Below are 115,343 nucleotides of genomic sequence, written 5' to 3'. Positions count from 1 at the left end.
GTGGCTATGGCCACTTCACCACTCGCCAGAACATCCAGTACAACTGGATAAAGCTGGAGGAGGCGGCCGATATTCTTGCCGACCTCTCCAAGGTCGAAATGCACGCCATCCAGACCAGCGGCAACTGCATCCGCAATATCAGCTCCGATCATTTCGCGGGCGCTGCGGCGGACGAACTGGTCGATCCGCGCCCCTACGCCGAATTGCTGCGCCAATGGTCGAGTTTTCACCCGGAATTCAGCTATCTGCCGCGCAAGTTCAAGATCGCGGTAATCGCGGCGGAAACCGACCGGGCGGCGATGCGGCTGCACGATATCGGGATCCAGATCGTGCGCAATGAAGAAGGCGAGATCGGCGCGGCATTCTATGTCGGCGGCGGTATGGGGCGCACCCCGATGATCGCCCCGCTTATCCGTGAGTTCGTCCCGCTCGACCGGTTGGTGACTTATGCCGAGGCCTGCCTGCGCGTTTACAATCGCCACGGCCGGCGCGACAACAAGTACAAGGCGCGCATCAAGATCCTCGTTCATGAAATGGGTGCGGATGAATATCGCAAGCAGGTCGAAGCGAAATACGAACACCTGCTGGACGAGGGAGTGGAGCCGCCTTTGGCAGAACTCGAACGCATCCGCACCTTTTTCGAAGACCCTGCCTTCGACAATAGCGTTGCTACCGAACTTGACCGGTCCGATCCGGACTTCGCCCTGTGGGTCGATCGCAACACTGTCGCGCATAAGCATGGTGGGTATGTCAGCGCGGTCATCAGCCTGAAACCGGTCGGCGGTATTCCGGGTGACGCCACCGCGCAGCAGATGCACTTGATGGCGGACCTCGCAAGCGAATACAGTTTCGACGAATGCCGCGTGATGCACACACAGAACATCGTCCTGCCGCATGTGCGCAAGGCTGATCTGCACGCGCTGTGGACCAAACTGGCGGAGGCTGGCCTTGGCGAACCCAATCTCGATCAGGTCGACGATATCATCGCCTGCCCGGGTCTTGATTATTGCAGCCTCGCCAACGCACGCTCGATCCCGATTTCGCAGGCGATCTCCGAACGCTTCGTCGCCAGCGGCAAGCGTGACAGGTTGGGCGAATTGAAGGTGAAAATCTCGGGCTGCATCAACGCCTGCGGGCACCACCATGCGGGCCATATTGGCATCCTCGGCGTCGATAAGAAAGGCGTCGAGAACTACCAGCTCTCATTAGGGGGTAGCGAGGCGGAGGACACGGCGCTCGGCAAGATCACCGGGCGCGGTTTCGATGCGGATGGAATTGTCGACGCGGTCGACACGGTGACCGATGTCTATCTGGACAAGCGTGAAGATGGCGAACGCTTCCTCGACACATACCGGCGGATCGGCATGACGCCTTTCAAGGAAGCGCTTTATGACTGAGCACACCCCGTCCACAAACTCACCTGCCGAAGGACGCGGTCCGGAAGCGGGCGCAATGTTGCGCTTCCGCGATGATGAACCGGTGGCCGATCCCGCTGTGTCGGTGCTCGACTGCTGCGAGCAGAGCAACGCCGTCGCCGTGCGAGTGGAGCCGGGCGACGAGACGCGCGATCTGGTGCCGTATCTGGACCGGTTGGCGCTGATCGAGGTGAACTTTCCAAGCTTTGGCGATGGCCGCGGTTACACCGCCGCACGGGTGCTGCGCGAGGCGGGATATGCTGGCGAATTGCGCGCGGTTGGCGACGTGCTGGTGGACCAGATCGCCTATCTTCGCCGCTGCGGGTTCGATGCATTCGCGCCTGATGCCCCGATCGACGCTGACGATTTGAAAACAGCGCTGAGCCGCTTTCCGCAAGTGTACCAATCCGCCGCCGATACCGAAAACCCGATCTGGAACTTGCGTCACGGGGTGCCCGCCAATGGCTGAGGCCGATCCGGCGAGCCTGAGTAGCGCGCGTCAGCCGGACCGGATCGACACCGGGCCGCGCTTTACCGACGCTGACGCGATACGCCTGAACCGCATGTTCCGTGGGTCGGACACAGGCGATGTTCTGCGCGCAGTTCTACTCGACAGGATAGCAGGCGAGGTGACCCTGGTGTCGAGTTTCGGCGCGGACAGCGCCGTCCTGCTGCATCTTGTGGCCCAAATTGCGCCTGACACTCCGATCCACTTTCTCGATACCAAAAAGCACTTTCCCGAAACGCTCGCCTTCCGTGATGCGCTGGTGAGCCGGCTCGGTCTAACCGATCTGCGCATCCTCGAGCCCGACCCGGCAATGCTGGAAACGCGCGACGAAAGCGGTCTGCGCTGGTCTTACGACCCCGATGGTTGCTGCGAAATTCGTAAGGTCCTGCCGCTTGCCAAAGCCATGGCGAAGTTCGACGCATCTCTCACCGGGCGCAAGGCGTTCCAGTCCGAGACCCGCGCCAACCTGCCTCGGTTCGAGGTCGACACTTCGGATGAACAGGGCAGGATGAAGATCAACCCGCTGATCGACTGGTCGGCCGAGGATATCGCGGCCTATTACGAAACGCACGACCTGCCGCGCCACCCGCTGGTCGCCAAAGGTTACCCGTCCATCGGTTGTTCGCCATGCACCAGCAAGGTGGCACCGGGCGAAGATCCGCGATCAGGCCGCTGGAAGGGCTGGGACAAGACCGAATGCGGTATCCATACCGATGACGAGGAAGTCGTCGGAGGCGATACCGCCGATCTGCCGCCCGGGTACGATCCGTATTTCTGAAGGTTTACGCGCGGATTGGACGTTTCGATTGCGCGAGCCATCGCACCAGTAAATACAGGGATTAGAGCCAGCCTGCCTTGCGGTACCAATCGGCCGTGGACTTTACGCCTGCTTCAAGGGAAACCGTGGGCCGCCAGATATGATCGGGTACGGCATGACGACTGCTTGCCACCCAGTCCGGATGCGTCATGTAGCCAACCCGGTCGGGCGTCAGCTTTGCATCACCGCGCCTCAGCCACCCGTCGAGTTTCGCAGCAACTTCCAGGACAGGCTTCGATAAATGCGGAACCCATGGTTTGCGACCGACTGCTTGCCCGATTGCCATGGCGATCTGCCGGTGGGTCCAGCCGCCTTCGTTGCCGTCATCGGGTTCGAACAGTCCGCCTGTCAGGCACTCGTTTGGCTCCAGCATTTTAACCAGTAACTCGGTTAGATCGCTCACATGCATCCAGGAGGCGCGCCCTTCAGGCGGCATCGGAATAACGCCCAGTTTCGCCGCTTTGAACAAATCGAGGTTCTCGCCATCGCGCGGACCATAAATCGCCGGCGGGCGGATGATACTGTAATCGAGCCCACTGGCCGCAACGAGCTTCTCCGCCCGCAATTTCGAAGCGCCATAGGCGGATAGCTGCGGCTCTCGCGCCGACAGGGACGATACGAAGATAAAGCGCGGCACGCCTGCGGCTTTCGCCGCCTCGATCACATTCAGTGTGCCTTGCACATTGCTGGTGTTGAACTCCGCAGGATCGGCTGCGCGGACCTGGCCGGCAATGTGCAGGACTGCTTCCGCACCATCCACCAACCGCTGCAAGGATGCCTTGTCCGTAAGATCGCCGCTAATCCAACCAACTGCTTTCCGGTCGCCCGGTACCGTTCTCGCCAGCGAGCGAACCGGCAGATCGCGCTTGGCGGCCAAGTCAAGAAAAGCCTGGCCGACGAAACCGGTCCCGCCGGTAATTGCGATTGTCATAACAGCACCAGATGGTCGCGGTGAATAACAGCTGCGCGCGGGGCATATCCAAGCAAATCGGCTTGCTCGCCCGTCTTGCGGCCCATGATCCGTTTGCATTCGTCGGACGAATATTCGGTCAGCCCCTTGGCGATATTTGCCGCGCTATCACTCACCGCGACCACATCGCCGCGCTGGAAGCTTCCCTTCACAGCGACAATTCCACTGGCGAGCAGGCTCGCCCCGCCACGCAACGCTGCGAGGCATCCTTCGTCGACCGTAATCGTACCGGTCAGCTGCATCCTCCCCCCCAACCAGCTACGCTTGGCGGCTTCCTTGCGAAGGGGGGTGAACATGCTGCCGATGTCGTTGCCCAATGCACGCCCGATCGGGCCGTTATGGGTTCCGTTGACAATAGCGAGCGCGATGCCTGCCCGCTGGGCAATGTCGGCTGCTTCCAGCTTCGAGGCCATGCCGCCGGTGCCGATTCCCGAATTCGAGGTATCTGCCGCCGCGGTGCGAAGCTCGGGGGAGACCTTCGCAACCGTGCGAACCAGCTTTGCGTCCGGTGTGGCGGGGTCGCGGTCGAACAGACCATCGACATCCGACAAAAGCAGCACGGCGCTGGCATTACCGGCCTGCGCCACGCGCGCTGCCAAACGATCGTTATCGCCAAACCGGATTTCCTCGGTCGCCACGCTGTCATTTTCGTTGACCACCGGCACTGCGCCCGCCGCCAGCAGGCGATCTAGCGTCGCAGCAGCGTTGAGATAGCGGCGGCGATCTTCCAGATCGTCCAGAGTTACCAACAATTGCGCGGCTTCCATACCTACCGCCTGCAAGGCTTCCGACCAAAGGCCGGCAAGCGCAATTTGCCCGACGGCAGCGGCAGCTTGCGCATCGGCGAGGCTACCGCGTCCGCCCTTCGCCATTTTGAGCCGCGAAGCGCCAAGTGCGATTGCGCCGGAACTTACCACTATCACTTTTTGGCCGTGGGTCCGCGCCGCTGCAATCTCGGTAGCCAGCGAAGCCAGCCATTCAGGGCGCGGTTGTCCGTCGGTGCCGACCAGCAACGACGAGCCAACCTTGAGCACCAGTACGGGGCATACAGAAGCATCCGACAGATCGGAAAGGCGGGCGATAGGCATAATTATCGAGTAGCGGCGCTACGCGCCCTTTGGAACCAAGTTAATAGTGTAAAGAAAATACAGAACTGTCAGATGGGTGACCACTCTGCCGCTTCCTCTTCTATTTCCACCTCCCCCTGCGGATGCTCGGTCACTGTGCGATCGGGCAGATAGGACAGTACGGCATCGAGCAATGCGGGAATGCCCTTCCCCGTTGCGCCGGACACGGTGAAAACCTTTTCCGCACCGGCTTCCAGCAGTTCCTCGGCAAAAGCGGCCGCAAGTTCCTCATCTGCCAGATCGATCTTGTTGAGCACGATCAGCTGCGGTTTGTCCTCGAGGCCTGCGCCGTAGGCGGCGAGTTCGTCCTCCACGATCCGCATCGCTTCAGCCGGATCGGTCCCGGCAATATCGATCAAATGGATGAGCACGCGGCAACGTTCGATATGCCCCAAGAACCGGTCGCCTATTCCCGCGCCATCCGCTGCACCTTCGATCAGGCCGGGGATATCCGCCACTACGAATTCGCGACCCTTGTGGCTGACCACGCCAAGCTTTGGCACCAGCGTTGTAAACGCATATGCGCCCACTTTCGCCCGGGCGTTGGACACCGCATTGATGAAGGTGGATTTGCCCGCATTGGGCAGGCCAAGCAGGCCGACATCGGCCAGCAGTTTCAAACGCAGCCAGACCCACATTTCCTCGAACGGAGTCCCGGGCTGATGCTGGCGCGGGGCGCGGTTTGTGCTGGACTTGTAACTCGCGTTGCCGCGCCCGCCCATACCCCCTTCGAGCAAGGTAATGCGCTGGCCAACCTCGGTGAAGTCGGCAATCACGGTTTCCTTGTCCTCAGACAAAACCTGCGTGCCAACGGGCACTTTTACGATCAGGTCCTTCGCGCCCGCACCCGTCTGGTTCTTCCCCTGTCCGTGCATCCCGCGCGCACCCTTGAAGTGCTGCGAATAGCGGAAGTCGATGAGGGTGTTGAGGCCGGCGACAGCCTCCATGATAACGTCTGCACCCTTGCCGCCGTTACCGCCGTCCGGACCGCCGAACTCGACGTATTTTTCCCGGCGGAAGCTGACCGCCCCGGGCCCGCCTGCGCCGGATTTAAGATAGATTTTTGCCTGGTCGAGAAAATGCATGGCTACCCATATGGTGTCGGGGGACCGTAGGGAAAGTTATTTCATCAGTCGGAGCACAGGCATACCGGTTGCAGTATCGCCGCAAGTGACTGGTTACCGGCGGGACGGGCCAAAAGACCCGCCCCGATGAGCAAACTCAATTTATTTGCTGTCGATTACCGGACCGACGGAAGCTGTCATATCCGGTATCTCGTCGCCCTTATCATCGGTTTCCGTAGCCGTAGCAGAGGCGTCGTTATCATTCACACCCGGAATAGGTTGCACGACCGGACCCATTGGGACCGGGGTTTCTTCCACAGGGTTTGTGACGACGGAAGGGGCAGGTTGAAAAACCGTCAGCCCGTTGCCATTCGTCGTGCTGGTGCCGAACGCCGGATCGATCATCGGGTTCTGATCACTGGTGCCGACATTGCCATCGCTGGCTACCATTACGCCGTTCGACATAACACCCGTCGATATTGCTCCATTCGACATGACACCGCTGCTTTCCGGCGGAGCCATATCGGGGAACGTCGTGACGAGAGCCGGACGCGGATTATATTCCGCATCCCATGCGGCGACATTGACGCGGTACTGTTCGTACTGGGTATAGAAATCCTCGAACACTTCTTCAAATTGAGGCAGCGCGCCCATGGCGAAGGCTGGCAGAGTTGCTCCTTCCAGCATTGCCACCGCTGGGCTGATGCTCAGCGCCGTGTCGCAGAAGTTCTTTGTAACCGGCGGCAGCGCGTAATAATTATACACGCGCGTCATATAGTTATCGAGCTCGCTGCGAAATTCCGCCTTGCCGTACCGTTCGCGAAACTCGCTCTCGACCGTCTTGTTGGCGGAACTCAAAACTTTCTTATTGTTGTCGAGCAGGCCCGTATAGGCATCGAGGATCGGGGCATATTTCGGCGCGAGGCAGTTCAACGCGGCTACATTCATGGCGGAGCGGAAGTTCCACAAAGTCTGGGCCTGCGAGATACCGTAATTGACCGTCTGGCGCTGTCCATCGGGCCCGCGAAACGGAATGCTCATGATAGTAGAAGCCGCGAGTGGGGGGATCGGCCGTGGAGGAATGACGACTGCAACCGGTGGAGGTGGCGGCGGTGGAGGTGGTGGCGGAGGTGGAGGCGGCGTCGCGCAAGCGGCCAACGCGGCCACGCTGCCAAGGACGGTAATGGTCCTTATCCGAATGGTGCTGTTCTCGAACATACCGCGTCCTTCTCCCGCAAGCGCGTTTCCTTCGCTACCGAGCGTAGGCCGCGCAAGCTTGCTACCTGCTGAAGCGAGGATCCTTAACGCCTTCCCAGCGCAAAGAAAATGCCCGGGTTGTAGGAAACAACCCGGGCATTCCAATTCACGTCCGTTTCCGCGCTGATTATTCGCGATTGCCGAGAAAGCGCAGCAGGAACAGGAACATATTGATAAAGTCCAGATACAGGCTGAGCGCCCCCAGAACCACGGCCTTGCCCGCAAAGTCCGTACCGCGCAAATATTCGTATTCGGTCTTCAAACGCTGGGTATCATAGGCCGTAAGACCCGCGAAAATCAGCACACCAAGGAAGCTGATCGCGTAGGAAAACGGTGCCGAACCGATAAACGCGTTGGCGATACTGGCGATAATCAGCCCGATCACGCCCATGATGAGGAAACTGCCCATTCCGGACAGGTCCTTCTTCGTGGTGTAACCAAACAGGCTAAGACCCGCGAATGCGCCGGCGGTGGCGAAGAACGTCACTGCAATGCTGGCGCCGGTGTAAACCAGGAAGATAGTCGAGAGCGACAGACCCATCAGTACGGCAAAGCCCCAATACATCGCCTGCAGCGTGGTTTTGCTGAACTTGTTGCGGCCGAAGCTCATCGCAAACACGATTGCCAAAGGCGACAGAGCGACAATCCACATCAGCGGCCCGCTCGCGAAGCTTGCGGCAAGCCCGCTATTCGCGGTCAGCATCGCGACGAGACCCGTCAGCAGGACCCCCGACGCCATATAGTTGTAAATTGCGAGCATATGCTGGCGCAAACCCGCGTCGAAGGTTTCTCCGCGAGCCATCTCGCCGCCTGCGCGAGGTACCGTGCCGAAACCGGGGCGCTGCGTATTGCGCTCGTTCCAATTGGCCATTCGATCCAAACTCCAAAAATGCGCGGGCGACCTGCCGCACCGCTTATGTGAGCCAATATCGGCGTTCCGGCATGAAATTACAAGGCAAACAGGCCCAAACCAAGCCCTTCGGCGTTAACCCTTCATAAGACGCCTAACATCTTGATCATAGACACTTAAGGACGCGTGCGCCCCATTTCTTCCCCGCGATCACGCGTTTCGCGCAACGTCCGGGTAAGCAAACTCAGCAACGCATCGTCATCATCCAGCACGTCGAGGCCGCGCTGTGTCATCCCGCCGGGGCTGGCGACGCGCGCGGCAAGGTCCGCTGGCGATACGTCCGATGCGGCAGCCAGCGCCACTGCCCCTTCCACCATGGCCAGCGATAGCCGCCGCGCCTGATCGTCCGGCAAACCCAGCTGCGCTGCAGCGCGGGCCAGCGCGTCGATAAACCGATAGGTGAAACCAGGTCCCGATCCCGCCAGCGCAGTCACTAGGTCGAATTGCCCTTCATCGGCAATCCATTCCGCACTGCCGAGCACTGCCGCAAGCTGTGTCAGTTTCTGCCGCACATCGTCCGCCAGCGGCTCGCCCATCCCACGCCCGATCAGCGCGATCGGCGATTTGCGAACCCCGCAGGCAAGGTTCGGCATCAATCGGACCACACCGCTGGCGTTAGGGAAATGCACCGCCAAACCATCCAGCGTGATGCCGGCCAGTACGGAAAGTACCGTGACGCTACCTGTCGCAAGCGGCGCAACCTGCGGCGCCAGTTCGGGCAGCATTTGCGGCTTTATGCCCAACAAAACGGTATCGTAAGTGCCGACCTCGAGCCGGTTGGTCATCGCGATCCCGTGTGCGGCCTGTTTTCGCGTAGGATGATAAGCCGTGAAGCGGTCAGGCGAGATGCCGCCAGCAAGCCAGCCTTCGACCATCGCCTGCGTCATGGTGCCATATCCCACAATCAGGATCGAGCCGAGCGACGATTGCGGGGCGGATTGGACCTGCTGTTCAGGGATAATCAGGCCTCCCCCAACGCGTCTACCATGGCTGCGTCGAGCGCCTCCTTTGCGTCCTTCCCGCCCCATAATACGAACTGGAATGCCGGATAGAACCGGTCGCATTCGTCGATGGCGGTTTCCACCATCGATTGAGCCTGAGCAAGGCTGAGCAAACCGTCGTCTCCCAGCAAAAGCCCATGCCGATAGACCAGCACGTCGCCCTGCGACCAGATATCGAAATGTCCCAGCCACATCTGCTCATTGACCATGGCGAGCAGTTCGATCGCGGCATCGCGCCGATCCTCCGGAACACGCACGTCGGGCAGGCAAAGGAACTGGAGAACCCGGTCCTCCTCGCGCAGTATCGCGCGCAGCTGGTAACGGGTCCAGCTGCCCTGCACTTCGCCCGACATTTCGCCGGGTGATTGCGCTTCGCAGGTCCAGCCGCGCGCTTCGAACAAGGCGGTCAACATCTCCACCGGGGCCGCATCGCTGGCGGGAATTTCCACGCGCGCTGCTCTCACCGGACGCCCGATCTGATCTGAAAATGCATTATTTCATGTCCCGTCATGTCCATGACCCGGCGATGGACCAGTGGACGGGGACGGTGCAATCGGCTTGTCCAAGGACGCTGGGGGTAACTCAACTGGCTTGTTCAAAGCCTGTGCAAAAGGCCATTTCCGGCTCTTCTGATGGATACCGCGCCGTTAACGACCAAGCGGATCGACCGCCTGCCCATCAACGCTTTCGAACATGAAGCTGTCGATCCCGGCCGCCGCCAAGGCGTTGATCGCGGCGCGGGCCGCAGTTCCGGTTTCGTAAGGCCCCGTAAGCAACCGGTTGGTCTGGCCCCATTGCGCCACGAAAGCCGACTTGCCATCGAGCACACCATCCGAACCGCGCTGGATACGCCGCCAATCGAAGCGCAACGCGTCGCGTGCCCTGCCGGTGGCAACCTGAACCCATATGCGGGCTGCATTATCCGGTTCCGCTGCCACAGCCTTAGGGATGGCCGCACTGGTTTCGCGAGGTGCCTCAATTTTTGTAATATCGACAGCATCCGAAGCGCCTGGCGTAGAGCCGGCAGTTTTCAGGTCGAAATTTGCAAAAGCATCGGCGACGCTGGCAGTGGTGCTTGCGGGAGGGTTTGCGGCGGTCGGCGGGGCGGCATTCGGGCGCTGCAATACTGAAGGCTCCGAAATCTGAGAGCCAGACGCAATCACCACCGGCTCGGCAGCTCGCGTTCCAGACGAATTATCCGTTGCCAATGCCGATGCCGACGTCGACGCAGGGACGGAGGCAGGCAGTTCAAAACTGGCGATTGGCTCCGACCCCTGCGCCAGGTCGATAGAAGGTGTTGCGGCGTCGCTTCTTTCAGGACTGGCCGTAACGGGCCGGAAGGTCACTGTTTGCTGGGAAGTAGAAGTGCTGGCAGCGGGCAATTCGCGTGTCGCGACGTCGGGAAGCGCCGTAGCGGATACTGCCTGTGATGTCGTCGTGGCAGAAGTCGCTGCGGGTACGCGCGACGGCTCGGTCGCTACTTGTGCCGCACGGTTACGCGCCTCCTGCCGAGATACCCGCTCAGCTGCCAGCCTGCGTTCGTCCGCACGGCGCTGGGCCGCAAGCGCACGGTTTCCGGATGTGTCGCGGCGCGTATTACCACTCGCCTGACGCGCGGGTCTGGCTGCCGGGGTAGGAGCGGTTCTGGCTGTAGAGCTGGACGTCCTTGGCGCCGCATCGGCAGGACCGGACGCAGTCCCTAAAGCGGGACCGGTTGGCGCGAGACGGCGGTCGGCTTGCGAAGGGAGAGGAGTTTTCGTTCCGGCAAACGCTGCGATACGCGGATCGTCTCGGCCAATCTCGCTCGCTTCGGGAAATATACCGAAATTCGCAGCAGCAGCCTGCTGCGCGGGAGTAAGGCGCGGCATCGTGCGCAGATATGGGGCGATTTCCTTTGCCAAATTGCGCGGCATCACTGCGTCGGCGATTGCGATTGCGTCATCAACTTCGCCCAAAATCGCGAGCCCGAACGCGCGGCTTCGGTACGCGCCGAAGTCGCGCTGATCCAGCAGCGGACGCAATGTCGCTTCGAAGCCGATACGGTTGCCTGCGATAGCCTGGCTCAGCGCCAGCTTGCGAAGCAACTGCTTGTCCTGCGGCCTGGCTTGCAGCGCCCGCCGATAATTTTCCTGCGCCCGGCCATTGTCGCCGACCAGATCATAAGCCAGCGCGCGGTCGGCCGCCATCAGGCTGGTAGAAGCGCCAGCGGCCTCCGCTTCCGAGAACAAGCGCAGCGCATCCATCGGTCGTTCCGACCGCATGTAGGCTGCAGCCAGTCCGACCTTGATCCGGGAATCGTCCGGCGCGAGTTCCTTTGCGCGCCCGAAAAAACCAATCGCAGCGTCGATGTCACCCACATCGAGCGAGGCGTTGCCTGCTGCGATCAGTGCACCCAAGTCCAGTTCGTTACGGGACAAACGCCGTAAAGCCTCGTTCAAATCGGCCACCCCGGCAGGCGGCAATGCCTGCACGACCTCCTGTGCAGAAATCGCTACGGGAGAAGCGAAGGAAGCCAGCCCGACGCCCATTCCCAGAGTGAGACGGGACACGATACGGATCGGTGATGCGGATGAATGGCGGGACATGTAAGGCTATAATCTCAAGCTAATGGGCATTATGCAAGCCAGCGGTGCAAGAGCCATTACGAGCCTGGCAGCGCTGCATCTGCTAGGCCGACCGGTATCGCGCAGGTGCTGAACGGCCACAGAACAGGCCCGTCGATCCGGGCCGGGACGGGCAACAGGTCCGTCAAAACGAATGCCGGCGGGGTAGCCCTGAGACTATCCCCGCCAGCAAACCCTTACACAAGGGCCAAATACCCCCGATCGGGTAGTCCGTTCTTACTGATTGTTCTGACGGCCCAAGAAGCGCGGAATATTGATCGCGCCGGAGCCGTTGTCGTCGCCGCCTTCGTCATCATCACCATCGTCTTCGTCGGAGTTGCTGCCGCGCGACAGGTTGGCCATGCGTTCGAACAGCGTTCCGCCACCGGCGGCCTTGCTCTCGCTGCCCGACACCAGTCCGCGTCGTCTGCCGCCCTGTTGAACCGGTGCGTTCTCTTCTGCGAGACGATCTGCATCCAGCAACAGCTCGTCCCCATCGTCGGAGCCACCTTCCGGGCCCGCAGTGCCGGTCTCGCTGGCTGACAGGTTCAGGGGTTTACGTGCGCCATCGCTGTCGCCGCCCCAATCGTCATCGTCGGAGTATACCTTGGGTTTGGGTGGTTTCGCTTTCTCGCTGCCACCAAAGCCGCCGTCACCAACGACACCCACTCCGCCATCTTCTGCCGGAGGCTCGATCCCGCCATTGCTGTCAGATCCATTGTCGCCGCCGGTTTCGTCTGCGTTTTCACCACCGCGTAGCTCGAACGGTTCGGGATCTCGATTGCGCATTCCGGCGAGCGGATCGACGATGCCTTCGACGTCGTCTTCGCCATCATTCGTATCGCCAGTGTTACCTTCGCCGTCTTCGTGACCGAAGTCCTCGGCCGCGCCCATGGTAGACAAGTCAAGCGGCGCGCGCTTCGGTGCGCTGAAATCGCCCGTAGCCTTGGAAGCGAGCAAGCCTTCTGCTGCCGCATCGTCGCCTTTCCCATCTCTGGCGCTGTCGCTGGCACCATCATCTGCATCGCCAGCGAAGGCACCGTTCTCATCATCATCGCCGGTCAGGTCGAGCACTGGCCGCCTCGGCGGACGGCTGTCACCCAGCTGGAACGAGCTCGTGTCGCGCGAACCGGCTCTCGGCCCAGCCGACTGACCGTCCTGCTCGATACCGGTCGCGACGACGGAGATGCGGATCTTGCCAGAGATATCGGGATTGAAGGCGGAGCCGAGGATTATGTTCGCATCCTCGTCCACCAGTTCGCGGATGTGGTTGGCCGCTTCGTCCACTTCCAGCAGCTTCATGTCGTCGCCGCCAATGATCGAGATGATGACCGCTTTCGCACCCGCCATGCTGACCCCGTCGAGCAACGGGTTGGCGATTGCGCGTTCGGCGGCTTCCAAGGCGCGGTTTTCACCCTCGCCCTCGCCCGTACCCATCATCGCCTTGCCCATTTCCTCCATCACGGATTTCACGTCGGCAAAGTCGAGGTTAATGAGACCCGGCATCACCATCAGATCGGTGATCGAGCGCACACCCTGCTGCAACACTTCGTCGGCCAGTTCGAACGCTTCCTTGAAAGTGGTTTCGGCCTTCGCGATCAGGAACAGGTTCTGATTGGGAATCACGATCAGCGTGTCGACGTGACGCTGCAACTCCTCGATGCCTGCCTCGGCAGCGCGCATCCGGCGGGTGCCCTCGAACAGGAACGGCTTGGTCACCACACCGACGGTCAACACGCCCATATTGCGGGCGGTTTCCGCGATTACGGGCGCCGCACCGGTGCCGGTGCCGCCACCCATGCCGGCGGCGATGAAGCACATGTTCGCGCCCTTCAGCGACTCTTCGATTTCGCTGACGGTTTCTTCTGCAGCAGCCTTGCCCACTTCGGGACGTGCGCCCGCGCCAAGACCACCAGTAATTTCAGGGCCGAGCTGGATGCGCTGCTCCGCTGCGGACGAGCCGAGCGCCTGCGCATCGGTGTTGGCAACGATGAAGTCCACCCCTTCGATCTCTGCGTCGATCATGTTGGCGATGGCGTTACCGCCGGCCCCGCCCACACCGATCACGGTAATGCGTGGTTTCAGATCGTCGGTTTCTGGTGGGCCGATATTGATACTCATGAAATGTCCCTTCGGGAGCGTGCGCTTGAATTAACCAAAGATAGTCCAGTGTGCCACAACCGGGTTCGGGGCGGAATCGTTCCCACAGCCTTATCCACAGGGCCGGGAACGCATGGTGGTACAGAGTAACCTTGCGAAACTGCTGGGAATTGCCGGAACCTGTCATGGTTCGCAGTGGGTGCGCGGGCAGTCATCAGAAATACTCCCGCATCGCGCCAAACACCCGCTGGAGCATACCAACGCCGGTCGGGCGAATGGTTTTCTGGTATCCTGAACCGGCCGCACGAATATCCATCGGATCATCGGCGGCATAGAGGCATAGCCCCGCCAACATGGCGAAACCGGGTGTTGCGTGTGCTTCCGGCAGGCCGCGCAATTGCGGCGGCTTCCCAACTCGTACCGGACAGCCGATGGCGCCTTGCATGAATTCAGCCAGACCCGCCATTTCCGCCCCGCCGCCTGTAAGGGTCAACTGGCTGCTGCGAGCACCGGAAAACCCCATGGTCTTCAGTGCCTTGCTGATTTCAGTACTGAGGCGCCCCAACTGTTCCGTCACGACCGAGACGATCTCGGCGCGCGGCACCCGGTTGCGGTCGTCCGCCCCGCGCGCATGAGGCAAGCTCTCACCATCGTCTCCCGGGCCGTAGACGGGGATCATTTCGCGGTGATCGGATGGGGCAGCAATTGCCGAACCGGCGACGCATTTAAGCCGTTCCGCCTGGAACCGGCGGATTCCGAACGCGCCCGCCAGCGCATCCGTGATGTCGTCCGAACCGAAGGGAATAGGCTTCAGGCCGAGCAACATTCCCGAACCGTACAGTGCCACATTCGTGACCTGCCCGCCAATTTCCACCAGCGCGACGCCCAGCTCGCGTTCCTCCGGCGTCAGGCAAGCGTAGCCTGCTGCGACCGGTGCGGCGACCACCGCCTCAACATCGAGATGCGCGTTCTGCACCGCTTCCAACAAGTTGCGAAGCGGCGCGCCATCGGCCAGCATCACGTGGATATCTACACCCAGACGCTCTGCGTGAAGACCGCGCGGATTGGCTACGCCATGGGCGCCATCGAGGGTGTAATGCGCCGGTTGTGCGTGTAATACCATCCGACCATCGGGCTGGATGTTGTCGCGCGCGGCAAACAGCAGATGTTCGACATCGTCGTCTTCTATCCGCCGCCCGCCAATATCGATTTCGACATGGGCTACCTGGCTGGTGAGCCCTGCACCGGCGCAGGCGATCCACACGCTCGACACGCTGGTACCTGCAGCTTTCTCGGCCCGCTCCACCGCATCGCGAATAGCGTAAGTGGCGGCGGTCATGTCGGTGACGTAGCCGCGCCTGATCCCCTGGCTTTGCCGGTGAGCGCTACCAAGGATGACGTTCTCGCCCGTTTCGCTGACACCCATGATCATGGCCGAGATGCGGAAACTGCCGATATTCACGGCAGCGTAGACTTTGGCGATGCGCGGTTTGCCCATGATCTTAACTGCCGCCCTTGGGATCGAGCTCGCGCGCCTCGCGCCCGGGAATACGCATATAGATACGCTCCGGCGCGCGCATGTCGAATGTCGCAACCTTCCCGCCAAGCAAACGGTTCACACCATCAAGCCGCGCGAAATTCACCAGCGCACCGGACGCCTGCTTGTCCCCTTCCGGCAAGGCCAGAACCTGCCCGGTTTTGAATGTCAGGTTCCAGCGACGGTTGCCGATCCACTCCGCTTCGCTCACTTGCGGTTTCAAGGCGGGAGCCGCCTGCAGCAAACCCGTCAGCGCGGCGATCTGCTTGCTCGAACCGGGGCCAGCGACGGTGAGCATACCCTTGGCATTGGCGGCGGAAATTGGCTCCAGCTCCTCGCCGCTCTCGTCGATCAGCATCAGCCGGTCGGGCCGCTTCAGAACCGCGTGCGGGGTGCGTTCCACAATGTCGATCACCAGCGTATCGGGCAATTGCCGGGATACCCGCGCGTCTTTCACCCATGGCAGTTCGACGAGCTCCTCACGTAACGCTGCCAAATCGACGAGCGGCATAGGTCTATCACGTTGACCTAGCGCGCGTTCATAAACCTTCAGTTCGTTCATCCGGTCGACGCCGGTCACTTGCACTCGGCGCACTTCGAAACCCGCATCGCTGGCGATGATTGCGAGCTGGTGCTGCGCCATGGCAGGGACACCTGCAAGACTTGCTACGAACCACGCAAGCGCGACCGCGCCGCCCAGAATGATGGCCATGAATATCCGGTGCAGCTGCTCCTCGGTAAAGGGAAGCAGCGCCATGGCACCGTCGATCATCGAGCCGCCGCGTGCCTTTGCCCGGCGCGTGGTGGCGGCGCGCTTGCTGGCGGCGGCGCTGCGACGGACATTGCGCCCGCCGCGCTTGATAGTGCTAGCCATCTGCATCCTCCAAAGCCGCTGCCACGATCATTTCGAGCAAGTCGCCGAACTCGATCCCGGCCGCTTTGGCCTGTTCCGGCGCCAGGCTGAGCGCCGTCATGCCGGGCTGCGTATTGGTTTCCAGCACGAACAATCCATCCTCGCCCTGGCTGTCGTCCCAGCGATAATCCGTTCGGCTGATGCCACGGCACCCCAGCACCTTGTGTGCAGTCAGCGCGTATTGATGGCATAACCGGGCGATATCATCCGGGATTTCGGCGGGACAGATGTGGTCGGTCTGGCCTTCGGTGTATTTGTGTTCGTAATCGTACCAGCCATTCGCGATGACGAGTTCCGTCACACCCAGAGCGCGCGGCCCGTCCGGCGTGTCGACCACGGCAGTAGTCATTTCGCGGCCCCGGACGAAAGGCTCGGCCAGAAGTTGTGCGAAATCCTGCCACGGGCCCGTCGCATCGCGCGCGATAGGCTGGCCGTAATCGCTTTCGTCCGTCACGATCGCAACGCCGACGGACGACCCTTCGTTAACCGGCTTCAGGACGTATGGGCGCGGCAAAGGGTCGGCTGCGAACAAGTCTTCGCTGCGGACAATCCGCCCGCCCGGCATAGGGATACCGGCGGGTACCAGTGCCTGTTTGGTTAGCTGCTTATCGATCGCGATGACCGAGGTGGCGAGCCCGGAATGGGTGTAGGGCACGCCCATCAGATCGAGCATTCCCTGCACGCTGCCGTCTTCTCCCGGCACGCCGTGAAGCGCGTTGAACACGACATCGGGCGCAGCGGCTGCGATGTGCGTGGCCACGTCACGGTCCATGTCGATCCGGGTCACGCGGTGGCCCTTGGCTTCCAGCGCATCGGCAATGGCACTGCCGGACATCAGCGACACCTCGCGCTCCGCCGCCCAGCCGCCCATCAATACGGCGATGTGAAGTTTCGCAAGATCGTTCATGGCCTGCCTACCCGCTGAATTTCCCATTCGAGCGCGTAGCCTGACTGGACCTTCACCTTGTCGCGCACCAGCTCACCCAGCCCTTCGATATTCGCACTGGTCGCATCGCCGGTGTTGATGAGGAAGTTGGTGTGTTTCTCGCTCACTTGTGCGCCGCCCAGCATCAAGCCGCGGCAACCCGCCTCGTCGACGAGCTTCCAGGCCTTCCCGCCTTCGGGGTTCTTGAAAGTCGATCCGCCGGTCTTGGTACGCAGCGGCTGCGATTCCTCGCGCGCTTCGGCAATCCGGTCCATTTCCGCACCAATGTGCGCAGGGTCGCCGGGTTTCCCCTGGAAGCGGGCGGAGACCACCACCGCGCCTTCGGGCAAGGCCGAATGGCGGTAGGAGTATTGCAGGTCGGCGGCAGGCAACGTCATATATGCGCCGCCCGGCATCACGACGTCGCAATCGATCAGTATGTCGGATACTTCCGCGCCGTACGCCCCGCCATTCATCCGCACGAAGCCGCCCACGGTGCCTGGTATGCCGCGCAGGAATTCCAGCCCGGCAATGCCCGCATCGCGCGCGGCGGATGCGACCAGTATCCCATGGGCGCCAGCGCCGCATGAAACGATATGGTCGGCGTTCGTTTCAACATTCGCGAACGGTTTGCCCAGCTTCACCACCACGCCGGGCACACCCCCGTCACGGATGATGAGGTTGGATCCGAGACCCAACGCCATGACCGGCATAGCCCCGCCGACGCGCGCCAGAAATTCGCGCAGATCGGCGGCGTCGGCAGGCTCGAACAGCCAGTCCGCTGCGCCGCCCGCCTTGAACCAGACCAGCTTCGCCAACGGAGCGTTCGCCGTCAGCTTGCCGGATATGCCGTGCATCGAAACCGGGCCGGGCAAACTTCCGCGGCCAACCAGATTGCCGTCACCGTCGGGAGCGGCGCCCTGTTCACCTGGTTCGAAATCACCCGGCTGTGTCATGCCGCAGCTCGTTTGGTATCGACAGCATCGGCAAGACTGGCGGCCCATTTGGTTATGTCGCCCGCACCAAGGCAGACAACCATATCGCCTTCCTGGACCACTCCTGCCAGTTCGACTGCCAACTCCTCGGCATTGGCCACGACGGAAGCGGACCGGTGGCCGCGATCACGTAGGCCAGACACAAGAGCGTCAGCGCTAACGCCTTCGATAGGGTCTTCGCCGGCCGTGTAGACGGGTGTCACATAGATGATATCCGCATCGTTGAAGGCGGTCTGGAAGTCCTCCATCAGATCGCCCAGCCTGGAATAGCGATGCGGCTGCGCTACCGCGATGACCCGGCCCGGGACTTTCGCGCTGCTGACCGCTTCGCGCGCTGCCGACAGCACGGCACGAATTTCCACCGGGTGATGGGCATAATCGTCTATTATCGCGGCTCCGCCAGTCTCGCCGACATGCGAGAAGCGCCGCTTCACCCCGTCGAACTGTGCAAAACCATTGCAGATGATGTCCGTGTCGCAGCCCATTTCCAGCGCTACGGCCACTGCTGCCAGCGCGTTCTGGACATTGTGCCGTCCGGGCATGGGAAGGCGAATGTCATCGATCCGCGTCACACTACCATCGCGGGCTCGCAGCACCGCATCGAACACGTTGGAGCCGCCTTCGCTGCGAATATTCTCTCCGCGCAGATCGGCCTGCGCGGAAAAGCCATATGTCAGCACGCGCCGGTCGCGCACCTTGCTGATGACGCCTTGCACTTCGGGATGGTCGATGCACAGCACCGCCACGCCGTAGAACGGCACGTTCTCGATAAATTCCACGAACGCGTCTTTTACGGCGTCGAAGCTGCCATAATGGTCGAGGTGTTCGGGATCGATATTGGTCACGACCGCGATCTGACCGTCCAGACGCAGGAAGCTGCCGTCGCTTTCGTCGGCTTCCACAACCATCCATTCGCTGTCACCCAGCCGGGCGTTGGAACCGTACTGATTGATGATGCCGCCGTTGATGACAGTCGGGTCAACCCCTCCTGCATCGAGCAATGCAGCGATCATGCTGGTGGTAGTGGTCTTGCCATGCGTTCCGGCGACCGCAACGGTGCGCTTCAGCCGCATCAGTTCGGCCAGCATTTCGGCGCGACGTACCACGGGAATGCGGTTTTCCAGCGCGGCGGCCACTTCGGGGTTCGTGCGGCGCACTGCAGTCGAAGTGACAACCACCGCCACGCCGTCGACATTTTCTTCCGCATGGCCGATGGATACTTCGATACCGCGCGCACGCAGGCGTTCCACGCTGGGCCCTTCGGCAATGTCGCTACCCTGCACGGTGTAGCCCAGATTGTGCATCACTTCCGCGATGCCGGACATGCCGATGCCGCCGATGCCGACGAAGTGGATGGTCCCGATATCGGTGGAAACGCCGCTCATTTCGCGCCCTTTTCGGTTACGCTGTCGCGCGTGGCGGTCTGGCCCACCGCATGGCCCTGCGTAGCGCCGCGCGCATTGTTGCCGCCGACCCGGATCACATCCATCAATTCTGCCCCGCCGAAGCTTTCGACCAGATCGGCCAAGTCCTTCGCCGCCTTGGGTCGCCCGCAATTCCATGCGGCATGGGCGGCGTTGGCAAGCGCGTCCGGCTGATCGGCAAGAACCCTGATCTGGCGACAAATTTCTTTCGCCAACTTCTGCAATTCGTCCGATTGTTTCAGACGCTGCTTGTTCGCTTCCTCACCCTTGCGGCTTAGATCATCAATAGTGCTTTTCGGCTGCCGGATCATGCGCGCGCCGCCTGCCTTCGTCATTTCGCGGGTGTTGGCAGCCTGATGGTCGTCGGTCGCGATGGGGAGCGGGATCAGGATGGCAGGCCGGCCCACGGCGGTAAGTTCGGCAATTGTCGATGCACCCGCGCGGCCGATGAACAGATGCGCATCGGCGAGGCGCGCTTCCATATCCTCGAAATAAGTACCGAGTTCGGCGGGGATGCCATGGTCCGCATACCGCCCCCGCACCGCGTCCACATCCTCTGCGCGGCATTGCTGCGTGACCTGCAGACGGCTGCGCAAGGCAGGCGGCAGCATGGCGAGACCGTCCGGCACCACTTCTGACAAGACCCGCGCACCCTGGCTTCCCCCTGTCACCAGCACGCGCAACAACCCGTCCTCGGACAGTTCGGGAAATGGTTCATCGCGCAGGGAAAGCACAGCCGGACGCACCGGGTTGCCAACCAAATGCGCCTTGTTCGCGTGTTTGCCAGCCAGACGCTCCACCTTGGGGTAGGAGGTCGCAATGGCATCGACCCGTCCGGCCATCAGCCGGTTCACACGCCCCAATACGGCATTTTGTTCGTGGACGATCGCGGGAATTTCGGCGGATGTTGCCGCCAGCATCGTGGGTAAGGCAGGGTATCCGCCGAAGCCGATGACGGCGCTCGGCTGGAAGCTTTCGAACAGGCGAAGCGCCATCCTGCGCCCTTCCCACACGGCCTTGATGCCCTTGATCCAGGTCAGCGGGTTCTTGCCGAAGCGGCCTGCGGGAAGGACGTGAGCGGGCAGGAAATCGGGTTTGCCCGGAATGTCCGCGCCGCGTTCGTCGGTTATCAAGGCGACATGGTGGCCGCGCCGTTCCAGTTCCGCCGCCAGCGCAAATGCGGGCACCAGATGGCCACCGGTTCCGCCCGCTGCCAGGACGAAATGCCTGTTTGCGCCGCCAGGAATGGGCTGCGCGCCGGCCGCGCCTTTATCCGTGGTGGCATTCATCGCGGCGTATCCTTGTCCAGCATGGCCTTCAGCCCCGGCACCTCACGCTTGAGGAACGGGTTGCGCCGCGTGATCGCGAGCAGGAGACCGACTGTAAAGCATATCGCGATGGTGGACGACCCGCCATAAGACACTAGCGGCAAAGTCATGCCTTTCGACGGGAAAAGCTGCAAATTGACGAGGATGTTGATAAACGCCTGCCCCCCCAGCAAGGCGGTCAGTCCGGCGCCTGCCAGCAGGGTGAACAGATCTTCCTCATTCGCCAGCCGCACCAGCACGCGCACAACGATGGCGAGATATAGCAGAACAACGACCGCGCAGACGATCAGTCCGAATTCCTCGCCGATCACGGAGAAGATGTAGTCCGTGTGCGCTTCGGGCAGGTTGAACTTACGGATGCCGAGACCATACCCGCTGCCCGTCCAACCGCCTGCCAGCAGAGTTCGGGAAGCAAGATCGACTTGGTCGAACGCCGTGCCGCCACCAAAGAAACTGTCGATCCGGTGGCGGGCGTTGTCGTAAAGAAAATAGGTGATGGTCAGCACCGCCGTACCCAAGGCTGCAATTCCCCCGATGCGGCTGATCGACACACCGGACAGCAGCAACATGGCGAACCACACGCCGCCGAACAGCAGGGTCGCGCCCAGATTGGGTTGCAACATCAGCAGCGCGCCGACCAGCGCCATCGCTCCCGTCGCCACCCACAGCACCGGCAGATCGGGATCGCGCAGCCGCCAGCTCAATATCCATGCCAAAGTAACAGCGAAAGCGGGCTTGAGAAACTCGCTCGGCTGCACGCCCACGCCGAAGCGTATCCAGCGTTTCGCGCCGTTCACCTCATATCCGATGACCGGCACCAGCAGCAACAGGAACAGCATCAGCCCCGCCAGCAGGATCGAGCCGCGCCGTGCGCGTTCCTTCGGCACCAGCGATGTTACGAACATCACCAGCAAGCCCAGTATCTGCCAGCGAATATGCGCCCAGTAGAAATACAAATCCGGCAGGGTCGTTTCCGCCGTAGAAAGCCTACGCGCGCTGGCAGGCGAGGCAGCGGCTACCGCGACAGTTCCGATCGCCATCAGCATCAAAACCAACACAATCAGCCAGCGGTCGATTTCGCGCCACCAGATCTTTATCTCCGATTGCGCTGCATGGGCAATCTGTGCGGCATAAGGATTGGCCGCATTTCCGGCGGGTGAAGGGCGTACGGCTTCAGGTGCGCTGCTCATGCGCTGGACGTCTTTTTACCGGCGTCCGCAGGGAACAAGCATGGGTCGCCTGCAAGATTGTCCTGCGCAAGAACGCTGACGGCATGGCGAAACGCGTCGCCGCGTTTCGCGAAATCGCGGAACTGGTCGAAACTGGCGCAGGCCGGGCTGAGCAATACCACATCGCCTGGCTTTGCGGCGGCAATCGCGCCTCGCACCGCCTCGCACAGCATTTCAGATTGCGTGACCGGCACGCGTCCTTCCAGCATTTCGGCAAAACGCGGTCCAGCCTCGCCAATTGTATAGGCGGCGGCGACACAGCCTAGCTGTGCCTCGCATTCACCCAGCCCGTCTTCCTTGGCCAGACCGCCGACGATCCAATGAATACGCGGCCTTGCGTCATCGGCGGGCGGAAATGCGGCAAGTGCAGGGGCGGTGGAGGCCTGATTGGTAGCCTTGCTGTCATTTACGAACAGCACACCGTCATGCGTGCCCAACCGCTCCATCCGGTGCGGCAGTCCACTGAAACTGGCGAGCGCCGGTTCCCATTGCGAACGGGTCACGCCCATCGCTTCGACCAACGCGACGGCAGCGCCAGTGTTTTCAAGATTGTGCGGCCCCTGCAAGGATGGCCAAGCCGGTTGCAGTGCGGCCAGACCTTCGCGTCCTATCACCGCACCGATCGAGACGATGCGTCCTTCGGGCCGGCGCTCGGCCGCTGCGTTCATAAACCCGCGCGTGACGGCATCGCTCGACCCGAACACCGCGAATTGCGTGCTGCCCTGCATGGCGAACAGGCGCGATTTGGAAAACGCATAAGCTTCGAACCCGTCATACCGATCGAGATGGTCGGGCGTGACATTCAGCAATACCGCGGCTTCGCACGCAAGCGAACGGGTCAGGTCGATCTGGTAGCTCGACAGTTCCAGCACATAGACGCCGGCGCCCGCATCGTTCGGCTGCAGGGGGTCTTCAGCCAGCACCGGCAACCCGATATTGCCGCCCATCCGAACCGGCAAGCCCGCGGCATCCAAGAGATGGGCGACCAGCGCAGTTGCTGTGGATTTGCCGTTGGTTCCAGTAATGCCGATGACACGGTGCGGCGGCAGTGCGGCGCGGGCGAGTGCAAACAGTTCGATATCGCCGATGACCGGCACACCGAATTGCGCGGCGCGGGCGCTGATCGGGTGTGTATTCAGGGGAACGCCGGGCGATACCACGACCCCGTCGAACCCGGCGAGACTAATTTCCAGCGGATCGGCCAGCGTCACCCGGTCGCCGAACCTGTCCGCCAATGCGCTACGAGCTTCGTCCTGCCGGTCCCAGACGGTCACCTGCGCCCCGCTTTCCAGCAGGCTTTCCACCGCCGCCAGCCCGCTGCGCGCAAGACCAAGTACGGCGTAGCGTTTGCCGGCAAAGAAGGGGGAGGTAATCACGCCGCCGTCACCTCACCGCAGCTTCAGCGTAGCGAGACCGATCAGCGCGAGGATGATCGACACGATCCAGAACCGGATCACGACCTTGCTTTCGCTCCAGCCGAGCTGTTCGAAATGGTGATGGATGGGCGCCATGCGGAACACGCGCTTGCCCGTTCGCTTGAACCAGAACACCTGGATGATCACGGACAGTGCTTCGAACACGAACAACCCGCCGACAATGGCAAGCACGACTTCGTGGTGACTGGCCACCGCGATGGCCCCCAGCGCTCCGCCAAGGGCGAGACTTCCGGTGTCGCCCATGAAGACGGCGGCGGGTGGCGCGTTGAACCACAGGAACGCGAGTCCCGCCCCCATGATCGCGGTGCACACGATAGCCAGCTCGCCCGCGCCCGGGACGTGCGGAATGCCGAGATATTCCGAGTAATCGGCGCGTCCCACAAGATAGCTGATTATGGCAAACGCACCCGCCGCTACAATCACCGGCATGGTTGCCAGCCCGTCCAGCCCGTCGGTCAGGTTCACGGCATTGCCCGCGCCCACCATCACGATGGCGGCGAACACGTAGTAAAATGGCCCCAGCGGGATCGCCCGGTCGGACACGAACGGCACGTAAAGCGAGGTGTTGATCTGGCTGACGATGACATAGGCGGCGATGCCCGCCACGACGAATTCCATCAGCAACCGGACCTTGCCTGGTACGCCGCGATGGCTGTTCTTCGTGACCTTGTCGTAGTCGTCGAGGAACCCGATGAAGCCAAACCCGGCAGTCACCGCCAGGCAAGCCCAGACGAACGGATTGCGCAGATCCATCCACAGCATCAGCGCCAGGAACAGCGCGATCAGGATCATCAGCCCGCCCATCGTGGGGGTGCCGACCTTCGCCTGGTGGCTGGCGGGTCCATCGGCGCGAATGGGCTGGCCCTTCCCCTGCCGTACGCGCAGCATAGCGATGAAGCGCGGCCCGATAAACAGGCCGATCATTAGCGCAGTCATTAGCGTCGCGCCCGCGCGAAACGTTTGGTAACGGATGAGGTTGAAGATGCCTTCGAACCCCATATATTCGGCCAGCAGATACAGCATTCAGGCGTCCCGGGCAGTTGTGGCCCGTCCGTTCATGGAAAGGCCGGTGTTGGCAAGCCGAGTGAAATGATCGACCACCCGGCCAAGGCCAATCGAATTGGACCCCTTCACCAGCACGGCATCGCCTGCCGTGATACCGAATTCTTCCAACGCACCGATGGCTTCGGCCGGTCCATCGCAATGGGCGAAGGCCGGTCCGCTGCCAACCGTGCCTGCAGCCGATTTCCCCAACTGGTTCCGGTGCAGCTGGCTGGCCAGACTGCGCATTTCCTCGCCAACCAATATGGCAAGATCGACATTCGCCTCAGCCAGCGGTTCAGCCAGGTCGGCATGGAACCGGGGTGCAAAATCGCCCAGCTCCTTCATACTGCCGAGCACTGCCACGCGTCGCGTCGCGGGGGTCTGGCCAAGCTGGCGCAGGGTCGCCCGCATGGAAGCGGGATTGGCGTTGTAACTCTCGTCGATCACCAGCGCATGACCGCCGGGCGCAGCAATCCTGTGCCGTGCCCCGCGCCCCTTCAGCCCGCCCATTTCGGCGAGCGCCAGCCCGGCGGCAGCCAGATCGCCGCCTGCCGCCTGTACCGCCGCCATCACGCACAACGCGTTGGAAATCCAATGTTCGCCCGGCTCCGCCACGGTGAAGCAGACTCGGCCCGTTACCGGCCCCCGCCCCATCTGTGCCGTGACGAGCGAGCCGCCATTGGCACTGGGTATGGCGTCGAGCAACCGCACGTCGGCATGGTCCGCACGCCCGAAGGAAAGGGTGCGCGCGCCGGAACGGCTGGCATGATCAAGCAATCGCTCGAAATGCGGGCTGTCGGCCGGGATGACGGCGGTGCCGCCTTTTTCCAGGCCTTCAAAAATCTCTGCCTTGGCGTCCGCGATAGCCTCTTCCGAGCCAAGATTCTCGATATGGGCGGGTGCGATGGTGGTGATAACCGCCACATGCGGGCGAACATGCTGCGTCAGGCCGGACAGTTCGCCCGCATGGTTCATACCCATTTCGAATATGCCGAAGCGGCTGCGCGCCTGCATCCTTGCGAGGCTGAGCGGAACGCCGACATGGTTGTTGTAACTGCGCACGCTGCGATGGGCCGCGCCCCGGCTGCTGCGGTCGAGCGCGGCGAAGATAGCTTCCTTCACGCCGGTTTTGCCCACCGAGCCGGTTACCCCAATCCGCACCGCATCGGCTCGGCGGATAGCAGCAGCAGCCAGTGCGTGCAGCGCTGCGGTGGTGTCTTTCACGAGCACATGCGGCCAGTCCACCGGACGGTCGACGATGGCGGCGGCGGCTCCAGCGGCAAAAGCCTTGTCGATGAACTTGTGGCCATCCATCGCCTCGCCCTTAAGGGCCACGAACAGATCGCCGGGACGCACATCGCGCGAATCCATTTCAACGCCGGACACCTGAAAACCGGCGTTTGCAGTACCACCGGTGGCATCAGCGACTGCATCCGCATCCCACAAGGCCAGCGGCAGGCTGTCGCGCCGGCGTACGGGCCACTGGCGCAATGCGTCGATTGCCAGCGTGGCTTGCGCGCTCATGCCGAAGCTCCATTGGCAGCGGCGCATTCGCGGGCCACGGCGACATCGTCGAAGGGAAGGACTTTCATGGTGTCTCCTGCGCCGACAATCTGGCCCTGTTCATGGCCCTTGCCGGCAATAAGTACGATATCTTCGCGCGCCGCGCCGCGAATGGCCTGCGCAATCGCTTCGCGCCTGTCACCGATCTCGCGTGCGCCCGCCGCTTTGGAAAGGACCGCGCGACGGATGGCCGCAGGGTCCTCGCCGCGCGGATTGTCGTCGGTCACGATGACGATGTCAGCGGCAGCAGCGGCCACGCGGCCCATATCCGCACGCTTGCCCTGATCGCGGTCGCCTCCTGCGCCGAACACGACGGTCAGCCGGCCTTTAACATGCGGACGAAGCGCGGCGATCGCTGCTTCCAGGGCGTCCGCCGTATGCGCGTAATCGATATAGACCGGCGCTCCGCTGGGAGAGATAACGGCGCGTTCCAGCCGTCCACGCACGGGGCTGAGGCGGGAGATACCGTCGAACACCCGGTCGGGATCGCCGCCGGTGACCAGCGCCAGACCCGCGGCAAGCAGTGCGTTTGCGGCCTGATATTCGCCAATCAGCGGCAGTTTAACAGTCCGCTGCGCACCGCCATGCTCTATGACGAGATCTTGGCCAAGCCGCGTGGCAGTCCGTCCGACAAGCCTGATATCATGGCCTTCAGCGCCGACCGTATAAAGCGACAGTCCACGCGCTTTGGCCCGGTCCGCCACTGCGCTGGAGTGCTCGTCATCGGCCCACAGCACAGCTATTCCGCCATCGCGGACGACCTCATCGAACAGCCGCATTTTGGCGTCGAAATATTCTTCCATCGAGGCATGGTAATCGAGGTGGTCACGGCTGAAATTCGTGAATGCTCCCGCTGCCACGGACAACCCCTCGTTGCGGAATTGCGAAAGGCCATGGCTGGATGCTTCGTAAGCGACATGGGTCACGCCTTCGCGGGCGAGGCCCGACATATTGGCAAGGAATGTCACGATGTCGGGCGTTGTCAGGCCGGTAGACACGCTTTCGTCGGGCGTTGTCACTCCCAGCGTGCCGATGCTGGCCGCCGCCATCCCGGCCATGCGCCACAATTGCCGTGTCATCTCCACGGTAGAAGTCTTGCCATTGGTGCCTGTCACCGCGACGATGGTTTCAGGCACCGGCGTGAAGAAGCCAGCTGCGAGATTGGCGAAGGCCTGCCGTGGTTCGGCCACGGCGATGTGTGTCGCACCCGTCACCACCGCATCAGGCGCAGCGACCACGGCGACCGCTCCGGCGGCGATGGCAGCAGGGATGAAGTCCTCACCATTGACGGTGCCGCCGCGAAACGCGCCGAACACATCGCCGGGCGCGACCTTGCGGTTGTCGATCGCGAAGCCGGTCACGTTGACATCGGTGTTATCAGTAACAGCTGAGCTTAGTCCAGCGCGATCGAGGAGTTTGGAAAGCTTCATGTCTTGTCGCTCGAAATGAGCGGGCGCAAATCGCTGATATCGACATCGCGCGTGGTATCGGGCCGTATGCCCAGCATCGGTCCGATCTGCGGCACCAGCCGCCCGACGATGGGGGCGGCGTTCCACGCGGCGGTGCGTTGGAAACTGCTGGCAGTAGTGCCCTTGGGCTCATCCAGCATGGCGATCACGACATAGCGCGGACGGTCCATCGGGAAGGCAGCGGCAAAGGTCGAAACGAGCGATTTTCGACGATATCCGCCCACGCCGGGCTTTTCCGCGCTGCCGGTCTTGCCGCCCACGCGGAAGCCCGGCGCATCGGCACTTTTGCCGGTGCCATAGACCGAGATCATCCGCAGCAACTGCCGCATCCGGCTGCTGGTGGAGGCCTTGAACACACGCCGGCCCCGCGGGGCCTCGCCAGCTTTCAGCTTGTACAGGGTCGCCGGGCGCCACACGCCGCCATTCACCATCGCGGCATACGCGTTGGCGAGGTGCAGCGGAGTGACCGCGATGCCGTGACCGTAACTGACCGTCATGTTGGTCAGGCGGCCCCATTTGTCGCCCGGCCAGATCGGCTTGCCCTTGGCCGGCAATTCGATTTGCGGTCGGGCATTCATACCAAGCTCTTCCAGCGTTTCGCGCATCCGGTTCTCGCCGAGATCGTCCGCAATCTTGGCAGTTACGATATTGGAGGATTTGATCAGCGTCTCTGCCACATTCAAAGTTGCGCCAAGATAGTGGCTGTCGCGTATCTTGTGCCCGCCCAGCTCCAGCGGGCGATCCGCCTGATACCGCTTGCCAAAATCACGCACGACGCCCGCGTCGATCGCAGCGGCCACGGTGATGGGCTTGAACGTGGAGCCAAGCTCGTAAACCTGGTTGGTTACGCGGTTGAAGATGCGGTCATTGTCCGACGCATCGACCTTGTTTGGGTCGAATTCGGGAAGAGACGCCAGCGCCATGACTTCGCCCGTATCGACATCCAGCACGATGCCTGCCGCGCCCATGGCATTGGTGGCCAGCATTCCGCGGCGCAGCTCGCTTTCCAGCGCGCCCTGCACACGCATATCGATCGACAGCAGCTGGGCCTCGCCGCGCTGGGCGGGGTCTGTCAGCTTCGGTTCCAGCACCTGCTCCATGCCAACCTGCCCATTCCCGTCGGGATCGATATAGCCGAGGATGTGGGCGGCCATCGTACCTTGCGGATAATGGCGGTCGGTTTCGCGCGGCAGTTCCAGAGCCAGTTCGCCGATAGCCTGCACGCGACTGGCCTGTTCGGGCAGTACGCGGCGACGCAGATAGGCGGAGCGGCCCTTGGCCAGTTTCTCAATCACGCGGTGCGTTTCAAGGTCGGGAAAGATGGCCTTCAGCTCTGCCGCAATGCGTTGGGGCGATTTCACCAGCGGATTGTCTTCTCCCATCGCCTTGGGATTGAACCACAGCGCATAGGCGGGGAAAGCACGCGCCAGCGGTACCCCGTTGCGGTCGGCGATTTCGCCGCGCGGCGGCAGCAGCGCCTCTTCCAGGCTGGCCGAACGTAGTGCGTTGTCGGACAGGCCCAGAAATACGATCCGTGACAAGGCAACCAGCGCGACGAGGCCGAAAATGACCACGATCCACAGCACTCGCATGCGCGCGAAAGTGACGGCGCGCTGGCGCTCGTTCACCAGCTGAACCCGGTGCGTGGCAATCGCCGTGCTGTAGGTCATCTGGTTCACTGCGCTGCTTCCAGCGCGCTGCTTGCGACGGGGGCGGCAAACCGTTCGGCGAAACTTTGGCGGCTGTCCTTCGGCTGCGCGGTCACCGGCTTGCCGGTCAACGGGCTGACCATTTGCGGTGCGGGGCGATCATCGCCCACATCTCCGTTTGCCGGATTTACAGGCGCGCGCGCCACGCGGATCGGCGCTGGAGCACCGACGGCGCGCGGCGCCCCAAGCCCCGCCAGTTGGCGTTCGCTTTCAAGATATTGCTGCGCATCGGGCGCGCGGTAGCCGAACTCCACCTCGTTCCAGTTGGCGAGTTGCTGCTGGTTCGCACGGACCTGAAATTCCGTTTCCAGCAGCGTCTTCTCCCGCTCCAGCGCGATGATCTGACGCTCGACCAACCGCACCTCGCTTTTCACGGAGTTCACACCCACCGTCAGCCCGGCAAGGCCGGCGACGCACGCGACCAGAGCCACAGCCCAACCCGCCTGCCTGATGCGGCTGCCATTGTGCAGCTTGGCCGCGCGCAGGGGTGCCGAACCGCTCATGCCGCCACCTGCCGCGCGGGAGCAGCGGTACGGACACCAAAGCGCAGGATTGCCGAACGCGACCGCGGATTGCGGGCCAGTTCGCCTTTGCCAGCGCGCACTGCCTTGGAGATATTGTCGAACACTGCCGGAGCCTGTTCGACTTCGGGCAAATAGCGCGAACCCGAAACTTTCGACGACGCGTCACGCAGGAAATGCTTCACGATCCGGTCTTCGAGACTGTGGAAGCTTACGACTGCCAGCTTGCCGCCAGGGCGCAGCAGTATCTCGGACGCAGCCAGCGCCTCTTTCAGTTCATCCAGTTCGCCGTTCACGTGGATGCGGACGGCCTGGAACGTGCGTGTGGCAGGATCTTTTGGCGCGCCTGCATGGTAGCCCATAGCCTTGCGCACCACACGTGCCAGATCGCCGGTCGTTGCCAATGGGCGGGCGGCCACGATCGCGCGGGCCACGCGGCGAGACTGGCGCTCCTCGCCATATTGGTAGAGCACATCGGCGATCGCGTCGGCGTCGGCAGTATTCAGAAAGTCGGCGGCATTGGGGCCGGACTGGCTCATCGTCATGTCGAGCGGGCCGTCGCTGGAAAAAGCGAACCCACGCTCCGGCTGGTCGAGCTGCATCGAGGATACGCCGATATCCAGCACTATGCCATCGACCTGATCGACACCTACCTCAGCAAGTGCCGCGACCATTTCGGAGAAACGACGCTGGTGCAGCACCAGCCGAGGCGGATCGGCACGGGTTTCACTCCATGCGCGGCCCGCAGCAATGGCGTCGGGGTCGCGGTCGAAGGCATGTACGGTGGCACCAGCATCCAGCAGCGCGCGGGTATAACCGCCAGCGCCAAACGTGGCATCGACCAGCACGTCGCCGGCGACCGGAGCGAGCGCATCCACCACTTCGTCCAGCAGGACGGGCGTGTGCGGCGCGTCGGCGGCGCTATGGTCCCTTGCGCCGGTCACTTCTTCTTCGCCTTGGCCTGCGCTTGCGCTTCCATCTCGGCGCAGCCGGCCTTCGCCTGCGCCCAGCCGGGGCCCATCTTGTGTAGTTCTTCCGGTGCCCAAAGGGTAAAGAACGGACCACCACCACGAAAGTACAAGCCGCCCGAAATATTCGCGAGGCTGGCGAGGTAGGACGGCATGACGAAGCGGCCGCTATCGTCAAAGCTGATTTCCTCGTACCCGAACAGCTGCTGCGATCGGGTGACGTAATCGAAGGGTTTGCCCAGCGTTTCGGCAGCGCGTTTTTCGTTTTCGAGCTGCTGGCTCAGCTGGTTTTCGCGCGAAAGGCCGAAACCGACAAGGCAGTTCAGCGTGTCATCGGCGACCAGACACAAGGTACGGCCTTCGCTCGCCTCGATAATCTTCTTGCGGAATTTGGGAGGCAGTACGAAACGGCTCTTGTCGCCCGCTGGCGAAAAGCCCTGTCCGTTAAAATTGACTTCCGCTCCCGCCAACTGACCCGTTCCCTTTATCGGGTGCCTCTCGTGCGGACAAAGCTTCCCCGTGACCGCCAGCAGCCGAGTGCGGGCAGTCCGCAAAGCCAGCCCGAATGGGAAAAGCGATGCGGGTTACGAGACAGTGTGTCCGATGAACGAAGGTATTAACGCGGGAGAGTGCGGGAGAAAAGACCAAAACACGGGAATTTTATCCAGTCGAGATAAACCGTTGATTATAAAGTGTAATTTGCTGGTACTTTTTCTGGCTTGGGTAGCCGGCGTGGTTAATTCCAGTACTCTGCATGTTGTTTTACAGCGTCTTTTTGTTGGACTCGCGCGCTCCACCCGCACTTTCCCGCGATTGTGGAATCAGTCCTGAAATGCGCGCACAGTTAGCGCATCGAAAGCGGTTTGTTCGCGAGCGCCCGCCTCGCCCTCATGCGGCGTTTCGAGCAGCGCCGCGTCGGCAATCAACAGCGCGCGCCCTTTACCGATAGCGCAGTCCGCCAGCAGACCCTCGGCCATAATTGAACACTCAGCGTTGCCTTGCTGGCTAACCTGCTCACCACCCGGCGGATCATTGTTCAACCAGGTGCCGAACAGTTCCACCGGCAGTTTCGCGCCGTCCGGTAGGGATACCAAGCTACGGCCTTCGGCTTGGGCAGCATCGAACGTGAGTTCCAGACCCCAGCGCGTTAGGATGGGGGAGATCAACACAGCGTCCTGCGGGCGGCGGGGGTCACCGATGGGGTAGCCCGAATGACCGGTCAGCATGGGATCGGCAAATACCAGCACCCGGCCGCCGCCACGCACCCAATTGTCGAGCGCGACATATTCCGCCGGTGTCAGCCCGGCCGGCTGCGCCAGTATCAGTCCCGACAATCCGGCCAGCGGCCCCCCGCCCTCGCGCCCGTTGCCCTTACGCCCTGTACCCTCGCTTCCGGCAATCGGCTGAAACGCCAGCGTATCGAGCGGTTCCAGCCTGTAACGCTCCTCCAGACGCGCCCGTACCCAATGCGGCGGGGTGTCATCATCGAGATAATCGGAGAACCGGCGCGTTTCGGGCCAGTAGAGGGGCAGGCTGGTCATCAGGCCTATGCGTTCCCGCTCCAACCCGCGCGATCCATCGCGCGACGTGGCAAAGCCCCAGCCAGCCACAGCCATGGCCGCCAGCGCAAGCACACCCAGTGCTATGGCGATCCTGCTATTCGTACGGGTCATCTATTGCCCCGCCGGCGCGCCCGTATCCTCGGGCGGACGCGGTGCGCCGGTGGCGGGAACTGTCGTGGTTTCCGGTGTCGGTTCTGCTGGCAGATCCGGTACTACGCCTGCATCGACCAAGGGGTCGGCAATATCGTCAAGGGCTGGATCGGCTGCCACCGTGGCCGCTGCTTCCGGCACAGCCGTTGCTTCTGTTTCCTGCACGCGCTCACCTATGACGGTCGCCAGTCCCAACACCAGCATGATGCCGCCGATGCCGGAAGCTGCAATCAACAGCCGCTGCTGGTTCTGGGAGCGGGTTCCGCCAAGCGGCCCCGGTGCCACAGGCTCGGCCCCGCCCGACTGCCCCCCGTTCGACTGCCCCCCGCTCGACCGCCCGTCGCGCATCGCATTCGGCTTTAGAGAGGAGAGGATGTCTGGCAGGCTCATATCGTACAGGCTATACCCATCGCAGCGTCAGTCAATCGGGAAGCAAGGCTTCAGGCCAAGCGGTGGAACAAGCTGCGGCTTTGGCTACAGCGTGCCGAAAATCGCCCTACGCCTTCAACCAGTCAAACACAGGAAGGCCTTTTCCTTTCAGCCATTCAGCATTGTAAAGCGAGGAGAGATAGCGAAACCCCGTATCGCAAAGGATCGTCGCGACGCGTGCATCCCTGCGTCCTTCTGCCACCAGTTCGCGCCCGAGAGCCACTGCGCCCGCCACATTGATGCCGGACGACAGCCCCAGGCACAGGCCTTCTTCGCGCAGCAACCGCGCGACCCATTCCAGTCCCACCTCGTCCGAGATACGGAATTGAGTGTCGATCGGCGCGCCTTCCAGATTGGCGGTGATGCGGCCCTGCCCAATTCCTTCCGCAACGGAGCTGCCTTCGGATTTCAGTTCGCCGGTAGCATAATAACTATACAGCGCTGCACCATGCGGATCGGTCAGCGCGATGCGAATATTCTCGTCGCGTTCCTTCAGGGCCATGCCGACGCCGGCAATCGTGCCGCCGGTGCCCGCCGCGCAGGTGAACCCGTCCACACGGCCCTCCAGCTGCTCCCAGATTTCGGGAGCGGTGGTTTCGATATGTGCCTTGCGATTGGCAGTGTTGTCGAACTGGTTGGCCCACACCGCCCCTTGCGTTTCCTCTGCCAGCCGCCGCGATGTGTGGACGAAGTGGCACGGGTCGGCGAACTTGGTCGGCGGTACCAGTACCAGCTCGGCCCCCAGCGCCCGCAATGTGTCCATCTTTTCGGTGGACTGATTGTCGGGCATGACGATCACGGTTTTGTAGCCCAGCGCGTTGGCGACCAGCGCCATGCCGATCCCCGTGTTACCCGCCGTACCTTCCACGATGGTGCCGCCCGGTTTCAGCGCGCCGCGCTGTTCCGCATCGCGCACGATATACAGCGCAGCGCGATCCTTTACCGACGCGCCCGGATTGGCAAATTCGCATTTGCCATAGATTTCGCAACCCGCAGCCTCGCTAGGCCCGGCCAGCAGCACCAGCGGCGTGTTGCCAATGAGGTCGAGCGTTTTGGATCGGGTGGCAGGAAGCTGGGTCAACGGTACTATTTCGGTCATACTGCCAAACCTAGTGCGCGCGCCTAACTTGCGCAACGCGGCTTGCGCTACCTGCCCGGCAACTCAGTCTTCTTCGGCGATCGTGACTTTCAGCCCGTCAAGCTCCGGCGCGAACGGAATCTGGCAGGCGAGGCGGCTGTTCTCGTCCCGCGTGTCGGTGCTTTCGAGAAGGTCGTCCTCATCCTCACCTATGGGGGGCAGTTTGTCCTTGAACGCGGGGTCCACATGCACGTGACAGGTTGCGCACGATGCGCAGCCGCCGCATAGTGCCAGCAATTCGTCGAAGCCATTGTCGCGGATTGCTTCCATCACGGTCAGGCCGTCTTCAACGTCGATAGCGGATTCTTCGCCGGAACGGTTGGTAACAATCAGCTTGGGCATAAAGAAATTTCCTGTATCGGCGGCGTTGCAAGCCATTACGAAGCGGCGTTCGGGTGCGGCTGCTAAGGCAGGGTGGCTGGCTTGGCAAGAATACCGCCTCGGCCCGGTGGCTTTCAGGTCATTCGGGGCGAGGCAGTCGGGGAGGGTAAAGCAATATGGGTTTGACCGCCGCACAGATCACCGAATCGCTGGACATCCTGTGTGCTGCCGAACCAGCTTTTGCGCGGGCGGCGAAGCTCGTCGGCTATCCCGAACCGCGCATCCGCCCGACCGGATATCGCACGCTGCTGCGCACCATTGTCGGCCAGCAGGTCAGCGTGGCAGCCGCGGCCAGCGTGTGGGCGAAGATGGAAGCGGAACTGGGCGAGGACATGCCCCCCGCAGAGCTGCTCGCCCGCGATCATGACACGTTGCGCGCTTGCGGCTTGTCACGCCAGAAACAGGGCTATGCGCGGTCGCTATGCGAACTGGTCGCGGCGCAGGAACTCGATCTGGAGAGCCTGCCTGCCGATGACGAGGCAGCGATTGCGGAGCTGACCCGGATCAAGGGCATCGGTCGCTGGTCGGCCGAAATCTACCTGCTGTTTGCCGAAGGCCGTAGTGACATCTGGCCGGCCGGCGACCTCGCCGTGCAGGCGGGTATCGGCAAGTTGCTGGGTCTGGCGAGCCGTCCTTCGGAAAAGGAACTGCGAGTCATGGCGCAGGCCTGGCAGCCGCATCGCGGGGCGCTGGCGATTTTCACATGGCATTGCTACGACAACCCGGCGCTCTGACAGCGTCATCTACGGTACGGGAATTCCAGCATGAGCGAACGCAAGGCAATCTTCATCACCGGCGGCGGATCGGGCATCGGGCGCGCGATTGCGCTTCATTTCGGCGCGAAGGGCTGGTTCGTGGGTCTGGGCGATATCGACGAGGCGGGCATGGCGGAAACGGCGCGCCTGCTGGATAATGGTTTCAACTATTCGCACCGGCTGGATGTTCGCGACCGGCAGGCGTGGGATACCGCGCTCGGGGCGTTCGCGCTTGCCGCGGGCGGCAAGATCCATGTGCTGGCCAACAATGCAGGCATTCCGGTGGGGGGCCAGCTCGCGGACAACAGCGTGGACGAGATCGAGCGCTGCCTCGACATCAATCTCAAAGGCGTGCTGTTCGGCGCACAGGCGGTGTATCCCTACTTGAAGGAAACCGCGCCTGATAGCTGCTTGCTGAACACTGCCAGCGCGGCGGGAATTTACGGCACCGCGGGCGCATCGATCTATTGCGCCACCAAGTTCGGCGTGCGCGGTATAACGGAATCGCTGGATGCGGAATGGGCGGAGGACCGGATCAAGGTCGCCGACCTGATGCCCAGCTTCATCGAAACACCGTTGCTGGACAAGAACCCCAACGCCAAAACCAACGAAAACGTGCGCCAGCGCGTGCTCGACGCCGGTCTGGAAATTACGCCGGTCGAGGATGTGGCACAAGCCGCCTGGAACGCCGTACATGGTGACGATCTGCATGTGGTGGTCGGCAAGACGGCCAGACGCGTGCGCTTTGCTGCACGGTGGGTGCCCGCCCGGATGCGCAAGATGGCGCGCGGGTCGCTCCGCCCGCTTGGCCAGTAGGCCGGCCGCTTAAAGCAACGCGTCGATCGCCTTGGCCAACGTCACATCCCGCTGCGACAGACCGCCATTCGCGCCGGCGTCATGCGTGGTCAGCGTGATATCGACGGTGTTGTAGACGTTGGACCATTCTGGATGGTGGTCCTGCGCATCGGCGAGCAGCGCCACGCGCGACATAAAGCCCCATGCCTCGCTGAAATCCTTGAACTTGAATTTCTGCTGGATAGCATCGCCATCGCGGGCGAGCGCCCAGCCGGACAGATCGGCTAAGGCCGCATCGCGTTCGGTTTTGGTCAATTGGGCAACGCTCATAATCCGGCTCCGCTGGTAATCTTGTAAGTGGCGTTCTTGTTAGCAGCGGTGCTTTCGCCTAACGCCGCGGGCCATGCAAGTGCGTCTCGCAGCCACCGATCTCGCCTGCCTTCGCGGCGACCGGCTGCTGTTTCGCGGCCTAACGCTCGCGCTGGAGCCGAGCGACGCCCTGCATATCACCGGTGCGAACGGCATCGGCAAATCTAGCCTCCTGCGAATTCTGGCCGGGCTGCTGCGGCCGTTTTCGGGAGAGGTGCACCGCCAAGGCAGTGCAGCACTGCTGGACGAGCGGCCCGCGCTCGACCCGGACCAGCCGCTAAGCAAGGCGCTTGGCTTCTGGGCAGCGATGGACGGTCATGATGCCTGCGCGCAGGTAATGCGACGGCTGGCTCTGGACGATCTGGCGGATGTGCCGGTGCAGTATCTTTCAACCGGCCAGCGCAAGCGCGCGGCCCTCGCCCGCGTTACATTGCAGGCGGCACCGATCTGGCTGCTGGATGAACCGATGAGCGGGCTGGACGCCCGGTCCCGCAGGTTGGTCGAGACGGCGATCAGTGAACACTGCGCGGGCGGCGGTGTGTGCGCCTTCGCCTCCCACCAAACGATCGACACGGTGGCGGCGCGGCAATGCGAGCTGGGAGGGTACGCGCCATGATACGCGCTCTCACACTTCTGCTGCGACGCGATGTCGTACGCCTGCTTCCGGGATTGGGTGCAAATGGCGGAAGCGGGCTGTTGCCGCTATTGTTCTTCCTCGCGGTGGCGATGCTGTTCCCCTTCGCCGTCGGGCCAGAGCCGGACCTGTTGGCGCAAACCGGGGGCGGGGTCATCTGGGTGGCTGCGCTATTAGCTGCGATCCTGCCTTTGGAACGTCTGGTGGCAGGTGATCTAGAAGCGGGAGTGTTCGACCAATTGGCCCTGCGCGGCGTGTCGGACGAGGCTGCGATGCTGGTGCGGATTATCGCCCACTGGCTCGCTTTCGCACCGCTGTTGCTGCTGGCCTGCATCCCGGCGGCAGCACTGCTTTCGCTGGACGGTCCGACATTGCAAATCGTTCTGTCGGGGCTGCTGGTCGGTACGCCGGGTCTGGCCGCAATCGGTGTGACAATCGCTGCACTGACTGCGACCTTGCGCGGAAGCGCTGCGCTCGCGGGACTGCTGCTGATCCCACTTGCCGCACCCATCCTGCTGTTCGGTGCCGGAACGCTGGCGCGCCCCGATGGCAGCGGCATCGCGCTGGCGGCAGTGGTCAGTCTGGTACTGGTTGCGCTTGCCCCGTTCGCGGCAGGCGCAGCATTGAGGGCAGCGCGCGAGAGTTAGGAATTAGCCTGACTTCAATAATCGCCGGGCTTGTGCAGGCCCTTCTCGCTAGCCGTGAAAATCTCGTTGCCCGTCTCGGTAATGCCGATCGAATGTTCGAATTGGGCCGATAGCGATTTGTCGCGCGTCACCGCGGTCCAGCCGTCGCGCAGCAGCTTTACGTGCGGCTTGCCAAGGTTGATCATCGGTTCGATGGTGAAGAACATTCCCGGGCGCAATTCGGGGCCGGTGCCGGGTGTGCCTGCATGGACCACTTCCGGCGCATCGTGGAACAGGCGGCCGAGGCCATGGCCGCAAAATTCGCGCACCACGCCGTAACGGAACTGCCGTGCGTGGTCCTCGATCGCCGCACCGACATCGCCTAGCCGTGCACCCGGCTGCGCCTTGTCGATCCCGATCATCAGGCACTCATGCGTGATATCCACCAGCCGTCGCGCGCGCAGCGAAACATCGCCTACCAGGAACATCCGGCTGGTATCGCCATGCCACCCGTCGAGCAGCGGGGTGACGTCGATATTGACGATATCCCCGTCCTTCAGCGTACGGTCCGACGGGATGCCGTGGCACACGACATGGTTGATCGAGATACAGCAGCTATGGGTGTAGCCGCGATAGCCGAGCGTCGCCGGAACCGCGCCGCCATCCAGCGTCATTTCCCGCACCACCCGGTCGAGCTCTTCCGTACTCACCCCGGGCTTCACCCGGTTCGCCATCTCGTCGAGAATGGACGCGGCGAGCTTGCCCGCCTTGCGCATTCCCTCGTACCCTTCGGGCCCGTGCAGCTTGATGGTGCCGTCGCGCAGTACGGTGTCGTCGGCAGTGATCGTCTGATATTCGTTCATACCCCTCACATAGCGAGCGCACCGGGATTTTGCGAGAGATTCCGCTCGCATCGAAGGGCGCGATACGGCATTGCGCGCGTTTATGACCAAGACAGACCTGATTGCGCCCGATCGCGGGCAGACCGCCACCGCCATCCACCTCGTCAACAAGGACGGTTATGAAGGCTGGGCAAAATCGCTCAAACCTTCGCAACGTGTGGCGCTCGATGCGCAGAAATTCGACGGCAGCGGGTATCAGGTCGGCATCGTGCCCGACGGCGATAGCTGGTTCGCAGTGGGCGGTGTGGCCGATCCTGACGAGCTGTCCAGCTGGTGCATGGCCAAGCTGGCCGAAGTGCTGCCTGAAGGCACGTATCGCCGTGCCGCATCGAATGGCGGAGATCGCGAACCCGGCCCTGCCCTGTTCGGTTGGCAAACCGCGCAATACACGTTCGAGCGTTACAAGAAGGACGACAACCCGACCGGACCGCGCATCCTGCTGACGAAGAATGCCAAAGATATCGACCTGGCCATGGCGGAAGCGCGCGCGGACATGCGCGTGCGGGATCTCGTCAACACTCCGGCCGAGGATATGGGGCCCGCCGCGCTGGAGGAAGAAGCCGAAGCTATCGCCAAGAAACACTCCGCGAAAGTCACAGTGACGCGCGGCGATGCGTTGGAGCAGGATTACCCGATGGTTCACGCCGTGGGCCGGGCCGCCGCGCGCCATCACGCACCGCGCCTGATACACCTTGTCTGGGGCAAGGAAGATGCGCCCGTGCTCGCCATCATAGGCAAGGGTGTGTGTTTCGATTCCGGCGGGCTGGACGTGAAATCCGCCGCAGGGATGAAGCTGATGAAGAAGGATATGGGGGGCGCGGCGCATGCGCTGGCTCTGGCCGACCTCATCATGGAGGCCGCGCTGCCGGTACGCCTGCATATGTGGGTGCCTGCCGTCGAAAACGCGATTGCCTCCAACGCCTTCCGCCCAGGCGACGTTCTATCTAGTCGCAAGGGGCTGACGGTGGAGATCGGCAATACCGATGCGGAAGGCCGCCTTATCCTGGGCGACGCGCTGACCCGGGCGAGCGAGGAGAAGCCGGAACTTATCATCGATTTCGCCACACTGACCGGCGCGGCGCGTGTCGCGCTCGGCCCCGATCACCCTGCCCTGATGACGCGGCAGGATGCCACTGCCGATGCGCTGATCGCGGCGGGCAAAGCGCATGACGACGAACCGTGGCGGCTGCCGCTGCCCGACGGTTACCGCGAATGGCTAAATTCCGATATTGCCGACCTCAACAATGCGCATGGCAACGCCTATGCGGGTGCGAGTGTGGCTGGCCTGTTCCTCGACCGGTTCGTGGGTGACGGCATCGACTGGGCGCATTTCGATACCTTCGCCTGGCGTCCCTTCCCCAAGCCCGGCCGTTCCAAGGGCGGCGCGGCTTACGGGCTGCGCGCCGCGTTCCACATGTTGCGCGAACGGTTCGGCAAATAGGCGATCGGGCGCACAACTTGATGCGGTGCGGCGTCTCCTATAGAGGCCCGGCGCTAAGCGTGCTGCACCCGCAACGTGCAGGCATTCGGCGTAGGCATTCGGTGTCGGGGGGGAGTTAGATGACAGACGCGTCCGATTACTCGCCCCCAGAAGGCGGGGTGCGCCTGTCCGGCCCGGTCGTGCGGCCCGAACCCGGGACTCTGCCCTTACGCGGTGATCTTGCTCATATCGCTCTGGCCAGTCGTTTTCTGGTGCCGCATTATGCCGTCCCGCAAGCCTACCGTGTGGGTGACGACGGTGCCCCGTTGAAGCTGAAACGCACCGGTGACAGCGACACGCTGCGCGAAATGGCGGCGGGCGAGCAATTCGAAGCGCTCGATTTTGCCGGCGACTGGTGCTGGGGCTGCTGCGGTCCGGAAGGGCCGACCGGGTGGATCGAAACGCGGCTCCTTGCTGCCTCAACCACCTCCGGCAAATGACTCGCGTCTTCATCGATGGGGCAGCCGGGACTACGGGGCTGGAAATCCACGATCGGCTGGCGCAACGCAGCGAGTTCGAGCTACTCACCTTACCCGACAACCGCCGCAAGGATATCGCCGCACGGCGCGAGGCTCTGAACGAAGCGGATATCGCGATCCTTTGCCTGCCCGACGATGCCGCGCGTGAGGCGATAGCGCTGATCGATGCGGCATCCGGCACACGTGTGATCGACGCGTCGAGCGCCTATCGCACCGCCGACGGCTGGACTTACGGGTTTCCTGAACTGGTGGGCGAAGATGTGGTGGCAAATGCCACGCGGGTGAGCAATCCCGGCTGCTACCCGACCGGATTTCTCGCGCTTGTCGCGCCGTTGGTGCGCGGCGGTCTGCTACCTGCGGACTGGCCGTATACGGTCAACGCCGTCAGCGGGTATTCGGGCGGCGGGAAGGCACTGATCGAACGGTTCGAGGCGGCAGAAGCCCCGGCTTTCCGTGCTTATGGCTACGATCTCGCGCACAAGCACCTGCCCGAAATGCAAACGTATGCCGGGCTCGATCATCCGGTCCTGTTCGCGCCTTCGGTAGGTTCGGCTTTTCGCGGCATGATCGTGGAGGTGCCCCTGCATCTGGGTGCGATGCCAAACAACCCGCATTCCGATCAACTGCGGAATGCTCTCATATCATTCTACGATGGTTCGGAAGTCGTCACGGTTCAGGAAAATCGCCAGGTCGGAGAGCTGCTGCTGGAACCGACTGCCGCTCCGTCCGATGCGCTCAAACTGTCGGTTTTCGGTAACGAGGGTGGCTGGAACGCCCGGCTCGTCGCCCAGCTCGACAATCTTGGCAAAGGGGCGAGCGGTGCTGCGGTGCAGAACCTCAACCTGATGTGCGGCCTGCCACAAACATCCGGACTGCGCCTATCCGATGCTTAAATTGCAGGCAGAGCGTGTCTGTTCTGTAGGCATACTGACCAGTCTGACGCCGTCGGTCTGGCGCTAATTCGCCGAAAGCGCGTTTGGCATGGTTCTTGGAACACGTGCAGGCGCGATGCGTAAATAACGTGCGATACGATTACATAAACTTTGGGGGGCATCACGCGGTGAAAAAGATCGAGGCCATCATCAAGCCATTCAAGCTGGACGAGGTGAAGGAGGCGCTGCACGAAGTGGGCGTATCCGGTATCACCGTGACCGAAGCGAAGGGCTTCGGCCGGCAGAAAGGCCACACCGAACTTTACCGCGGCGCGGAATACGTCGTGGACTTTCTTCCGAAGGTAAAGCTGGAAGTGGTCGTGCCCGATACTCTGGGCGAACGCGTCGTCGAAGCCATTGCGGGCGCAGCGCAGACAGGCCGTATCGGCGATGGCAAGATTTTCGTAACCCACATCGAGAGCGCGCTTCGCATCCGCACCGGCGAAAAGGACGACGACGCGATTTAGCGCGACAGCAATTCTGCGCGCGCCATCTGCGCGATACAAAATTCAACAGAGGAACATTCCATATGCCATCCGCAAAAGACGTATTGAAACAGATCAAGGACGACGAGATCGAGTGGGTGGATCTTCGCTTCACCGACCCCAAGGGCAAGTGGCAACACCTCTCCATGGTTGCATCCGCACTGGGTGAGGATGAGTTGGAAGACGGGCTGATGTTCGACGGCTCCTCCATCGCAGGTTGGAAGGTCATCAACGAAAGCGACATGATCCTGCGGCCCGACCTCGACCGCACTTATATCGATCCGTTCAGTGCTACGCCGATGATGATCCTGTTCTGCGATATCGTGGAACCCTCCACCGGCGAACTTTACGGCCGAGACCCACGCTCCACTGCCAAACGTGCGGAGTCCTTTGTCAAATCCGCCGGTCTGGGCGACACGATCTATGTCGGGCTGGAAGCGGAGTTTTTCATGTTCGACGATGTTCGGTTCGAAGATGGCTATGCCGGTTCGGGCTTCGCCATAGACGATGTCGAACTGCCGACCAATTCGGGCAAGGAAATCGAAGGCGGCAACATGGCGCACCGCCCGCGCGCCAAGGGTGGTTACTTCCCCGTCGCGCCGATCGACAGCGCGGTCGATATCCGGTCCGAGATGGTCAGCACCATGCTTGAAATGGGACTGCCCTGCGACAAGCACCATCATGAAGTCGCTGCCGCGCAGCACGAGCTGGGCGTGACCTTCGCTACCCTGCTCGAAACCGCCGACAACATGCAGATCTATAAGTATGTGGTGCACCAGGTGGCCGACGCCTATGGCAAGACGGCGACTTTCATGCCCAAGCCGATCAAGGACGATAACGGATCGGGCATGCACACTCACATGTCGATCTGGAACGATGGTAAAAACACGTTCGCGGGCAATGGCTATGCCGGGCTTTCGGACAATTGCTTGTATTACATCGGCGGCGTGGTCAAACATGCCAAGGCGCTGAATGCCTTCACTAACCCGACGACCAACAGCTACAAGCGGCTGGTCCCGGGTTTCGAAGCGCCGGTTTTGCTCGCCTATTCCGCGCGCAATCGCTCCGCTTCTTGCCGTATCCCATATGGAGCGGGCGAGAAGGCGAAGCGGGTGGAGTTCCGCTTCCCCGATGCGATGGCCAACCCCTACCTCTCTGCCGCTGCCCTGCTGATGGCCGGGATCGATGGGATCCAGAACAAAATCCATCCCGGCGAGGCGATGGACAAGAACCTGTACGATCTGCCGCCAGCCGAACTGGCCGACGTGCCGACAGTATGCGGTAGCTTGCGCGAGGCGCTGGAAGCTCTGGAGGCCGATCACGACTTCCTGTTGCAGGGCGACGTGTTCACCAAGGAACAGATCGATGCTTACGCTGAACTGAAATGGGAAGAAGTCATGCGTGTCGAAACCACGCCAAGCGCCGTGGAGTATGACCTCTACTACAGCGCCTGATCGCTGGGCCTTAAGGTCGAACAATAAGTCAATTGCGACCGGACTGCCGAACACTTTCAACAGTCCGGGCATTCGATACGAAATTGGCAATGTTTGATAGGCGGATGGTAATCGGTATTTGGTAGTTGGCGGTCGACGGACCGTTGGCAGTTTTGTTTACAGTTCCCATGTCGCATCACGGCTAAAGGCTTGATGTCAACGATAGAAAAGGGCGTCCGATAAACCGGGCGCCCTTTTTCGTTTCCGGACCAGTTCCCGCGCGAGCAACCGGTCCTTGGCAATATCGACCCTTCAGCCCGCCACCCGTTTGCGACGCTTCAAGAACGATATTTACGCCGGCGCGCTGGGTTCATTTTGTGCCGTTGCTGCTGCAGGGACAGCTATCAGGCCGAGGACGGACAAGACAGTAGCCAACTTCACAAGCGTTTCCTTGATAGAAATTAATGCCAGCGGTGGCCTGGTTTGGCGCCATGACGACGCTTGCGCGCGAAAGGAATAGCCGCCGCAAACCGAAACAATTTTCCTACTTCGCCTTATCCTGTCACCTGCCCTCGCCCCGATCGACACTCAGCGAGGCACCCCAGTCATGAACCGCAAACCCTTATTCGATACCATGCGCCGTATTCTGGGGCGTGGGTTCCGCCAGCACGAGGTCGATGCGCTGAATGAAGTCATCGAACCCGGTATCTGCATGACCCCAAGAACGGCGGAAAATTCCGTTGGCGACTGTGCGACAGATGCAAACGATCAAGACCAGCAGCCCTATGGGAAAGCCGCTGCAGCACGCCCCGCACCAAACAAACCAACCGCTATCGGACCTGCCGGCATTGCTTTGATCAAACGGTTCGAAGGATGCGCGCGTATCCGACCGGACGGTTTGGTAGAGGCCTATCCCGATCCCGGCACCGGCGGCGCGCCGTGGACGATAGGCTGGGGTGCCACCGGGCGCGGAGTAACGCGCGACACCGTCTGGACACAAGCGCAATGCGACGAGCGTTTGGAGGAGGATTTGCGGCGCTATGCCAGCGAGGTAAGCCGGGCTCTTGCCAACACTCCCACTACGCAGACCCAGTTCGATGCGCTGGTCAGCTTCCACTACAATACCGGCGCGATTTTTCGTGCCACTCTGACGAAGCGTCACCGGGCGAACAACACGGCGGCGGCCATCACAGAATTTGCCCGCTGGAACCGTGCCGGAGGCCGTATCATGGCCGGTCTGTCGCGGAGGCGGGAGGCGGAGGCTGCGCTTTATCGCGCGTAACCGGAACGCAAGATCGTAACCCCCCCAGAACCTGGTCGCGGGGCCTACCCGACGGTGTATCGGAAGGGTTAACTGCGATAGCCTTGTAATGGAACGATATCGCCGCGCGCACCGTTTGTACTGAAAAGGAGCATTAACAATGCGCAAGTTTATCATGTGCACCGCGGCGCTTGCCTTGATGAGCAGCGCTGCGGTCGCCCAGCAAGGAAATGGCAAGGGAAACGGGAATGGTAAAAGCGATGTAGGTGTGTCTGCCAAAACTGCTGGAGCTGCTGCCGGGGCCAAGGCAAATGGGGTGAAACTGGATAAGGGGAAGCCGGACCGTAAGCAACGCGCCTTCGGACCGGACCGGAAAACCCAACGTGACGCGGCTGTCACTCTCGATCGCAAGCTCGATCGCGCTCTCGACCGAACTGCTACGGCGTCTGGCGGCGGCAAATACAATCGAAATAATAAAGACCGTCCGTTCATCGTGGACCGTAATGGAAACGGAGCCTTGCGCGACGTTGGCCGCCGGGGAACGGACATGGTCAGCGCCGTCGCTGCCCTACCATCCGCCAGGTCGCGGGGGCTGATAGACGGGTGCCCACCAGGGTTGGCGAAGAAAACTCCATCCTGCATTCCGCCGGGCCTCACCCGCAATGACTTAGACCGCGACGGCGATGCGCGGGCGCGAATGTTTCGGCCGGATTTCTTCGGTCTGGGCATGGGCGGTGACAACCGTTATTTCATGAACAACGGCTATCTTATGAACCTTGGCGCAGGTAACCGCATCACCGGTTACCTGCCCCTGTTGGCCGGTGCATTGGCAACCGGAAATCCTTGGCCGGAAAATTACCAGTCGCGGCAGGTGCCCGACTATTATGCCAGCTATTACAATCTCGGTTCGCAGGACGACTATCGGTTTGCCGATAATGTCTTGTACCGGGTCGATCGGGACACTTCGACCATTCAGTCGATCGCCGCCCTGCTCACAGGTGACCGGTTTACCGTAGGCCAGCCGATGCCATCCGGATACGACGTTTACAATGTGCCGTATGAGTATCGTTCGCGCTACAGCGATACGCCTGATACGCGTTATCGTTACTCCGATGGTTATGTCTATCAGGTCGATCCCAAGACGCAGTTGATTACATCCGCTATCGAACTGCTGGTGTCCTAATGAGCAGGGTATTCAATCACCGGCGTATATTGGCGGGCGGTATAGTTGCAGCATCATTGCTGTCCATAGCAGCCTGCACGGAAGGCAGCGATGTCGCTCCCCCGGCGACAGGGATGGTCAACCAGACGCTCGCCAGTGTGATCGGCGGATCACGGGACATGCGCGGGCTTTCAGGCGCCCTGTCGTCTACCGGCCTTGCCATGGTGCTGGACGGCCCAGGCAGCTATACGTTGCTGGCTCCCGACAGCGAGGCTTTTGCTGAACTGGACGACATGGCAGAAGCGCTGGCAGCCGATGAGCGCGCGCCGCTGCTGGCCGCTACGCTTCGCAACCATATGCTACCCGGTCATCTTACGCCCGATACCATCCGCGACGCTATCACGGCGACAGGTGGTCCTGTCGAGATACGCACCCTTGGCTCCGGTACGATGACATTCGACACCGACGGCAAGGAACTGGAAGTGACCGGCCCGGACGGAACCACAACAACACTTACGGGTAATGCGATCGAGGCCAGCAACGGTGTGCTGTTGCAGCTCGACGGCATGGCCATGAGCGTGGGCGACGCTCCTTCCGCGTCGTGATACGCACTTGCTGAACTGACAGAAACTTACCTGGCAGCTGCAAGAGCAATCGGGTCAATAATCCTTGCTGACTTCAGCCCCAATGCTTTCACGTCCGATAGTCGAGATGGTGGCAAGGATTGAAAGCCAGCTGGTCACCCTGAATTCGGTTTCCGTCGCGCTATAGCCGCGCCCATCGGTGATAATCTCGACATAGAAGCGGCGACCAAAGTTCTTTCCCAACGCAACCCCGGTGCCGCGGCCCAACGCAGGATCGGCGGCCACGATACGCAAACGGTCCAGGCCGATTGCGCTGCGTAACCGGTTAATGGGATCCATCCCGCCCCCGCCATTCAGACTGGCCACTGCCGCGCCCAGTTGCAGCGCGTCGGTCGCGGAAAGCTCGGTAATGGACCCGCCGAACAGCAACTGTGCGAGCAGTTCTTCCTCTGCCAATGGCGGTTCACTGGTGAACGATATCTCCGGCCGCTGCGAATTGCCGGTTACGGCCACGGTCACATCAAGATTGTTCTGCTGGGTTTCTGCACGGATATCGAGGCGCGGATCGATCGGGACGCGTTCATCGAAATCGATACGCCCGCGGGTCAGTTCAAAGCGGGTCCCGGCGAACGTGTAATCGCCGCGCACCACCTGGGCCTGCCCCCCAATTCGGGGATCGCTGGTGGTTCCGCGCAGCAGGATATCGGCGCTCCATTCGCTGTCGAGCCCCATGCCATCGACATCCACCCGGTCATTGGCCACAGCATCGATCAGATATCGCCAGCTTCCGCGTGGTGTCCGCGCCGGCGCTGAATCCAGTGGCAGATTGATCTGACGCGTATCGATGCGGGGGATCGCGTCGAGATCTTCCGAATTGCTCAACCGCCAGCTTGCGCGATTGATACTGAGCCGGCCCGCAATCGTCCCGCCGATGCCGTTGGACACGATGCGGAGCGGGCCGGTGATGGTGGCGCTCAAACCGCGGGCGTTCAGAACGCGGGCGTTCTTGGCTGCCACGCGAATATCGATACCGGGGCCGCGCCGCCCCAAATTGCTGAGATCCACCGTGCCGCTGCCTGTGACGGTGCCACCGTTGGGCCCAACACCAGTAAAGCGCGCTATCCGCAGACGCGAGCCGCGAAAAGTACCGCGCCCTTTGATTTCACGGATGTTGGTGCCCGAAATCGAGCTCCTCAAACGCAAATTATCCGTCTTCAGGGATCCCCGCACTTCAGGTTCGGCAAGCGATCCGGTAATGTCCGCAGCAACGGAAAGCGGGCCCGTGAGGTCGAACGCATCTACCGCCGCCAATCGCCAGAGCGCCTGCGCGGGGCCGCGATACCTCAGCTGGCCGAACAGGTCGCCGGCCTGCAACCTGTCGAGCAGCTTTCCGCTGGGCGGTAAGCCTGCAACCCGTCCCTGGAAACGGCCGTTCTGGGTGGTGCCGTCATTGATGACAGCGCGCCCTTCCAGCTCCCTTTCTGTCAGTTTCATGACCAGCGCGACATCGACCGGTCGCGACGAAAGCACCAGTCCGGAACGGGTCAGTCCGGCCACCCTGACAGTTGCGTCGCCAATCGGCAAACCGGTCTGCGACAGGCTGAAGCTGGCGTTGCCTGAAATAGTGCCGCCAAGCCCCGCATTGGACACGGCGATATCGACAAGGCTGAGCGGCAAATCGTCGAGCCGCAAGTCGAGCGCCAGATCATCCCCTCCGAATTCGCCGGATGCAATCGCGATGCCGCCACCGTAGGAAATTTGTGTCGGTTCCAGCAGGAAACCGCCGTCATCCTGCCGCAGCAGCACAGCGCGGCGCGGCAAAGTAATCGGTTTGCCAGCATAATTGCCCTTCGCAGCAATCGCGGCGCGTTCCGGCGTGACGTTGGCGGCAAGCTGGAGATTGAACCGACTGCCACGACGCCCTGCCAAGGCGGCGGTTACCGTGCCGCTGCCATTCCGCAATTGCGCCTCTGCCGCCAACCGCCCGATGAACAGGCCGCCGTAGCTTACGCCCTGAAGATAACCGCTCCCCTCAATGGTGCTGTTGCCGTCCACCAGCAGGCCGCTGGCATCGACCGTTCCGCGCCGGATCACCAGTGGCGTCGCCCCGCCGAAGCGGGCGTTGTCCGCGACCAGATCGATGTCGAAGCCTTGTCCTCCGCCACGCTCCGCCAACATGATCGTTCCGTCGAGTCCGCCATTGGCCAGCACGAGTTCGCCGGTCGCCCCACCTTTGCCAAGCGTGAGTGCGCCGGTGACCTGCGTGTTAGCCACGGTAAGCGAATTGACCGCGATACGTGTCGGGCCACCACGCGGAGAGAACAGGCCCAGCGATCCTTCAAACGTACCGAGCATGGAATCGCCGGTAGTTTCAATATCGAACCCGTCCACCGAAGGCGTAAGCGCCACGCGCACATCGCGCAGACCGGCATCGGGTAGCGGATCGGCGAACACGAGTACGGCTTCGGGGCCTGCATCGGTCAAGGCACCCTCGACCGTGAAGGGGCCGTAATCGACATGGCGGCCCCGCCCCGCGATGCTGGTCCGCCCGTCGGTAATGCGGCCATCCATAGTCAGGCTGAGCTTGGCCGCATCTGCTGTAACGCCCCTGAATTGCAGGCTTTGCGCACCACCCAACGTTACGCCGCCGGCAAAGCGAATGTCAGGACCGGCCAGATTGGCAAGGGTTTCGTTGGTGACACGCGGGATACGTCCATCGACATCCGCCTTGAGGGTCCAGGGCCCGGCGCCGGTGCGATAATCGATCCGGGCCCCGGCATTGACCAAGCCTATCTTGTCGAACTGCAAGCCGTTTACCGCCACCGGTCCGGTGATGCGGAAGACCTTGCTGCGAAGATCGCCGTCGAGCGATAGCCGCGCGCTCGCGCCGGGGAAGTTCACATCGGCCGCATCGATCAGGACCTGCGTGCCGGTATACAGCAATTCGCCGCGCAAGGTTCCATCGACCAGCCTGGGGTCCAGCAGGTCGTTACCGGTTTGAACCCGGCCTGCAGTCAGATCGAGCGGCACCATCCAGCGCGCACCGTCATAACGGGCGCGTCCGTTCTGGGTCAGCCCTGTCGCTACGGTCGAACCGGAAACCAGCCGTCCCACGGTGAGATGGTGGTCGATGGAAAGACTGCGAAACGCCCCGTTCGCTGTGCCTTTAACCCGTGCATCTTCCAACCGCACATCCGCTCCGAACAGGTTGGGATCGGTTAGCCGCGCCTGGAACTGGACAGTGCGGGCCAAGTTGTCGGCAAGGTCCAGCGCGCCGCTGGCATGCCCGCGTATTCCGCGTCCGATGATCGTCGCCCGCCCGTCCAGCATGCTTTCTTCCAGCGTTCCATAAGCGGCGAGCGACACGGTTTGCCCCAGCGCGTCGGCAGCGAGCCCGTTAAGGTAGTCACCAGGCCGCGCCTGTCCGACGATGCCATAGCGCCCATCGCGGTTGGTCAGGCGAAACGCACCCAATCTCTGCCCATCCCGGCTGGCCAACAGATGCCCGCGCCAGAGATCGAAATTGCCTACCCCTTTTACATCGAGCCGCGTGTCGCCCTTGAGCCCCAACATGGCAGCAACGGCACCGCCGCCCGGCGCGTTGAGATCGACATCGATATCGAACACACCGTCATCGGGACGGGAATCGATTTTGGCGAGCAATGTGTCACCACTGTCGAAACGTCCGTTCAGATCGAGCACAAGTCGGCCGCCGGTTACGTCCACCTCGCTCGTCAAGTTGAGCGCCCGGCGTTCCGCACCTACGATGCCAGCGGCGAGCGCCATATCCTCGACCACAAGCCGTCCGACCCGGATATCAAAATCGGGAAGGATCGGTGCGTCGGGATCGCCCTCGTTCAGTTCTGGCAAGCGTATGAGCTCGGCGCGTTTGACAATCAGTTCGCGGATATCGAGCCGGTCCGACAGCCAGCCCAGCGGTCGCCAGTCCAGCTCTGCTTCGGGAATGGTCATGAATACGCCCTGCGTATCGGACAGGACGACATCGTGGAGCGTTGCGCGGGTCAGCACATTGCCTTCGATCCGCCCGACTTCGACCCGTAGGCCTGAACCCGGTTCGAGCTTGGCAATCTGGTCGGCAACAAAACGTTGCCCGATCGGGCCTTGAAATACGACGTAGCCGACGCCGAGTAGCAGCAGCAGCGCCGCCAACAATCCTCCGGCCCATTTCAGGATCGTGCCGCCGATGGACTCACCACCGGCTTGTCTCGCAGCGTCAGTGGCTGGCGCATCGGGTTCGGCGGCATCATCGACCGGACGTTCGGCAAGATCGAGGTCGGCCATCAGAACGCCTGACCCAGCGAGACATATACCGCGACCGGGCTGTCATCGGGTCCCGGATTGAGCGGCACGCCCACATCGACGCGGATCGGGCCGAAGCCGGTATGGTATCGCATTCCGACACCCGCCCCGATCTTGATTTCGCCGAAAGACGGTAGAGGGTCGCGGCCGACCGAACCCATATCAAGAAACGGCACGACAGACACTGCGCCATCGAAGAAGCGGGTGCGGATGCGCGCCTCGACCGCCAGTTCCACGGCAGAGCGCCCGCCACTTGGCTCGCCCAGATTATCGCGCGGACCGATCTGCTGGAAGCCATAGCCGCGTACCGAACCGCCTCCGCCTGCGTAAATACGGCGCGAAGGCGCGATATTCTGCAACCCGGTTCCCGGAATGGAGGCTAGACGCGTGCGCCCGGCGACCACGATCTTTTCCGATATACGCCGGTAATATGACGCATCGATGTTCGATCGCACGTAAAAGCTCTGCGTGCCTTGATTACGCGATACTTCCGGCGAAATGCGGCCACCCAGCCTAAAGCCCTCGGTTGGGTCGAGCAGATCGTCGGTGCTGTCCAGCAGGACGCCCGCCGGGACGGCTGCAACGAAGAACGTTTCGCGCGGCCCCGATACGCCGTTTACCGCAGCGGGCCGTTCCTGCGTGGCCACCAGTTCGAGGCCCACATTATAACTGACCGGCTTCTGGAACAGCAACGTGGACTGGCGTTCGTAGATTGCGCTGGCGGCGATGGTGCGCGCGTCGAACGCGTCGCTATCGATGGTGCTGGCATAGGCGTCCAGCGTCAGGATACGGTCGCGCTTGCCGAAATTCGACTTCGTAAAGGTGATACCGGCCAGCTGTTCCTGCGTACCAGCGATCCCGCGCAGGCGCAGCGCACCTTCGGGCGGAAACAGGTTACGATGTTCCCAGCTTGCCGCCACCCGGAAGCCTTCCTCCGTTCCGTAACCGATGGAGCCGGCAATCGTGCGTAGCGGCGCCTTTTCAAGCCCGATATCCATCGCGACAGTGCCCGGACCATTGGCGCTGGGTGGAACCACTTCGCGCGGCGTGACAGTGACCGACGAGGCGAGACCTGTGGCAATGATCGCTCGCCGCAGGTCCAGCGCCATACTGCGCTTGTAAACGTCTCCTTCGTCGAAGCGGGCGATGCCGGCCAGATGCTTGCTCGACAGGAAGTCCGGCAGGCTGGAGTTCACCGCGCCGAACACATATTTGCCGCCCGGCTGGACAGGAAGGGTCAGATCGCCTGTAAAATCCTCGTGATCCACCACAAGTTCAGGCGCGTCGATCGCTGCGAATGGATATCCGCTTTCGCCCAGCGCCCGGTCCAGGTCGGCCTGCTCCTCCACGATCCTGAAATTGTCCAGCGGGTCGCCCGGCATGATTTCGAAACTGGCCCGAAGTGCAGCGTAGTCGGGCGCAGTATCCAATGCACCCAGATTGACCTCCCCGAACGTGAAGCGAGTGCCGGGCAAAATGTCGAACCGCACTGCCGGACGCTCAAGTTCGGCATCGTCGTCCGTCTGTACGGAGCCGACAGTACGGCGGATCTCCGCGTCGTAATAGCCATAGGCCTGCAACAGGTCTGTCAGCAGCGTTTGGTCCGCACGCGCCTGCGCCGCCAGCTGAGCCACGTTCTGCTCGTCGCTTTCCAGCTCCTCGATCTTGGACAATGCCTCGAACTTGCCGACGAATTCGTCCTGCACCGCAATGGCATCGTCGCCGGCCGGGAAAGCGAGCGCCAGTTCCTGCGACAGGGTAACCAAGTCGATTTCGGTGGGAGCGACACGGCCCGGCAGTTCGAGCTCTGTGAACCGTATGTCGTCTTCCGCTTCGAGCGGCTGCAGCGGAGCCAGTTGCGGCAGGTCCGCCTCCGTCGGCCAGGGCACGCCGATGGCCGGGATGGTCGCCAGAGGAGAATCCGGGTCGATATCCTCCCGATCGATCGCTGCATCGCGCGGCGCGCCGTCGGCCGCCCATTCCTCAGGGTTCTCGACCGCTTCGTCGGGGATCAGCTCTTCCAGCCTGAGCGGCGCGTCGAGGTCCTGCGCGAACAGCGAGCCTGGCTGACATACGGCGATAAGAGCAAGCGCGCCTGCAACGGAACTGGCGAACCTGACTGAATGGCTCTGGTAAGCCCGGCCTCGCGAGCGCACGGCCAGCCCGGACAGCAATTCAGTCCGCGAACCGGTACTGGCTTTGCTTGCCGTCTTTGGTAGCCGACCCGACATCCGTCGCTGCAGGTGCGCCAGCAGCGGTATCGACGATGCGGGTTTTGGGAGCGACGGCAGCGGCGATAAGCCGGTCCTGCTCTTCACGCTCCATGCGCTGCCAGCCATCGGGGCCGAGCTTGTCGATCGGGCGATAGCGGATCTTGTATTGCATCCGGTCCGATCCATCGACCCAGTAACCGAGATAGACGTAGGACTGGCCATCCCGCGCCGCGCGCTGGATGTGGTCGAGGATGATGTAGTTGCCAAGTCCGGACCGCGCCTCGTGCTCCGGGTCATAGAAGGAATATATCATCGACAGGCCGTCACCCTGACGGTCTGTAAGACATGCTCCGACGAGGCGACCCTTGCTGATCCCGTCCAGCGATGGCTCCCGATATTCCAGCACATAGCTGGAGACGGGCGTGTGTTCCACCATGTCCGCGTAATCCATCTCCTCCATGTTGGCCATCCCGCCACCGGGATGGCGCACGCCCAGATAGCGCTGCAGGAGGTCGAACTGTTCTTCAGTGGCCCACGGGCGGCACTCGGTCACTTCGAGATCGCGGTTCCGGCGAATGTTGCGTTTCTGCGTGGTGGATGGCGCGAATTCCTTCGCCACGACGCGCACCGACACGCACGCCTGGCAATCCGCGCAGCTTGGGCGATAGGCAACCGTCTGGCTGCGGCGGAACCCGATCCGGCCCAGCGTCTCGTTCAACTGGGCGGAATGTTCGCCCTTCAGTTCGGTGAACACTTTGCGTTCCATCCGCCCGTCGAGATACGGACAGGGCGCAGGGCTGGTGACGAAGAAGCGGGGGAAGCGGACGGGCGCGGTCACGGTAGTGTGCTTTCAATCCTTGCGCTTGGCGGTTGCCGCATCGCTGCTGCCACCGCTCGTCCGATATCTGGCCCTACGCCAAGTTGGCGAGGACCCTGGAGCCTGCGACCGGTGTCAGACCGGCCGAGGGCAGGCCATGTTCTATGCCAAGCGGGACGCGCCGGTAAAAGGGTTTTAACCACAAATAAGACGCGTTCGATGGTTAATCTCAACAGCTGTCCCGATAATGGCCGACATCCGTACCGGGTATGAACGGTCGGAGCCTGGCCCCGGAATTCAGTTCGATTCCACGGCCGCGACTGTGTAGTTCTTGGTTCGCAATGCGGTTATCAACGCGTCCAGTTGCGCCCGGTCGCGCGCTTCGCACTCGATATCCGTCACCAGCCCCTTGGCTGGCAAGGACGTAAAGATGCGCTGGTGATATATCTCGATGATATTCACGTTGTGCGCCTCGAATTCGCGCATAACCTTGAACAGGGCGCCCGGCCGGTCCTGCAAGGTAATCCGTAGCCGTGCCAGCCTGCCGGAACGGGCCAGGTCACGCAGCAGCACATTGGCTAGCAGGCGGGTGTCGATATTTCCGCCGCACAGGACCAGGCCGATGGTCTTGCCAGCGAACCGTTCCTTGTTGGTCAGGAGCGCCGCCAATCCGGCAGAGCCCGCGCCCTCGACCACGGTCTTTTCGATTTGCAGCAGGAGCGACACTGCTTCCTCCAGCGCATTTTCGCTGACGAGCAGGATGTCGTCCACCCTGTCGCGAATCACCGACGAGGTAAAATCGCCCGGTGCCTTCACCGCGATACCTTCCGCCAGCGTGTCGCCGCCGCAAGGCAGGTCCTCGCCGCGCATCGACATGTACATGGACGGGAACAGCTCGGCCTGCACGCCGATGACATCCATGTCCGGATACAGTGCGCGCGCAACGGTGGACATGCCGCTAATCAGCCCGCCGCCGCCAATCGGCGTGATGATGCAATCGAGATCGGGCGCGTCCTCGAACATCTCCAGCGCCACTGTGCCCGCGCCTGCCGCAACATGCGGATGATCGAACGGGTGGACGAATGTCAGCCCCATTTCCTGTTCCAGCTGGCGGGCATGTTTGTAGGCATCGTCGAATGTTTCGCCGTGAAGCACCACATTACCGCCCACGCTTTCGGTCTGCATTACTTTAACCGTGGGCGTGGTGCGCGGCATGACAATGGTGACCGGCACGCCCAGCCGCGTGCCGTGATAGGACAGGCCCTGGCTGTGATTCCCGGCAGAAGCTGCGATCACTCCGCGCGAGCGTCGTTCTTCATCCATCAACAGCAACGCGTTTAGCGCACCGCGTTCCTTATACGCAGCGGTAAATTGCAGGTTCTCGAATTTCAGCCACACATCCGCTTCGGTGATGTCGGACAGCGTCTTGCTGTGCAGCGTGGGCGTGCGGACGACCGCACCATGGATGCGGTCGGCAGCGGCGCGGATGTCCTCGATGGTGAGGTCCGCGGCGCTATGTATAGCCAAAGGCGAAGAGGCGGGCTTGTCGGTACTTGCGGTAGTCATGAACCAATCCCTAGTCCGCTTTGTGCCGCTCGGCAAAGCTTTGCCGCAACGATCGCTCACACCGCTGGCGGTGAAAACTTGCATGGCGCGCATATCCTCTTCACCAACGGCGAAATGACTGACGTGAAATCAACGAAACATACCGTCGCGTTCCTCGGCCTTGGCGTAATGGGTGGGCCGATGGCCGCCCATCTCGCGCGAGCAGGGCACACGGTAACGGCCTATAACCGCACCAAGGCTACTGCACAGGAATGGCAGGCGCGCTATGCTGGTGAAGGGCTGGACGTCACGGTCGCGGAAACGCCTGCCAAGGCTGCGGCAAACGCCGAATTCGTTTTCGCCTGCGTCGGCGATGATGCGGATGTAGAGGCCATCGCTCTGGGTCCATATGGCGCGTTCGATGCCATGGATACCGGTGCAATTTTCATCGATCACACCACCATCTCTGCGCGAATGGCGCAGCACCTCGAGGCGTCTGCCGCGACGCGCGGACTGCACGCGATCGATGCCCCGGTCTCGGGGGACAGGCAGGCGCGGAAAACGGCAAGCTCGCCATCATGTGCGGAAGTAGCGAGGAAGCTATGGCGCGCGCGGTGCCGCTGATGGAATGCTACGCTGCACGCATTGTCCATGTCGGCGGCGCGGGCGCGGGCCAGACGACCAAGATGGCAAACCAGATGTGCATTGCCGGAGTGCTCGGCGGGCTGTCGGAAGCGATCCGGCTGGCGCAGGCTGCCGACCTCGACACCGAACGCGTGTTCGAAGCGATCTCCGGCGGCGCTGCGCAGAGCTGGCAGATGGACAACCGGTGGTCCACCATGACGAAAGGCGAATTCGACCACGGCTTCGCAATCGACTGGATGCGCAAGGATTTGGGACATGCGCTGGACGAGGCAAAGCGCCTCGGCCTTAGCGCGCCGGTGACTGCGCTGGTGGACCAGTTCTATGCCCGCGTGCAGTCCGATGGCGGCGCGCGGCAGGATACCAGTGCCCTTATCCGGCATCTGCCAGAAGGAGAAAACCGATGATCTCGATTCGCGCCCTGAGCGCTGCCACCACTTTGTCCTTCGGGTTGGCTATTGCAGGGATGGCCACGCCCGCCGCAGCAGATACGCTGGTCGATAACGTGCAGGGAATCACCATCGGCAAGGATGGGGAGGTAGAACGCTTCACTGGGCTGTGGATCGACGACGACGGACGTATCCGGCAGGTGCTGCGCCGCAATGACGACCGGCCGGCGAAGCCTGACTTCGCCTTGGACGGCAAAGGAAAATATCTCGTTCCCGGCATGATCGATTCGCATTTACATGTGATGGATTTGGGCATTGCGGCGATGACGCTGGATTTGTCGGGATCGACCTCGCTGGACGATGCGCTGTCCATGATTTCCGCCTACGCGGCGCAGAACCCTTCGCTACCCTGGATTATCGGGCGCGGCTGGAACCAGGAAGTTTGGGGCCTTGGCCGCTTTCCCACGGCCGCGGATCTCGATGCCGTTGTGGCAGACCGGCCAGTGTTCCTCGAACGAGCGGACAATCACGCTCATTGGGCCAACAGTAATGCGATCGAGCGAGCGGGGATCACTGCCAAGACCGCCGATCCCGATGGCGGGCGGATCATCCGCGTTGCCGGATCGCGAAAACCTGCAGGCGTATTCGTGGACAACGCCTCCAACCTCATTCGCGCCGTGGTCCCTGAGCTGCGCGCGGCAGATCGCGATGTGGCTTTCGCAAAGGCGCAGGAACGGCTGCTTTCGATGGGCGTGACGGCCGTCGCCGACATGGGCACCGATATTGAAGACTGGCAGACATTCCGCCGCGCAGGCGATCTCGGGCGGCTGAAAATTCGCATCATGTCCTATGCCAAGGGGGTGGACCAGATGGCCCTGATCGGCGGCCCGGGCCCCGGTCCGTGGCTGTATGACGACCGGCTGCGACTGAACGGCGTCAAACTGTCGATCGACGGTGCGCTCGGTTCGCGCGGTGCTTGGCTCAAACAGCCCTATTCCGACGATGCCGGCAATACCGGCCTGCCGATGATCGACCCGACGAAGCTGCGAAATTTGATGAGCCGTGCCGCGCTAGAACGGTTCCAGATTGCAGTCCACGCCATCGGCGATGCCGCCAATGCCGACCTGCTTTATGCGATCGAGGAGCTCGCTCCGACCTATACCGGTGACCGGCGCTGGCGCGTCGAACATGCGCAGATTCTCGATCCTGCTGACCTCGGCCAGTTTGGTAGACATGGTATCATCGCGTCCATGCAGCCGGTCCATCAGACGTCCGACCGTTTGATGGCCGAGGCTAGACTTGGCACAGCGCGGCTGGATGCGGCTTACGCCTGGCGTTCGATTGCCGCCACCGGGGCGAAACTGGCCTTCGGATCGGACGCTCCGGTCGAATCGCCCGAGCCCTTTGCCGGGTTGGCAGTCGCCATCAGCCGGACCGACAGCGACGGTGAGCCCTTCGGCGGATGGTATCCATCGCAAACCGTCAGCCGCGAAGCTGCGCTTGCCGCTTTCACGTCGGACGGTGCTTACGCAGGTTTTGCGGACGGGCGATTCGGTCGGCTTGTCAGGGGCGAGCGGGCTGATTTTCTGTTGCTTGACCGCGACCCTCTGCTCGCCAATGCACGCGATTTGCGCGAGACTAAGCTGTTTGAAACGTGGGTAAATGGTGAGCGGCTATACGAAGCGCCGTGACTGGCGGATACGGCGGATTGTTACTTGGAAACAGGGAACTGGATGGTGCGAAGGTCGTTGACATGACAAGTTCCGTTGTGCAGTTGCGAAATAACCGCACGCGGGACGAGGGAAACCTTAAGACTTTCGCCCGATAGGGTGATTTACGTTTAAACGGGCCTGATCGGCGGATATTAATCCGTATTTTCAAGTCTGATGATAAGTTGGTGGGATAAGGCAGTCTGGTTTGGATGCGCGTCAAAACGTTGAGAAGTCAGAATTGTTGTCATAAAGGCCTTGCGTCACAGGTTTTGCCTGCGTAATAAGGCGGTGAATTGAGCACAAGAGCTCATAAGGAGTATTGAAATGAAGGTTCGTAACGTTCTTGCAGCTACCGCTGCTCTCTCGCTGGTAGCAGCACCTGCAATCGCTCAAGCTGACGTTGCAGTGGCACCTGCCGTCGAAACGAATGAGCTTGGTAATAACGAAGATGGCACGGGCGTTATCCTTGCACTCGTCGCAGCTGCGCTGGTAATTGCTGGTATCATCATCGTTGCCGATGGTGACGACGACGACGCACTGAGCGAGTAAGCTCTGGCTTCAGTTTTAAGAGTTACGGGGCTTTCGGGCCCCGTTTCTTTTGTCTGATTGTTAAAAAGGTCGCTCCGCTTTGCCGGTGCGGCTTTTTTGCTATTGGGTGTTTGAGCGTCAGGTATCGACGGTGCCCGACATGGCGCGGCGGTCGCGTAATTCTGGGCATGTGGGGTGCAATAGAGAACTTCGCATGTTGCTTGAGCTCAAGGACCCTACCGTCAGGTGCGAAACTGATTAAGGCATTGGTATTTTATCGGCTGGTGCGGCGACAGGCACTTTATCTCCAGGATTATCCGCCTCAAAGGACCGCCAAACTTCCGACACGAATTCACATAGGCTCGCTCCGCCTGCCGTCGATATTCTTGCCACGCGCAACCCTTCACGCGTTTGCGGATAATTATGCAGCGAGCGCTTTGGACGCCGACAAGTCTGCGGCTTAGGTCCGAAGGCTATTCTGCGTCGCGCTCTACTTCAACATCGGCAGGCGCTGCTTTTGTCGCAGGGGCTTCCCGTTGCGCCTGCTCGACACTCTCTTTCTGCGCTGTTCTGCGATCGGTGAAACGCATGATCAGCAGCGATCCCTCGAACAGTAGCAATAGCGGCACCGCCAGCAACAATTGCGATCCCGGATCGGGCGGCGTGATGATTGCGGCAACCGCAACTGCGCCCACGATTACGTAGCGCCGTGCCCCTGCGAGTTGCTGGCGGCTGACGATCCCTGCGCGGTTCAACAACAACAGCAGTACCGGCAACAGGAAGCTGACCCCGAATGCCAGTATGAACTGCATGACCAGCGATAAATAATCGCCCGCTGCTGGCAATGCGTCGATCTGCAGCCCACCGGCGGACCCTTCGAAATCCAGGAACCAGCGAAATGCGGTCGGCATCACGACAAAGTAGGCGAGCGAAGCGCCCAGCGTGAACAGCACCGGAGTGGCTAGGATGAAAGGCAGGAACGCCCGCTTTTCCTTCACATACAGCCCTGGCGCGACGAACGCCCATAACTGGTTCGCGATAATCGGAAATGCCAGCACGAACCCGCTGAATAGCGCCACCTTCAGCTCGACGAAAAACACCTCGTACAGCTTGGTGAAGATCAGACGCCCCTCCCCTGCGGGAAAGGCATCGGTCAACGGGCGAATCAGGAAGCCCAGAATATAGTCGGCAAAATACAGGCTGATGCAGAAGAATATCGCCAGTGCCAGCACGCAACGCAGCAACCGGCCGCGCAGCTCGACCAAGTGGTCCATCAATGGAGCCTGGCTGTCGTCGATTTCGCTGATGCCGAATGCCATGCTCAGTCCTCGGCCGGACCGCGCACAGGACCGCGAGGGTTGGAGTTACCAAACGGCAGTCCCGGTTCCTCGTCAGGTCGTGCTATCGCAGGGTCGTCAACGCTATCTGGCGCCGGTGGTACAGACGCATTTTCAGAAGCTGGCTCAGGTGCTGCAAGAGGCTCCATGATCGGTGAAGCCTCTCCGGCCAACTCGTCCGCATCGCCGATCACGGCGTCCTTTCCACCGGGGTGCTCGCGCATGATGCGTTCGTTCTGCGCTTTCCATTTGGCATCCATATCCTCCAGTTCCGCCTCGCGGATCATGGTATCGATACCGCTGCGGAAATGGTTGGACACGCGTCGCACCTTGCCGATCCAGCGTCCGGCCGTGCGCAGGGCAGCGGGCATGTCTTTCGGACCGATCACAAGGATCGCCACCACCACCACCAGCAGTAGCTCGAAGGCGCCGATATCGAACATGGCTCAGCAGACCCGCGCTACGGAAATGTCAGTTGGCGCGGGTTTTATCATTGGGTGCAGGCTGAGGGTCCTGTGCAGCTTCGCCGGCAGGTTTGGCTTCGTGAGACGGCCCTTCGATGCGAGATGCAACCGCCTTCTCGTCATGCGACTTTTCCTCGTCGCCCATGCCCTGCTTGAAGCTTTTGATGCCCTTGCCGAAATCGCCCATCATTTCAGAAATCCGCCCACGCCCGAATAGCACGAGGATGACCAGCGCCACGATCAGGATTTGCCAGATGCCGATACCGCCCATAGGAACTCTCTCTCATTGCCTGCGCTTGATATAGGGGCACAGTGGGCCAAGCGCCAGTCAGCCCCGCAATTCGGTTTCTCGGTCGCGATCCTTGCCTGCCCTCTCAGCGTCGGCGGGGTCATCTTCCATCAGGGCGTCGAACGCCTCGTCTACCGGATCGAGCATTCCCGTCGCGCGCAATTCGTCGATGCCCGGCAAATCACGCCGCGATGCGAGCCCGAAATGTGCCAGGAATTCCGGTGTTGTAGCATAGATCACCGGGCGGCCCGGGACCTCACGGCGACCAGCGACCTTTACCCAGCCAGCTTCCATCAGCACGTCGAGTGTACCTTTCGCGGTTTGCACCCCACGAATCGATTCGATATCCGCCCGGCTGACCGGTTCATGATAAGCGATGATGGCCAGCACTTCGGTACCGGCGCGGCTCAGGCGGCGGACCTGTTCGCGTTCACGGCGCAGGAGGTGGGCCAGATCGGGCGCTGTCTGAAAATGCCAGCGACCCGCGCGTTCCACCAATGCGATGCCCCGGCCTGCATAATCCCGCGCCAGTTGATGCAGCGCATCTCGGACATCCCGCAAGGCTGCATCGCCCAGATGGGTTGCCAGTTGCTCGGCGCTCATAGGATCTTCCGAAGCGAACAGCGTCGCCTCGACCGCGCGGACCATTACATCCGGTTCGCTGTTCATGAGGTCGCGCTCGCCTGCGCACCATCTTTCCGGCGCCGCAATCTCAGCGGACCGAAGATCGCATCCTGCGCCAGTTCCGCCTTGCGCAGTCGTGCCAGTTCAAGCGCCGCCACGAAGCTGGACGCGAGTGCGCTTTTACGAAGGCGCGGTTCGGCATGAGGCGGGAGGAAATCCTCCAGCGACAGCCAGTCCAGCGTCACGCCCAGCATGGCCGAAACTCGCTCCAGCGCGCTGTCGAGCGTCATCACCGCACGGTCGCGCACCATGTGGATGGCAGGCGCCGTGCGCGCCTTTACCTGTCCATAGGCCTGCATCAGCGCGAAGCTGTCGCATTGCCACACCGTCTTGCGATCGGTGCGCAATCCCTCGGGCGCGGGCCGGCGGAACACATCGCGTCCGATCCGGTCGCGGGTCATCAGACGCGCCGCCGCCTCGCGCATGGCGCCGAGGCGCTGGAGCCGCAATTGCAGGCGTAACGCCAGTTCTTCCGGACCCGGCTCCTCCTGTTCTTCCTTCGGCAACAGGAGGGATGATTTGAGATATGCGAGCCATGCTGCCATAACCAGGTAATCGGCCGCAAGCTCCAGCTGCAGCGCGCCTGCCCGGTCGATATGGTCGAGATACTGGTCGACTAGCGCTAGTATCGAAATTGCGCGCAAGTCCACCTTTTGGCGGCGGGCGAGATCCAGAAGCAGGTCCAACGGACCCTCCCACCCGTCTATCGCCAGGTATAACGATCCGTCATCGGTTGTGCCCGGTGCGGCGATCCCGCGCCAATTACCCTTCCCACCATCACTCTCGGGCTCGTCCTGAACGGCAGCCGGTTCCGATCCCGTGATGAGCAGGTTCTCATTCAAGCGTCGGGAACCCCATCGTTATCGACTTGCGCCAGCAGGCTATCGCGCCGTTCGAACAATTCCGCCATGGGGCCAGACTCTGCCGGTTTGCCGGCATGTGCCATGGCGCGATCAAGTCGAGCGCGGCTTTCCTCAGATATCTGCGGATTACGCTGCGCGATCCCGGTCATGTCATCGAGCTTCGCCCAGCAATTCAGTGTGAGATCGCAACCCGCCGCAAGTGCACGTTCGCTGCGCTCGGGGACCGTGCCGGACAGCGCCTCCATATCGATATCGTCGGTCAGCAGCAGTCCGTCAAAACCGATTTTGCCGCGGATGATGTCCTGCACGACGAAGCGCGATTGTGTGGCTGCGTTGTCCGCATCCCATGCAGTGAACAGCAAGTGCCCGGTCATGCCGATGGGCGCATGCGACAGGGTACGAAACGGTTCGAGGTCGATTTCGAGTTCCGCCTCGGTCGCGGTGACCGTGGGCATTTCCTTGTGCGTGTCGGTGGTGGTGCGCCCGTGGCCCGGCATGTGCTTGATGCAGCCAACCACGCCGGCCCTCTCCAACCCGTCCAGAATCGCCCGCCCAAGAGCGGCAACCTGCATCGGTTCGCTGCCCAGGGCACGATCCCCGATCACGTCATGCGCACCAGCCTGGCGCACATCGAGCGAGGGGTAATAGTCCACATTCACACCCACTTCGGCCAGCGATCTGCCCAGCGCCTCGGCATTGATGCGGGCTGCTTCGATCGCCGTGGCGGGTGCGATCTGGTAAAGCTTGTCGAAAATCTCGCCAGCGGGGAAGCCGGGCCATTCGGGCGGCTTCATGCGCGCTACGCGGCCACCTTCCTGATCGATGCTGATAAGTACGTCGTCGCGCCCGTGCAATTCGCGGATAGAATCTGTCAAAGCGCGCATCTGGTCGCGGGTTTCGCAATTGCGCCCGAACAGAATGTAGCCTGCCGGATCGGCGGCCTTGAAGAACGCGCGTTCGTCTGCGCTCAACTGCGCGCCTGCGATGCCGAAAATTGCTGGTACCATGATGGTAGAATCGCAGAACTGCGCGCTCTAGGCAAGCGCGGCAGGTGGCTACGGTGGGGAAAACAGAAAGGGGCGGGAGGCTATCCCGCCATTCGCCCCCTGTTCTTGTCAATGTCGCGGCGACAGCGTTAGCGCTCGCCCCCTACTGTAATTCAGGTTCAGCTTTTGACCTGACACGGCAGACCGTCTGCCTTCAACGCATCGCACAGCTTCCGCGCAGCGGCAGTGCTGCTGGTGACCGCTTGCAACCGGTATACGGTACCGCGATCGATTTCGCCTTTGACGACGCGATACTTGACGCCCTTCAGCACATCGGTCTGGCGCGACAGAACCTGCCAGCCCCGCTCGGCCCCGGCGGGGGTGGAGTAAGCCGCCACCTGAACGCCGACACCGCCACTGGCCGCATTGTCGGAAGCCGGCGTTTGACGCTCGCCGGACTGGTTGCGGTCGATGCTCGGCCGGGCATCGCTTTCGCCCGTAGAGCCGGCATTCGTATTGCTGTTGGCCAATCGGCCTTCGCGCGACTGGCCTTCACCAACGGCTGGCGCACTATCGCCCGCGCCCTCGAACTCCCGGCCACCACGGTCTTCGGGGCGTTCCTTGTAATCGCCCTCGGGTGCAGCCAACGTACCGCCTTCTGCAACAAGATCGGAATCGGAACCGCGATTGGATAGCCACCAGATGCCGCCGATCAGCAACGCCAGCGCGACCAGCGCCAGAAGGACAAACGCAATGATCTTACCGGTATCGGTGCCGGGCTCTTCCTCGTCGTAATCCGCGGATTCGAGCCAAGGTAGACGCTCGTCCTCATTGGCGAGTTCCAGCTCCTCGGTATTATCAATTTGCGTTTCGTCCCGATCTGTCATGAGATCCTCTTTGGTAAGAAATTCGTGGCCCGCTGTCGGTTCGGCCACCCCCGGCTCTTCGATATTCGCTGCCCTGTACTCAGGATCCGGTCTGCCGTGCCTGATGCGCTGCGACACTTCTCGGGCGACCCTGTCGATCATCCGGTTCAATCCCGAACCGTGTCCGCCCGTATCGCTGCCTGCGCCCTGCGCCACGCGTCACATCTCCTCGACGGCAGCTACCCCCAGAATGGATAGGCCATTTTTGATAACCTGCCCGATTTGCGCGCCAAGGAAAAGTCTCGCTGCCGTCAATTCGCTATCCTGTGCCACGATGAAGCGTTTTTCCGGACGGTCATTCCCAAGATGCCAATGCGCGTGGAGCGCGGCTGCAAGATCATAGAGATAGAACGCGATGCGGTGCGGCTCCCGGGCCAGCGCAGCGGCTTCCACAATGCGCGGAAATTGCGCCGCCTCGCGCACCAGCGCCAGTTCTTCCGTTTCCAGCCGGTGCAGCGCCCTGCCCGACGGCGCCACACTTTCGCCGCCTGTTCCATCACCTGCCTTCGCCTTGCGAAGCGTCGAATGGATGCGCGCGTGGGCGTATTGCACATAGAACACGGGATTGTCCTTCGACGCTTCCACCACCTTGGCGAAGTCGAATTCCATTTGCGCTTCGGGCTTGCGGGTCAGCATGGTGAAGCGGACCACATCCTTGCCGACTTCCTCTACCGTATCAGCCAAAGTGATGAAGTTGCCCGAGCGCTTGGACATTTTCACAGGTTCGCCGCCGCGCACCAAATGCACCATCTGTACCAGCTTGACGTCGAACGGCACGTCGCGATCGGCCCCTTCGGTGAGGGCGGCGACGGCAGCGCGGATGCGCTTCACGGTCCCGGCATGATCCGCACCCCAAATATCGATCAGCGCGTCGGCATTTTCCGCCTTCTGGAAATGGTAGGCCAGATCAGCGCCGAAATAGGTCCAGCTGCCATCGGATTTTCTGATCGGGCGATCCTGATCGTCTCCGAACCTGGTCGAGCGGAACAACGGCAGCTCCACCGCTTCCCAATCGTCCAGTGTTTTGCCTTTCGGCGCTTCCAGCACACCGTCATAGACAAGGTCGTGTTCGCGGAGCCATTTTTCGGCGGCTTCGGGTTTGCCTGCCGCCTGCAAGGCCGCTTCTGATGCGAACACATCGTGATGGATGTCGAGCAGCGCCAGGTCGGACTTGATGAGGTCCATCATTCGTTCGACAGAGAAGGCACGAAAAATCTGCAGCCATTCCGCTTCCGGCGCGTCCTTGTAACGGTCGCCGAATTCGTTGGCCGCGTCCTGCCCCACAGGAATGAGGTATTTGCCGGGATACAACCCTTCCGGGATCGTGACGGTTTCGCCCAGCGCCTCGCGATAGCGGAGGTGCGCGCTGCGGGCGAGCACATCAACCTGACCGCCGGCATCATTCACATAATACTCGCGGGTGACCTCGTGGCCGGTCCATTCGAGCAGCGAGGACAACGCGTCGCCCACCACCGCGCCCCGGCAATGGCCCATATGCATCGGGCCGGTCGGGTTGGTGGAGACGAATTCAATGTTCACCCGCTTGCCGCCGCCGACATCCGAACGGCCGTAATTCCCACCCTGCTGGGCGATACGTTCCAGTTCTTCCACCCAAACCCGGTCGGCCAGTTTCAGATTGATGAAGCCAGGTCCGGCAATGTCCGCAGTCACGATATCGGGATCGCGAGCAAGATGCGTGGTGATCGTCTCGGCCAGGTCGCGCGGCTTCGACTTAGCGGCCTTCGACAGGACCATCGCAGCGTTGGTCGCCATGTCTCCATGGCTCGCATCGCGCGGCGGCTCGATTGTCACATTGCTGCGCGGCGTTCCGGGCGGAAGCGTCGCTTCCATCTCCAGTGCATTGAGCACCGCATCCAGTTTCTCGGCAAAACGGGCGTATAGTGCCTTGGGTCGGGTGTCGGCAGCGGAGGGTGTGTGGTTATCGGCCATAGGCGCGCGGGTTACCCGAACGCAGGCGAATCGCAAGGTGTCAGACGCCGAAAGGCGGTGCCCGCCAATCGCCGTTGCCTAAAGCCATTATCGCGTGGCGTTGTAAGCCAACTGGTCCCGCGTTAGCTGGAAACCTACCAAAACCTCGAAATTCGCGCGGTCGAGAGCAGCCTTAACCTGCGGATCGGCCAGCGGATCGAGCGCGGCATCCGCGTCGCCTGCCTTACGGCGACGAGTTATCTGGCGGCGTACGTCGTCCGGCAAAGTTGCAGCGGCGCGATCGATGAAGGCGCCTGCCTGTGCGCTGGCCGTTGCACGTTCCGCACCATCGGCGAAGTTCACTGTTACCGTGCCGACGCGCTTGCTTACCACGGTCGAGCCGCCGCGAAGGACGGTGGAGAAGAACGGCAGCTGTACCTGCCGCGCGCCGCGCGTGTCGAACCGGCGGGCCTGCACGTCGAACGTGGCGTTGGTGTACACCTTTGCCGAGCTGTCGTCGCACGTGGAACGAACATTGGTAATACTGGCGGTTACGTCCATATCGGTCGCGAGCGTACTGCCTGGGGTACGGAAAGTTGTGATATCGCCTGTATAATCGGGCACGCCCACTGCCGGACACACGCCGCGAACCGACGTGATGCCGACCCCGTCGCTCAGCACCAACTGGCCGTCCTGGGCGCATCCGCCGAGGGCCGCTGCGCCGGAAAGCAGGGAAAGTGTGGCAATACGCTTGATGGCGTTCATCGGGTCGTGATCCTTATCGTCGGTCAACAGCGCCTTAGTGCGATGAGGCCGGGGGGCCTGCCGCAAAACTGCGCCGGGATATGCGAGACGCCCTAGCGGCCACGCCGACAAAGCGCTAGAGGCGGCGGGATGAACGCTCCCTTTCAAGATAGCGAGACGCGCAGCGATCCCGTATCGGGCGAACCGTCCGGCAAACCTGCTTTGACTCTGCTGGTAGCCGCGCCGCGCGGGTTCTGCGCCGGAGTGGACCGCGCAATCGAAATCGTCGAGCGAAGCCTGGAACGCTACGGCGCGCCGGTCTATGTGCGGCACGAGATCGTGCACAACCGCTACGTGGTGGACGGACTGAAGGCGAAAGGCGCAATTTTCGTAGAGGAGCTGGACGAGGTGCCGGACGGTGCCTCGGTCGTGTTCAGCGCGCATGGAGTGCCGAAATCGGTCCCGCACGAGGCGGACCGCCGCAAGCTTGACTATCTCGATGCGACCTGTCCGCTGGTCAGCAAGGTTCACCGGCAGGCGGAACGTCAGATCGAGGCGGGACGGCATATCGTCTTCATCGGCCATCAGGGCCACCCTGAAGTAATCGGCACAATGGGCCAGGTTCCCGATGGAACCATGACGCTGGTCGAAACGGCGGAAGACGTTGCCGCGCTATCCTTCACCGCCGAAGACCCGCTGGCTTTTCTCACCCAGACCACGCTTTCCGTGGATGATACGCACGCCATCGTGGAAGCATTGCGCATCAAATATCCGCATATCGTCGGCCCCAAGGCGGAGGATATCTGCTATGCCACGTCCAACCGGCAAGCGGCAGTAAAGCAGATCGCACCCGGTTCCGATCTGGTGCTGGTGATCGGCGCACCCAATTCTTCCAACTCCCTGCGACTGGTTGAAGTTGCCGAGCGGCTGGGCACCGATGCCCGCCTGATCCAGCGCGCCAGCGAGATCGATCCTACGTGGCTGGACGGTGTCGGAACGCTGGGGCTGACAGCCGGAGCGAGCGCACCGGAAAAGCTGGTTCGCGAAGTCGTCGACCGCATTTCCGAATGGCGCGAGGTGGAAGAACACACATTCGTGTCCGCGCAGGAGAAGATGGTTTTCAAGCTTCCCCGCCAATTGACCGACTGAACCGGCGCGCATTCCGGCGATGGCCGTCTACACCCATCTTTCCGCCGAAAATTTATCCGGACTGATCGCGCATTACGATGTGGGCGAGCTGGTGTCGGCCAAAGGCATTGCGGAGGGTGTGTCCAATTCCAACTGGCTGCTGGAGACCACCGGCCCCGACGCAGCGCGGGTTGATAGCCCTCATGGCAGCGCGCGGTACATCCTCACCATGTATGAACGGCGCATCAAGATCGGCGATCTGCCGTTTTTCCTCGGACTTCTCGACCATCTTTCAGCCGCAAGCTTGCCCGTACCGCGCACTATTCACGACCGTTCCGGGGCTGCATTTCGTATGGTCGGAAACAAGGCGGTTGCGCTGATAGAATTCCTGCCGGGCGTTTCGGTGGATCGGCCCACCCCGGCGCAGGCGCATTCGGTGGGCAAGGCGTTGGCCGGTATGCATCTGGCTTCGGCAGACTTCGCTGGAACACGCGAAAACGATTTGCGACCGTCCGACTGGCAGGCTCTGTTGGGGCAATATACCGACAGCCAGTTGGCGCAAATCGATGCCGACCTGCCTGAATTTATCGAAGCGCATCTACCTCGACTTATGGCCGCGTGGCCGGACGATCTTCCGCAGGCGATCATCCATGCGGATCTTTTTCCAGACAATGTCCTGATGCGCGGAAATGCGGTAAGCGGGCTGATCGATTTTTATTTTGCTTGCAAGGACATGGCTGCTTACGACCTTGCCGTAACCCATGCCGCGTGGTGCTTCGACCGTACGGGCGAGCATTTCGACGCGGCAGTCGGCTTGGCCCTGCTAGAAGGTTACGCAGCGGTACGACCGCTATCCGCAGCCGAACGTGACGCGCTCCCGATCCTGGCGCAGGGCGCAGCGATGCGCTTTGTCGCAACCCGTGCGGCGGACTGGATCGATACGCCTGGCGATGCGCTGGTGACGCGGAAAGACCCGATGGAGTTTGCGCGCCGCCTGACCTTCTATGCCGAACACGGCGCACAGGCCTTTACGATATGAAGAATGTTGAGATTTTCACAGACGGCGCTTGCAAGGGCAACCCCGGCCCCGGCGGCTGGGGTGCGTTGCTGCGCATGGGTAGCCGCGAGAAGGAAATTTCGGGCGGCGAGCCCGACACAACCAACAATCGGATGGAAATGCTGGCTGCGATCCAGGCGTTGGACGCGTTGAAAGAGGCCTGCCAGGTCGATCTCTACACCGACAGCAAATATGTGATGGACGGTATTACCGGCTGGATCCACGGCTGGAAGAAGCGCGGCTGGAAAACTGCGGCCAAGAAACCCGTAAAGAACGAGGATCTGTGGCGCGCCCTGGACGAGGCCAACACCCGGCACCGGGTAACGTGGCACTGGGTGAAGGGCCACGCCGGACACCCGGAAAACGAGCGCGCGGACCAGCTCGCCAGCAACGCGGCCGACGCGGTCGCGCGCGGCCAGGTCGTCGGCGACGAAGCTTAAAGCGCCGCCGCCTTTTTCCTATGTGGCAGTCGTATCGACCACTTCGGCATCGGCACCGCGTTCCTTGATGGATTTGATTGCATTCATCGCTCCGGCTTTCGAGCTGTATCCTTCGGTCCAGAAGATGGATTCGCTGTTGTACACATAATAGGCGACGAACTCGCCCGCCTTGTTCTTCCTCACTTCGAAACGATGGGACATGCTGTTCTCCTGCGTTGTCGGTATGGATACCATATCGATTGTGGTGACTAATTGCACCCGAAGCGCGCGGGCGAATAGAGCATCGCATCGAGCCCCGCTGTCATTGCGTCACGCGGCTTGCCCAAAAGCAATTGCGAGCCCAGTCGCGCTGCGGCGGGGGCGGTCTGGATGCCGAAACCGCCCTGCCCGGCAAACCAGAAGAAACCCGGTACTGCCGGGTCGAAACCATAGACGGGCCTGCGGTCGGCAGTGAAGCTGCGCAACCCGGCCCAGCTCCGCTCGACCGCTCCAATGCGCCAGTCGACCACCTGTTCGAAACGCGCCACCGCCTCTGCCACCGCCAGTTCCTCGGGCGCTGCGTCGCACGGCGCGCTCGGCGTTTCGTCATGCGGGCTGAGCCAGACGCGTCCGCTCTCCGGCTTGAAATAGAACCCGCCCGATATGTCGAGGGCCAGCGGTTGGCGCGGCAAGGGCGCAGGATCGCAGCGCAGCTGCACAACCGTCCGGCGCAGGGGCTGGATGCCGCATGGTGCGGCACCGGCAATCTGTGCCACCGGATCGGCCCACGGACCAGCCGCATTGACGAGCGTCCTGGCATGCACAGGATCGCCATTTTCGCAGTCCAGCTCCCACACATCCTTGCGCCGGCGGACCCCATTCAGCCGCGCGCGCAGTCTCATAACGCCGCCATTGCGCCGTATCGCTGCAAGATAGTGCGCGTGTAGCGCCGCCACATCGATATCCGCGCAATCGGGCTGCCAAATTGCGTGGCGCCAAGCGTCGTGCAAGCCCGGTATGTGCTGTTTGAGAGCGGACCGGTCGATCCGGCTGAAGCGTGCGCCCGAACCTGCAAACCGTTCGGCGAACGCTTCTATCTTCGACTGGTCCGCTTCGCGCGCAATGTACAACGCGCCGCGCCGGTCGAGGAACCCGCCGTCCCGAAGATACTCGCCCGATGCCAGAGTGAGCGGCACAATGTCCGGCCCGCCATAACATTGTTCCCAGAACGCAGCGCTGCGGCCGGTGGCGTGGTAGCCCGGTGCATCCTCAGCTTCCAGCACCACCACGCTCGCATCGGGAGCGCATTCGGCAGCAAGGCTGGCCCCGGCCATCCCGGCACCGATGATAGCAATATCGTAAATCTCGTCCAAGATCAGCTCTGCCGCGTCGTCCGGCGCTGAGCATGTTCACTTGCAATACGATCAAGAAACGCATTGATCGCCGTCATGGCGCGGGCGCGCATCGGGTCTGCCTCGCGCAAAATTTCATGCCGCGCTTCCCTGCCGAACGTCACCAGTTCCGCATCGTTCAGGCGGGCCGCCGCTTCCTCGATAGCTTCGAAGCCGACCAGTTTGTCGTTGCTGGTGGCCACGATTAACACCGGCACTTGCACCGCTTCGAGCCGCCCCTTGGCGAACATCGCTCGCATCGAGGCATAGGCCCGCTCCACCCAGCCCCAACTGCCCGGGCCCATGACCAGTTCGGGCCGCATGTCGCGCCACCACAGCTCGTCTTCATAGCGCTCGTCGTCATGGGTCAGCAGCGCGCGGCGGCGGGCCGGGATCTCGCCCGGTTTCTCACTCCACTTCCAGGCCGGGCGCGCAGGATCTCCCATGCGGGCCATCAGCCGCGCCGCGCCATGCATCAGTGCGATCGGAAGTTTCTGCGCGGTAAAGCCCAGCATAGGGGCTGACAGGATCAGCCCGTCCGGCTGCACCGCGCCCTCCACGACCGCGCGCAACGCGAGGTGGCCACCCATCGAATGCGCGGCGAGGATATGCGGCCCCGGCGTTTCGGCCTGCCAATCGCTCCACAAACGCCGCAGGTCATCGATCCAGTCGGAAAAGTCGGAAACATGACCGGTCACTTCGTCCTTGCCAAGCCGGCCGGATCCGGCCTGCCCGCGCCAGTCGGCTCCGGTTACGCGCCAGCCCGCCCGGTGCCACTCCTCCATCGCTTCAAGATATTTTTCATAAGCATCGCCGCGCCCAGGCAAGAACAGGATCGAACCTTTTGGCGAGACACCGGGGTAATCGATCCGGCGGATCGCATGGCCATCGGGCGCGTGCCACAGGCTTTCTTTCGCATGATCGGGGATAGCACGGCGGTCGATCGGAGCATGGCCATTTTCGGCACCACCGGATTCCGCAACGCGCGCCCCTGCGGCCTCATCGCCGTTTCGTATTCGTCCTGATCCTGCTTCGCGCGCCATAATTGGCCTCCGCTTTCGCCATGTGCCTAATACAGAGCATCCGGCGGTGGTTACTTTTTGGTAAGTGATGACCTGTAGCAAGACCTCATTGGGGAGTGACCCGGGGGCAACATGCTGGACGAATACCTACATTACGGTCTGCTATGTGCGTTGGCAATCGCGCTGCTTTATGCCGCGTTTACCGACTTGCGCTCACGCCGCATTGCCAACTGGCTGACTGCAGCCATCGCAGTGGCTGCGCCGCTGTTCTGGTGGGCGAGCGGATTGTCGCTCTACCCCGGCGTGTTGTTGCAGCTCGGAGTGGCAGCGGCATCGTTCGTCGTTCTGGCCGGGCTTTTCGCATTGCGCGCTATGGGCGGCGGTGACGTCAAACTGCTGACGGCTCTGGCGTTGTGGATCACGCCGATGCTGTTCCTGAAGCTGCTTATCATCATGGCAATTACCGGCGGCATCCTCACCATCGTATTTGGTGGCTGGCATATCATGCGCCGCCGCAAGGACCGGCTGGCAATTCCGTATGGCATTGCCATCGCCATTGCCGGTCTCTGGATCATCGGCGCTCATTCCTTACCGGCCGCGCAAAAGCAGTTGCAAACCGGCAACACCAGCGTGGTCGCCGGGGCAGATGCGCTTTCCAATATCACTTCGAAAACAGGGTCGGCCGTATCGGGGTGAACCCGATTTTAACCAATGCCGACGTAACGATCAAAACCATACCCGCCCATCCACAGGGACGGAAGTTAACTAGGGGGCTGACAAGCCATGGACAGGAAGAAACTGGTTCTGCTGCTGGGAGCGCTGGTCATCGCGATCGGCACGGCAATGGCGGCGCGTAGCATGTTTGCAGGCGCTGCAGCGCCTCAGGTCGAGGCTGCTGCCCCCGTGGCCCAGGGCCCCAAGGTCCTGGTCGCCAATCGCGGCCTGCCCGTCGGCACCATCATCACCGCTGATGCGATCGGGTTCCAGCAATGGCCTGAAGAGCTGGTGCAGGATGCCTATTTCATCGATGGCGAGAGCGACATTACCAAACTGCTCGGCACCGTGGTCCGTTTCCAGGTTACAGCCGGCGAGCCTGTCACACAGGGTAGCTTGGTGAAGCCCGGCGATCGCGGCTTCCTGGCAGCGGCGCTTGGCCCCGGCATGCGCGCTGTTACAGTGCCCGTATCGGCAAAGACCGGTGTGGCCGGCTTCGTCTTTCCGGGTGACCGGGTCGATCTGATGCTGACGCAGACGGTCAAGGGCGATGGCCCTGCGCTCAGGGCTTCGGAAACGATCCTCAGCAACCTTCGCGTGCTGGCGACCGACCAGTCCACTACGCAGGAACAGGTCGAGGGCCGCACGGTGGTTCGCGCCTTTCGTACGGTAACGCTGGAAGTAACACCCAAGATTGCGGAGAAGGTCGCCGTGGCACAAACCATCGGCACGCTCAGCCTGTCGCTGCGCTCCATTGCAGACAGCCAGAGCGAGCTGGAACGCGCTATCGCAGCGGGCGATATCACAGTGCCCGACGATGCCACGCCGGAGGAAGAAGAGGCGCTGCTGCGGCAGGCGATGTCGCGGCCCAGTGACGGCGCGCCTACCTATGTTACCGGCGGCGACGTTTCCCGGTTCCAGCGGCGCAGCGCGCCATCACAGAAGGGACCAGCCGCACCGACAGCGGTTGCCAACGGCCCTGCAACCTTCGCCTCTACCGGACCAGCTCCGACCGCCCGACCGGCGCCTGTGGCCCCTGTCGGCCCCGTAGTGAACGTCACCCGCGGCAAGCAGACCACCGCCGTACCGGTGGGAAAGTAAGGCCATGAACATCATCGAGAACACACTTTGCCGAAAGATCGGCGAGACCATGAGGGACAAGCCCATGAAACGCCGCTTTTTTGCAACTGCGCTGCTAAGCAGCCTGGCCGCCGCGCCGCTGGCAATGGCGCCTGTCGCCACCGCCACGGCGCAGCAGATGGTTTCACCGACCCAGGACCTGGTCCTGTCCATTGGGAAGGGTCAGTTGGTCCGCGTGCCCGGTACCATGGCCGATGTCTTCATCGCCAACGACGGTGTGGCCGACGTCCAGATCAAATCGCAAAGTCAGCTTTATCTGTTCGGCAAGGCTGGCGGCGAAACCACTGTCTATGCCAGCAATTCGGCGGGCGACGTAATCTGGTCCGCCAATGTGCGTGTCGGCAACAATATCGACAGCGTGGATCAGATGTTGGGAATGGCAATGCCACAGGCCAAGATCGCGGTATCGACCATGGGTGCGAACACGGTGCTGCTGACCGGAACTGTCACCGCGCCGGAAGATGCCGCAGAGGCGGAACGCCTTGTCGGTGCCTTCCTGGGTGAAGAAGCCAATGTTATCAGCCGCCTGCGGATGGCAACTCCGCTGCAGGTCAATCTGCAAGTTCGCTTTGCCGAGGTGAACCGTTCGCTGGTTCGCGAAATCGGCTCCAGCCTCAACACCCGCGACAACACCGGCGGGCTGCTGCTGGGCGCGCGCCGTGGGAGCAGCGCGCCGACCATTTCAGGCGGCGCCAATGGCAATCTGCCTGTGTTGGATGCGTCTGCCTCACTCGGCCTGCCACCGGGAACGATCTCGCTTCCTTTCGACGTGAGCACCGGCGAATTCGTCACCGGTGGCACCCAGTATTCCTTCCCTGCGCCCTCTGCCGGGCAGACCGCGCTGCGATTTGCAGGACGCCTGTTCGGTATGGACATCGGCGGCGCGTTCGATGTCTCCGAACGGCTTGGCTTGTTGACGTCCCTCGCCCAGCCGAACCTGACGGCGCTTTCCGGTGAAACGGCAGAATTTCTTGCTGGCGGCGAGTTTCCGATCCCGGTCAATCAGGGACTTGGCACCACGACGATCGATTACCGTAAATTCGGTGTCAGCCTGTCCTATACGCCTACAGTGCTGGCCAATGGTCGTATCTCGCTGCGGGTCCGGCCGGAAATTTCCGAACTTTCCAGCCAGAACGCGGTTGTCCAGAACGGTTTTCAGATCCCGTCCCTGACTGTGCGCCGCGCGGAAACCACGGTGGAACTCGGCTCCGGCCAGAGCTTCATGATTGCCGGCCTGATGAGCAACAGCGCGCAGAACACGATCGATAAGGCCCCCGGCCTTGGCGATGTGCCGATCCTCGGCAATCTGTTCCGCTCGACCTCGTTCCGCAAGGGCGAAACCGAACTGGTGATCATCGTGACGCCTTATCTGGTGAACCCGGTGAATGCGAACGAGATCAAGCTGCCGACCGATGGCTACCAGTCGCCGAACGAATTGCAGCGCCTGATCGGGTTCCGAGACAATGACGGTATTTCAGGCGCGCAGCGTCCGATGCCGACAGCTGCTGGCGCGGTCGCCCCGAACCCGAACGTATCGCGCATCGAAGCGGAAGACCTGCTGCCTGGCGCAGCAGACAAGCCCGCCCGCCGCGCGGATAAGAAACAGCGCAAGAAAAGCCGTAGCGCAAAGGCCGATGCACCGGCGCCCACGCCTGGCTTCGACTTGAATTGAGAAGGATGGAAGCGATGAAAAACGCGATTTTGAACCCTGCGAAACTGGCCGGACTGGCTTTGCTTTCTTCCACGATGGTGCTGGGCGCCTGCGGCGGAATGCCGCAGAACCGCAGCCTGTATTCCGAAAAACAACCAGTGGTTCAGCGGACCAATTACGCGTTGGATGTGGCCACCACCGGGAGCGGCCTGACAATTCCCGAGCAAAGCCGTCTGGCGGCTTGGTTCGAAGCGATGGACCTGCGTTACGGCGACCGGGTCTCGATCGAGGACCCATCGCTTAACCCATACACCCGCAACGCCGTAAGCGATCTGGCTGGCCGTTATGGCCTGTTGCTGAGCGATGGTGCGCCGGTAACCGAGGGGTTCGTGAACCCGGGCAGCACCCGCGTAATCATCACGCGCGCAAATGCCTTCGTGCCGGGTTGCCCTGACTGGTCCGCCCAGTCGGACATGAACTACACCAATGGTACATCGCCAGGTTACGGCTGCGGCGTGAACAGCAATCTGGCAGCGATGGTTGCCAATCCTGAAGACCTGTTGGCTGGCCAGAATGGCACGGGCGAAACGGTCATCATGAGCTCGACCAAGGCAATCCAGTCCTATCGCGATCAGGCACCCACCGGCGAAAACGGTGTGACCGAAGTCGGCACAGATTAAGAGGAAGCAGAACAATGAACGCTCCCTGGAAACCCGGTAACGCCGGAAACAGAGATCCCTTCGCCGCTTTCATCTGCGACGATACCGCGCTGGACGTGTTGCGTCCCGTCGTCGTCGAACTGGGTTGGCAACCGGAAAAATGCGCCAAAGGCGGACTGCGCAACGCGGTGCAATCGCTATCGGTTGCGGCCAGCCCCAATATCCTGATGGTGGATCTGTCGGAAAGCGGCGACCCGCTGAATGACATCAACGCTCTGGCAGAAGTTTGCGAGCCCGGCACAGTTGTGATTGCGGTCGGCCAGGTCAACGACGTGCGCCTGTACCGCGATCTGCTGTCCAGCGGCATCCACGATTACCTGCTCAAGCCGCTTTCGGCCGGGCAAGTGCGCGATTCGCTCAATCAGGCGCAGCAGGTGTTTTCCGCACCCAAGGCCAGCGATCCGGACTCGGCCAAGCGCCATGTTTCAACGGCCGTAGTCGGTACACGGGGCGGCGTGGGAGCGTCCACTCTGGCCACTTCGCTCGCTTGGTTGTTTAGTACCGAACACCATCTGCCGACCGCGCTGCTCGATCTTGACGTGCATTTCGGCACCGGCGCGCTGGCCCTTGATCTGGAGCCTGGCCGCGGTCTGACCGACGCGATCGACAATCCCAGCCGGATCGACGGCCTGTTCATCGAACGCGCCATGATCCGCGCGAACGACAATCTCGCAATCTTGTCAGCCGAGGCGCCGATCAACGCGCCGCTGATGACCGATGGTTCGGCGTTCGTGCAGCTGGAAGAGGAATTTCGCGCAGCATTCGAAATGACCATGATCGACCTGCCGCGCAACATGCTCATCAACTTCCCGCATCTGCTCAACGGCATCAACGTGGTGGTTCTCGCTTGCGATATGACGCTGGCCAGTGCGCGCGATACGATTCGGATCCTGTCGTGGCTGAAGGCCAATGCGCCTCATGCACAGCCGGTCATCGTGGCCAACCGCGTGCAGTCCGGTGTCGCTGAAATCAGCAAGGCGGATTACGAAGCGTCGATCGAACGCCGTGTCGATTTCACGATCCCCTACGACGTGAAGGCAGCGGCCAATGCCGCCAAGCTAGGACAGACCTTCGTCGATGCGAACAAGTCGACCAAGGCAGCATCAATTATCCGCGACTTGGCGAAACACGTGATCGGTGCAGCGGAGGAGGACGAAGACGATAGCGAAAGTGCAGGCGACAAAAAATCGCTTCTTGGCGGGTTCGACCTCAAGTCATTGCTGCCGAAAAAGAAGAAGTCGGCCGCGCTCGAGCCAGCCGGTTAAGGCCGCTTCGTGACCGCGATGATTTTTACTCGATGCGAGGATAGCAGATGAATATCATGCAACTCCTGCTGTTTGGCGGGGGCGTCATGGCCCTTTTGGTGATCGGCTATATGCTGGTCGCCGGGCCGTCGGCTGCGAAGGCCGGCAACCGCCGTCTGCAAGCGGTCCGGTTCCGGCATTCCGACAGCGCCGATACCAAGATGGAATCGCAGCTGAAGAAGGCCATCGCATCGCGTAAACCGAAAACCTTCAAGGTTGCGGGTTCCGGTTCACGCGGCGAAGCGCTTGCAATCCGGCTCGACCGGACCGGCAAGGGCTGGACCGTAACGCAATATCTCTACACTTCGCTCGGCCTGTCTGCGGCTATCGCGGTTCTGATCTACCTTCGCAGCGGTGCAGCGTTCTTGGCGCTGGGTATTGGGGCGGTGATCGGGTTCGGCTTGCCGCACATGATGGTCGGGTTTTTCGTAAAACGGCGCACCACCAAGTTCACGGTGAAGTTTCCGGATGCTATCGAACTGCTTGTGCGCGGTCTACGCTCCGGCTTGCCGGTGACCGAGACGCTGGCAGTCGTCGCGACCGAGCTTCCCGGCCCTGTAGGCGAGGAATTCAAAGGCATCGTGGAGCGAATCAAGATCGGCCGCACGATGGAAGAATCGCTGCAGGAAACCGCAGATCGGCTCGACATTCCGGAATTCAGCTTCTTTTGCATCACTCTTGCCATTCAGCGCGAAACCGGCGGTAACCTCGCTGAAACGCTCAGCAACCTCGCCGATGTTTTACGTAAACGCAGCCAGATGAAGCTGAAGATCAAGGCGATGAGCTCGGAATCGAAGGCTTCCGCCTATATCGTGGGTGCCCTCCCCTTCATTGTGTTTTTCATGATCTGGTGGATCAACCCCAATTACATCGGCGGCTTCTTCGAAGACGACCGCCTGATCGCAACCGGCCTCGGCGGCCTTGTATGGATGTCCATCGGGGCCTTCATCATGGCCAAGATGGTCAGCTTCGAAATTTAAGCCGGAAGGGATAATCATGCTTGATACCGCACCCGGCCCCACTCTGCTTGGCGTCGATGTCATATTCGTTGGGACCATTCTGGCCGGCATCGCCGCACTCGGAGTGGTCATGGCAATCTATGCCGCCGTGACGATCAGGGATCCCATGGCCAAGCGCGTCAAGGCGCTGGGCGAACGACGCGAAGAACTTAAAGCCGGGATAGTCAGCAAGGGCGCCCGCAAACGGGCAAGCCTGGTCCGCCGCACCGATTCCACCGACAAGGTGCGCGACACCCTGTCGAACATGAAGGTGCTCCAGCAAAGCCAGATCGACACCATTGCGCAAAAGCTGGCCTGGGCCGGCTACCGCAACAATCGCGAACTGGCTCCAATCGTTATCGGGCTACGCCTGATCGCGCCAATCGTGATGGGTCTGATCGTCTTCTCGGTGGTCTACCTTCTCGATTTCTTCCCTGAATGGGGGAGTGTGAAGCGGATGGGCGCACTGACGGTAGCGGTCGGACTTGGTTACAAGGGCCCCGAGATCTTCCTGAAGAACAAGTCCAGCAAACGCGTAGACTTGGTTCGCAAGGGTTTGCCCGACGCACTCGACCTGCTGGTCATCTGTGCCGAGGCCGGCCTGACGGTCGATGCTGCGTTCAACCGCGTGGCGAAGGAATTGGGCCGCGCCTATCCCGAACTGGGTGACGAATTTGCCCTGACCGCGATCGAGCTGTCTTTCCTTACCGAACGCAAAATGGCGTTTGCCAATCTGGCCTACCGCGTGAACCTGGACTCTGTGCAGGGTGTGGTCACGACCATGATCCAGACCGAACGCTACGGTACTCCGCTGGCATCAGCCTTGCGCGTGCTGTCGGCTGAATTCCGGAATGAACGCATGATGCGCGCCGAGGAAAAGGCTGCACGCCTTCCAGCCATCATGACCGTACCGCTAATCATGTTCATCCTGCCGGTGCTGTTCATCGTTATTCTGGGCCCTGCGGCCTGTTCGATCAGCGATGCGTTCGCAACCAATCCGGGTGGCGGCTGACCGCGCTCTAGATCATAATACAAAACACCATTTTGGTGGGCATCGGAATATCCGGTGTCCGCCAATTGCGTTCATCTACCAAATATATTCGCGGTCAGTCCTGGCTGCCCGCCAGTTCGCCTGCCCGTTTTCGCAGCCGTTGCATCATCGCGGAAAACTGCGCCCGCTCCGCTTCGTCGAAGCCTTCGAACAAGCGCGCTTCCATCGCCAGTGCCAGCGGCATGATCCGCGCATGGATGGCAGAACCTTCGTCCGTCAGCGCCAGATGGTGACTACGTCCGTCACGCGAATTCGGCGTCCTGACCGCCAGACCGCGTTCTTCCAGCGACCGGCAAGCGCGGTTCACCGCCACCTTGTCCATCAGCGTCATGGCAGCCAGCTCACGCTGCGTCTGCGCGCCGGCGTCGCCAAGCACCGCCATCACGCGCCATTCGGATACTTTCAACCCGAATTGCCCGCGATAAGAATCCGCAATCCGGCCGCTGATCGCGTTGGACGTGATCGAGAGCTGGTAGGGCAAAAAGTCGGGAAGCCGCGTGGTCATGGCCGCAGGTTACAAACGAAACCGCTTGTCTTTGCAAGGGTATAGGCCGCGCTCCAGCCCCGGTTCAACCGCCCGTCACCCGCCCGTAACCCGTTTTGCAATGGCATCCAGCCGCGCCATCACTTGCGGATTGCGAGCCTCGGGAGCGGTAATGATGGCGGTGTCGAGGATGGTGTCGGTCGGGCTGGGGTCGCGTTGCGGCGGTAGCGATTGAGCCAACTGTGCGAGCGCGGCGCGCGCGATATCGCCGTTGCGCGCCATGACTTCCAGTATCTGGGCGATGTCCACGTCCTGCGCTGCGCCGTCTTCGCCGACCCGCCAGCAATCGTAATCGGTAATCATGCCAAGCAGCGCGTATGGCAGTTCCGCCTCCCGCACCAATCGCGCTTCGGGCATGGCGGTCATGCCGATCACGTCACCGCCCCATGCGCGGTACATGTGGCTTTCGGCGCGGGTGGAGAATTGCGGTCCTTCGATGGCTACATAGGTTCCGCCGCGATGCACGGTGGCACCTGCGGCCTCCGCTGCGTTCGCGGCCATGACCGACAGTTGCGGGCAGACCGGATCGGCCAGCGGTACGTGGGCAACGCAGCCCGCCCCGAAAAAGCTGCGCTCGCGTCCGGTCGTACTATCCATGGTGCGATCGATAATCTGGTCCACCGCCATGAAATCGCCCGGCGCGTATTCTTCTTGCAAGCTGCCGATAGCGCTGATCGCCAGCACGTCGGTCACCCCGCAACGTTTCAACACATCGACATTGGCACGGTAGTTGATGGCCGATGGCGGAAGCGTGTGCCCCGCCCCGTGACGGGCAAGAAAGGTGAAGCGCACCGGACCGTCCGTGCCCGTTAGCGTACCGGTCGTAATGGGACCGGAAGGCGAACCGAAGGACGATTGCACATCGATCTGCTGCGCGTCATCCAGCGGGGCCGTCTCGTACAGGCCGGAACCGCCGATGACGCCGATGTGCCAGGCACCGGGGGGTGTTGCCATCGTCATTTGTATTCCGGCTCCTGCCACCAGGGGTAAAAATCGGGCATATCGTCTACAACAGTGTCCGTAAATTCGGGGGCACGCTTTTCAAGAAAGCTGGCGATGCCCTCCTTCGCGTCGTCACTGCGAGACAGGCGATAGATCGAACGGCTGTCCATCCGGTGCGCCATCATCGGATGTTCGGTCGCGGATAGCCGCCACAGCATCGCACGGGTCATGGCGATGGAAACGGCGGAGGTATTTTCCGCGATCTCGCTGGCCAGTTCGTGTGCCGCCACCAGCAGCTCGCTTTGCGGATGGATGGAGCGGACAAGACCGTGCTTCAACGCTTCGTCCGCACCGAAAATCCGGCCTGTCATGGTCCATTCCAGGGCTGTTTGCATCCCCACTAGTCGCGGCAGAAACCAGCTGGAGGCTGCCTCCGGCACGATGCCGCGTTTCGCAAACACAAAACCGAACCGCGCATTTTCGGATGCCAGCCGCATATCCATCGGCAGTTGCATCGTCGCGCCAACGCCGACTGCCACACCATTGCAGGCCGAAATCAACGGCTTTTTCGAATTGAACAGACGTAGCGTCAGCCGCCCGCCGCCATCGCGCACGATATCATCGGACAGATCGTCCACTTCCCGGGCACTGGCGAAGGGCCGGTCGCCGCTTTCAGGCGTAAGGTCGGCACCAGCGCAAAACGCCCGCTCGCCGGAGCCGGTGAAGATAACCGCGCGCACATCGTCATCCTTGTCCGTGCGGTCGATAGCATCGCAGATCTCGGCCATCATATGGCGGGTATAGGCGTTCAGCTTCTCCGGCCGGTCGAGAGTGATGGTCGCAATCCGGTCGGTAATGTCGAAGGCGATCTGCGAATATCCGGTCATCGATAGGGTTCCTGTCCGGGGGTATGATCGTGTTATAAGGTAACGCTGGTTATATATGCACGCACAAGGGTTAGCCCGCCGTTTCGCCGCAGGACTGGGTTGTTCACAACTAGTTCCGCTCCCCCATTAAATATGGAGAGCGGAACCTGTTGCGGAAGCGAGCACTTTAACGGGGGGCCATGCGGATGGAACCGTCGAGACGCACGTCCTCGCCATTGAAATAGCCGTTTTCAATCATGGCGCAGGCAAGATGTGCGTATTCTTCAGGATGGCCAAGCCGTTTGGGGAACGGCACGCTGGCTGCCAGCGCTTCCTTCACCTGCGGCGGCGCCGCGTTCATCAGCGGGGTGTTGAAAATGCCCGGCAGGATGGTGTTCACCCGAATTCCTTCGCGCATCAGGTCGCGCGCGATGGGCAGGGTCATGCCGATGACGCCGCCTTTGGACGCGGAGTAGGCCGCCTGTCCGATCTGGCCATCTTCGCCCGCAACGCTGGCGGTGTTCACGATAGCACCGCGGTCACCGTCATCGGACAGCGGATCGGCGCTCATCATGCCGGCGGCGGATTTGGCGATGCAGCGGAAGGTGCCGACGAGGTTGATCTGGATCAGCCAGTTGAACGCATCGAGCGGGAAGTGCTTGATCTCGCCTGTCTGCTTATCGCGGCTAGCGGTCTTGATCGCGCTGCCGGTACCGGCGCAATTGACCAGTATCCGTTCCTGCCCATGGGCTTCGCGTGCCTTGGCAAAGCCGGCATCGACGCTCTCGTCGGTCGTCACGTTCACTTCGCAGAAAATGCCGCCAATATCCTTGGCGACGGCCTGGCCCTTCTCCTCCTGCAAGTCGAAAATAGCGACTTTAGCCCCCTTGGCCGCCAGAGCGCGCGCGGTTGCTTCGCCAAGTCCGGATGCGCCACCGGTGACGACCGCGGGTGTGTTTGCGTTGATTTCCATCATTAAAATCCTTGTAACAGAGAAAACCGCTCGTCCTGAGCTGGTCGAAGGACCGTACTTAACTTTGGCGTAAGGTCAGAAGAAAAGTGCGATTCTTCGATAAGCTTAGGCTGAGCGGAAACTAGAAAAGTTGATCTGTCTCTTAAAGTGCCTCGACAATCGTTACATTCGCCACGCCGCCGCCTTCGCACATAGTTTGCAGGCCGTATCTTCCGCCGCGTGCCTTCAAGCCTTGTAGCAGGGTCGCCATCAGCTTGGTTCCCGATGCGCCGAGCGGGTGGCCCAGCGCAATCGCGCCGCCATTGACGTTCAACTTATCGGGATCGGCACCGGTGTGCTTCAGCCATGCCAGCGGCACTGGCGCAAAGGCCTCGTTCACTTCGTACAGGTCGATCTCATCCATTGTCATGCCCGCACGTTTCAGCGCCTTGTCGGTCGCGAACAGCGGTTCTTCCAGCATGATGACCGGATCACCCGCCGTCACGGTAAGATTGTGAATGCGCGCCATCGGTGTGAGGTTATGGTCCTTCAGAAACTGCTCCGACACTACCATGACCGCGCTCGACCCGTCGCAAATCTGGCTGGCACTAGCGGCCGTAATGCGCCCCTCCTCGCTCAGTTTCTTGACGGATGCGATGCTATCGAGCGTTGCGTCGAACCGGATGCCCTCGTCCACCGTGTGCATCTCCTCGCCCTCGGGGGTTTCGATGGCGACGGGGACAATTTCAGCGTCGAACGCGCCGGACTTCGTGGCCGCGATGGCTTTTTCATGACTGGAGAGCGAGAACCGGTCGAGATCGTCCTTCGACAGATCGTGCTTCTGCGCGATCATCTCGGCGCCCATGAATTGCGACCACATGATGCCGGGATATTTTTCTTCCAAACCGGGCGATTTGTAGCCGCCCAGCCCTTCCTTCATGTGCAGCGTGGCGGTGGAACCCATCGGTACGCGGCTCATGCTCTCGATCCCTGCGGCGATGACAGCATCCTGTGTGCCGCTCATCACGGCCTGCGCGGCAAACTGGATGGCCTGCTGGCTCGATCCGCACTGGCGGTCGATAGTGACAGCCGGTGTCGATTCGAGCAGATGCTTGCTAGCGAGCACGGCATTGCGCCCAACCTGCATGGCCTGTTCGCCCGCCTGGCTGACGCAGCCCATGATCACATCGTCGATACCCTGGGGGTCGACCCCGCTGCGCTCCATCACCGCATCGAGCGATCTGGCCGCCAGATCGACCGGGTGGACGCCAGCCAACCGGCCACCGCGCCGCCCGCCTGCGGTCCTGACTGCTTCGACGATATAGGCTTCGGCCACGCTGCTCTCCTGTCTTTTCCAACCAGTTTCGATTGGCCACTTGTCGCATGGCGTATCGCCGCGTCAAGGAAAACGCCGCCGGACTTGCCGCTGCACGCTTGTTTCGCGCGGCGAAGTCTTACAGAACCTGTGCGATGGCAAAAACCCTGTTCGAACTGAACCCTGCCCTCGATCGCGAGGAACTAGCGGCGCGTTTCGCAAGCCGGCGCCGGATTCAGATCCGGGACGTGTTGACCAACGAATCCGCGCGCGAGATACGCGATGTACTGGCGCGCGGCACCGCCTGGGGCATGGCGACCGCGCCGGGCGATGGAGCGAATTCGGGTAATGCAGGCGGCGAAGTCGGTGGCCCGGCGCAAGTCCCGCCCGCGGAGTTAAACACGCAAGCGGGGCAGCAGCGCCTTGCCCGGCTGACACAGGCTGCCGGCAAAGCGGCTGCGCGTGGGGATTATGCCTTCTGCTATGCGCAGTATTCGCTGGTTCAGGGCTATCTCGAGAAATGGAACGAGGGCGGCGCGCACGATCTGCTGATCGAATATCTGAATACGCCGAAATTTCTCGGGCTGGTGCGCGAAGTCACCGGCATGGACGACCTGATCAAGGCCGACGGGCAGGCCACGCTTTACGCGCCGCAGCACTTCCTGGGGTTGCATACCGACAGCCATGTGGCGGAAGGGTGGAAGGTTGCCTATGTCCTCAATCTGACGGTGGACGACTGGAAGCCCGACTGGGGCGGCTATCTCAATTTCTTCGACCAGGATGGCAATATCGAATGCGCGTTTCGGCCCCGCTTCAACAGCCTCAATATGTTCGCCGTCCCGCAGGCGCATTCGGTTGGCTTCGTGCCGCCGTTCGCTCCGCTTGGCCGCTATGCCATCACCGGATGGGTCCGCAACGTCTGATGGCCGACGCGCCTGCGACTATCCGCCAGCGTGCGCTGGATGCGGAAGCAGCGGGCGATGTTGCGACCGCCCGAAGATTGTTGGCACAATTGTGTGCGGCGTATCCCAACAATGCTGGTCTCGCCAACACGGCTGGCAATGTGGAAATGCGTGCGCGCGAGTTTGCCGCGGCGCGGGACTGGTTCCTGCAGGCGGTCGAGGCCGAACCGGATGCACTGGAATACGTGCTCAATCTCGCCATCGCGTTATCGCATTTGCGCCAGTTCGATGCCGGGCTACGGTTGCTGGAACCCCTTGCAGGGACGGCGCAAAGCTCCGCCCGCTATTGCGCGGTGCGCGGCGCTTTGCATTACGAATTGCGCGAATTGTATGCGGCATCTCGCTGGTTCGATGCGGCGCTGGCGACCGAGCCCACTCATGCAAAGGCGCTGGCTGGCAGGGCCCGTGTGGCGCTGGAACGGGCGGAAAGCGATGCGGTTGCGCGTTTCGACACCGCCCTCGCCCGTAATCCCGCCGATCCCGATGGCTGGCTCGGCAAGGCGCAAGCGCTGGAGGCTGTAGGCGATGCCGAGGCAGCCCGGCAATTGGCCGAGGAAATCGTCCGGCAAGGACCAAATTGGCTGCCCGGCCTGACCTATTTGACACAGCTCAATCTGGCTTCGGGAATGGAGGACTTTACCGCGCCTTTTGCGAGCGCGGTGCAGCAGGCTGATGCCGGCGTGGATATATGGGTGGAATGGATCGCCCATCTCGACCGTGCAGACCGCCATCTGGAAGCGCTTGAGGCCGCGAAAGCAGGCCTCGCAAAACATCCCGATGCGCCCGCCTTGTTGCTCGCCAAGTCGGCACAGGCCAGCGCGGCGGGACGAATGGACGAGGCCGATGCGGCGTTCGCTGCGCTCGACGATGAATCCGTCGCTGCCGTCTTCGCCAAAGCGCGCCACCTGATGCGGCGCGGTGAGTTTATCGAGGCTGAGGTATTGCTAGCCAGCGCAATCGCGATGAAGCCCGGCATGGTGGGCGCGTGGGCGGCGCGCGATCTGTGCTGGCGGATGCTGGATGACGAACGCGCGCAATGGTTGCACGGGCAGGACGGGTTGGTGCAACTTCTGCCGCTGGAAGGCGATGCCGATGTGGTGCACCGCGCCATCCCGGTACTCCACCAGCTCCATGACGTATCCTGCTTCCCGCTTGGCCAGTCGCTGCGTGGGGGAACCCAGACGCGTGGCATCCTGTTCGACCGGACGGAGCCTGAATTGCGCGCCCTGCATGATGCGCTGATGGCGACCCTGGAAACCTATCGCACCAATCTGCCGCCCCGGGATGATACCCATCCACTGCTGAGCCAACGAAACCTGCCATGGAGCATCGCCGGTTCTTGGTCCATCCGCCTGACGGGCGGTGGCGATTATCATACTGCACACATTCACCCCGAGGGTTTGCTCTCCTCCGCACTCTACTGCGAACTGCCGCCCGCCATACAACAGCAAGCAGGTGCGGCGAGCGATAGTGAATTGCAGGGCGCTTTGGAACTGGGCCGCGCGCCGCCTGATTTGCGGATGGAGCTTGAACCGTTGCGCGTCATCCGTCCGCGCGCAGGCTATCTGGCGTTGTTTCCCAGCACGCTCTACCACAGTACCGGCCCATTCGACGCCGGGACCCGCCTGACAACCGCATTCGATGTAAGAGGGGCTTCCGCCCGATGATCGCCCGATGACTACCCCGCAGGACGCCGCTTCGTGGAACGATTTCTGGGCCGACGATGCCGCCAGGGAGTCCGGCGGCTGTCTGCCTGACGGCTATCGCTCGATCGATGCTGCGCAGCGGGAATGCTGGACTGCATTCGCCAAAGAGCTGCCGCCTAAGTTTACTGCGCTTGATCTGGCGACAGGAGACGGGCGGGTGATGGCTCACTTCCAGGCCGTCCGCCCGAAAGCCAAGCTGTTGGGCATCGACCGCGCGCCGGTGCTACCCAAAGCCCCGCGTGGAACCAAATCGCGCGGCGGAATTGCGATGGAGCAGTTGCCCTATGCCGACGCGCATTTCGATGTCGTGACTAGCCAGTTCGGTTTTGAATATGGCGATACCGCGAAGGTCTCCTCGGAAATTGCGCGGGTAACCAGACCCGGCGCAATCATCGGACTGATGCTGCATCGCGGCGACGGACCGATCCTTGCCCATAACCGCGAGCGGGCAAGTGGCCTCGCCTGGGTTCTGGACGAACGCAATTTGCTAGAGATTGCGCGGCGCAGCTTGAAGGCACGCGCTATGGGGCTGCACGCTGTGCCTGATGCCGTCCAAGCGGCACCTGCTGAGGGAGCGCGTTTGTTTGGAGATCGTTCGGCGGCTTGGGAACTGGCCGAGGCAGTCCGCCAGACGCTGGGGTTGGGACTACGCGATCATCCCGGCAACGTTGCGCGCTTGCTTAATACGCTGGAGGACAAGGCGCGCAACGAGCTTGGCCGTATCGGATCGCTCGTATCGGCTTGCGCACGGGCGGACGATCATGCGGGTTTGGCGGATGGCTGGCGCATTGCCGGTCTGAACTTGGTGGGGGGTGATGAGCTGGCCGATGGTCTTTATCCGGCGGCCTTTGCGACCTTTTATCGGCTGGAGCGTAGCGACAGTTGAGGATACCGGCGCAAGCCTAATTCCTCACCGCTGTCCTAGCCGCTCCGTTCCGAACTCAGCCAGCGCAAACGCTTGGCGAAGCGCCGCGCTCCATGCTGCTACGCAAATCGGATACCTGAACCCGAAAAGCGGTACGCACAGAACGTTTCGCGGCATCCGTGCCCTGGCCATCATGAAGCGAACCAGCCCACTGCTGCCCCACCTTGGACCGCGTGCCCCCTTGCCTGCGCGAAGAAGCAGTACAGCGCCATAGCGAAAGGCACACAGCCTTCTCGCTACATCACCTGAATAGGCACTAGCCCACACCATTTGGTCGAACCGCCTCGACGAGAGCCTGAGACGGACCATGCCAGCGTCCGAAACGCGCACGAAAAAGGGCGGCGGACCGAAGTCCGCCGCCCCAATTTGATCGTCGATCTTAGCTTAGAACTTGAAGCCGACCGAAACGAAGAACCGGCGACCCAGCACGTCGTAAGTGCTCGGGTAGGTGTTAGCCTGTTCCTGGTTATCACCAAGCAGCGAACCGCTGATATCGTTGCTGACTTCGCCTGCCGCATTGAATTCCGGTGTATCCGGAAGCGTATCGAACAGGTTCGTTACGCCGACATTGAAGTTGAACTGCTCCGTGAGGTCGACCGCCAAGGTGAGGTCGATCAGGTCATAGGAGTCCAGCTCTTCGGTACCGTTGAAGTCGGTGAACAGAACGCCATCATCATCGTCGTTGACGCTGCTCAGGTGACGCCAGCGAACCGAAGTCGTCACCGGACCATCAATGAACGATGCACGGCTGGTCCATTTGTACTCAGGTGTAGGCTCGCCACAGGTAGCACCGAACTTGCCAGCACACTCGTTCAGAACGTCGCCGCCCTGGATCGGTGCGAAGTTCGAACGCTCAGTCCACGTACCCAGGAACGAGAGATTCAAGCCCTGCTCGCCCGTGTCGCTGAACAGCGAGAACGGAACCGTAGTGGTGTAGGACGCTTCGAGATCGATACCAGCCACTTCGAGGCTAGCGATGTTCGCATTGCCGACAAAAGGAGGGTTGGCAGTCACGATATCGCCGGTCGCGCTACGTGTTCCGCGGAAGGGAGCACAGATCGGATCGTTGATGTCCTGAACCTGGTTGAAGCAGAGATCCAGTGCGTTGTTCAAACCGCCAGCGAAGGTAGCAATTGCATCTTCGATTTCGATATTGAAGTAATCGGCTGTCAAGGTGAAGCCTGGCAGGAATGTCGGCCGGAGAACGACACCAGCGGTGAAGCTGTCCGACGTTTCTTCCTGAAGGTCCGGGTTGCCACCGAAGAGTGCAGGAATCTGGGCGTTCTGCTGGATAGTCCCACTACCGACCGAACCAGCTGGAACACCAGATGCGACACAAGTACGAGCAAGGCCCGCCGCATCGACACCGGCACCCGGAGCATTGTTACAAGGGTCGGTTGCACCGGGGAAACCGATGGCACGGCCGCCGAACAGTTCACCCACGTTCGGGGCACGAACAGCGCGCTGATACTGCGCACGGAACGTGATATCGCGGATTGGCGAGAACTGAATACCACCAGCGTAGGTGCCAACACCGCCAACTGCGTCAAGCGAATAGTCCGAATAACGACCGGCGGCCGTCAGTTCCAGACGCAGACCGCTATCGGTGTCGAACACCGGTACGATCAGCTCGCCGAACACTTCCTTCACGTCGTAGCTGCCTTCGGTAGCATCGCCAGCGTTGAAGCCGATTACGTCGCCGGATGACAGCGCAGTATCAGGAAGGAACTGCGAACCGACCTTGCGGTACTCTGCACCGATCGCAAAACCGATGGGTCCGCCGCCGAAGCCAAGCTCGCCGACCGAGCCGGACAGGGCGCCACTGGCAACCTGCAGGGTTGAAACATCGCCGTTCTGAGCCTGGATCGAAATAGCGTCGATCTGTTCTGGCGTCAGGGTGTTCGGGCCGAAGATATTGATCGGCGTACCTGTGCCATCAAGGCCAGCCTGGAAGGCCGAGCGCGAGATGTTGCCCTGCTGAATATTGGCGTTGCGTGTACGAGCGTAAGAGTAATACGCATCGTAGTTCAACCAGTCGGTAATGTCGCCGCGGACGCCGCCGAGAACGCGGAATGCGTTACGCTCGTCGAGCGAATTACGGGCGCCGGTCTCGACCGTACGACGCTGGACAAATGTGGAAACCACGCCCAGTTCTGCCGCGGGAAGAGGTGCAAGGCCGTTAGCTACACGCTCTGCACTTGCAGCCGCTTCGTTGGCATCGATCTGGTTCAGTTCAGCGATCGCCGCAGGCGAGAGGAACTGCGAAACAGTAGCGATGTCGAGGTTGAACGTGCCTGTAACGGGCGTTGCTGCCAATTCGTTGGCAACGCGGTTATTGACGTAGCTGACTTCCGTAAAGAACTCATGGCCATCCGCGAACTCGTAATCGGCGTAACCACCGAGCAGATAGCGCTCTTGCGGAACCTGCAGATAGTTGACGGGTGCATAGTTGTACGTGTCACCGGCACGGGCACGCGGCGAACCAGCATTATCGAACACGGCATCATCGAAGATAAGGCCGTTTGCAATCGGAAGACGTGGCGTTTCGCGCACACCATTCACGACATCGCCAAAGTCACCATCGCCATTAAGATCGGTGCCAACATCGCTAGCAACGAAATTTGCGAAGTTGATACGACCCTGTGGCAGCGTCGAAGAACCGAACTGCTGCAGAGGCGCGCCGAAGGTTTCACCACCAACTGCGAAGTTGGAGAACGCGCGATCGCCCTGGAAAACGGCGCTGCGGTTGAAGTACTCACCGTAAACAGTGGCGTTACCGCGACCATCGGCGAATGCGGAACCAAGGGCACCGTGGATTTCGTAAGCACCGCCATCACCGCGTTCGGTGATCGAGTACTGACCGCCGAGTTCCGCGCCTTCGACTTCACGCAGGCGGAAGTTGACGACACCGGCAAGAGCGTCGGAACCGTAAACGGCGGAAGCACCACCCGTCACAACGTCGACCGAATCAATCAGGAACGACGGAATGGTGTTGAGATCGACAACCTGCGAGGTGTCGAAGCTGACCCAGCGACGGCCGTTGACCAGCACCAGCGTACGGGCAGTGCCCAGACCGCGAAGGTTCAGCGTGGAGACGCCGCCACCTGGGTTGTTGGAGAAGGACGTCGTGCCGGGGATGACCTGCGGCAGCGTGTTGATCACGTTTTCGACGTTGACCGTACCGGACAGCTGGAACTCTTCGTCCTGCACGACGGCAATTGGTGCTGCAGTCGCGGTGTTCTGCTTGATGCGCGAACCGGTGATGACGATGGGATCGCCGATAACCTGGTCAGGAGCGGCCTGCATGGACACTTCCTGATCGGTCATGTCATCGGTGTTGGACGTCTGTGCAAAGGCCGGGGTTGCAATCATGGCGCCGGCCATGATGGTCCCGGTAAGCAGAGAAGCCTTGGTAAAACGGTTGGACATTCCAATCCCCTTGAGAATTTAAGCACCACTGCGGCGCCGTCAGAAAAAATCGGTCGGACTTCGATCCGAATTGGCGAGCTTTATGCGTCCGCCCCGCCCCTTGCAATCGCTCAACAATACCGATTGGCAGAACAGGAATGCTGTGTGTCATTACGGTTACAGTGCTTCCGAGGCGCGAAGAATGCCTGCTTGGAAATGGATGAACGCCGTGGCAAAACCCTTGTCGTAGCAGCGGGGGTGTAAGCTGTGCTGCCTTGACCGTACTGAGACAGCGGCCCGCCCCTAAAGAAGCCTGAAATCCTGACGTCATCCAATCCTGAACCAAGAAGGACAAGCTCATGCCGAAGCGCACCACCTTGATCGCTGCCGCCACCGTCGCGGCCTGCCTCGCCGCGACAGGTTTACAAGCACAATCGACATCATCAGAAACAGATCCGGGCGCAATCGCACCCGGCTCCTTTGACCGGGTGCAGGAATGTCGCGCCATTGCCGAGCCGGATCAGCGGCTGGCCTGTTACGACGCAGCGGTGGGCGTGATGATGCAGGCGGAAGCAGCTGGCGACCTACGGATCGTCGAAGCGGACGATCTGAAGGAAACACGGCGCAGCCTGTTCGGCCTGTCGCTGCCAAAAATCGCCCTGTTCGGGAACGATGGCGACGATAAAGACGACGATACAACCATGCTGGAAACCACGGTGACCGCGGTTAACGCCTCGCGCCGTGGGCCGATTGTGTTCCGTACTGCCGAAAATGCCGTTTGGCAGATATCCAACCCGCCCAGCCGCCTGCGCGGTCCGAAGCCCGGTGATACGGTGGTTTTCAAGAAAGCCTCGCTCGGGTCGTACTTTATCCGCGTAAACGGTCAGATTGGCGTAAAGGGTCGCCGCATCGAGTAATCAACTTGCCCCAATAAAAACGACAGTGGGTGGGGCCGCACCTTTTGCGTGCTAGTTTACCTTTGGCTTGACCCTTCCTGTCGTCCATCTGTTGCGAAAGGGCAACATGCGGACGCAAACTGGTGACGTCAGGCGAAATCCGTTTGCGACTCCCGGTAGGTTAACGCATCGCTTTTCCAGCACTGCGTGGGGTGGGGCAGCAGACGATACCTTTCGTCGCGATTGTACTAGATACACGCAGATTATTGCATTTCGATTACGCCGGATTGATCCGGCATTCCGAGGGGACTGGAATTATCATGAGAAAGATTTTCAACCAGAAGGGGCGTTTCAGCGCCAGCGCCGGAATCGTCGCACTTTCGCTCGCCGCGCTCGCTACACCGGCATACGCACAGGACGTCGATCCTGATGAGGATGAAGACGAGGACCAGCAGGTCGGTGTTGACGAATCCGATCCTACGACGGTTACTCCTGGCGGTGAAACCGAACCTAGCGGTCTGATTGTGGTTTCCGGCTCGCGCATCCAGCGCCCAAACCTTGATTCGCCTGTTCCGGTGACTTCGGTTGCCGCGGAAGAACTGCTCGACGACGGTGCGCTGTCTCTTGGTGACGCGTTGAATGACCTTCCGTCGCTTCGCTCTACCTTCTCGACATCGAACTCGCAGCGTTTCATCGGCACGACCGGTGTGAACTTCCTCGATCTTCGCGGCCTGGGTACCAGTCGTACGCTTGTTCTCGTAAACAACCGCCGACATGTTACGGGTAGCGCTGGCGACTTCCGGGTCGACATCAACACCATCCCGTTCGAACTGCTGGAACGCACCGACGTGGTTACCGGTGGTTCGTCCGCCGTGTACGGTTCGGATGCCATCGCCGGGGTCGTGAACTTCATTACCAAGCGCGATTTCGAAGGTCTGGAAATCTCCGCACAGTCGGGCATTTCCGAACGCGGCGACAATGGTCGTTACACGGCCGCCATCGCAGCTGGTAAGAACTTTGCCGACGGTCGCGGCAACATCGCTGCCGTTGCTGAATACAGCAAAATTAACCGTGTTCTCAATGTACAGCGTCCAGAAATTTCTGGTGCGTTTATCGGGTTTGAAGGTTTTGTTCAGATCGATGACCTGAGTGATGAGGGCATCACGAATTCGGATGGTATCCCCGATTTCGAACTTCGCGACGGCCTGCGTCTCGACTTCATCTCGGATGGCGGTACGCTAAGGCCGTTCTGTATTTTTGGTGCTGCAGTGCAACCGCTAGCTTGTGATGCTGACGGTAACGATGTTCAGTTTCGTTTTACGCCAACCGGTGACTTGGTCCGGGAAGATAATCTGAATTTCCCCGGCACGAACAATGTGCAGGGTGGAACGGGTTCGGACTTCGGCACGATCGGTACGCTGATTCCCGATATCGAACGCTACAATATCAACCTTTTGGGTCGGTTCGATATTTCAGACGCAGTCCGTCCGTATGTTGAAGCCAAATATGCGCGCATCGAAGCGCGTGGTGCCGGCACACCATCGTTCCTGAACGGGATTTGCGGCAATCTCGGCGGTGCCGTGGGTCTTTTTGGCCGTAATGAATGTTTCGACGAACCAGCGACCCCTACATTCATTAGTTTCGATAATCCGTTCCTTACGCCTGCGGCTCGCGCCACCGCAGAAGCCATTCAAGACGAACTTCTGGTCGGCTTTGGCTTCCCACCAAACTCAGGGGCGGCCACAGGCTTCGCTATTAATCGAAACAATATTGATTTTGGTGCCCGAACCGACGTTCTGAAGCGTGAAACCTATCGTATTGTGGTTGGGGTCGAAGGCGATATCAGTTCGAACACCCGTTACGATATCTCTTTTAATTACGGTCGATTTACCAGCAGCTTGGCAGCTACCAATAACTTGGTCTTTGCTAACCTTCAAAATGCTGTGGATGCTGTTCGCGATCCGGCAACAGGTAATATTGTCTGTCGCATCAATGCTGACGCCGATGCCACCAACGACGATCCTGCTTGTGCGCCCCTTAATCTGTTTGGTGTGGGTGCGCCAAGCGCAGCTGCCCTTGATTACATCAATACTGACGCAACCCTTGACGACAAGGCTCAACAGTACAATTTGCTGGGCTTCGTTAACACGGACTCGTCCGGTTTCTTCGAACTTCCGGGTGGTCCTATTCGCGCCGTTCTCGGGGGTGAATACCGGAAGGAAACGGCTTCCTCACGACCTGACGATCTGTCGGCGACCGGCAACACCTTTTTCAATGCATTTGGTACCTTCTCCCCCCCGGATCTTGAAATTGTAGAGGCTTTCGGCGAAATCGAGTTCCCGTTGCTTGCCAATTTACCTTTTGCGGACGAGCTTACAGTTTCAGCTGCCGGGCGTGTGTCTGATTATAATTCCGGGGGTGGGCAAACCGGTACGGTTTATTCCTATAACGGCAATTTGGTTTATTCGCCCATCCCAGACCTGAGATTCCGTGCTAATTACTCCCGCGCCGTTCGGTCGCCTACTCTTTCTGATTTGTTCGCGCCATTGACACAAAACTTTGGCTTTCTAAACGATCCGTGCGATGACGAAACAATTAACTTGGGACCAGCCAGTAGGCTTATCAATTGTCGGGCGGATGGCGTGCCGGAAGGCTACGATGCGGACGGCATTACATCCAATACTGGCTTTCGGCAGCGAGGTGATGAGGCGCTTAAGGCAGAAATATCGGACAGTTATACTGTTGGTGCTATTTTTGAACCTTCGTTCTTGCCTGGTTTTGCAGCCTCGGTTGACTACTATGATATCACCGTTGAGAACGTGATTTCGCAGTTGCCGGCAAATGCGGTGCTTGCGCTGTGCTACGACGCAACGTCCCTCCAAAATCGATTTTGTGATCAGGTCAATCCAAGAGAGCCCGAGGGCGATCTGAACCAAGACAATGCCCTGACGACATTCCCGATCAACTTTGCGCGATTGGAGGCGGAAGGTATTGATTTTGACGTTCGCTATTCCAAGACATTCGATAATGATGATCGCATTTCGTTCCGCGCTCTCGCTACTCATGTATTGAAGCGTACGAACTTCCTTGATAGTACAAATCCCAATGTACCAAACGTGGTTCGCGGTGAACTTGGCGATCCCGAGTGGGCAGTAAACTTCAATGCATCGTATCGAACAGGTCCGTTTACCCTATCCTACGGACTACGTTTCTTGGATAAGCAATTTATTAATGGGTTTGAAACTACTAATTCCTTTACGGCAGCATGTGTCGAGGGCCGTGGCACCCCAGGAGTGGGCGTAATCCCCCGTACAGAAGGTTCGCCAACCTGTACCCCAGGGGAGTTGATCGTAGTACCAGCCATAAACCCAGACGCTACCGCGGAAGAATTCTACGAGGAGCGGTTCTACCATTCGCTTCGTGGTAACGTCCGGGTGAGCGACGACTTCTCGTTCTATGCCGGTGTCGATAACCTGACCGACCAGGCGCCGCCTCTGCAGCTGACCGGCTCGGGTGGTGGATCGAGTATCTATGACAATATCGGCCGTTACTTCTACGCCGGTTTCACCGCGAACTTCTAAGCCTCGCGGCATACGATAAAAGAAAGGGCCCCGGATCGCTTCCGGGGCCCTTTCTTTTGCATTGTGCAAACGTGCGTAGAGTGACGTTTGCTTAGGTTCGTCCTGGCACCAAGGCGAAACGCCGTGGTCAGGTAACGTCGATCTTGAGCTTCCCATCGCCCTCGTCGATCTTCAGCGTGCTGCCGTCAGGTATTTCACCGGCCAACAGCTTGTCCGCGAGCGGGTCCTGCAGGTAGCGTTGCACAGCGCGCTTCAGCGGGCGCGCACCGTACACCGGATCGTAACCGACACGCCCCAACCAGCGCAGCGCAGCTTCGCTGAGGTCGAGCGTAATCTTGCGGTCGCTGAGGAGCTTTTGCACGCGGCCCAGCTGGATACGGACGATCGGCACCATGTGCTCCTCAGCCAGCCGGTGGAACAGAATGATCTCGTCCAGCCGGTTCAGAAATTCGGGCCGGAAATGCCCGCGCACTGCATCCATGACCTGGGGTTCGACATCGCTGACTTTCTGCTCCGAAGTCATATTGGACAGATACTCGCTGCCCAGATTGGACGTAAGGATAATCAGCGTATTGGAGAAATCCACCACGCGCCCCTGCCCGTCGGTCAGCCGTCCGTCGTCGAGTACCTGCAACAGCACATTAAATACATCGGAATGCGCCTTCTCAACCTCGTCGAACAGCACGACCTGATAGGGCCTTCGCCGCACTGCTTCGGTCAGCACCCCGCCTTCGTCATACCCGACATAGCCCGGAGGTGCGCCGATCAGCCGGGCGACTGCGTGCTTCTCCATGAACTCGCTCATGTCGATGCGAACCATTGCGCTGTCGTCGTCGAACATGAACTCGGCAAGCGCCTTGGTTAATTCGGTCTTGCCGACGCCAGTCGGGCCGAGAAACAGGAAGCTGCCGAGCGGACGGCCAGGATCTTTAAGACCCGCACGTGCGCGGCGAACAGCCTTCGATACGGCCTCGACCGCCTTCGTCTGACCAATCACCCGTTTGCCAATCAGCTCTTCCATCTGAAGCAGCTTTTCACGTTCGCCTTCCAGCATCCGGTCGACCGGCACCCCGGTCCAACGGCTGACGACGCCGGCAATATCGTCCTCGGTCACTTCCTCGCGCAGCAGTGCATTTTCAGTGTGGCCCGACGCTTCATCCAGCTTCTTCTCAAGCTCCGGAATGGTGCCGTAGGAAAGTTCCCCCGCCTTTGCGAGATCACCGCCGCGTTGAGCCTGCTCCAGTTCAATGCGCGCCGCGTCGAGCTCTTCCTTGATCCGGCTTTCTGCATGGATCTTGTCGCGCTCGTTCTGCCAACGCGTGGTGAGTTCGGACGACTGCTGCTCCAGCTCGGACAGCTCCTTACGCAGCGCCTCCAGCCGGTCCTTCGAATTCCGGTCGCTTTCCTTGCCCAGCGCGGATTCCTCGATTTTGAGCTGGATGATGCGGCGGTCGAGGTTCTCAATTTCTTCGGGCTTGGATTCCACCTCCATCCGAATACGCGACGCTGCCTCATCCATCAGGTCGATGGCCTTGTCTGGCAGGAAGCGGTTCTGGATATAGCGATTGGAAAGCTGCGCAGCGGCGACGATCGCGCCATCTGTAATACGCACCCCGTGATGCAGTTCGTATTTGTCCTTGATGCCGCGCAGGATGGAGATCGTGTCCTCCACGCTTGGCTCGTCGATATAAACCGACTGGAAGCGGCGCTGCAGGGCCGGGTCCTTCTCGACATATTTCTGGTATTCATCCAGCGTCGTCGCGCCGATACAATGCAATTCGCCCCGGCTGAGCGCGGGTTTAAGCAAGTTGGAGGCATCCATGCTACCTTCCGACGCGCCGGCGCCGATCAGCGTGTGCATCTCGTCGATAAACAAGATGATCTGTCCGTCCGCGCCCTTCACTTCGTCAAGCACGGCCTTCAGCCGCTCTTCGAATTCGCCTCGATATTTCGCGCCAGCAATCAATGCGCCCATGTCGAGGCTCATCAGCGTGCGGCCCTTGAGGCTGTCCGGCACGTCGCCATTGGCGATGCGCAGCGCGAGGCCTTCTGCGATCGCGGTCTTGCCGGTGCCGGGCTCGCCGATCAGTGCGGGGTTGTTCTTCGTACGCCGGGCGAGGATCTGTACTGTGCGGCGGATTTCCTCGTCGCGGCCGATAACCGGGTCGAGCTTGCCCTCGCGCGCGGCCTCGGTCAGGTCGCGGGCGTATTTTTTCATCGCGTCGTAGGATTCTTCGGCATTCGCGCTGTCTGCCGTGCGACCGCCGCGCAATTCGGTAATGGCGGTTTCCAGCGCCTTCGCGTCGACATTCGCAGCTTGCAAGGCCTTGCCCGCTGCCGTGGTGGTAGCAAGCGCCAGCGCAACCAGCAGCCGTTCGACGGTCACGTAGGCATCGCCCGACTTTTCGGCGATCTGTTCCGCCTGGTCGAGCACGCGCACCGCGTCATTGTCCAACCCCGGTGTCGCCTGTGCCCCGCCGCCACTGACGACAGGTATTTTGGCGAGCGCGGCGTCCACCTCGTCCTCTACCGCGCGCGGATTGCCGCCCGCTCGTGCGACCAGCCCGCTCGCCATGCCTTCGGCATCCTCGATCATCGCCTTCAACAGATGCGAAGGCGTAATGCGCTGGTGGCTCATGCGGATAGCGACCGTTTGCGCCGCTTGGAGGAAGCCTTTCGCTCGGTCGGTAAATTTTTCCATGTTCATGTAGAATCGTCCCTCATGTCTGCCCACACGATATAGTGTTGCTATATTGCAACACAAGCTATGGTCGACCGAATAACACCGATATGGGGCCAAGTTTTTCATGAGCCAAGCAGAGGTCGGCGCGCGACGTCACGGTTTTCGACCAACTGTATGCTTCACCGGACGGACGAACCGCGTTAGGGTCGCGGCGGAGAGAGGTATTTACGATGCGCAAATGGTTGGCCCGGGGTGGATTTGCCCTGCTGGCACTGGTGCTGGCCGTATTGGTCGGGTTGATGGTCTGGGAGCCGCTAGCCGCTGATCGCGGCACGCCTCCTCCCAAAGGTACCTACCAGGCCGAAATTATTCGCGACGAATTCGGCGTGCCGCATATTTACGGCAAAACCGATGCAGACGTGGCTTACGGCGTGGCCATCGCCCATTCGGAGGATGACTTCTCCACGCTGCAGGACGTCGCTGCGATGACGCGCGGCCGTTACGGAGCGATTGCGGGCGAAGATGGCGCGCAGGTCGATTATCTCTACCATTTGCTCGACGCGCGCGGCACGGCCCAGCGCAATTACGCTTCCGTCCCGGCAGATACCCGTGCGCTGTTCGAAGCTTACGCCGCTGGCATGAACGACTTCGCCACGCAGAATCCCGGCGAAGTAAAACTCGACCGGCTGTTTCCATTGGACGGCGAAGACATCGCAACCGGCTTCGCCTTGCGCCAGCCACTGTTCTTTGGCCTTGGCAACACTATCGGGCCGCTGGTGGCGGGTGAAAAGCTGAACCGCGAGCAAGGCCCGCCGATCCCGCAAAAGTCACCTAATATCGACGAACCCGCGCCGGAAAGCGTGCGTCCAGCACCACCCATTGCGCACACGCAAGCGAGCGGCCGAACGCGCCCGCTACCGCTTCATGCGGGCGAGAACGCTGCTTTTGCAGGCTCCAACGCTTTTGCCATCGCACCTGAAAAATCGGGCGATGGTGTGACGCGGCTGGTTTCCAACAGCCACCAGCCGTGGCGCGGCGGTGTCGCCTGGTACGAACTGGTCGTGGAAAGCGGCGAAGGCTGGCATTATGCGGGCGCGAACTTCCCCGGCAGCCCCTTCCCCTTTCTTGGTCATAACGAGCATCTGGGCTGGACCAACACAGTGAACCAGCCAGATATGGTAGACGTGTATCGGCTGGAGATGAGCGACGATGGCAGCCAGTACCGGTTGGACGGGGAATGGCGCGATCTTGAAACCAGGACCGTTACCCTGCCCGTCCGCTTCGGCCCGGTCGTGCTTCCGGTACGGCGCGACATCCTCCGCAGCGTGCATGGCCCGGTCATTGCCAACGACAATGGCCACTTTGCCATCCGTTATGGCGGGATGGATTCGCTCGGCGCGCTGGACGCCTATTACCGCATGAACAAGGCCACTAGCTTCGCCGAATGGGAAGCGATCCTGGCGCGGCTCGACGTGCCAAGCACCAATTTCATCTATGCCGACGAGGCCGGGAACATCGGCTATTACTACAACGCCGCGATACCCGACCGTCCCGCCACGATTGCGGGGAAGCGTCCCGACTGGCGCGGCATATTGCCGGGTAACGACAGCGCGCTGATATGGAACGGCACCGTCGATTTCGAGGCTTTGCCGCAAGTGGTCAATCCGGCCAGCGGCTGGGTCTTCAACGCCAACAACCGACCGGACAATGCAGCAGGTCCGGGCAGCGATGTGACCTTCACCGACTTTGCCCCGGAAATGGGGATCGAGCTGCGCGATACCAACCGCGCGCGGCGGGCGGCCAGGCTTATGGCGGAGGCTGATGTGATCGACCGCGAAACCCTCGAACGGATTAAGTACGACACCGGCTACGATCGCAGCGGCTATGTCGCCGATATGCTGGATGCGGTCGCAGCGCTCGATCTGAAGGACGGTTCGCGGCTGGCCCAAGCGCAAGCGCTGCTCAATGGCTGGGATTTGTTTGCAGACAATGTCGGACGCGGCGACGCGCTCGCCCTGCTGATGATCCGCCCATATATGGGTGCGGATTACCAGAACGGCACGATACCCGATGTACGCGAAGAATTGCAGCGGTCCGCCGATCACTTGATGGAGCATTTCGGCAGGCTAGATCCACCAATGTCGAAACTGCTGCGATTGCGTCAGGGTTCGGGCGATAACCGGGTCGATTTGCCGCTGGATGGCGGCTCCGATACATTGCGGGCCAGTACTCTATGGGATGTGGATGATGATGGCCGCTTGTCGGTTCGCCATGGCGACAGTTTCATCCAGTTCGTGGAATGGAAGGACGGCGAATTGCTGAAGTCGGAATCCATCCAGCCTTATGGCGCCGCCACAACCCGTCCGAACAGCCTGCACTATGCCGATCAAGCGTCGCTTTTTGTCCAGCACAAGCTGAAGCCCGTGCGGTTCTACCGCGCCGATGTGCTGAAGAACGCGGTTAGTCGAAAAATCGTCCGCCATCGCTGACCCGGAAACTACCGTTATGCCCTGCACCCTGCCCTGCACCCCGCCTTATAACTTCGAGGAAACATCATGCGTTTGAAACTCGCCCTGTCCGCCAGCGTCGCCGCGCTGTCCCTTGCCGGATGCGCCACCGTTCCCGCTGATAAAACCGCCACCAGCGCCGCAATCGCAGATGCAGCGGTGGCGGATACAGCCCCTGTTTCACAGGAACCGGCCGATCTGGCCGCGCTCACTGCGCAGGTTGACCTCCCGCACGAGAAGTTCGTGCTCGATAACGGTTTGACAGTGGTAACGCATACGGATCGCAAGGCCCCCGTGGTCGCCCTGTCCGTGTGGTACGATGTCGGCTCCAAGCACGAACCGAAGGGCAAGACCGGGTTCGCGCATCTGTTCGAACATCTGATGTTCAACGGGACGGAGAACGCGCCGGCTGATTTCTTCGAATATCTGCGCCAGATCGGTGCCACCGGCACCAACGGCACCACCAATGCCGACCGCACGAACTATTTCGAAACGGTGCCGACCGGCGCGCTGGAAACCGGACTGATGCTGGAAAGCGACCGGATGGGTTATTTGCTTGGCGCGGTTACACAGGAAGTGCTCGATAACCAGCGCGGCGTGGTCCAGAACGAGAAACGCCAGGGCGACAACCAGCCATACGGCCTGCTGCGTTACGAAATCTTCGAAAACCTCTTCCCCAAGGGCCACCCCTACCACCACTCCACCATTGGCTCGATGGACGATCTGAACGCCGCCACCATGGACGATGTGCAGACCTGGTTCCGCGACCATTACGGCCCGAACAACGCGGTGCTGGTGCTATCGGGCGACATCGATGCTGCTACTGCGCGCCCACTGGTCGAAAAATGGTTCGGCGACATTCCGCGCGGTCCCGAAGTGGTCGATCCCGAAGTCACCATACCCACCCTGCCTGCAGACAAGGAAGTGGTCACAACCGACCAGATCTCCACCACCCGTATCTACCGCATGTGGACCACGCCGGGCGAAACCGATCCTGAAAGCGTGCCGCTACAATTGGCCGGCGCGGTGCTAGGCGGCCTCAGCAGTTCGCGTCTTGACGACGAGCTGGTGCGCAACGACCCCGTCGCCACCTCCGTTTCCGCGTTCCAGTTCGGTCTGGAAGACGCCGGTGCCTTCATTATCCAAGCCGACGTAAAGCCCGGTGTGGACCCCGCCGAAGTGGCGTCCAAGCTGGATGCTCAAATCGCGGATTTCATTGCCAAAGGTCCGACCGAAGACGAATTGCTGCGCGCCAAGACCGTGACCATCGCCGGCGTTATCCGCGGACTGGAGTCGGTCGGCGGCTTCGGCGGCAAGGCCCCCGTCTTGGCCGAGGGTGAGCTGTATCACGGCAACCCTGCCCACCTCACTACGGTACTGGCGCAAAGCGCGGCTACGACGCCTGCCGCCGTCACGGCAGCAATGCGCAAATGGCTAACCCGCCCGGTATTCAAGCTGGTGATGAACCCCGGCGAACGCACCGAAGGCGGTGAAAACCGAGGTGGTGCGATCGTAGACCCGATCGCCTCCGGCACGCTGGGCATGGAGTTCTATTGTCAGCCCACCTCCCGTGAATGCGACGAGCTTGCGATGGGCACCATGTTGCAACAGGTCGATCGCAGCACCGTTCCCGAACCGAAAGCACTGACCGGGCTGGACTTTCCCGATATCGAACGCACCACGCTGTCGAATGGCATGGACGTGTACTTCGCACGCCGCGATGCCATACCGGCGGTCACCGTGCGCGTGACATTCGATGCAGGCTACACGGCCGATCCGATGGACGGTCTGGGCACGCAATCGGTGCTGCTCAGCCTGATGGACGAAGGGACGGCTACCAAGTCGTCCTCGGAGCTGGCCATCGCGCAGGAGCGGTTGGGTGCTTCGATCAACGGCTTCGCGGATGCCGACTGGACCTCGTTCCAGCTGTCTGCGCTGTCGCCCAATCTGGCGCCTTCGCTCGATCTGCTGGCGGAGTATATCCGTCAGCCCGCACTCGCCCCTGCCGATCTGGAACGGGTTCGCGCGCAGCAACTGAACCGGCTATCGTCGGAATTGAAATCGCCCAACAGCATCGCCAGCCGCGCGCTTGCGCCGCTGGTCTTCGGTGACCACCCTTACGCCATTCCCAGTTCCGGCCGGGGTAACAAGGATGTGGTGGAAGGGCTGACCCGCACCGATCTGCTGGCGTTCCACAACACATGGCTACGACCCGACAATGCGAAGGTCTTCGTTGTGGGCGACACCACGCTGCGCGAAGTCACCGCATTGCTCGAACGGACATTCGGTGACTGGCAGGCGCCGCCCCAGCCCCTCCCGACCAAGAACTTCGACGTGGCGATCCCCGATCCGGAACCGCGCGTGGTGCTGATCGACCGGCCCAACTCGCCGCAATCGGTCATTACAGCGGCGCGTGTCCTGAACCTCAAGGGGACCGATGACACCGTGCTGGCACGAGCCGCCAATGAGGCATTTGGCGGCAACTTCCTCAGCCGGATTAACATGAACCTGCGCGAGACCAAGGGCTGGTCCTATGGCGTTCGCAGCTCCGTGAGCAGTGGGACGGACCGCCTCGCCATGTTCATCAGTGCACCGGTCCAGGCTGATCGCACAGCCGATTCCCTCGCCGAACTACGCAAGGACCTGACCGAGTTCACGACGACCAAGGGCGTGACGGCACAGGAACTGCAAGGCATCGTAAACAGCAATGTGCGCGAGCTACCTGGACAGTTCGAGACCTCCGGCGGAGTGCTGGCGGGTCTCGTCAATATCGTGAAGTATGGCCGCGACGACACCTATTACGAGGATCTGGCGGACCGCTACCGTGCTATCACCGCAGCCGAGCTCGATCAGATCGCCCGCAGCGAGTTCGTCGAGAGCGACCTTGTCTTCGTGGTGGTGGGTGACAAGGACGTTGTCGCACCGCAGCTGGAAGCACTCGATCTGCCGCTGGAAATTCGCGAAGCCGAATAATCCTTGCCAAACCGGCGCGCGCCGCGACCAAATGCGGAACGATGGCGCGCGTCGGTAATTGACACTAATGTAAGCACGGCCGATGAGGCTGGCGCATACGACCTATTATACACCCTTTTCAAAGGAGACTTCCATGTCCGTAGCCGGAACCTATGATTGCGTAACCAAGAGTCCGATGGGCGACCAGAAGAGCACCTTCACCGTAGTCCCCGGCGATGACGGCAAGACCTTCACCGGCACCAATGCCGGCCAGATGGGCAGCATGGAAGTCGAAGACGGCAAGATCGACGGCGACAAGCTGATGTGGAAAATGAACATGACGGTCCCGATGCCGATGACGCTCGATTGCGAAGCGACAGTGAACGGCGACCAGTTGACCGGCAACGTCAACGCAGGCGCTTTCGGCTCCATGCCGATGACCGGCGAACGCCAGGGCTGAGCCTGACGCGACACGATTAGCGAAAAAGCCCGCCGGGAGTGATTCCGGCGGGCTTTTTTGTTGCTGCACCAATGCCCGCTCACAACCCAAAGCCGGACATTTACGGGTGCGAATATAATCTTTAAGACTGATAGCCTGTCGATCGGATAAGAAAGGCGTGCGGCCGTGATGAAACATTTGCGAGTAATGTGCGCACTGTTCGCTGCGGTATCGACAGGTCCAGTATATGCACAGGTCCCGGCGATTGATCTTCGCGGCGTGGATGAAGTCCTAACCGTCGAGCCTACTCAGGTGATGGTGCTGGGCTCGGCGCATCTTACAGCGATCGACGGTCTCGAGCCGCGGCATATCGAGCCTCTGCTCGATCGGCTAGCCCGGTACGATCCTACGGTCATCACTATCGAGGGGATGCCGGGTGAAACGTGCGAGATGATGCGCACCTACCCGTCCGAATATTCAGCCGCGATAGAGAACTACTGCCAAGATCCCGCACCGTTTCGCGCGGAGTCCGGGCTTGACGCGGCTGAAGCAGCTGCGCGGGTTCGCACGATGCTGTGGGAATGGTCAGAAAGACCTGAACCGAACGAGCGCCGCCAGTTGGCGGCAGCGTTCTTGGCTGCAGGCGAACCTTACTCCGCCCTTGTGCAGTGGTGGAGACTCGATGAAAGCGAACGGCGTATCGGCGATGGGCTAGGTCTGGCATCGGTTGCTTTCCTTGAAAAACGCTCGGCTTCGATGAATGAAAGCAGTCAGATTGCGGCACGCCTCGCTGCAAGGTTAGGATTGGAGCAAGTATTTACGGCCGACGATCACAGTTCCGATCGCGTGCTGGCACCGTATGGCGATGCATTATGGGCTCGGATGGGTGCCATTTGGGCTACGAACGATCCCGCTTCGAAAGAAGGCTATGTGCAATCGGGTAAAGATATCGCCGCGGGTAACATCTTCGCCGCCTACCGTTTTTACAACAGCCCGGAAACGCAGCGCGCAGCAATCGACAACGATTTTCGCAAGGCCATGAACGACAGCGAAGGCACGCAATATGGCCGCGCTTACAACAGCTGGTATCAGGTTCGGAACCTGCGAATGGTTTCTCATATCGTCGCAGCCGGAGCGACCAAACCAGGGGGGCGCGTATTGTCGGTGGTCGGCGCGTCGCACAAACCTTATTTCGAGAGCTATCTCGATCTTATGCATGATATCGAGCTTATCAGTACGGATACGATATTGAACTGAGAGCCCGCCGATAAGCGCAGGACGCTCGTGCTGCCGAAAGTCGGCAACTGGCTCTCGACTGTCCCCCAAAAACAGTCCGCTGCCCGCTCAACAGCGCCTAAACATTCGCCTACCCCAGCTTCGCACGCAACAATTCGTTCACGACCTGCGGGTTGGCTTTGCCCTGCATGGCCTTCATTGTCTGCCCGACGAAGAAACCGAACAGCTTGTCCTTGCCGGCCTTATACTGTTCGACCTTATCCTGATTGGCAGCGAGGATCTTGTCGATTTCTGCCTCGATAGCGCCGGTATCGCTTTGCTGTTTCAGCCCTTCGATGTCGGCAATTTCGGCCGGATCGCGGCCGGTCTTGAGGAGGATTTCGTAGATTTCCTTGGACTGGCCACCACTGACTTCACCGCTTTCGACCAGTTTCAGGATCTGCGCCTGCGCGGCGGCGGTGTTGTGCTCCAGCTGCGCTTCCTCGCCCAGCGACTTGATAACGCCAGGTGCGACGGACAGCGTCCAGTTCGCGACTTGCGTGGCCACGTCCGATTCCGGTTTGCCGAGCGCCTTGGAAGTCTCGGCCAGCAGAGTTTCGAAGCGTGCGAAAGTTTCCACTTCGCTTGTCAATTGCGCGGCGTTGTAATCGTTCATACCGAGCTCGCCGGTGTATCGAGCGCGCTTGGCGTCGGGCAGTTCAGGCAGACTTTCGCGACATTCGGTCAGGAACGCGTCGTCCAGCTCCACTGGCAACAGGTCCGGGTCGGGAAAATAACGGTAATCATGCGCGTCTTCCTTGGAGCGCATGGATCGGGTTTCGTTGCGGTCGGGATCGTAAAGTCGCGTTTCCTGCATCACCGTGCCGCCATCCTCAATCAGGTCGACCTGCCGGCACGCTTCGCCCTCGATTACTGCCATCACGAAGCGGACCGAGTTCACGTTTTTGGTTTCCGTGCGCGTGCCCAATTCCTTCGCCCCGACCTTTCTGACCGAAACATTCACGTCCGCGCGCATGGAGCCCTGCTCCATATTGCCGTCGCAACTGCCGACATAGCGCAGGATGGAGCGCAGCTTGCGCACATAGGCTCCGGCCTCTGCTGGCGAGGTCATGTGCGGCATGGAAACGATTTCCATCAATGCCACACCGCTGCGGTTGAGATCGACATAGGACATGGTGGGATGCTGATCGTGCATCAACTTACCGGCATCCTGTTCGACATGAATGCGCTCGATTCCAATCACCTTGTCGGCGGGGATGCCGGCTTTTTCGTCGGCCTCGATGGTCAGCTGCCCCTCGCCCACGATGGGGTGGTACAGCTGGCTGACCTGGTAGCCCTGCGGAAGATCGGCATAAAAATAGTTTTTGCGGTCGAACCGGCTCCAGGCGTTGATCTGCGCCTCGATCGCCATGCCGGTACGCACCGCCTGGCGGATGCATTCGCGGTTTGGCACAGGCAGCATTCCGGGCATCGCTGCGTCGACGAGGCTGACCTGCGTGTTGGGCTCCGCCCCGAATTCGGTGGAAGCGCCGGAGAACAGCTTGGCGTTGGACGTGACCTGCGCATGGACCTCGAGGCCGATCACGACCTCCCATTCGCCGGTTTCGCCGTGGATGCGGTAGCTAGTCATCGTTTTTCAAATTTCCGTCTGCGTCGAAACGTGCCTCGCCATGAGGAATGCGTTTTTCCAGATACCGCGCGAGCAGGAACACCGCGGGTACTGAGAACGAAAGTAACAGACCCCAGATCACCACCACTTCTCCGCCCGCGCGGTAAAGCCGGCGCGTTGTTCAAGTGCCAGCCCGGCGTCCAGCACAGCCTGCTCGTCGAGCGGCTTGCCGATGATCTGCAAGCCCAGCGGCAGCCCATCTGCGTTCACGTCGACCGGCACGCTCATCGCAGGCAAGCCAGCAAGTGACGCTGGCACAGCGAACACGTCGTTCAAATACATCCCGATGGGATCGTCGTCCTTTGAACCCAACGGAAAACTCGCGGATGGCGTGGTCGGCGCGAGGATCAGGTCGCAATGCTCCCACGCCCGCTCGAAATCGCGAGCGACCAGCGCGCGGACCTTTTGCGCCTGCGTGTAATAGGCGTCGTAGAAGCCGGCGCTCAGCACATAAGTGCCGATCAGAACGCGGCGCTTGACCTCGTCGCCAAACCCAGCGGCGCGGGTCGCGGCGTACATGTCCTGCAAGCCTGCGCCTTCCGGCAGATCGCGCAGGCCATACCGTACCCCGTCATAGCGGGCGAGATTGCTGGAGGCTTCGGCGGGCGCGATGATGTAATAGCCGGGCAGCGCGTATTTCGTGTGCGGCAGGCTGACATCGACGATTTCGGCCCCGGCATCGCGCAGCATCTGCTTGCCCTGCTCCCAGCTTGCCTCGATCTCGGCGTCCATCCCGTCCATCCGGTATTCGCGTGCGATGCCCACCCGCTTGCCCTTGAGGTCGGCATTCAATGCAGCTTCCCAATCGGGCACGGGCTCGTCGAGGCTGGTGGAATCCTTCGGGTCGAAGCCTGCCATCGCGCCCAACATGATCGCGCAATCGCGAACGGTCCGCGCCATCGGCCCGGCCTGGTCGAGGCTGCTGGCAAACGCCACCACGCCCCAACGGCTGCACCGGCCATAGGTCGGCTTGATACCGCAAATTCCGGCAAAGGCAGCCGGCTGGCGGATCGAGCCGCCGGTATCGGTACCGGTAGCTGCGGGGGCCAGTCGTGCGGCAACAGCGGTGGACGATCCGCCAGAGGAACCGCCGGGGCTCATGGCTTCGTTCCCGCCACCGGCTTTCCTCCAGGGCGATGTCACATTACCGAAATAGGACGTTTCGTTGGAGGACCCCATCGCAAACTGGTCGAGATTGAGCTTGCCCAGCATGGTTGCGCCCGCGCTCCACAGATTGTGGCTGACGGTGCTTTCATATTCGGGCGTGAAACCTTCGAGGATATGGCTGGCGGCGGTGGTCTGCACGCCGCGCGTGGCGAACAGGTCCTTCATGCCGATCGGCACTCCGCCCATCACGCCCAGATCCTTACCCGCGGCGCGGTCCGCATCGACCAGCGCGGCCGCTTTCAAGGCAATTTCCGGCGTCTTGACGATAAACGCGTTGAGGGCGTCCGCTGCGGCGACATTTGCGTTGAAGGCCTCGGCTGCTTCGACAGCGGTGAAGTCACCCGCGCGGATACCATCGCGCAATTCGGCGACGGTGAGTTCGGTAAGGTCGGTCATTATTCGATCACCTTGGGCACGCCGAAGAAGCCGTGTTCTGCGGCAGGAGCGTTGGCGAGAACCTTGCCCTGCACGCCCCCGCCGGTCAGCGGATCGGCGTCGATCACGTCATCGCGCAGGCGCTGCGCCATGGGCATGACAGCGGTCATCGGTTCGACTTCGGACACGTCGACCTCGCCCAGCTGTTCCACCCAGCCAAGGATGTTGTTGAGTTCCGGCACCATGCGTTCCAGTTCGGCGTCGCCCATCGCGATGCGGGCCAAGCTGGCGATCTTGGCGACCTGCGCCTTGTCCACGGACATGGCGCTTACTGCCCTTGCGGTGGGGATTGCGGCACAGGTTGCGGATTGGCGGGCGCATTCGGGCCTCCGTCGGCTCCCGGCGGCGGCCCCTGCTGTGCCATGGCCTGCTGAATAGCCATGACCTTCTGTTCGAAGTCGGCCTGTGACATGATCTCGTTCACTTCGACTTCGAACGTCAGATCGGCATTGGGCGGAATCGGGGCGCCCTCGGGCGGTTCGGCCCCATAGGCCATTTCGCTGGGGATATTGAGGACGTATTTACCGCCCTTGCGAACCTTTTGCAGCCCTTCGTAAAAACCGGGAATGGTCGCGCCTTCCTCCAACGGGAAGGGAGTACCCTCGGGCAGCAGGCCTGGCGGGATCGGCAGCGGGCGAGAGCGGTCGAATTCCTCGCCATCGGCCAGTTTGCCGACATATTCCACGAACACCACGTCACCCGGCTGCGCAAAGTCGCCCGTTCCCTCGACCAGAGTGTCGACCGTCAGACCCTTGGGCGCTGCGGCCCAGGCAAGCCCTGCCGCAAGCAGCAGGACAGCCGCCACGCCGAGCCACAATTTGGTCAGCGACCCCTTGGCGATCGGCTGGAGCGGTACGCGGGTAATCTCGGTCATGGTGAGCCTTTGTATCGGATACTGTATCGGATGCGGTTCGCGCCGCATGCCTCTGGAAAGGCCGGGCAACGCGAAAGGGCGCAGGATTTCTCCCGCGCCCTTTCGCTTATTTATGCATGGCGCGCAAGCAACACCGGCAGGTGTCGCGCGTGCCGGACGGCGTAAATTCTATACCCCGTCGCGTTCCATACGCTTGCGTTCCAGCTTGCGGGCACGCCGCACGGCAGCAGCCTTTTCACGGGCGCGCTTCTCGCTCGGCTTTTCGTAATGGCGGCGCAGCTTCATTTCGCGATAAACACCTTCGCGTTGCAGCTTCTTCTTGAGCGCACGGAGGGCCTGATCGACATTGTTATCGCGAACCATGATCTGCATCGAGTAATCTGCCTTTCGAACTTTCGACCCGGGGCCAGAGGCCCTTTACGCCGCAACAGGCCAAACCCCGCGAGTGTGCCACACGCGGGACGAGGCCTTGAATTTCCAACAAAAAAGCGCCGCGCCAAAGACGGAGCGGCACCTGACGAGGCAGGGCATAGCGATTCTGCGCCCGCTTGGCAATAACATTGGGGCCAATATCGAACAGCATCGACGCGCCGCAAACGTCATACAGGGTTTCGCCAATCGCGGCGACTGTCTAAGGGCCGTGCATGAGCGCCCTGCCACCAATTGCCGCAACCCTGTACGTCGCCATCGGCGGCGCGGTGGGGGCTGCGGTCCGTTATTCTCTCGGTCGGGGGATGACAGCCATGGCCGGACCGCGCGTAATGGACGCGTTTCCTTGGGCTACACTGACAGCGAACGTCGCCGGCAGCCTTGCCATGGGTGTGCTGGTCGGTTGGCTCGCGCGGCAGGGCGACGGCGGAGAGAGCTGGCGCTTGCTGCTGGGCGTGGGTTTGCTTGGCGGGTTCACTACCTTTTCCAGTTTCAGCATTGAGATGCTCGGCCTGATCGAGCGCGGGCAGGCCGGGCTGGCCATGATCTATGCGGCAGTATCCGTGGCGGCCGGTCTGGGCGCATTATATCTTGGCCTTATCGGCATAAGGGCCACAGCATGACCGATACCCCTGACACTAAGATGGGCGAAACCGAGGCAGGCAAGACCGGTAAGCCGTCCAACCCCAAACCGTCCGACCCAAAACCGTCGGACCCAAAACCGTCGGACCCAAAACCGTCGGACCCAAAACCGTCGGACAATGTGCGGCAGTTTACCGTCGGCCCGGACGATACCGGTATTCGTCTCGACCGCTGGTTCAAACGCCATTTGCCGAAGGTCGGCTTCGCCATGGTGTCCCGCTGGGCGCGAACCGGCCAGCTGCGCGTGGATGGTAGCCGCGCCAAGCCGGAGGATCGGCTGAAGGAAGGCCAGGTCCTGCGCGTACCACCCGGCGGTGAAACCACCACGCGCAAGCCGCGCGTCCGCCGCCCGTTGACCGAAGCCGACCGCGCCGAGATCAAGGCCATGGTGCTGCACGAGGACGACGCCGCCATCGTTTTCAACAAGGTGCCCGGCCTTGCCACGCAAGGCGGCACCGGCACGACGAAACATGTCGATGGAATGCTGGATGCGTTCGTGCCCGAAGGTGACGAGACGGAAGGCGAGGAAACACCCCGCCCGCGCCTCGTCCACCGGCTGGACAAGGATACCAGCGGCGTTCTTCTTACTGCGCGAACACCGGGCAGCGCATCGTTTTTCAGCCGCCGCTTTTCCACCCAGCGGGCCAAGAAGATCTATTGGGCCCTGGTCGTCGGTGTGCCCGAAGTGCGCGAAGGCACGATCGACGCACCGCTCGCCAAGCAACCCGGATCGGGCGGCGAGAAAATGCATGTCGACGAAGAAGCGGGCCAGTCCGCCAAGACCCGTTATCGCGTGGTCGAGAAAGCCGGGCACCGCGTGTCATGGGTGGAATTGCAACCGCTGACCGGCCGTACCCACCAGCTTCGTGTCCATATGGCGGCTATCGGCCACCCGATCGTCGGCGATGGCAAATATGGCGGGCAGGACGCCATGCTGACCGGCAGCATCAGCCGCAAGCTGCATCTTCATGCCCGCCGCCTGATTATCGATCATCCGGCCGGCTTCAAAATGGACGTTGTGGCGCCGTTGCCCGAACACTTTGCCGCGAGCATGGAACAGATCGGGTTCGATCCCGCGATGAGCGATGCGCAGCCCGAACAGGGACCGGCAGAGCGTACCAAAGCCGAGAAGAAACAGGCTGCCAAACAGCACGCTAAGCAGTTCCGCAAATCGCAGCGTGGCGATCGCCGCTCGCGCGGTGCGGTGGCAACTGCTGCGAAAGGCGGCAAACCTGCCAAGCCTCGCGGGCGCAAACCCTCGCCGAAAAAGCGCCGCTGATGGACGGCGTCAGGCTCGCCGTATTCGATTGCGACGGCACGCTGGTCGATGGTCAGTCGGCGATTTGCGACAGCATGGAATACGCATTCGCACAGGCCGACCAGCCCGCTCCCGCGCGCAATGACATCCGCCGTGCCGTGGGTCTCAGCCTGCCGCAGGCTATCAGCAACCTTCGGCCCGATCTGGAGCGACCGATGCGGGATCGCATCGTGGAAGCCTACAAGGACAGCTTCCGCAGCGCCCGCACAGAAGGTCGACTGGAAGAACCGCTATATGACGGGATGCGCGAATTGCTGGCGGGGTTACGCGCCGATGGCTGGACGCTGGCTGTTGCCACCGGCAAGTCTGACCGGGGCCTGATTTCCTGTCTTGAAACCCATGACATTCGCGATTGGTTTGTCAGCCTGCAGACCGCCGACCGCCACCCGTCCAAACCGCATCCGGCCATGTTGGAAGCCGCGTTGTTCGATGCGGGCGCCACACCTGCCGACGCTATCATGATCGGCGACACCAGTTTCGATATGGAAATGGCGCGCGGGGCGCAGGTGCGCGCATTGGGCGTGGCATGGGGCTATCACACTGCTGACGAACTGACGGCCTATGGTGCGCAGGATGTGGCGGAGACGATGGACGAATTGAAGGCTATGCTGGCGTGACCGGGGGCAATGATCCTGCCAAGGCACGCTTCTTCGCAATCGGGCTCTTGCGGCTTGGCGGCGTAGCGCTGGTTTTGATCGGCCTGCTCGTAGTGATGGAACGGATTGCGCTGCCACACGCGCTTGGCTGGGGCATGATAGTCGCGGGCGCGTTCGGATTTTCCGCCCTGCCGCTTATCCTCGCCCGCCGGTGGAAAAGCCCACCTCGATGAAGCGATTTTACAAAACGGTTTCGGTGTCGGACAGCAAGGATGGATGGCAGGTGCTGCTGGACGGCCGCGCGATCCGTAGGCAGGGCGGCGCGGCGCAGAACGTCCCGTCGCACGCTCTGGCGGAGGCTCTGGCGCAGGAATGGCGTGATCAGGGCGAGACGCTGGACCTTGCCCGCTTCCCCATGCGCGACATGACCGACTTCGCGCTGGATGTTGCCGCCGCCGACAGGCCAGCGCTGGCGGCAAAGACGCTCGCTTTCGCGGAAACCGATACGCTGTGTTACCGCGCCGATCCGGGGGATGCCTTGCTGGCCGAACAGGAGAAGGTCTGGGATCCGCTGCTGACGGCGTTCGAGGATGCGGAGGGCGTGCGCTTCGCGCGGGTCAGCGGAATTATGCACCATGCCCAGCCGGATGAAACGATTGCAACGCTGCACCGCCGCCTGCTGGCCCTGGGGCAGTTCGAACTTACGGCATTGCATACCGCCGCCTCGCTCGCGGCCTCGCTTTGTATTGGAATTGCCGCGATGAAACCCGGTAGCGATATCGATGCCCTGTGGAGCGCGGCGCATCTCGAGGAGGAATGGCAGGCGCGGCTTTGGGGTCGGGACGAGGAGGCCGAACAGCGCAATGCAGAACGGCGCGAAGCGTTCAGGCGCGCTGCTCTTTTCGCGAAACTGATCGCCACCCAGTCTTCCTGAACTGGTTTTGCCGAACAAGGCGCCCCGAAGGACGCTTCCTATTACGCGTCAGCCGACCCAATCCGCGACTTGTTCGGCAATATCATTCGCGGCCACGTTAAGCGCTTCACCCACGGGACCGGCTTCGGGCAAAACGCCTGTCACGCGCGTTTCGAAACGGCGGGTCTGCACTGCGCCCGGTCCGCCTTGGCGTACTGCATCGAACCGCACCACCACCGAGCTTGTCGGCGCGTCGTAGCCGAATTCGCGCAAAGTGCCGGTAACGATGGATTCGGGGCTGATGCCGGAACTATCGCCATCGACCACCACCCGGCCACTGCGGGTGCGGATAGTTTCAGCTACAAGGCCGCGGAACAGATGCACGGGGCGTTCGACCCAGACAGCGTCCTTCAGATAAGCGACCTTCGTCGCGTCGACCTGAACTGGAACGCGCGTAACCGAAAGTTTGGCGGGCGCTTCCAGTTCGCCGATTTCGATGGCCTGCGCGGCGGTACCTACCGTACCAGCGCCGGCAGGTGCCACCGCAGTCGGCGTCAAGGTCAGTAGGTTATCCGGCACGTCCGGCCCGAAACTGATGCAACCCGACAGTGCCAGGCTGGCGGTAATGGCTAAGGTGGCGGCGAAACGTCGCATAGCGGGCCTTCCTATGGTGGATCGCGTCCTGTTCGGGGCGGTAGCGTGCGCGGTCGAGGTGGCAATCATGGTTCGTAATCCGGTGTCGGCTGGCTTGCGAGGAGCGAACTTGCACCCTCGGTTTCCAGCTTCTCGGTGATGTTTCTCAGCGCTTTGCTGGTGGCCTGCAGGCTTTCCAGCGTTTCATTGGCTGCCGGCAGCGTTTTCGTGTTGAGCTGGTTCATGGCAGGCTGCGCGGAAGCCAGCGTTCGATTGAGCGTTTTGGCAGCCTCGTCCGCAGTCCCGAGCGTAGCGTTTGCGGTGGCGAGCGTCTTGCGCAATTCGCCGGCAAGCGCCGCGCCTTCCTGATTGAGCAACCGGTCGGACGAACGAGTTACGGATTCAAACCCGTCCAGTGCCTCGCTCGCTTCTCGCAAGGTGACCTGCAATTCGGCCAGCGTCCGCTCTACCTGCGGTGTGGCGCGCGCGAAATCGTTTGTCATCTTGTTGGTGTTGGCGAGGATTCCGGCGATCTCGCCCTGGTTTCGCTCATCCAGCAACTGCGTCATCCGCTCGGTCAGGGTGGCAACCCGTTCCAGCAGGAGTGGGGCATTGGCAAGGATTTCGCCAAAGCCACCTGCCTTGGGCGGAATGATCGGCACGCCTTCGGTGCAGGCGGTCGTCTCGCACGTGATTTCGGGCGCATCCTTGCGCGCGCCATCGAGCAGGATGGTCGATACGCCGGTGAAGCTGGATTGCATGGTGGCGAACGTACCCACCAGGATTGGCACTTCCTCTTGCACCTTCACCCGCACCCGTACGTAGCTGGGATCGCGCTCGGACAGGTTGATGTCGCTCACCTGGCCCACAGGCACACCGGCAAACGTCACCTGCGATCCCTTGGCGAGCCCTGCGACGGACTGTTTGAAGAAGATGTCGTACTCCTTCTGGTCGCCCTGCCCCAGCCGGGCGAGCCACACGATGAAGAGTGCCAGAGCGCCCAGCAGCAGCAGCGTTACGGCGCCGACCCAAACGTGATTTGCCCGTGTTTCCATGTCGTTTGTCCTATGCCCCGCCCGGCGCAGTGTTGTCTACGCCCGCGAGGTGCTGGTGCCTGTCGGCGCGGCTTTTGCTCGCCTGTGCTGCCCGCCCACGCGGACCGTTGAAATATTCCTGGATCCACGGGTGTTCCGTTTCCAGTAGTTCGGGAATGGTGCCCACGGCGATGACCTGCTTATCGGCCAGCACCGCAACCCGGTCACAAATCTCGTATAGCGTATCGAGGTCATGGGTGATGAGAAACACCGTCAGACCAAGCGTTTCCTGCAATTCGCGGGTCAGCTGGTCGAACTTGGCAGCGCCGATCGGATCGAGCCCGGCT

The 115,343-nt window shown here is 61.4% G+C and carries 103 protein-coding genes and 1 pseudogene (2 of these 104 running past the window's edge); 43 read left to right on the top strand and 61 right to left on the bottom strand.

The window, feature by feature from the left end:
• The 3 genes in view from HME9302_RS02710 to HME9302_RS02700 are tightly spaced (each overlapping or abutting the next) and all read left to right on the top strand, a layout consistent with a single transcriptional unit that may run on beyond the window.
• Positions 1-1,397 carry the 3' portion of a nitrite/sulfite reductase gene (locus tag HME9302_RS02710; protein ID WP_115365735.1) on the top strand. Its footprint begins 238 nt before the window's first position, so 1,397 of the gene's 1,635 nt are visible here — the last part of the coding sequence; its start codon lies off the left edge, out of view; the stop codon is at positions 1,395-1,397.
• Complete coding sequence (locus tag HME9302_RS02705) at positions 1,390-1,884, top strand: DUF934 domain-containing protein (protein ID WP_407641305.1); 495 nt, start codon at positions 1,390-1,392, stop codon at positions 1,882-1,884. The genes HME9302_RS02710 and HME9302_RS02705 overlap by 8 nt, the downstream gene beginning before the upstream one ends.
• Positions 1,877-2,701, top strand: coding sequence for a phosphoadenylyl-sulfate reductase (locus HME9302_RS02700; protein ID WP_115365734.1), 825 nt, complete (start codon positions 1,877-1,879; stop codon positions 2,699-2,701). The genes HME9302_RS02705 and HME9302_RS02700 overlap by 8 nt, the downstream gene beginning before the upstream one ends.
• Before the next feature lie 61 nt (positions 2,702-2,762).
• Here the strand turns inward: HME9302_RS02700 and HME9302_RS02695 are convergent, their stop codons facing one another.
• The 28 genes from HME9302_RS02695 to HME9302_RS02555 form a co-directional block, all read right to left on the bottom strand.
• The gene (locus HME9302_RS02695; RefSeq protein WP_115365733.1) at positions 2,763-3,671 is read right to left on the bottom strand and encodes an NAD-dependent epimerase/dehydratase family protein; all 909 of its coding nucleotides are present in this window, start codon (positions 3,669-3,671) and stop codon (positions 2,763-2,765) included.
• Positions 3,668-4,798: a glutamate 5-kinase gene (proB, locus tag HME9302_RS02690; RefSeq protein WP_115365732.1), complete on the bottom strand. Its 1,131-nt coding sequence runs from the start codon at positions 4,796-4,798 to the stop codon at positions 3,668-3,670. Before proB ends, HME9302_RS02695 begins: the two co-directional genes overlap by 4 nt.
• A 68-nt stretch (positions 4,799-4,866) precedes the next feature.
• Positions 4,867-5,922 (bottom strand): GTPase ObgE, encoded by a 1,056-nt coding sequence (gene obgE / locus HME9302_RS02685; protein ID WP_115365731.1) that lies wholly within the window; start codon positions 5,920-5,922, stop codon positions 4,867-4,869.
• A 141-nt stretch (positions 5,923-6,063) separates the two neighbouring features.
• Positions 6,064-6,942: a hypothetical protein gene (locus HME9302_RS02680; protein ID WP_115365730.1), complete on the bottom strand. Its 879-nt coding sequence runs from the start codon at positions 6,940-6,942 to the stop codon at positions 6,064-6,066.
• 343 nt (positions 6,943-7,285) lie between these two features.
• Complete coding sequence (locus HME9302_RS02670; RefSeq protein ID WP_115365728.1) at positions 7,286-8,029, bottom strand: Bax inhibitor-1/YccA family protein; 744 nt, start codon at positions 8,027-8,029, stop codon at positions 7,286-7,288.
• Between the two features lie 155 nt (positions 8,030-8,184).
• Entirely contained in the window at positions 8,185-8,970 is a 786-nt protein-coding gene (locus tag HME9302_RS02665; RefSeq protein ID WP_326833146.1) for a pyrroline-5-carboxylate reductase family protein, read from the bottom strand.
• Between the two features lie 59 nt (positions 8,971-9,029).
• On the bottom strand, positions 9,030-9,482 hold the full coding sequence (locus HME9302_RS02660; RefSeq protein WP_115367421.1) for a type III secretion system chaperone family protein: 453 nt from the start codon (positions 9,480-9,482) through the stop codon (positions 9,030-9,032).
• A gap of 234 nt (positions 9,483-9,716) precedes the next feature.
• On the bottom strand, positions 9,717-11,618 hold the full coding sequence (locus HME9302_RS13220; protein ID WP_181815657.1) for an SPOR domain-containing protein: 1,902 nt from the start codon (positions 11,616-11,618) through the stop codon (positions 9,717-9,719).
• A 291-nt stretch (positions 11,619-11,909) separates the two neighbouring features.
• Positions 11,910-13,793, bottom strand: coding sequence for a cell division protein FtsZ (gene ftsZ, locus HME9302_RS02650; protein WP_115365727.1), 1,884 nt, complete (start codon positions 13,791-13,793; stop codon positions 11,910-11,912).
• Between the two features lie 193 nt (positions 13,794-13,986).
• The gene (gene ftsA, locus HME9302_RS02645; RefSeq protein ID WP_115365726.1) at positions 13,987-15,270 is read right to left on the bottom strand and encodes a cell division protein FtsA; all 1,284 of its coding nucleotides are present in this window, start codon (positions 15,268-15,270) and stop codon (positions 13,987-13,989) included.
• A 4-nt stretch (positions 15,271-15,274) separates the two neighbouring features.
• The gene (locus HME9302_RS02640) at positions 15,275-16,183 is read right to left on the bottom strand and encodes a cell division protein FtsQ/DivIB (protein WP_115367420.1); all 909 of its coding nucleotides are present in this window, start codon (positions 16,181-16,183) and stop codon (positions 15,275-15,277) included.
• Complete coding sequence (locus tag HME9302_RS02635) at positions 16,176-17,129, bottom strand: D-alanine--D-alanine ligase (protein WP_115365725.1); 954 nt, start codon at positions 17,127-17,129, stop codon at positions 16,176-16,178. Before HME9302_RS02635 ends, HME9302_RS02640 begins: the two co-directional genes overlap by 8 nt.
• Positions 17,126-18,004 carry a UDP-N-acetylmuramate dehydrogenase gene (murB, locus tag HME9302_RS02630; RefSeq protein WP_230080028.1) on the bottom strand — a complete coding sequence of 293 codons (879 nt, stop codon included), beginning with the start codon at positions 18,002-18,004 and terminating at the stop codon, positions 17,126-17,128. Before murB ends, HME9302_RS02635 begins: the two co-directional genes overlap by 4 nt.
• 95 nt (positions 18,005-18,099) lie before the next feature.
• A complete protein-coding gene (murC, locus tag HME9302_RS02625; protein WP_115365723.1) occupies positions 18,100-19,527 on the bottom strand; it encodes a UDP-N-acetylmuramate--L-alanine ligase in 1,428 nt (475 codons plus the stop codon).
• Complete coding sequence (gene murG / locus HME9302_RS02620; protein ID WP_115365722.1) at positions 19,524-20,855, bottom strand: undecaprenyldiphospho-muramoylpentapeptide beta-N-acetylglucosaminyltransferase; 1,332 nt, start codon at positions 20,853-20,855, stop codon at positions 19,524-19,526. Before murG ends, murC begins: the two co-directional genes overlap by 4 nt.
• A complete protein-coding gene (locus HME9302_RS02615; protein ID WP_115365721.1) occupies positions 20,852-22,084 on the bottom strand; it encodes an FtsW/RodA/SpoVE family cell cycle protein in 1,233 nt (410 codons plus the stop codon). The genes murG and HME9302_RS02615 overlap by 4 nt, the downstream gene beginning before the upstream one ends.
• Positions 22,081-23,499: a UDP-N-acetylmuramoyl-L-alanine--D-glutamate ligase gene (murD, locus tag HME9302_RS02610; protein ID WP_115365720.1), complete on the bottom strand. Its 1,419-nt coding sequence runs from the start codon at positions 23,497-23,499 to the stop codon at positions 22,081-22,083. The genes HME9302_RS02615 and murD overlap by 4 nt, the downstream gene beginning before the upstream one ends.
• Before the next feature lie 12 nt (positions 23,500-23,511).
• Positions 23,512-24,582 carry a phospho-N-acetylmuramoyl-pentapeptide-transferase gene (gene mraY, locus HME9302_RS02605; protein WP_115365719.1) on the bottom strand — a complete coding sequence of 357 codons (1,071 nt, stop codon included), beginning with the start codon at positions 24,580-24,582 and terminating at the stop codon, positions 23,512-23,514.
• On the bottom strand, positions 24,583-26,127 hold the full coding sequence (locus HME9302_RS02600; RefSeq protein WP_115365718.1) for a UDP-N-acetylmuramoyl-tripeptide--D-alanyl-D-alanine ligase: 1,545 nt from the start codon (positions 26,125-26,127) through the stop codon (positions 24,583-24,585).
• Positions 26,124-27,596: a UDP-N-acetylmuramoyl-L-alanyl-D-glutamate--2,6-diaminopimelate ligase gene (locus tag HME9302_RS02595; RefSeq protein WP_115365717.1), complete on the bottom strand. Its 1,473-nt coding sequence runs from the start codon at positions 27,594-27,596 to the stop codon at positions 26,124-26,126. Before HME9302_RS02595 ends, HME9302_RS02600 begins: the two co-directional genes overlap by 4 nt.
• The gene (locus tag HME9302_RS02590; RefSeq protein ID WP_115365716.1) at positions 27,593-29,305 is read right to left on the bottom strand and encodes a peptidoglycan D,D-transpeptidase FtsI family protein; all 1,713 of its coding nucleotides are present in this window, start codon (positions 29,303-29,305) and stop codon (positions 27,593-27,595) included. The genes HME9302_RS02595 and HME9302_RS02590 overlap by 4 nt, the downstream gene beginning before the upstream one ends.
• Before the next feature lie 5 nt (positions 29,306-29,310).
• Positions 29,311-29,847 carry a hypothetical protein gene (locus HME9302_RS02585; RefSeq protein ID WP_115365715.1) on the bottom strand — a complete coding sequence of 179 codons (537 nt, stop codon included), beginning with the start codon at positions 29,845-29,847 and terminating at the stop codon, positions 29,311-29,313.
• On the bottom strand, positions 29,844-30,809 hold the full coding sequence (rsmH, locus tag HME9302_RS02580) for a 16S rRNA (cytosine(1402)-N(4))-methyltransferase RsmH (protein WP_115365714.1): 966 nt from the start codon (positions 30,807-30,809) through the stop codon (positions 29,844-29,846). The genes HME9302_RS02585 and rsmH overlap by 4 nt, the downstream gene beginning before the upstream one ends.
• Complete coding sequence (locus HME9302_RS02575; RefSeq protein WP_115365713.1) at positions 30,806-31,303, bottom strand: division/cell wall cluster transcriptional repressor MraZ; 498 nt, start codon at positions 31,301-31,303, stop codon at positions 30,806-30,808. The genes rsmH and HME9302_RS02575 overlap by 4 nt, the downstream gene beginning before the upstream one ends.
• 351 nt (positions 31,304-31,654) lie before the next feature.
• Positions 31,655-32,506 carry a Gldg family protein gene (locus tag HME9302_RS02570; protein WP_115365712.1) on the bottom strand — a complete coding sequence of 284 codons (852 nt, stop codon included), beginning with the start codon at positions 32,504-32,506 and terminating at the stop codon, positions 31,655-31,657.
• Entirely contained in the window at positions 32,507-32,935 is a 429-nt protein-coding gene (locus HME9302_RS02565) for a hypothetical protein (protein ID WP_147270748.1), read from the bottom strand. It abuts the gene before it with no gap.
• Between the two features lie 106 nt (positions 32,936-33,041).
• Positions 33,042-34,073 carry a cysteine synthase A gene (locus HME9302_RS02560; RefSeq protein WP_115365710.1) on the bottom strand — a complete coding sequence of 344 codons (1,032 nt, stop codon included), beginning with the start codon at positions 34,071-34,073 and terminating at the stop codon, positions 33,042-33,044.
• 63 nt (positions 34,074-34,136) lie between these two features.
• Positions 34,137-34,454, bottom strand: a complete 318-nt coding sequence (locus HME9302_RS02555; RefSeq protein ID WP_115367419.1) for a 2Fe-2S iron-sulfur cluster-binding protein — start codon at positions 34,452-34,454, stop codon at positions 34,137-34,139.
• A 155-nt stretch (positions 34,455-34,609) separates the two neighbouring features.
• On the opposite strand from HME9302_RS02555, the gene HME9302_RS02550 reads away from it, so the two are divergent.
• Both HME9302_RS02550 and HME9302_RS02545 read left to right on the top strand, forming a co-directional pair.
• Complete coding sequence (locus HME9302_RS02550; protein WP_115365709.1) at positions 34,610-35,227, top strand: DNA-3-methyladenine glycosylase family protein; 618 nt, start codon at positions 34,610-34,612, stop codon at positions 35,225-35,227.
• A gap of 30 nt (positions 35,228-35,257) precedes the next feature.
• Positions 35,258-36,064: an SDR family oxidoreductase gene (locus HME9302_RS02545; RefSeq protein WP_115365708.1), complete on the top strand. Its 807-nt coding sequence runs from the start codon at positions 35,258-35,260 to the stop codon at positions 36,062-36,064.
• Between the two features lie 9 nt (positions 36,065-36,073).
• Here HME9302_RS02545 and HME9302_RS02540 read toward each other — a convergent pair whose 3' ends face one another.
• Positions 36,074-36,373 (bottom strand): 4a-hydroxytetrahydrobiopterin dehydratase, encoded by a 300-nt coding sequence (locus tag HME9302_RS02540; protein ID WP_115365707.1) that lies wholly within the window; start codon positions 36,371-36,373, stop codon positions 36,074-36,076.
• Between the two features lie 73 nt (positions 36,374-36,446).
• Between HME9302_RS02540 and ccmA the strand changes: the two genes are divergently transcribed.
• Together ccmA and HME9302_RS02530 are read left to right on the top strand one after the other, a co-directional pair.
• Positions 36,447-37,028, top strand: coding sequence for a heme ABC exporter ATP-binding protein CcmA (ccmA, locus tag HME9302_RS02535; protein WP_115365706.1), 582 nt, complete (start codon positions 36,447-36,449; stop codon positions 37,026-37,028).
• Positions 37,025-37,693 (top strand): heme exporter protein CcmB, encoded by a 669-nt coding sequence (locus HME9302_RS02530; protein WP_115365705.1) that lies wholly within the window; start codon positions 37,025-37,027, stop codon positions 37,691-37,693. The genes ccmA and HME9302_RS02530 overlap by 4 nt, the downstream gene beginning before the upstream one ends.
• Before the next feature lie 14 nt (positions 37,694-37,707).
• Here the strand turns inward: HME9302_RS02530 and map are convergent, their stop codons facing one another.
• Positions 37,708-38,535 (bottom strand): type I methionyl aminopeptidase, encoded by an 828-nt coding sequence (gene map / locus HME9302_RS02525; protein ID WP_115365704.1) that lies wholly within the window; start codon positions 38,533-38,535, stop codon positions 37,708-37,710.
• A gap of 82 nt (positions 38,536-38,617) precedes the next feature.
• Here map and HME9302_RS02520 point away from each other — a divergent pair, with 82 nt between their 5' ends.
• The 8 genes from HME9302_RS02520 to HME9302_RS02485 all read left to right on the top strand — a co-directional run bounded on the left by HME9302_RS02520 (position 38,618) and on the right by HME9302_RS02485 (position 46,411).
• Positions 38,618-40,015, top strand: a complete 1,398-nt coding sequence (locus HME9302_RS02520) for a leucyl aminopeptidase family protein (protein ID WP_115365703.1) — start codon at positions 38,618-38,620, stop codon at positions 40,013-40,015.
• Positions 40,016-40,134: 119 nt separating this feature from the next.
• On the top strand, positions 40,135-40,494 hold the full coding sequence (locus tag HME9302_RS02515) for a hypothetical protein (protein ID WP_115365702.1): 360 nt from the start codon (positions 40,135-40,137) through the stop codon (positions 40,492-40,494).
• Positions 40,491-41,426, top strand: coding sequence for an N-acetyl-gamma-glutamyl-phosphate reductase (gene argC, locus HME9302_RS02510; protein ID WP_115365701.1), 936 nt, complete (start codon positions 40,491-40,493; stop codon positions 41,424-41,426). The genes HME9302_RS02515 and argC overlap by 4 nt, the downstream gene beginning before the upstream one ends.
• A 167-nt stretch (positions 41,427-41,593) precedes the next feature.
• Positions 41,594-41,932, top strand: a complete 339-nt coding sequence (locus HME9302_RS02505; protein ID WP_115365700.1) for a P-II family nitrogen regulator — start codon at positions 41,594-41,596, stop codon at positions 41,930-41,932.
• Positions 41,933-41,994: 62 nt separating this feature from the next.
• A complete protein-coding gene (gene glnA / locus HME9302_RS02500; RefSeq protein ID WP_115365699.1) occupies positions 41,995-43,404 on the top strand; it encodes a type I glutamate--ammonia ligase in 1,410 nt (469 codons plus the stop codon).
• A gap of 586 nt (positions 43,405-43,990) precedes the next feature.
• Entirely contained in the window at positions 43,991-44,665 is a 675-nt protein-coding gene (locus HME9302_RS02495; RefSeq protein ID WP_115365698.1) for a lysozyme, read from the top strand.
• A gap of 139 nt (positions 44,666-44,804) precedes the next feature.
• Complete coding sequence (locus HME9302_RS02490) at positions 44,805-45,827, top strand: hypothetical protein (protein WP_115365697.1); 1,023 nt, start codon at positions 44,805-44,807, stop codon at positions 45,825-45,827.
• Positions 45,827-46,411 (top strand): fasciclin domain-containing protein, encoded by a 585-nt coding sequence (locus tag HME9302_RS02485; protein WP_115365696.1) that lies wholly within the window; start codon positions 45,827-45,829, stop codon positions 46,409-46,411. Before HME9302_RS02490 ends, HME9302_RS02485 begins: the two co-directional genes overlap by 1 nt.
• Positions 46,412-46,465: 54 nt before the next feature.
• Here the strand turns inward: HME9302_RS02485 and HME9302_RS02480 are convergent, their stop codons facing one another.
• The 4 genes from HME9302_RS02480 to HME9302_RS02465 form a co-directional block, all read right to left on the bottom strand.
• Positions 46,466-50,692: a translocation/assembly module TamB domain-containing protein gene (locus tag HME9302_RS02480; protein ID WP_115365695.1), complete on the bottom strand. Its 4,227-nt coding sequence runs from the start codon at positions 50,690-50,692 to the stop codon at positions 46,466-46,468.
• Positions 50,692-52,941 carry an autotransporter assembly complex protein TamA gene (locus tag HME9302_RS02475; RefSeq protein ID WP_115365694.1) on the bottom strand — a complete coding sequence of 750 codons (2,250 nt, stop codon included), beginning with the start codon at positions 52,939-52,941 and terminating at the stop codon, positions 50,692-50,694. Before HME9302_RS02475 ends, HME9302_RS02480 begins: the two co-directional genes overlap by 1 nt.
• On the bottom strand, positions 52,886-53,761 hold the full coding sequence (locus tag HME9302_RS02470) for an arginyltransferase (protein WP_115365693.1): 876 nt from the start codon (positions 53,759-53,761) through the stop codon (positions 52,886-52,888). Before HME9302_RS02470 ends, HME9302_RS02475 begins: the two co-directional genes overlap by 56 nt.
• Positions 53,762-54,037: 276 nt before the next feature.
• Positions 54,038-55,306 carry a threonine ammonia-lyase gene (locus tag HME9302_RS02465; RefSeq protein ID WP_115367418.1) on the bottom strand — a complete coding sequence of 423 codons (1,269 nt, stop codon included), beginning with the start codon at positions 55,304-55,306 and terminating at the stop codon, positions 54,038-54,040.
• Here HME9302_RS02465 and HME9302_RS13630 point away from each other — a divergent pair.
• From HME9302_RS13630 to HME9302_RS02450, 4 genes and pseudogenes are all read left to right on the top strand, one after another.
• Positions 55,202-55,884 (top strand): annotated as a pseudogene (locus HME9302_RS13630) (NAD(P)-dependent oxidoreductase); the annotation flags it as partial. The gene HME9302_RS02465 and the pseudogene HME9302_RS13630 overlap by 105 nt on opposite strands.
• A 3-nt stretch (positions 55,885-55,887) precedes the next feature.
• The gene (locus HME9302_RS13625) at positions 55,888-56,334 is read left to right on the top strand and encodes an NAD(P)-dependent oxidoreductase (RefSeq protein WP_407641330.1); all 447 of its coding nucleotides are present in this window, start codon (positions 55,888-55,890) and stop codon (positions 56,332-56,334) included.
• On the top strand, positions 56,331-58,007 hold the full coding sequence (locus tag HME9302_RS02455; protein WP_115365692.1) for an amidohydrolase: 1,677 nt from the start codon (positions 56,331-56,333) through the stop codon (positions 58,005-58,007). The genes HME9302_RS13625 and HME9302_RS02455 overlap by 4 nt, the downstream gene beginning before the upstream one ends.
• A gap of 345 nt (positions 58,008-58,352) precedes the next feature.
• Positions 58,353-58,577: a hypothetical protein gene (locus HME9302_RS02450; protein ID WP_115365691.1), complete on the top strand. Its 225-nt coding sequence runs from the start codon at positions 58,353-58,355 to the stop codon at positions 58,575-58,577.
• A gap of 452 nt (positions 58,578-59,029) precedes the next feature.
• Here HME9302_RS02450 and tatC read toward each other — a convergent pair whose 3' ends face one another.
• The 9 genes from tatC to HME9302_RS02405 form a co-directional block, all read right to left on the bottom strand.
• Positions 59,030-59,875: a twin-arginine translocase subunit TatC gene (tatC, locus tag HME9302_RS02445; protein ID WP_115365690.1), complete on the bottom strand. Its 846-nt coding sequence runs from the start codon at positions 59,873-59,875 to the stop codon at positions 59,030-59,032.
• A gap of 2 nt (positions 59,876-59,877) precedes the next feature.
• On the bottom strand, positions 59,878-60,336 hold the full coding sequence (gene tatB / locus HME9302_RS02440; RefSeq protein WP_115365689.1) for a Sec-independent protein translocase protein TatB: 459 nt from the start codon (positions 60,334-60,336) through the stop codon (positions 59,878-59,880).
• Positions 60,337-60,364: 28 nt separating this feature from the next.
• Complete coding sequence (locus HME9302_RS02435; RefSeq protein WP_115365688.1) at positions 60,365-60,628, bottom strand: twin-arginine translocase TatA/TatE family subunit; 264 nt, start codon at positions 60,626-60,628, stop codon at positions 60,365-60,367.
• A 57-nt stretch (positions 60,629-60,685) separates the two neighbouring features.
• Complete coding sequence (scpB, locus tag HME9302_RS02430) at positions 60,686-61,315, bottom strand: SMC-Scp complex subunit ScpB (RefSeq protein WP_115365687.1); 630 nt, start codon at positions 61,313-61,315, stop codon at positions 60,686-60,688.
• Complete coding sequence (locus tag HME9302_RS02425; RefSeq protein WP_115367417.1) at positions 61,312-62,082, bottom strand: segregation and condensation protein A; 771 nt, start codon at positions 62,080-62,082, stop codon at positions 61,312-61,314. Before HME9302_RS02425 ends, scpB begins: the two co-directional genes overlap by 4 nt.
• A gap of 86 nt (positions 62,083-62,168) precedes the next feature.
• Positions 62,169-63,200, bottom strand: a complete 1,032-nt coding sequence (gene nagZ / locus HME9302_RS02420) for a beta-N-acetylhexosaminidase (RefSeq protein WP_115365686.1) — start codon at positions 63,198-63,200, stop codon at positions 62,169-62,171.
• A gap of 158 nt (positions 63,201-63,358) precedes the next feature.
• Positions 63,359-64,261 carry an SPOR domain-containing protein gene (locus HME9302_RS02415; protein WP_230079842.1) on the bottom strand — a complete coding sequence of 301 codons (903 nt, stop codon included), beginning with the start codon at positions 64,259-64,261 and terminating at the stop codon, positions 63,359-63,361.
• A 3-nt stretch (positions 64,262-64,264) separates the two neighbouring features.
• The gene (gene argS / locus HME9302_RS02410; protein ID WP_115365685.1) at positions 64,265-66,055 is read right to left on the bottom strand and encodes an arginine--tRNA ligase; all 1,791 of its coding nucleotides are present in this window, start codon (positions 66,053-66,055) and stop codon (positions 64,265-64,267) included.
• Positions 66,056-66,142: 87 nt separating this feature from the next.
• Positions 66,143-66,799 (bottom strand): hypothetical protein, encoded by a 657-nt coding sequence (locus tag HME9302_RS02405; RefSeq protein ID WP_115367415.1) that lies wholly within the window; start codon positions 66,797-66,799, stop codon positions 66,143-66,145.
• Between the two features lie 129 nt (positions 66,800-66,928).
• Between HME9302_RS02405 and ispH the strand changes: the two genes are divergently transcribed.
• Genes ispH through rnhA form a run of 3 tightly spaced genes read left to right on the top strand, consistent with a single transcriptional unit; the run spans position 66,929 to position 69,403 of the window.
• Positions 66,929-67,927, top strand: a complete 999-nt coding sequence (ispH, locus tag HME9302_RS02400; RefSeq protein ID WP_115365684.1) for a 4-hydroxy-3-methylbut-2-enyl diphosphate reductase — start codon at positions 66,929-66,931, stop codon at positions 67,925-67,927.
• 19 nt (positions 67,928-67,946) lie between these two features.
• Positions 67,947-68,945 carry a homoserine kinase gene (gene thrB, locus HME9302_RS02395; RefSeq protein WP_115365683.1) on the top strand — a complete coding sequence of 333 codons (999 nt, stop codon included), beginning with the start codon at positions 67,947-67,949 and terminating at the stop codon, positions 68,943-68,945.
• On the top strand, positions 68,942-69,403 hold the full coding sequence (rnhA, locus tag HME9302_RS02390; RefSeq protein ID WP_115365682.1) for a ribonuclease HI: 462 nt from the start codon (positions 68,942-68,944) through the stop codon (positions 69,401-69,403). Before thrB ends, rnhA begins: the two co-directional genes overlap by 4 nt.
• Positions 69,404-69,421: 18 nt before the next feature.
• Here rnhA and HME9302_RS02385 read toward each other — a convergent pair whose 3' ends face one another.
• The 3 genes from HME9302_RS02385 to HME9302_RS02375 are packed head-to-tail and all read right to left on the bottom strand — an operon-like array spanning position 69,422 to position 71,816.
• A complete protein-coding gene (locus HME9302_RS02385; RefSeq protein WP_115367414.1) occupies positions 69,422-69,604 on the bottom strand; it encodes a YegP family protein in 183 nt (60 codons plus the stop codon).
• Between the two features lie 47 nt (positions 69,605-69,651).
• Entirely contained in the window at positions 69,652-70,716 is a 1,065-nt protein-coding gene (locus HME9302_RS02380) for an NAD(P)/FAD-dependent oxidoreductase (RefSeq protein ID WP_230080027.1), read from the bottom strand.
• Positions 70,717-70,757: 41 nt separating this feature from the next.
• Positions 70,758-71,816, bottom strand: a complete 1,059-nt coding sequence (locus HME9302_RS02375; protein ID WP_115365680.1) for an alpha/beta fold hydrolase — start codon at positions 71,814-71,816, stop codon at positions 70,758-70,760.
• 111 nt (positions 71,817-71,927) lie between these two features.
• On the opposite strand from HME9302_RS02375, the gene HME9302_RS02370 reads away from it, so the two are divergent.
• From HME9302_RS02370 to HME9302_RS02340, 7 genes are all read left to right on the top strand, one after another.
• Complete coding sequence (locus tag HME9302_RS02370; RefSeq protein WP_115365679.1) at positions 71,928-72,491, top strand: A24 family peptidase; 564 nt, start codon at positions 71,928-71,930, stop codon at positions 72,489-72,491.
• Between the two features lie 87 nt (positions 72,492-72,578).
• The gene (gene cpaB, locus HME9302_RS02365; protein ID WP_115365678.1) at positions 72,579-73,610 is read left to right on the top strand and encodes a Flp pilus assembly protein CpaB; all 1,032 of its coding nucleotides are present in this window, start codon (positions 72,579-72,581) and stop codon (positions 73,608-73,610) included.
• A 64-nt stretch (positions 73,611-73,674) separates the two neighbouring features.
• A complete protein-coding gene (locus tag HME9302_RS02360) occupies positions 73,675-75,321 on the top strand; it encodes a type II and III secretion system protein family protein (protein ID WP_115367413.1) in 1,647 nt (548 codons plus the stop codon).
• 14 nt (positions 75,322-75,335) lie between these two features.
• Positions 75,336-75,980, top strand: a complete 645-nt coding sequence (locus HME9302_RS02355) for a CpaD family pilus assembly protein (RefSeq protein WP_115367412.1) — start codon at positions 75,336-75,338, stop codon at positions 75,978-75,980.
• A gap of 14 nt (positions 75,981-75,994) precedes the next feature.
• Positions 75,995-77,284 (top strand): pilus assembly protein CpaE, encoded by a 1,290-nt coding sequence (locus HME9302_RS02350; RefSeq protein WP_115365677.1) that lies wholly within the window; start codon positions 75,995-75,997, stop codon positions 77,282-77,284.
• 47 nt (positions 77,285-77,331) lie between these two features.
• The gene (locus tag HME9302_RS02345) at positions 77,332-78,303 is read left to right on the top strand and encodes a type II secretion system F family protein (protein WP_115365676.1); all 972 of its coding nucleotides are present in this window, start codon (positions 77,332-77,334) and stop codon (positions 78,301-78,303) included.
• A 16-nt stretch (positions 78,304-78,319) separates the two neighbouring features.
• A complete protein-coding gene (locus HME9302_RS02340) occupies positions 78,320-79,333 on the top strand; it encodes a type II secretion system F family protein (RefSeq protein ID WP_115365675.1) in 1,014 nt (337 codons plus the stop codon).
• Between the two features lie 94 nt (positions 79,334-79,427).
• Here HME9302_RS02340 and HME9302_RS02335 read toward each other — a convergent pair whose 3' ends face one another.
• The 5 genes from HME9302_RS02335 to HME9302_RS02315 all read right to left on the bottom strand — a co-directional run bounded on the left by HME9302_RS02335 (position 79,428) and on the right by HME9302_RS02315 (position 84,012).
• Complete coding sequence (locus tag HME9302_RS02335; RefSeq protein WP_115365674.1) at positions 79,428-79,877, bottom strand: MarR family winged helix-turn-helix transcriptional regulator; 450 nt, start codon at positions 79,875-79,877, stop codon at positions 79,428-79,430.
• A 75-nt stretch (positions 79,878-79,952) separates the two neighbouring features.
• The gene (locus HME9302_RS02330; RefSeq protein WP_115367411.1) at positions 79,953-80,870 is read right to left on the bottom strand and encodes a phosphorylase family protein; all 918 of its coding nucleotides are present in this window, start codon (positions 80,868-80,870) and stop codon (positions 79,953-79,955) included.
• 2 nt (positions 80,871-80,872) lie between these two features.
• A complete protein-coding gene (locus HME9302_RS02325; RefSeq protein ID WP_115365673.1) occupies positions 80,873-81,745 on the bottom strand; it encodes a crotonase/enoyl-CoA hydratase family protein in 873 nt (290 codons plus the stop codon).
• A 166-nt stretch (positions 81,746-81,911) separates the two neighbouring features.
• Complete coding sequence (locus HME9302_RS02320) at positions 81,912-82,697, bottom strand: SDR family NAD(P)-dependent oxidoreductase (protein ID WP_115367410.1); 786 nt, start codon at positions 82,695-82,697, stop codon at positions 81,912-81,914.
• Positions 82,698-82,839: 142 nt separating this feature from the next.
• Positions 82,840-84,012 carry an acetyl-CoA C-acetyltransferase gene (locus tag HME9302_RS02315; RefSeq protein WP_115365672.1) on the bottom strand — a complete coding sequence of 391 codons (1,173 nt, stop codon included), beginning with the start codon at positions 84,010-84,012 and terminating at the stop codon, positions 82,840-82,842.
• Between the two features lie 134 nt (positions 84,013-84,146).
• On the opposite strand from HME9302_RS02315, the gene HME9302_RS02310 reads away from it, so the two are divergent.
• The 3 genes from HME9302_RS02310 to HME9302_RS02300 are packed head-to-tail and all read left to right on the top strand — an operon-like array spanning position 84,147 to position 87,545.
• Complete coding sequence (locus HME9302_RS02310) at positions 84,147-84,914, top strand: 2OG-Fe(II) oxygenase (protein ID WP_115367409.1); 768 nt, start codon at positions 84,147-84,149, stop codon at positions 84,912-84,914.
• The gene (locus HME9302_RS02305; RefSeq protein ID WP_181815656.1) at positions 84,914-86,620 is read left to right on the top strand and encodes a 2OG-Fe(II) oxygenase family protein; all 1,707 of its coding nucleotides are present in this window, start codon (positions 84,914-84,916) and stop codon (positions 86,618-86,620) included. Before HME9302_RS02310 ends, HME9302_RS02305 begins: the two co-directional genes overlap by 1 nt.
• Positions 86,621-86,627: 7 nt before the next feature.
• On the top strand, positions 86,628-87,545 hold the full coding sequence (locus HME9302_RS02300) for a class I SAM-dependent methyltransferase (protein WP_115365670.1): 918 nt from the start codon (positions 86,628-86,630) through the stop codon (positions 87,543-87,545).
• A gap of 423 nt (positions 87,546-87,968) precedes the next feature.
• Here the strand turns inward: HME9302_RS02300 and HME9302_RS02295 are convergent, their stop codons facing one another.
• Positions 87,969-91,013: a TonB-dependent receptor domain-containing protein gene (locus HME9302_RS02295; RefSeq protein WP_115365669.1), complete on the bottom strand. Its 3,045-nt coding sequence runs from the start codon at positions 91,011-91,013 to the stop codon at positions 87,969-87,971.
• Positions 91,014-91,351: 338 nt separating this feature from the next.
• Here HME9302_RS02295 and HME9302_RS02290 point away from each other — a divergent pair, with 338 nt between their 5' ends.
• Both HME9302_RS02290 and HME9302_RS02285 read left to right on the top strand, forming a co-directional pair.
• On the top strand, positions 91,352-91,909 hold the full coding sequence (locus tag HME9302_RS02290) for a hypothetical protein (protein ID WP_115365668.1): 558 nt from the start codon (positions 91,352-91,354) through the stop codon (positions 91,907-91,909).
• 299 nt (positions 91,910-92,208) lie between these two features.
• Positions 92,209-95,469 carry a TonB-dependent receptor domain-containing protein gene (locus HME9302_RS02285; protein WP_147270747.1) on the top strand — a complete coding sequence of 1,087 codons (3,261 nt, stop codon included), beginning with the start codon at positions 92,209-92,211 and terminating at the stop codon, positions 95,467-95,469.
• A gap of 127 nt (positions 95,470-95,596) precedes the next feature.
• Here HME9302_RS02285 and clpB read toward each other — a convergent pair whose 3' ends face one another.
• Positions 95,597-98,176: an ATP-dependent chaperone ClpB gene (gene clpB, locus HME9302_RS02280; protein ID WP_115365666.1), complete on the bottom strand. Its 2,580-nt coding sequence runs from the start codon at positions 98,174-98,176 to the stop codon at positions 95,597-95,599.
• 206 nt (positions 98,177-98,382) lie between these two features.
• On the opposite strand from clpB, the gene HME9302_RS02275 reads away from it, so the two are divergent.
• From HME9302_RS02275 to HME9302_RS02260, 4 genes are all read left to right on the top strand, one after another.
• The gene (locus tag HME9302_RS02275) at positions 98,383-100,641 is read left to right on the top strand and encodes an acylase (RefSeq protein ID WP_115365665.1); all 2,259 of its coding nucleotides are present in this window, start codon (positions 98,383-98,385) and stop codon (positions 100,639-100,641) included.
• 66 nt (positions 100,642-100,707) lie between these two features.
• Entirely contained in the window at positions 100,708-103,632 is a 2,925-nt protein-coding gene (locus HME9302_RS02270) for a M16 family metallopeptidase (protein ID WP_115365664.1), read from the top strand.
• Positions 103,633-103,765: 133 nt separating this feature from the next.
• Positions 103,766-104,071: a hypothetical protein gene (locus HME9302_RS02265; protein WP_115365663.1), complete on the top strand. Its 306-nt coding sequence runs from the start codon at positions 103,766-103,768 to the stop codon at positions 104,069-104,071.
• 186 nt (positions 104,072-104,257) lie between these two features.
• Entirely contained in the window at positions 104,258-105,307 is a 1,050-nt protein-coding gene (locus HME9302_RS02260) for a DUF5694 domain-containing protein (RefSeq protein ID WP_115365662.1), read from the top strand.
• A 109-nt stretch (positions 105,308-105,416) separates the two neighbouring features.
• Here the strand turns inward: HME9302_RS02260 and gatB are convergent, their stop codons facing one another.
• The 5 genes from gatB to rpsU form a co-directional block, all read right to left on the bottom strand.
• A complete protein-coding gene (gatB, locus tag HME9302_RS02255) occupies positions 105,417-106,916 on the bottom strand; it encodes an Asp-tRNA(Asn)/Glu-tRNA(Gln) amidotransferase subunit GatB (protein WP_115365661.1) in 1,500 nt (499 codons plus the stop codon).
• 117 nt (positions 106,917-107,033) lie between these two features.
• On the bottom strand, positions 107,034-108,518 hold the full coding sequence (gatA, locus tag HME9302_RS02250) for an Asp-tRNA(Asn)/Glu-tRNA(Gln) amidotransferase subunit GatA (RefSeq protein WP_115365660.1): 1,485 nt from the start codon (positions 108,516-108,518) through the stop codon (positions 107,034-107,036).
• On the bottom strand, positions 108,518-108,820 hold the full coding sequence (gene gatC / locus HME9302_RS02245) for an Asp-tRNA(Asn)/Glu-tRNA(Gln) amidotransferase subunit GatC (RefSeq protein ID WP_115365659.1): 303 nt from the start codon (positions 108,818-108,820) through the stop codon (positions 108,518-108,520). Before gatC ends, gatA begins: the two co-directional genes overlap by 1 nt.
• A 5-nt stretch (positions 108,821-108,825) precedes the next feature.
• Positions 108,826-109,431, bottom strand: coding sequence for an FKBP-type peptidyl-prolyl cis-trans isomerase (locus tag HME9302_RS02240; protein ID WP_115367408.1), 606 nt, complete (start codon positions 109,429-109,431; stop codon positions 108,826-108,828).
• A gap of 168 nt (positions 109,432-109,599) precedes the next feature.
• The gene (rpsU, locus tag HME9302_RS02235) at positions 109,600-109,803 is read right to left on the bottom strand and encodes a 30S ribosomal protein S21 (RefSeq protein ID WP_115365658.1); all 204 of its coding nucleotides are present in this window, start codon (positions 109,801-109,803) and stop codon (positions 109,600-109,602) included.
• A 272-nt stretch (positions 109,804-110,075) separates the two neighbouring features.
• On the opposite strand from rpsU, the gene crcB reads away from it, so the two are divergent.
• From crcB to HME9302_RS02210, 5 genes are read left to right on the top strand one after another with little or no spacing between them, the layout of a single operon-like run.
• On the top strand, positions 110,076-110,483 hold the full coding sequence (gene crcB / locus HME9302_RS02230; RefSeq protein ID WP_115365657.1) for a fluoride efflux transporter CrcB: 408 nt from the start codon (positions 110,076-110,078) through the stop codon (positions 110,481-110,483).
• Positions 110,480-111,781, top strand: coding sequence for an RluA family pseudouridine synthase (locus tag HME9302_RS02225; RefSeq protein ID WP_115365656.1), 1,302 nt, complete (start codon positions 110,480-110,482; stop codon positions 111,779-111,781). Before crcB ends, HME9302_RS02225 begins: the two co-directional genes overlap by 4 nt.
• Positions 111,781-112,437 (top strand): HAD-IA family hydrolase, encoded by a 657-nt coding sequence (locus HME9302_RS02220; protein ID WP_115365655.1) that lies wholly within the window; start codon positions 111,781-111,783, stop codon positions 112,435-112,437. The genes HME9302_RS02225 and HME9302_RS02220 overlap by 1 nt, the downstream gene beginning before the upstream one ends.
• Positions 112,434-112,649: a hypothetical protein gene (locus tag HME9302_RS02215; RefSeq protein WP_115365654.1), complete on the top strand. Its 216-nt coding sequence runs from the start codon at positions 112,434-112,436 to the stop codon at positions 112,647-112,649. The genes HME9302_RS02220 and HME9302_RS02215 overlap by 4 nt, the downstream gene beginning before the upstream one ends.
• Complete coding sequence (locus HME9302_RS02210) at positions 112,646-113,350, top strand: ATP12 family chaperone protein (protein WP_115365653.1); 705 nt, start codon at positions 112,646-112,648, stop codon at positions 113,348-113,350. Before HME9302_RS02215 ends, HME9302_RS02210 begins: the two co-directional genes overlap by 4 nt.
• A gap of 48 nt (positions 113,351-113,398) precedes the next feature.
• Here the strand turns inward: HME9302_RS02210 and HME9302_RS02205 are convergent, their stop codons facing one another.
• From HME9302_RS02205 to HME9302_RS02195, 3 genes are all read right to left on the bottom strand, one after another.
• Complete coding sequence (locus HME9302_RS02205) at positions 113,399-113,983, bottom strand: ABC-type transport auxiliary lipoprotein family protein (protein WP_115365652.1); 585 nt, start codon at positions 113,981-113,983, stop codon at positions 113,399-113,401.
• Positions 113,984-114,048: 65 nt separating this feature from the next.
• Positions 114,049-115,017 carry an MlaD family protein gene (locus tag HME9302_RS02200; RefSeq protein ID WP_115365651.1) on the bottom strand — a complete coding sequence of 323 codons (969 nt, stop codon included), beginning with the start codon at positions 115,015-115,017 and terminating at the stop codon, positions 114,049-114,051.
• 10 nt (positions 115,018-115,027) lie between these two features.
• Positions 115,028-115,343: the 3' end of an ABC transporter ATP-binding protein gene (locus HME9302_RS02195; protein ID WP_115365650.1), read on the bottom strand. Its footprint extends 638 nt past the window's final position; the window shows 316 of its 954 coding nt (coding positions 639-954); its start codon lies beyond the right edge, outside the window; it ends in the stop codon at positions 115,028-115,030.

It is taken from the genome of Alteripontixanthobacter maritimus (assembly GCF_003340475.1).
GTDB classification, from domain to species: Bacteria; Pseudomonadota; Alphaproteobacteria; order Sphingomonadales; family Sphingomonadaceae; genus Alteripontixanthobacter; species Alteripontixanthobacter maritimus.
Note: the sequence above shows the minus strand (reverse complement) of the source record. Positions and strands in the feature narration are given on the sequence as shown.

Bases quoted from the DNA above. Each gene is read 5' to 3' on its own strand.
- HME9302_RS02705 (WP_407641305.1), top strand. From the start codon at position 1,390: ATGACTGAGCACACCCCGTCCACAAACTCACCTGCCGAAGGACGCGGT.
- HME9302_RS02700 (WP_115365734.1), top strand. From the start codon at position 1,877: ATGGCTGAGGCCGATCCGGCGAGCCTGAGTAGCGCGCGTCAGCCGGAC.
- HME9302_RS02695 (WP_115365733.1), bottom strand. From the start codon at position 3,671: ATGACAATCGCAATTACCGGCGGGACCGGTTTCGTCGGCCAGGCTTTT.
- proB (WP_115365732.1), bottom strand. From the start codon at position 4,798: ATGCCTATCGCCCGCCTTTCCGATCTGTCGGATGCTTCTGTATGCCCC.
- obgE (WP_115365731.1), bottom strand. From the start codon at position 5,922: ATGCATTTTCTCGACCAGGCAAAAATCTATCTTAAATCCGGCGCAGGC.
- HME9302_RS02680 (WP_115365730.1), bottom strand. From the start codon at position 6,942: ATGAGCATTCCGTTTCGCGGGCCCGATGGACAGCGCCAGACGGTCAAT.
- HME9302_RS02670 (WP_115365728.1), bottom strand. From the start codon at position 8,029: ATGGCCAATTGGAACGAGCGCAATACGCAGCGCCCCGGTTTCGGCACG.
- HME9302_RS02660 (WP_115367421.1), bottom strand. From the start codon at position 9,482: ATGTTGACCGCCTTGTTCGAAGCGCGCGGCTGGACCTGCGAAGCGCAA.
- ftsZ (WP_115365727.1), bottom strand. From the start codon at position 13,793: ATGAGTATCAATATCGGCCCACCAGAAACCGACGATCTGAAACCACGC.
- ftsA (WP_115365726.1), bottom strand. From the start codon at position 15,270: ATGGGCAAACCGCGCATCGCCAAAGTCTACGCTGCCGTGAATATCGGC.
- HME9302_RS02640 (WP_115367420.1), bottom strand. From the start codon at position 16,183: ATGGCTAGCACTATCAAGCGCGGCGGGCGCAATGTCCGTCGCAGCGCC.
- HME9302_RS02635 (WP_115365725.1), bottom strand. From the start codon at position 17,129: ATGAACGATCTTGCGAAACTTCACATCGCCGTATTGATGGGCGGCTGG.
- murB (WP_230080028.1), bottom strand. From the start codon at position 18,004: ATGCACGGCATATCCGGCAAGCTGACGGCGAACGCTCCGTTGGCGAAG.
- murC (WP_115365723.1), bottom strand. From the start codon at position 19,527: ATGAGCGGCGTTTCCACCGATATCGGGACCATCCACTTCGTCGGCATC.
- murG (WP_115365722.1), bottom strand. From the start codon at position 20,855: ATGAATGCCACCACGGATAAAGGCGCGGCCGGCGCGCAGCCCATTCCT.
- HME9302_RS02615 (WP_115365721.1), bottom strand. From the start codon at position 22,084: ATGAGCAGCGCACCTGAAGCCGTACGCCCTTCACCCGCCGGAAATGCG.
- mraY (WP_115365719.1), bottom strand. From the start codon at position 24,582: ATGCTGTATCTGCTGGCCGAATATATGGGGTTCGAAGGCATCTTCAAC.
- HME9302_RS02600 (WP_115365718.1), bottom strand. From the start codon at position 26,127: ATGAGCGCGCAAGCCACGCTGGCAATCGACGCATTGCGCCAGTGGCCC.
- HME9302_RS02595 (WP_115365717.1), bottom strand. From the start codon at position 27,596: ATGAAGCTTTCCAAACTCCTCGATCGCGCTGGACTAAGCTCAGCTGTT.
- HME9302_RS02590 (WP_115365716.1), bottom strand. From the start codon at position 29,305: ATGACCTACAGCACGGCGATTGCCACGCACCGGGTTCAGCTGGTGAAC.
- HME9302_RS02585 (WP_115365715.1), bottom strand. From the start codon at position 29,847: ATGAGCGGTTCGGCACCCCTGCGCGCGGCCAAGCTGCACAATGGCAGC.
- HME9302_RS02570 (WP_115365712.1), bottom strand. From the start codon at position 32,506: ATGACCCGTACGAATAGCAGGATCGCCATAGCACTGGGTGTGCTTGCG.
- HME9302_RS02565 (WP_147270748.1), bottom strand. From the start codon at position 32,935: ATGAGCCTGCCAGACATCCTCTCCTCTCTAAAGCCGAATGCGATGCGC.
- HME9302_RS02560 (WP_115365710.1), bottom strand. From the start codon at position 34,073: ATGACCGAAATAGTACCGTTGACCCAGCTTCCTGCCACCCGATCCAAA.
- HME9302_RS02555 (WP_115367419.1), bottom strand. From the start codon at position 34,454: ATGCCCAAGCTGATTGTTACCAACCGTTCCGGCGAAGAATCCGCTATC.
- HME9302_RS02550 (WP_115365709.1), top strand. From the start codon at position 34,610: ATGGGTTTGACCGCCGCACAGATCACCGAATCGCTGGACATCCTGTGT.
- HME9302_RS02545 (WP_115365708.1), top strand. From the start codon at position 35,258: ATGAGCGAACGCAAGGCAATCTTCATCACCGGCGGCGGATCGGGCATC.
- HME9302_RS02540 (WP_115365707.1), bottom strand. From the start codon at position 36,373: ATGAGCGTTGCCCAATTGACCAAAACCGAACGCGATGCGGCCTTAGCC.
- ccmA (WP_115365706.1), top strand. From the start codon at position 36,447: ATGCAAGTGCGTCTCGCAGCCACCGATCTCGCCTGCCTTCGCGGCGAC.
- HME9302_RS02530 (WP_115365705.1), top strand. From the start codon at position 37,025: ATGATACGCGCTCTCACACTTCTGCTGCGACGCGATGTCGTACGCCTG.
- map (WP_115365704.1), bottom strand. From the start codon at position 38,535: ATGAACGAATATCAGACGATCACTGCCGACGACACCGTACTGCGCGAC.
- HME9302_RS02520 (WP_115365703.1), top strand. From the start codon at position 38,618: ATGACCAAGACAGACCTGATTGCGCCCGATCGCGGGCAGACCGCCACC.
- HME9302_RS02515 (WP_115365702.1), top strand. From the start codon at position 40,135: ATGACAGACGCGTCCGATTACTCGCCCCCAGAAGGCGGGGTGCGCCTG.
- argC (WP_115365701.1), top strand. From the start codon at position 40,491: ATGACTCGCGTCTTCATCGATGGGGCAGCCGGGACTACGGGGCTGGAA.
- glnA (WP_115365699.1), top strand. From the start codon at position 41,995: ATGCCATCCGCAAAAGACGTATTGAAACAGATCAAGGACGACGAGATC.
- HME9302_RS02495 (WP_115365698.1), top strand. From the start codon at position 43,991: ATGAACCGCAAACCCTTATTCGATACCATGCGCCGTATTCTGGGGCGT.
- HME9302_RS02490 (WP_115365697.1), top strand. From the start codon at position 44,805: ATGCGCAAGTTTATCATGTGCACCGCGGCGCTTGCCTTGATGAGCAGC.
- HME9302_RS02485 (WP_115365696.1), top strand. From the start codon at position 45,827: ATGAGCAGGGTATTCAATCACCGGCGTATATTGGCGGGCGGTATAGTT.
- HME9302_RS02480 (WP_115365695.1), bottom strand. From the start codon at position 50,692: ATGGCCGACCTCGATCTTGCCGAACGTCCGGTCGATGATGCCGCCGAA.
- HME9302_RS02475 (WP_115365694.1), bottom strand. From the start codon at position 52,941: ATGTCGGGTCGGCTACCAAAGACGGCAAGCAAAGCCAGTACCGGTTCG.
- HME9302_RS02465 (WP_115367418.1), bottom strand. From the start codon at position 55,306: ATGACTACCGCAAGTACCGACAAGCCCGCCTCTTCGCCTTTGGCTATA.
- HME9302_RS13625 (WP_407641330.1), top strand. From the start codon at position 55,888: ATGGCGCGCGCGGTGCCGCTGATGGAATGCTACGCTGCACGCATTGTC.
- HME9302_RS02455 (WP_115365692.1), top strand. From the start codon at position 56,331: ATGATCTCGATTCGCGCCCTGAGCGCTGCCACCACTTTGTCCTTCGGG.
- HME9302_RS02450 (WP_115365691.1), top strand. From the start codon at position 58,353: ATGAAGGTTCGTAACGTTCTTGCAGCTACCGCTGCTCTCTCGCTGGTA.
- tatC (WP_115365690.1), bottom strand. From the start codon at position 59,875: ATGGCATTCGGCATCAGCGAAATCGACGACAGCCAGGCTCCATTGATG.
- tatB (WP_115365689.1), bottom strand. From the start codon at position 60,336: ATGTTCGATATCGGCGCCTTCGAGCTACTGCTGGTGGTGGTGGTGGCG.
- HME9302_RS02435 (WP_115365688.1), bottom strand. From the start codon at position 60,628: ATGGGCGGTATCGGCATCTGGCAAATCCTGATCGTGGCGCTGGTCATC.
- scpB (WP_115365687.1), bottom strand. From the start codon at position 61,315: ATGAACAGCGAACCGGATGTAATGGTCCGCGCGGTCGAGGCGACGCTG.
- nagZ (WP_115365686.1), bottom strand. From the start codon at position 63,200: ATGGTACCAGCAATTTTCGGCATCGCAGGCGCGCAGTTGAGCGCAGAC.
- argS (WP_115365685.1), bottom strand. From the start codon at position 66,055: ATGGCCGATAACCACACACCCTCCGCTGCCGACACCCGACCCAAGGCA.
- HME9302_RS02405 (WP_115367415.1), bottom strand. From the start codon at position 66,799: ATGAACGCCATCAAGCGTATTGCCACACTTTCCCTGCTTTCCGGCGCA.
- ispH (WP_115365684.1), top strand. From the start codon at position 66,929: ATGAACGCTCCCTTTCAAGATAGCGAGACGCGCAGCGATCCCGTATCG.
- thrB (WP_115365683.1), top strand. From the start codon at position 67,947: ATGGCCGTCTACACCCATCTTTCCGCCGAAAATTTATCCGGACTGATC.
- rnhA (WP_115365682.1), top strand. From the start codon at position 68,942: ATGAAGAATGTTGAGATTTTCACAGACGGCGCTTGCAAGGGCAACCCC.
- HME9302_RS02385 (WP_115367414.1), bottom strand. From the start codon at position 69,604: ATGTCCCATCGTTTCGAAGTGAGGAAGAACAAGGCGGGCGAGTTCGTC.
- HME9302_RS02380 (WP_230080027.1), bottom strand. From the start codon at position 70,716: ATGGCCGGGGCCAGCCTTGCTGCCGAATGCGCTCCCGATGCGAGCGTG.
- HME9302_RS02375 (WP_115365680.1), bottom strand. From the start codon at position 71,816: ATGGCGCGCGAAGCAGGATCAGGACGAATACGAAACGGCGATGAGGCC.
- HME9302_RS02370 (WP_115365679.1), top strand. From the start codon at position 71,928: ATGCTGGACGAATACCTACATTACGGTCTGCTATGTGCGTTGGCAATC.
- cpaB (WP_115365678.1), top strand. From the start codon at position 72,579: ATGGACAGGAAGAAACTGGTTCTGCTGCTGGGAGCGCTGGTCATCGCG.
- HME9302_RS02360 (WP_115367413.1), top strand. From the start codon at position 73,675: ATGAAACGCCGCTTTTTTGCAACTGCGCTGCTAAGCAGCCTGGCCGCC.
- HME9302_RS02355 (WP_115367412.1), top strand. From the start codon at position 75,336: ATGAAAAACGCGATTTTGAACCCTGCGAAACTGGCCGGACTGGCTTTG.
- HME9302_RS02350 (WP_115365677.1), top strand. From the start codon at position 75,995: ATGAACGCTCCCTGGAAACCCGGTAACGCCGGAAACAGAGATCCCTTC.
- HME9302_RS02345 (WP_115365676.1), top strand. From the start codon at position 77,332: ATGAATATCATGCAACTCCTGCTGTTTGGCGGGGGCGTCATGGCCCTT.
- HME9302_RS02340 (WP_115365675.1), top strand. From the start codon at position 78,320: ATGCTTGATACCGCACCCGGCCCCACTCTGCTTGGCGTCGATGTCATA.
- HME9302_RS02335 (WP_115365674.1), bottom strand. From the start codon at position 79,877: ATGACCACGCGGCTTCCCGACTTTTTGCCCTACCAGCTCTCGATCACG.
- HME9302_RS02330 (WP_115367411.1), bottom strand. From the start codon at position 80,870: ATGGCAACACCCCCCGGTGCCTGGCACATCGGCGTCATCGGCGGTTCC.
- HME9302_RS02325 (WP_115365673.1), bottom strand. From the start codon at position 81,745: ATGACCGGATATTCGCAGATCGCCTTCGACATTACCGACCGGATTGCG.
- HME9302_RS02320 (WP_115367410.1), bottom strand. From the start codon at position 82,697: ATGGAAATCAACGCAAACACACCCGCGGTCGTCACCGGTGGCGCATCC.
- HME9302_RS02310 (WP_115367409.1), top strand. From the start codon at position 84,147: ATGGCAAAAACCCTGTTCGAACTGAACCCTGCCCTCGATCGCGAGGAA.
- HME9302_RS02305 (WP_181815656.1), top strand. From the start codon at position 84,914: ATGGCCGACGCGCCTGCGACTATCCGCCAGCGTGCGCTGGATGCGGAA.
- HME9302_RS02300 (WP_115365670.1), top strand. From the start codon at position 86,628: ATGACTACCCCGCAGGACGCCGCTTCGTGGAACGATTTCTGGGCCGAC.
- HME9302_RS02295 (WP_115365669.1), bottom strand. From the start codon at position 91,013: ATGTCCAACCGTTTTACCAAGGCTTCTCTGCTTACCGGGACCATCATG.
- HME9302_RS02290 (WP_115365668.1), top strand. From the start codon at position 91,352: ATGCCGAAGCGCACCACCTTGATCGCTGCCGCCACCGTCGCGGCCTGC.
- HME9302_RS02285 (WP_147270747.1), top strand. From the start codon at position 92,209: ATGAGAAAGATTTTCAACCAGAAGGGGCGTTTCAGCGCCAGCGCCGGA.
- clpB (WP_115365666.1), bottom strand. From the start codon at position 98,176: ATGAACATGGAAAAATTTACCGACCGAGCGAAAGGCTTCCTCCAAGCG.
- HME9302_RS02275 (WP_115365665.1), top strand. From the start codon at position 98,383: ATGCGCAAATGGTTGGCCCGGGGTGGATTTGCCCTGCTGGCACTGGTG.
- HME9302_RS02270 (WP_115365664.1), top strand. From the start codon at position 100,708: ATGCGTTTGAAACTCGCCCTGTCCGCCAGCGTCGCCGCGCTGTCCCTT.
- HME9302_RS02265 (WP_115365663.1), top strand. From the start codon at position 103,766: ATGTCCGTAGCCGGAACCTATGATTGCGTAACCAAGAGTCCGATGGGC.
- HME9302_RS02260 (WP_115365662.1), top strand. From the start codon at position 104,258: ATGTGCGCACTGTTCGCTGCGGTATCGACAGGTCCAGTATATGCACAG.
- gatB (WP_115365661.1), bottom strand. From the start codon at position 106,916: ATGACTAGCTACCGCATCCACGGCGAAACCGGCGAATGGGAGGTCGTG.
- gatA (WP_115365660.1), bottom strand. From the start codon at position 108,518: ATGACCGACCTTACCGAACTCACCGTCGCCGAATTGCGCGATGGTATC.
- gatC (WP_115365659.1), bottom strand. From the start codon at position 108,820: ATGTCCGTGGACAAGGCGCAGGTCGCCAAGATCGCCAGCTTGGCCCGC.
- HME9302_RS02240 (WP_115367408.1), bottom strand. From the start codon at position 109,431: ATGACCGAGATTACCCGCGTACCGCTCCAGCCGATCGCCAAGGGGTCG.
- rpsU (WP_115365658.1), bottom strand. From the start codon at position 109,803: ATGCAGATCATGGTTCGCGATAACAATGTCGATCAGGCCCTCCGTGCG.
- crcB (WP_115365657.1), top strand. From the start codon at position 110,076: ATGAGCGCCCTGCCACCAATTGCCGCAACCCTGTACGTCGCCATCGGC.
- HME9302_RS02225 (WP_115365656.1), top strand. From the start codon at position 110,480: ATGACCGATACCCCTGACACTAAGATGGGCGAAACCGAGGCAGGCAAG.
- HME9302_RS02220 (WP_115365655.1), top strand. From the start codon at position 111,781: ATGGACGGCGTCAGGCTCGCCGTATTCGATTGCGACGGCACGCTGGTC.
- HME9302_RS02210 (WP_115365653.1), top strand. From the start codon at position 112,646: ATGAAGCGATTTTACAAAACGGTTTCGGTGTCGGACAGCAAGGATGGA.
- HME9302_RS02205 (WP_115365652.1), bottom strand. From the start codon at position 113,983: ATGCGACGTTTCGCCGCCACCTTAGCCATTACCGCCAGCCTGGCACTG.
- HME9302_RS02200 (WP_115365651.1), bottom strand. From the start codon at position 115,017: ATGGAAACACGGGCAAATCACGTTTGGGTCGGCGCCGTAACGCTGCTG.